The organism is Kitasatospora sp. NPDC001309 (assembly GCF_042896295.1).
In the GTDB taxonomy this organism is placed as follows: Bacteria; Actinomycetota; Actinomycetes; order Streptomycetales; family Streptomycetaceae; genus Kitasatospora.
The window spans coordinates 1-98852 of sequence record NZ_JBIAXC010000040.1 but is presented as its reverse complement, the minus strand read 5'-3'; the positions used below and the strand labels follow the sequence as shown (position 1 = coordinate 98852).

75 protein-coding genes, 5 tRNA genes and 3 pseudogenes are annotated in these 98852 nt (G+C 74.1%); 47 read left to right on the top strand and 36 right to left on the bottom strand.

The features are described from left to right. Positions 1-203 precede the first annotated feature (203 nt). From ACFY2K_RS32360 to ACFY2K_RS32345, 4 genes are all read right to left on the bottom strand, one after another. Positions 204-878: a nucleoside/nucleotide kinase family protein gene (locus ACFY2K_RS32360; protein ID WP_380594861.1), complete on the bottom strand. Its 675-nt coding sequence runs from the start codon at positions 876-878 to the stop codon at positions 204-206. 39 nt (positions 879-917) lie between these two features. Beyond that, positions 918-1904, bottom strand: a complete 987-nt coding sequence (locus tag ACFY2K_RS32355; protein ID WP_387716210.1) for an LD-carboxypeptidase — start codon at positions 1902-1904, stop codon at positions 918-920. A 144-nt stretch (positions 1905-2048) separates the two neighbouring features. Beyond that, positions 2049-3089: a tryptophan--tRNA ligase gene (gene trpS / locus ACFY2K_RS32350; RefSeq protein WP_387716217.1), complete on the bottom strand. Its 1041-nt coding sequence runs from the start codon at positions 3087-3089 to the stop codon at positions 2049-2051. Between the two features lie 325 nt (positions 3090-3414). Then, positions 3415-4878, bottom strand: a complete 1464-nt coding sequence (locus tag ACFY2K_RS32345) for an APC family permease (RefSeq protein WP_387716208.1) — start codon at positions 4876-4878, stop codon at positions 3415-3417. 433 nt (positions 4879-5311) lie between these two features. On the opposite strand from ACFY2K_RS32345, the gene ACFY2K_RS32340 reads away from it, so the two are divergent. Both ACFY2K_RS32340 and ACFY2K_RS32335 read left to right on the top strand, forming a co-directional pair. Further along, positions 5312-6361 carry an ABC transporter substrate-binding protein gene (locus tag ACFY2K_RS32340; RefSeq protein ID WP_380644054.1) on the top strand — a complete coding sequence of 350 codons (1050 nt, stop codon included), beginning with the start codon at positions 5312-5314 and terminating at the stop codon, positions 6359-6361. A 138-nt stretch (positions 6362-6499) separates the two neighbouring features. Then, complete coding sequence (locus tag ACFY2K_RS32335; protein ID WP_387716206.1) at positions 6500-7963, top strand: hypothetical protein; 1464 nt, start codon at positions 6500-6502, stop codon at positions 7961-7963. Here the strand turns inward: ACFY2K_RS32335 and ACFY2K_RS32330 are convergent. Next, positions 7945-8466 (bottom strand): NUDIX hydrolase, encoded by a 522-nt coding sequence (locus tag ACFY2K_RS32330; RefSeq protein ID WP_380644041.1) that lies wholly within the window; start codon positions 8464-8466, stop codon positions 7945-7947. The two genes, ACFY2K_RS32335 and ACFY2K_RS32330, sit on opposite strands and share 19 nt — an antisense overlap. A 135-nt stretch (positions 8467-8601) precedes the next feature. Between ACFY2K_RS32330 and ACFY2K_RS32325 the strand changes: the two genes are divergently transcribed. After that, the gene (locus ACFY2K_RS32325; RefSeq protein ID WP_387716204.1) at positions 8602-9624 is read left to right on the top strand and encodes an ATP-grasp domain-containing protein; all 1023 of its coding nucleotides are present in this window, start codon (positions 8602-8604) and stop codon (positions 9622-9624) included. A 94-nt stretch (positions 9625-9718) separates the two neighbouring features. On the opposite strand, the gene ACFY2K_RS32320 is transcribed toward ACFY2K_RS32325, so the two are convergent. Beyond that, entirely contained in the window at positions 9719-13750 is a 4032-nt protein-coding gene (locus tag ACFY2K_RS32320; RefSeq protein ID WP_387716202.1) for an ABC transporter ATP-binding protein, read from the bottom strand. Between the two features lie 330 nt (positions 13751-14080). Continuing rightward, positions 14081-14755 carry a TetR/AcrR family transcriptional regulator gene (locus ACFY2K_RS32315; protein WP_380527208.1) on the bottom strand — a complete coding sequence of 225 codons (675 nt, stop codon included), beginning with the start codon at positions 14753-14755 and terminating at the stop codon, positions 14081-14083. Positions 14756-14888: 133 nt separating this feature from the next. On the opposite strand from ACFY2K_RS32315, the gene ACFY2K_RS32310 reads away from it, so the two are divergent. The 4 genes from ACFY2K_RS32310 (at position 14889) to ACFY2K_RS32295 (ending at position 21457) form a co-directional block, all read left to right on the top strand. Then, positions 14889-16616, top strand: coding sequence for a carboxyl transferase domain-containing protein (locus ACFY2K_RS32310; RefSeq protein WP_380644044.1), 1728 nt, complete (start codon positions 14889-14891; stop codon positions 16614-16616). A gap of 198 nt (positions 16617-16814) precedes the next feature. Continuing rightward, on the top strand, positions 16815-19079 hold the full coding sequence (locus ACFY2K_RS32305; protein WP_387716199.1) for a biotin carboxylase N-terminal domain-containing protein: 2265 nt from the start codon (positions 16815-16817) through the stop codon (positions 19077-19079). A gap of 71 nt (positions 19080-19150) precedes the next feature. Further along, positions 19151-20101 (top strand): hydroxymethylglutaryl-CoA lyase, encoded by a 951-nt coding sequence (locus ACFY2K_RS32300; protein WP_387716215.1) that lies wholly within the window; start codon positions 19151-19153, stop codon positions 20099-20101. A 165-nt stretch (positions 20102-20266) separates the two neighbouring features. Beyond that, entirely contained in the window at positions 20267-21457 is a 1191-nt protein-coding gene (locus ACFY2K_RS32295; RefSeq protein WP_375883416.1) for an acyl-CoA dehydrogenase family protein, read from the top strand. Positions 21458-21615: 158 nt separating this feature from the next. On the opposite strand, the pseudogene ACFY2K_RS32290 reads toward ACFY2K_RS32295, so the two are convergent. After that, positions 21616-22077: pseudogene (locus ACFY2K_RS32290) on the bottom strand (universal stress protein); the annotation flags it as partial. Positions 22078-22344: 267 nt separating this feature from the next. Here ACFY2K_RS32290 and ACFY2K_RS32285 point away from each other — a divergent pair. Together ACFY2K_RS32285 and ACFY2K_RS32280 are read left to right on the top strand one after the other, a co-directional pair. Further along, positions 22345-22821 (top strand): hypothetical protein, encoded by a 477-nt coding sequence (locus ACFY2K_RS32285; RefSeq protein WP_387716197.1) that lies wholly within the window; start codon positions 22345-22347, stop codon positions 22819-22821. A gap of 435 nt (positions 22822-23256) precedes the next feature. Beyond that, positions 23257-24498: an HAD-IA family hydrolase gene (locus ACFY2K_RS32280; RefSeq protein WP_387716195.1), complete on the top strand. Its 1242-nt coding sequence runs from the start codon at positions 23257-23259 to the stop codon at positions 24496-24498. A gap of 14 nt (positions 24499-24512) precedes the next feature. Here ACFY2K_RS32280 and ACFY2K_RS32275 read toward each other — a convergent pair whose 3' ends face one another. Further along, a complete protein-coding gene (locus ACFY2K_RS32275) occupies positions 24513-25373 on the bottom strand; it encodes a GNAT family N-acetyltransferase (protein WP_387716194.1) in 861 nt (286 codons plus the stop codon). 1010 nt (positions 25374-26383) lie between these two features. On the opposite strand from ACFY2K_RS32275, the pseudogene ACFY2K_RS32270 reads away from it, so the two are divergent. The 5 genes and pseudogenes from ACFY2K_RS32270 to ACFY2K_RS32250 form a co-directional block, all read left to right on the top strand. Continuing rightward, positions 26384-27392: pseudogene (locus ACFY2K_RS32270) on the top strand (helix-turn-helix domain-containing protein); the annotation flags it as partial. 847 nt (positions 27393-28239) lie between these two features. Then, positions 28240-28842, top strand: a complete 603-nt coding sequence (gene orn / locus ACFY2K_RS32265) for an oligoribonuclease (protein WP_375883407.1) — start codon at positions 28240-28242, stop codon at positions 28840-28842. A 133-nt stretch (positions 28843-28975) separates the two neighbouring features. Beyond that, positions 28976-29051 (top strand) — tRNA-His (locus ACFY2K_RS32260). A 165-nt stretch (positions 29052-29216) separates the two neighbouring features. Next, positions 29217-29663: a DUF4442 domain-containing protein gene (locus ACFY2K_RS32255; protein ID WP_350504886.1), complete on the top strand. Its 447-nt coding sequence runs from the start codon at positions 29217-29219 to the stop codon at positions 29661-29663. Positions 29664-29773: 110 nt separating this feature from the next. After that, positions 29774-30718 (top strand): hypothetical protein, encoded by a 945-nt coding sequence (locus ACFY2K_RS32250; protein WP_380527195.1) that lies wholly within the window; start codon positions 29774-29776, stop codon positions 30716-30718. A 70-nt stretch (positions 30719-30788) separates the two neighbouring features. On the opposite strand, the gene ACFY2K_RS32245 is transcribed toward ACFY2K_RS32250, so the two are convergent. The 3 genes from ACFY2K_RS32245 to ACFY2K_RS32235 form a co-directional block, all read right to left on the bottom strand. Next, positions 30789-31244 (bottom strand): GNAT family N-acetyltransferase, encoded by a 456-nt coding sequence (locus tag ACFY2K_RS32245; protein WP_380594014.1) that lies wholly within the window; start codon positions 31242-31244, stop codon positions 30789-30791. A gap of 117 nt (positions 31245-31361) precedes the next feature. After that, complete coding sequence (locus ACFY2K_RS32240) at positions 31362-32267, bottom strand: spermidine synthase (RefSeq protein WP_380594012.1); 906 nt, start codon at positions 32265-32267, stop codon at positions 31362-31364. Between the two features lie 167 nt (positions 32268-32434). Beyond that, a complete protein-coding gene (locus tag ACFY2K_RS32235; protein ID WP_375883397.1) occupies positions 32435-32950 on the bottom strand; it encodes a hypothetical protein in 516 nt (171 codons plus the stop codon). A gap of 261 nt (positions 32951-33211) precedes the next feature. Between ACFY2K_RS32235 and ACFY2K_RS32230 the strand changes: the two genes are divergently transcribed. Further along, positions 33212-34855 (top strand): tetratricopeptide repeat protein, encoded by a 1644-nt coding sequence (locus ACFY2K_RS32230; protein WP_380594010.1) that lies wholly within the window; start codon positions 33212-33214, stop codon positions 34853-34855. Between the two features lie 40 nt (positions 34856-34895). Here ACFY2K_RS32230 and ACFY2K_RS32225 read toward each other — a convergent pair whose 3' ends face one another. After that, positions 34896-35552 (bottom strand): histidine phosphatase family protein, encoded by a 657-nt coding sequence (locus tag ACFY2K_RS32225; protein WP_375883391.1) that lies wholly within the window; start codon positions 35550-35552, stop codon positions 34896-34898. Positions 35553-35705: 153 nt separating this feature from the next. Here ACFY2K_RS32225 and ACFY2K_RS32220 point away from each other — a divergent pair, with 153 nt between their 5' ends. From ACFY2K_RS32220 to ACFY2K_RS32210, 3 genes are read left to right on the top strand one after another with little or no spacing between them, the layout of a single operon-like run. Then, complete coding sequence (locus ACFY2K_RS32220) at positions 35706-36968, top strand: hypothetical protein (protein ID WP_387716190.1); 1263 nt, start codon at positions 35706-35708, stop codon at positions 36966-36968. Then, a complete protein-coding gene (locus ACFY2K_RS32215; protein ID WP_380527187.1) occupies positions 36965-38587 on the top strand; it encodes a hypothetical protein in 1623 nt (540 codons plus the stop codon). Before ACFY2K_RS32220 ends, ACFY2K_RS32215 begins: the two co-directional genes overlap by 4 nt. Beyond that, positions 38587-39948: an AAA family ATPase gene (locus ACFY2K_RS32210; RefSeq protein ID WP_387716188.1), complete on the top strand. Its 1362-nt coding sequence runs from the start codon at positions 38587-38589 to the stop codon at positions 39946-39948. The genes ACFY2K_RS32215 and ACFY2K_RS32210 overlap by 1 nt, the downstream gene beginning before the upstream one ends. 24 nt (positions 39949-39972) lie before the next feature. Here ACFY2K_RS32210 and ACFY2K_RS32205 read toward each other — a convergent pair whose 3' ends face one another. Further along, the gene (locus ACFY2K_RS32205) at positions 39973-40281 is read right to left on the bottom strand and encodes a hypothetical protein (protein ID WP_375883342.1); all 309 of its coding nucleotides are present in this window, start codon (positions 40279-40281) and stop codon (positions 39973-39975) included. 284 nt (positions 40282-40565) lie between these two features. Here ACFY2K_RS32205 and ACFY2K_RS32200 point away from each other — a divergent pair, with 284 nt between their 5' ends. The 3 genes from ACFY2K_RS32200 to ACFY2K_RS32190 all read left to right on the top strand — a co-directional run bounded on the left by ACFY2K_RS32200 (position 40566) and on the right by ACFY2K_RS32190 (position 41804). Beyond that, positions 40566-40922, top strand: coding sequence for a hypothetical protein (locus ACFY2K_RS32200; RefSeq protein ID WP_375883340.1), 357 nt, complete (start codon positions 40566-40568; stop codon positions 40920-40922). A gap of 182 nt (positions 40923-41104) precedes the next feature. Continuing rightward, positions 41105-41662: a bifunctional DNA primase/polymerase gene (locus ACFY2K_RS32195; RefSeq protein ID WP_375883338.1), complete on the top strand. Its 558-nt coding sequence runs from the start codon at positions 41105-41107 to the stop codon at positions 41660-41662. A gap of 68 nt (positions 41663-41730) precedes the next feature. Further along, positions 41731-41804, top strand: a tRNA-Lys gene (locus ACFY2K_RS32190). Positions 41805-41914: 110 nt separating this feature from the next. On the opposite strand, the gene pgi is transcribed toward ACFY2K_RS32190, so the two are convergent. Together pgi and ACFY2K_RS32180 are read right to left on the bottom strand one after the other, a co-directional pair. Continuing rightward, the gene (pgi, locus tag ACFY2K_RS32185) at positions 41915-43576 is read right to left on the bottom strand and encodes a glucose-6-phosphate isomerase (protein ID WP_380529780.1); all 1662 of its coding nucleotides are present in this window, start codon (positions 43574-43576) and stop codon (positions 41915-41917) included. Between the two features lie 242 nt (positions 43577-43818). Next, on the bottom strand, positions 43819-45402 hold the full coding sequence (locus ACFY2K_RS32180) for a Na+/H+ antiporter (protein WP_375883333.1): 1584 nt from the start codon (positions 45400-45402) through the stop codon (positions 43819-43821). 192 nt (positions 45403-45594) lie between these two features. Between ACFY2K_RS32180 and ACFY2K_RS32175 the strand changes: the two genes are divergently transcribed. The 4 genes from ACFY2K_RS32175 (at position 45595) to ACFY2K_RS32160 (ending at position 48395) form a co-directional block, all read left to right on the top strand. Then, the gene (locus ACFY2K_RS32175; protein WP_387716184.1) at positions 45595-46503 is read left to right on the top strand and encodes an NADP-dependent oxidoreductase; all 909 of its coding nucleotides are present in this window, start codon (positions 45595-45597) and stop codon (positions 46501-46503) included. Positions 46504-46564: 61 nt separating this feature from the next. Next, positions 46565-46638, top strand: a tRNA-Lys gene (locus tag ACFY2K_RS32170). A gap of 129 nt (positions 46639-46767) precedes the next feature. After that, the gene (locus tag ACFY2K_RS32165; RefSeq protein ID WP_380529783.1) at positions 46768-47769 is read left to right on the top strand and encodes a GlxA family transcriptional regulator; all 1002 of its coding nucleotides are present in this window, start codon (positions 46768-46770) and stop codon (positions 47767-47769) included. Beyond that, positions 47769-48395 carry a DJ-1/PfpI family protein gene (locus ACFY2K_RS32160; protein ID WP_380529785.1) on the top strand — a complete coding sequence of 209 codons (627 nt, stop codon included), beginning with the start codon at positions 47769-47771 and terminating at the stop codon, positions 48393-48395. Before ACFY2K_RS32165 ends, ACFY2K_RS32160 begins: the two co-directional genes overlap by 1 nt. Positions 48396-48443: 48 nt before the next feature. On the opposite strand, the gene ACFY2K_RS32155 is transcribed toward ACFY2K_RS32160, so the two are convergent. Then, the gene (locus tag ACFY2K_RS32155) at positions 48444-50093 is read right to left on the bottom strand and encodes a chitinase (RefSeq protein WP_380529787.1); all 1650 of its coding nucleotides are present in this window, start codon (positions 50091-50093) and stop codon (positions 48444-48446) included. A gap of 204 nt (positions 50094-50297) precedes the next feature. Here ACFY2K_RS32155 and ACFY2K_RS32150 point away from each other — a divergent pair, with 204 nt between their 5' ends. Continuing rightward, positions 50298-53519 (top strand): S41 family peptidase, encoded by a 3222-nt coding sequence (locus tag ACFY2K_RS32150; protein ID WP_380594450.1) that lies wholly within the window; start codon positions 50298-50300, stop codon positions 53517-53519. Between the two features lie 21 nt (positions 53520-53540). On the opposite strand, the gene ACFY2K_RS32145 is transcribed toward ACFY2K_RS32150, so the two are convergent. Continuing rightward, positions 53541-53753 (bottom strand): hypothetical protein, encoded by a 213-nt coding sequence (locus tag ACFY2K_RS32145; protein WP_375883320.1) that lies wholly within the window; start codon positions 53751-53753, stop codon positions 53541-53543. A gap of 140 nt (positions 53754-53893) precedes the next feature. Between ACFY2K_RS32145 and ACFY2K_RS32140 the strand changes: the two genes are divergently transcribed. Beyond that, positions 53894-54673, top strand: coding sequence for a phosphoribosyl-dephospho-CoA transferase MdcG domain-containing protein (locus ACFY2K_RS32140; RefSeq protein ID WP_380594452.1), 780 nt, complete (start codon positions 53894-53896; stop codon positions 54671-54673). A gap of 24 nt (positions 54674-54697) precedes the next feature. Here the strand turns inward: ACFY2K_RS32140 and ACFY2K_RS32135 are convergent, their stop codons facing one another. From ACFY2K_RS32135 to snpA (ACFY2K_RS32120), 4 genes are all read right to left on the bottom strand, one after another. Then, complete coding sequence (locus tag ACFY2K_RS32135) at positions 54698-56758, bottom strand: phosphocholine-specific phospholipase C (RefSeq protein WP_380594454.1); 2061 nt, start codon at positions 56756-56758, stop codon at positions 54698-54700. A 235-nt stretch (positions 56759-56993) separates the two neighbouring features. Continuing rightward, positions 56994-57653 carry a pentapeptide repeat-containing protein gene (locus ACFY2K_RS32130; protein ID WP_375883313.1) on the bottom strand — a complete coding sequence of 220 codons (660 nt, stop codon included), beginning with the start codon at positions 57651-57653 and terminating at the stop codon, positions 56994-56996. A gap of 154 nt (positions 57654-57807) precedes the next feature. Next, complete coding sequence (gene snpA / locus ACFY2K_RS32125; protein WP_380529793.1) at positions 57808-58431, bottom strand: snapalysin; 624 nt, start codon at positions 58429-58431, stop codon at positions 57808-57810. 334 nt (positions 58432-58765) lie between these two features. Further along, positions 58766-59404, bottom strand: a complete 639-nt coding sequence (snpA, locus tag ACFY2K_RS32120; protein WP_380529794.1) for a snapalysin — start codon at positions 59402-59404, stop codon at positions 58766-58768. A gap of 275 nt (positions 59405-59679) precedes the next feature. Here snpA (ACFY2K_RS32120) and ACFY2K_RS32115 point away from each other — a divergent pair, with 275 nt between their 5' ends. Next, on the top strand, positions 59680-60684 hold the full coding sequence (locus tag ACFY2K_RS32115) for a LysR family transcriptional regulator (RefSeq protein WP_375883472.1): 1005 nt from the start codon (positions 59680-59682) through the stop codon (positions 60682-60684). On the opposite strand, the gene ACFY2K_RS32110 is transcribed toward ACFY2K_RS32115, so the two are convergent. Beyond that, positions 60681-61901 (bottom strand): low temperature requirement protein A, encoded by a 1221-nt coding sequence (locus ACFY2K_RS32110; RefSeq protein ID WP_380644536.1) that lies wholly within the window; start codon positions 61899-61901, stop codon positions 60681-60683. The genes ACFY2K_RS32115 and ACFY2K_RS32110 overlap by 4 nt on opposite strands. Positions 61902-62388: 487 nt before the next feature. Then, positions 62389-64095: an ABC transporter family substrate-binding protein gene (locus ACFY2K_RS32105; RefSeq protein WP_380529797.1), complete on the bottom strand. Its 1707-nt coding sequence runs from the start codon at positions 64093-64095 to the stop codon at positions 62389-62391. A gap of 374 nt (positions 64096-64469) precedes the next feature. On the opposite strand from ACFY2K_RS32105, the pseudogene ACFY2K_RS32100 reads away from it, so the two are divergent. The 4 genes and pseudogenes from ACFY2K_RS32100 (at position 64470) to ACFY2K_RS32085 (ending at position 68726) form a co-directional block, all read left to right on the top strand. After that, a pseudogene (locus ACFY2K_RS32100) lies at positions 64470-65449 on the top strand (ABC transporter permease). A 15-nt stretch (positions 65450-65464) separates the two neighbouring features. After that, positions 65465-66436 carry an ABC transporter permease gene (locus ACFY2K_RS32095; RefSeq protein ID WP_387716179.1) on the top strand — a complete coding sequence of 324 codons (972 nt, stop codon included), beginning with the start codon at positions 65465-65467 and terminating at the stop codon, positions 66434-66436. A 17-nt stretch (positions 66437-66453) separates the two neighbouring features. After that, positions 66454-68568, top strand: coding sequence for a dipeptide ABC transporter ATP-binding protein (locus ACFY2K_RS32090; RefSeq protein ID WP_387716177.1), 2115 nt, complete (start codon positions 66454-66456; stop codon positions 68566-68568). 84 nt (positions 68569-68652) lie between these two features. Beyond that, positions 68653-68726: transfer RNA gene (locus tag ACFY2K_RS32085), tRNA-Lys, on the top strand. A gap of 135 nt (positions 68727-68861) precedes the next feature. Here the strand turns inward: ACFY2K_RS32085 and ACFY2K_RS32080 are convergent. Further along, positions 68862-69680, bottom strand: coding sequence for an alpha/beta fold hydrolase (locus ACFY2K_RS32080; RefSeq protein ID WP_387716175.1), 819 nt, complete (start codon positions 69678-69680; stop codon positions 68862-68864). Next, entirely contained in the window at positions 69677-70459 is a 783-nt protein-coding gene (locus ACFY2K_RS32075; protein WP_380594886.1) for a DUF998 domain-containing protein, read from the bottom strand. The genes ACFY2K_RS32080 and ACFY2K_RS32075 overlap by 4 nt, the downstream gene beginning before the upstream one ends. 229 nt (positions 70460-70688) lie before the next feature. On the opposite strand from ACFY2K_RS32075, the gene ACFY2K_RS32070 reads away from it, so the two are divergent. From ACFY2K_RS32070 to ACFY2K_RS32060, 3 genes are all read left to right on the top strand, one after another. Further along, a tRNA-Lys gene (locus tag ACFY2K_RS32070) sits at positions 70689-70762 on the top strand. Between the two features lie 223 nt (positions 70763-70985). Next, the gene (locus tag ACFY2K_RS32065; protein ID WP_380525023.1) at positions 70986-73379 is read left to right on the top strand and encodes a transglycosylase domain-containing protein; all 2394 of its coding nucleotides are present in this window, start codon (positions 70986-70988) and stop codon (positions 73377-73379) included. Positions 73380-73548: 169 nt separating this feature from the next. Continuing rightward, the gene (locus tag ACFY2K_RS32060; protein WP_380594882.1) at positions 73549-74568 is read left to right on the top strand and encodes a DMT family transporter; all 1020 of its coding nucleotides are present in this window, start codon (positions 73549-73551) and stop codon (positions 74566-74568) included. On the opposite strand, the gene lepB is transcribed toward ACFY2K_RS32060, so the two are convergent. Together lepB and ACFY2K_RS32050 are read right to left on the bottom strand one after the other, a co-directional pair. After that, positions 74531-75343, bottom strand: coding sequence for a signal peptidase I (lepB, locus tag ACFY2K_RS32055; protein WP_380525021.1), 813 nt, complete (start codon positions 75341-75343; stop codon positions 74531-74533). The two genes, ACFY2K_RS32060 and lepB, sit on opposite strands and share 38 nt — an antisense overlap. Before the next feature lie 149 nt (positions 75344-75492). After that, positions 75493-75828 (bottom strand): chorismate mutase, encoded by a 336-nt coding sequence (locus tag ACFY2K_RS32050; protein ID WP_375883284.1) that lies wholly within the window; start codon positions 75826-75828, stop codon positions 75493-75495. Between the two features lie 239 nt (positions 75829-76067). On the opposite strand from ACFY2K_RS32050, the gene ACFY2K_RS32045 reads away from it, so the two are divergent. Together ACFY2K_RS32045 and ACFY2K_RS32040 are read left to right on the top strand one after the other, a co-directional pair. Further along, entirely contained in the window at positions 76068-76493 is a 426-nt protein-coding gene (locus ACFY2K_RS32045; protein ID WP_380525020.1) for an OsmC family protein, read from the top strand. Positions 76494-77047: 554 nt separating this feature from the next. Then, the gene (locus ACFY2K_RS32040) at positions 77048-79027 is read left to right on the top strand and encodes a putative bifunctional diguanylate cyclase/phosphodiesterase (RefSeq protein WP_387716212.1); all 1980 of its coding nucleotides are present in this window, start codon (positions 77048-77050) and stop codon (positions 79025-79027) included. Between the two features lie 31 nt (positions 79028-79058). Here the strand turns inward: ACFY2K_RS32040 and ACFY2K_RS32035 are convergent, their stop codons facing one another. Continuing rightward, positions 79059-80150 carry an LLM class flavin-dependent oxidoreductase gene (locus tag ACFY2K_RS32035; RefSeq protein WP_387716172.1) on the bottom strand — a complete coding sequence of 364 codons (1092 nt, stop codon included), beginning with the start codon at positions 80148-80150 and terminating at the stop codon, positions 79059-79061. A gap of 371 nt (positions 80151-80521) precedes the next feature. Here ACFY2K_RS32035 and ACFY2K_RS32030 point away from each other — a divergent pair, with 371 nt between their 5' ends. Then, on the top strand, positions 80522-81109 hold the full coding sequence (locus tag ACFY2K_RS32030) for a DedA family protein (RefSeq protein ID WP_375883467.1): 588 nt from the start codon (positions 80522-80524) through the stop codon (positions 81107-81109). Between the two features lie 420 nt (positions 81110-81529). Further along, the gene (locus ACFY2K_RS32025; protein WP_375883278.1) at positions 81530-82810 is read left to right on the top strand and encodes a hypothetical protein; all 1281 of its coding nucleotides are present in this window, start codon (positions 81530-81532) and stop codon (positions 82808-82810) included. 210 nt (positions 82811-83020) lie between these two features. Here the strand turns inward: ACFY2K_RS32025 and ACFY2K_RS32020 are convergent, their stop codons facing one another. Next, positions 83021-83926 (bottom strand): alpha/beta fold hydrolase, encoded by a 906-nt coding sequence (locus ACFY2K_RS32020; protein WP_375883276.1) that lies wholly within the window; start codon positions 83924-83926, stop codon positions 83021-83023. Between the two features lie 611 nt (positions 83927-84537). Here ACFY2K_RS32020 and ACFY2K_RS32015 point away from each other — a divergent pair. Continuing rightward, positions 84538-86769, top strand: coding sequence for a glycosyltransferase family 2 protein (locus ACFY2K_RS32015; protein ID WP_387716169.1), 2232 nt, complete (start codon positions 84538-84540; stop codon positions 86767-86769). A 46-nt stretch (positions 86770-86815) separates the two neighbouring features. Then, positions 86816-88747 (top strand): galactose oxidase-like domain-containing protein, encoded by a 1932-nt coding sequence (locus tag ACFY2K_RS32010; protein WP_375883272.1) that lies wholly within the window; start codon positions 86816-86818, stop codon positions 88745-88747. Between the two features lie 52 nt (positions 88748-88799). On the opposite strand, the gene ACFY2K_RS32005 is transcribed toward ACFY2K_RS32010, so the two are convergent. The 4 genes from ACFY2K_RS32005 to ACFY2K_RS31990 form a co-directional block, all read right to left on the bottom strand. Beyond that, the gene (locus tag ACFY2K_RS32005) at positions 88800-89759 is read right to left on the bottom strand and encodes a glycoside hydrolase family 6 protein (protein ID WP_375883269.1); all 960 of its coding nucleotides are present in this window, start codon (positions 89757-89759) and stop codon (positions 88800-88802) included. A 295-nt stretch (positions 89760-90054) separates the two neighbouring features. Next, positions 90055-90783: a uracil-DNA glycosylase gene (locus ACFY2K_RS32000; RefSeq protein ID WP_387716166.1), complete on the bottom strand. Its 729-nt coding sequence runs from the start codon at positions 90781-90783 to the stop codon at positions 90055-90057. 78 nt (positions 90784-90861) lie between these two features. After that, positions 90862-92130, bottom strand: a complete 1269-nt coding sequence (locus ACFY2K_RS31995) for a low temperature requirement protein A (protein WP_380643523.1) — start codon at positions 92128-92130, stop codon at positions 90862-90864. A gap of 82 nt (positions 92131-92212) precedes the next feature. After that, entirely contained in the window at positions 92213-92992 is a 780-nt protein-coding gene (locus ACFY2K_RS31990; protein WP_380398397.1) for an HAD-IIA family hydrolase, read from the bottom strand. A gap of 197 nt (positions 92993-93189) precedes the next feature. Between ACFY2K_RS31990 and ACFY2K_RS31985 the strand changes: the two genes are divergently transcribed. Next, positions 93190-94266 carry a Gfo/Idh/MocA family oxidoreductase gene (locus tag ACFY2K_RS31985; RefSeq protein ID WP_375883258.1) on the top strand — a complete coding sequence of 359 codons (1077 nt, stop codon included), beginning with the start codon at positions 93190-93192 and terminating at the stop codon, positions 94264-94266. Between the two features lie 84 nt (positions 94267-94350). Here the strand turns inward: ACFY2K_RS31985 and ACFY2K_RS31980 are convergent, their stop codons facing one another. Both ACFY2K_RS31980 and ACFY2K_RS31975 read right to left on the bottom strand, forming a co-directional pair. Then, positions 94351-94773 carry a type II toxin-antitoxin system VapC family toxin gene (locus tag ACFY2K_RS31980; RefSeq protein WP_375883256.1) on the bottom strand — a complete coding sequence of 141 codons (423 nt, stop codon included), beginning with the start codon at positions 94771-94773 and terminating at the stop codon, positions 94351-94353. Beyond that, positions 94766-95050, bottom strand: coding sequence for a type II toxin-antitoxin system prevent-host-death family antitoxin (locus tag ACFY2K_RS31975; RefSeq protein WP_360240707.1), 285 nt, complete (start codon positions 95048-95050; stop codon positions 94766-94768). Before ACFY2K_RS31975 ends, ACFY2K_RS31980 begins: the two co-directional genes overlap by 8 nt. A gap of 128 nt (positions 95051-95178) precedes the next feature. Between ACFY2K_RS31975 and ACFY2K_RS31970 the strand changes: the two genes are divergently transcribed. The 5 genes from ACFY2K_RS31970 (at position 95179) to ACFY2K_RS31950 (ending at position 98761) form a co-directional block, all read left to right on the top strand. Continuing rightward, a complete protein-coding gene (locus ACFY2K_RS31970) occupies positions 95179-95589 on the top strand; it encodes a WXG100 family type VII secretion target (protein ID WP_380522576.1) in 411 nt (136 codons plus the stop codon). A gap of 3 nt (positions 95590-95592) precedes the next feature. Then, entirely contained in the window at positions 95593-97032 is a 1440-nt protein-coding gene (locus ACFY2K_RS31965) for a hypothetical protein (protein ID WP_387716162.1), read from the top strand. Positions 97033-97444: 412 nt separating this feature from the next. Continuing rightward, a complete protein-coding gene (locus ACFY2K_RS31960; protein WP_380522574.1) occupies positions 97445-97573 on the top strand; it encodes a hypothetical protein in 129 nt (42 codons plus the stop codon). 90 nt (positions 97574-97663) lie between these two features. Further along, complete coding sequence (locus ACFY2K_RS31955; protein WP_380398388.1) at positions 97664-97957, top strand: DUF6412 domain-containing protein; 294 nt, start codon at positions 97664-97666, stop codon at positions 97955-97957. A 111-nt stretch (positions 97958-98068) separates the two neighbouring features. After that, positions 98069-98761, top strand: coding sequence for a YidC/Oxa1 family membrane protein insertase (locus tag ACFY2K_RS31950; RefSeq protein ID WP_380522573.1), 693 nt, complete (start codon positions 98069-98071; stop codon positions 98759-98761). The last annotated feature ends 91 nt before the right edge of the window (positions 98762-98852 follow it).

The window sequence follows — 98852 nt, the reverse complement described above, 5'->3', positions numbered from 1 at the left end:
CGTCCGACGTTTCAAACTCTAGCCGATCCCCGCTCCGAAAAGCGAATCCGGCCGCAATCCGATAAACAGCGCACGCCGAATAAGCACCGAGCCGAGACGCGTAAAAGCGAAACGACCGGCACGAACCGGAAGTGGTGATTCAAGGGATTGGCCGCTCCGGGACCGTCCGCGCCGATGCGTGTCCGGTGCTCCCTGCCGAGCGACTAGGAAACACTACCCCTCTCCGGCGTCGGGAGCAAACGGGCCCCGGGGACCGTCCGGGTGCAGAGCGCCCGGCCCTGCTTCACGTACTCGCCGTTGGGGTGGTCGTTGCCGGTGACCCAGCGCAGGGCGGTGGCCTCGTCCCGGCCACCGTCGCGGTGGCGGCGGAGCAGCCGCTCCTCGCGGACGGTGTCGTCGGTGTCGACGTACCAGAGTTCGCGCAGCAGCCGGCGGGCCTCCGGCCACGGGGCGTCCGCGGCAGCGAGGTAGTTGCCCTCGGTGATGACCAGGCGGGTGTGCGGGCGGACGACGTGGCGGGCCGCGACCGGTTCGTCCAGGGTGCGGTCGAAGTCGGGGACGTAGATGTCCTGGAACCGGTCGGCCGCGACCCTGCGCAGCAGGGCGACGTAGCCGTGGGCGTCGAAGGTGGCTGGGGCGCCCTTGCGGTGGGTCAGCCCGAGGCGGTCGAGCTGGGCCGTGGAGAGGTGGAAGCCGTCCAGCGGCAGGTACGCGGCGGTACCGGGGCCCTCGACGCGTTCGACCTCGGCGACCAGGTGCCGGGCGAGGGTGGACTTGCCGGCCGCGGGCGGGCCGACAAGTCCGAGGATCGTGCGGGCGTTGCTGCCCGGGCCGCGGAGGAGTCCGAGGGCAAGGGCGGTGAGGCGGTCCTCGTTCATGGCCGCACCCTACTCACCGGCCCGGGGCCGACGGTCGGCTCAGGCGGAGCCGGTCGCGGTGTCGGGAGCGGCGGTGGGGACGAGGGCGGGCAGCTCCAGGGTGAGCGTGCCGGCGTCCGCGTCGAGCAGGGCGGGGACGCCGAGCGGGACGGTCAGGGTGGACGGGCAGTGGCCGAAACCCAGCTCCCAGAGCACGGGCACGCCGAGGCCGCCGAGGCGGTCGGTCATCACGTCCCGGACCCGTTCGGGTCGCCCGCAGCCCTCCCAGGAGCCGAGGGCTATGCCGGCCACGCCGTCGAGGGCGCCGGAGCGCAGGAGCTGGGTCAGCAGCCGGTCGAGCTGGTACTGGTGCTCGTTGACGTCTTCGAGAAAGAGGATGCGGCCCGCGTAGGAGGGGCGGGCGGCGGGCGTGCCGCGTTCGGCGACGAGTACGTGGAGGCAGCCTCCGGCGGTGACGCCCCGGGCGCGGCCGGGGACGAGCGGGCCGGCGGTGGGCGAGGTGAGGACGGTGGTGGCGGCCGGGTCGAAGAGGGTCCGGCGCAGGTGCTCGGCGGTGGGGCCGTCCTCGACGAAGGAGGCGGCGGCGGCCATCGGCCCGTACAGGGTTGCGAGGCCGAGGCGCTGGGCGAAGGCCTCGTGCAGGGAGCTGACGTCGCTGAACCCGATGAGGGGCTTGGGGCGGGCGGAGCGCAGGGCGGTCCAGTCGAGCAGGTCGACGATGCGGTGGACGCCGTACCCGCCCCGGGCGCAGATGACGGCGTCGACGTCGGGGTCCAGCCACGCGTCCTGGAGGTCGGCGGCGCGGTCGGCGTCGGTACCGGCCAGGTAGCCGAGGGTGGGGTGGGTGTCGAGGACGTGCGGGGCGACGGTGACCCGCAGGCCCCAGGATCGGAGGATCTCGCAGCCGGCGGTGAGGCGCCCGGCGTCGATCGGGCCGCTGGGGGCGACGACGGCGATGTGGTCGCCGGGGCGCAGCTGCGGCGGGCGGGTCAGTCCCTGGCCGGGCGTGGTCGGTTGCTGGTCCATGGACCGGACCTTTCGGGGAAGGGGCGGGCTGTGGGCGGCCTCGGGGGTGTGGTCGAGGCCGCCCGGTGACGATATGCCCGCCGGTCGACCGGCCGATGTCCGCAGACGGGCCCGTCACGGGGCGCCGGTCGGCTTGAGGGCCGTTCAGATCGCGCCCATCACCTCCCGCACCTCGGCGAGAGTGGCGTCGGCGATGGCGTTGGCCCGTTCGGCACCCTCGCGCAGGACCTGCCGCAGGTGGCCGCGGTCGGCGGCGAGCTCGGCGCGACGGGCGCGCAGCGGGCGGAAGTACTCGTTGACGGACTCGATGACGGTGCGCTTGAGGGCGGCCGCGCCGCCGTCGCCGACCTCCTCGGCGATCGCCTCCGGGTCGCGGTCCTGGCAGAGCGCCGCGAGCAGGACGAGGCCGGACACCTCGGGGCGGCCGACCGGGTCGTAGCCGATGCGGCGGTCGGCGTCGGTCTTCGCGCCGCGGATGATCCGGGCGGTGGTGTCCTCGTCGGCGCCGAGGGCGACGGCGTTGCCGCGGCTCTTGCTCATCTTGCCGCCGTCGGTGCCGAGCAGCATCGGGGCGTCGGAGAGCAGCGCCCGGGGGCGGGGGAACACGGCGCTGCCGTCGGCGTGCGGGTAGCGCTCGTTGAAGCGGCGGGCGACGGTGCGGGCGACTTCGAGGTGGGGCAGCTGGTCCTGGCCGACCGGGACGAGGTCGGCCTTGCAGAACAGGATGTCCGCGGCCTGGTGGACGGGGTAGGTGAACATGAGCCCGTTCACGGCGGCCTGGCTGGAGTGGGCGATCTCGTCCTTGACGGTGGGGTTGCGGCTGAGTTCGGCGACGCTCACCAGGCTGAGGAAGGGCAGCAGCAGCTGGTTGAGGGCGGGAACGGCGCTGTGGGCGAAGATCGTGGCCCGTTCGGGGTCGAGGCCGGCGGCGAGGTAGTCGAGGACGAGGTTCTCGGTGTGTTCGGCGAGCCGGTCGGCGATGTCGCGGTCGGTGATGACCTGGTAGTCGGCGACCAGGACGAACATCTCGACGCCCTGGTCCTGCAGCCGGACCCGGTTCTGCAGGGTGCCGAAGTAGTGGCCGAGGTGGAGCGGGCCGGTGGGGCGGTCGCCGGTGAGGACCCGGTGGGAGGACGGGTCGTCGATCCGGTCCTGGGCGGTGAGGTCGGACGTGCCGGCGGTCATGGCCGTGGTGGCGACCGCACCAGCGGTGGTGGTGGCGGCGCCGGTGGTGGTGGCGGTGGTGGTCATCGGGTTTCTCCCTCGGTACGGCGGCGGTGGCGGCCGTCCGGGGCGAGGGGCCCGTCCCGTGGGGAAAACGCGACAGGGCCGTCCATCCCGGACGGCCCTGTGGTCAGGCGAGTGGGGTGGCCGTCCTAGGACGGCCACCAGCACAGGCCCACGAAGCGCTTCACGGCTCCAACGATAGCGCCGGCCCCCTGCACCGGTCACCCGGTTCAGGTCCCCTGCACCGGCCCCCTGCACCGATCCCCGACACCGTGGACCGGCGTCAGTCCTCCACGACCAGGGCCCGGGTGCCCTGCCGCAGCGTCTCGCCGCGGAAGAACTCCGGGCGGATCCGGCCGTACCAGGTCATCAGCGCGGCACCGAGCAGCAGGATGCCGACGCCGATCACGAACACCGAGCCGACGCCGAACACCGCGCCGCTGCCGTAGTCGGGGGACCAGGCGTCGGTCAGGGTCTGGAGGAGGACGGCGCTCAGCAGCAGGCCGCCGAGCAGCGGGGCGACGCCCTTGAGCAGCAGGTCGCGCGGGCTGTCACGGAGCGAGTGGCGGAAGTGCCGGACGCAGGAGAAGGCGGTCAGGGCATAGTAGAAGCAGATCATCAGACCGAGCGCCAGGATGGTGTCCTGGACGACGTTCTCGCTGATCAGGCTCATGCCGACGTAGAAGACGGCGGTGGCGAGGCCGGCCGCGACGGTGGCGTAGCCGGGCGTGCGGAAGCGCGGGTGGACGGTGCCGAAGCGCGGCGGCACGGCGCGGTAGGCGCTCATCGCGAGCAGGGTGCGGGCCACCGGGATGAAGGTGGTCTGCAGGCTCGCGGCGGCACTGGCGACGACGGCCAGGAACAGCAGGATGCTCCACGGCGAGCCGAGCACCGGGCGGGCGAGCGCGGCGAAGACGTTGTCGGCCGTGGCCGGGTTGCCGAGGCCGTCGCCGGTGCTGCCGACACCGGCGAACATCTGGGCGGCGACCGCGACCAGCAGGTACGAGCCGACCAGGGTGACCATGGAGACCATCGCGGCCCGGCCCGGGGTCTTGGTGCTGCCGAGGGTCTCCTCGTTCATGGTGAGGCAGGTGTCCCAGCCCCAGTACATGAAGATGGACAGCGACAGGCCGGCGGTGAACGCGCTGAACGAGCCGACCTGGAGCGGGTTGAGCCAGGAGAACGAGAAGCCGATCGAGTCGGGCAGGTCCCCGGCGGCGGCCTTGCCGATGGCGATGGCCGAGAAGAGCAGCAGCACGGCCAGCTGGAGGCCGACCAGGCCGTACTGGAACCACTTGGTGGCCGTCATCCCCCGGTAGCTCATCGCGGTGGCGCCGGCGATGAGCAGCACCACCGTGAGCAGATGGACGGCCTTGTTCTGGTCGAGCCCGGCGATCCAGCTGCTGCCGGTCATCTCACCGAGCATCAGGTAGAGGAACTCCGTCGCCACGCCGGCCAGGTTGGAGAGCACGATGATGGTGGCGACGGTCAGTCCCCAGCCGGCCATCCAGCCGACCCGGGGGCCGAAGGCCCTGACCGTCCAGGTGAAGGACGTACCGCAGTCCGGGAAGTCCTTGTTCAGCTCCTTGTACGCGAACGCGACGAGCAGCATCGGCAGGAAGCCGGCCAGGAACACGGCCGGCATCTGGACGCCGACCGCGGTGACCGTCGGCCCGAGCGTCGCGGTCAGGCAGTACACCGGGGCGACGGTCGAGACGCCCAGCACCACGCTGCCCAGCAGGCCCACCGAGTTGCCCCGTAGACCCTTGTCCCCCGCTCCCCCAGCCGTCCCCGGTTCGGGAACGCCACCACTGGTGCCACTGACCGGGGCACCCTGCGGAGCACCGGGCGCCGTTGCCCGGCCGCTGCTTGTGTGCTCTGAGAGCTGCTGATCAAACACCAGCGCACTCTAAGCCGCGCGAAGAAGGTTGAATAGACCAACTCTTGGTGATTTTGTGCACTGATGATGACCTTTGGCCCCTCGGTGCGCACCCCCGTGCGGAGGGTGCGTCCGGCCACGGGATAGGTTTGCCTCACCTAACCTCGACCGTCCGGTCCCGACCGTGAAGGAGCGTCGCGTGGCCCCCGACTCCGACGACCCGAACCTGGCCCCCGCCCCCGCCCTCGTCCCCGCCCTCGTCGCCCGCACCCCCAGCCGGCGCCGCTTCCTCGCCACCGGAGTGACCGGCGCCGCCGTGCTCGGCCTCGGCGGGCTCCTCGCCGCCTGCGGCAGCTCGGGGGGCTCGGGCGGCTCCGGCGGGTCCGGAGGCGGCAGCGGCGCGAAGCCGGGCAGCGGCGGCTCGCCGGACCAGAAGTCGGTGAAGCAGGGCGGCGACGACTACGCCGGTGTCATCGAGAAGATGAAGGGCTTCGGGACCGACGCCGCCCCCGGCGTCTACCCGCGCACCGTCAAGCACGCCATGGGCGAGACCGTCATCCCCGCCAGGCCCACCCGGGTCGTGGTGCTGGACACCGGCGAGCTCGACAACGTCGTCTCGCTCGGCATCCAGCCGGTCGGGGTCGTCCACACCGACGGCTCCAAGTCGCTGCCCTCCTACCTCAAGGACAAGGCGGGCAGCCCGGCCGCCGTCGGCACCATCAACAGCCTCAACCTGGAGGCGATCGCGGCGCTCAAGCCCGACCTGATCCTCGGCAGCCAGCTGCGCGCCCAGGACCAGTACGCCCAGCTGTCGAAGATCGCGCCGACCGTCTTCTCACTGCGCCCCGGCTACCCGTGGAAGCAGAACTTCCTGCTCAACGCCAGCCCCTTCGGCCTGCAGGCGGAGGCCCAGGCGCAGCTCGACGCCTACCAGGCCGCCGCCACCGCGATCGGCGCCGCCCTCGGCGGCAAGCGGCCCACCATCACGCCGCTGCGCTTCATGCCCGGCCGGACCAGGCTCTACGCCGAACTCTCGTTCATCGGCACCATCCTCACCGACGTGCCGCTGCCGCAGCCCGCGATCGAGCAGGTCAAGGAACTCGCGGTGGAGGTCAGCCCGGAGCAGATCGACAAGGCCGACGCCGACTGGATCTTCTACGGCGTGTACGGCAGCCCCAGTTCGACCAACCAGGACGCGGTGCTGGGCGGGGCGCTCTGGAAGACCCTCGGGGCGGTCAAGTCCGGTCAGGCGCGGCCGGTTTCGGACGAGACCTGGTTCCTCGGGCTCGGCGTGACGGCGGCCAACGCGGTGCTCTCCGACCTCAAGGGCTTCGTCGCGTCCGGGAGTTGAGCCGATACGCCCGGTAGGGGCCGCCGCTGATCACCCGGTGGTCACGGCGTGCTCCCGGGCGCCCGTGCGGGAATGACGCTTGGAGCTGGTGGCGCGGTGCGGGAGGATCGTCGGGACCGTCCCCCGAAGGGCCCGCCGATGACTTCGCTCCACCCCGGTTCCACCGACCCCGCCCCGCCCGGACCGTCCGGGACCGCTGCGGACGGTGCCGACTCCTCGCCCCCGACCGACGGGCCCCGCCCGCCCGGCGCGGGGGCGCCGATCTGCTCGATCGCGACGGCGGCCGACGTCGGCGCGCCCGGCGCCCCGGGCGCCCTCATCCGCCACGACTCGGTGCCGCAGCCGCGCACGCCGGAGGACGTCGAAGCGCGGCTCCGGCACGCCAAGGCGGACGGCACTGCGGCGAACGGCGCTGCGGCGAACGGCGCTGCGGCGAACGGCGCTGCGGCGAACGGCGCGACAGCGGACGGCGGCGGCGCTGCCGGCGGTTCCGCGGACAGCGGCACCGACGACTGCGGCGCTGCCGACGGCGGTACGGCGAGCGACACGACGAGCGGCGCGGCGACCACGGCACGGCTCCGGGAGGCGTTCGCCGACCGGCTGCGGGCCGCTCGCGCCGAGGGGCGCTCGCTCGCCGAGCTGGCGGCCGCGTGCCGTCGGCCGGTGGCGGAGGTACGGGCGCTGCTCGGCGAGGCCGAGGAGGCGTCCGAGGCGGACTCCGGGCCCGAGGCCGGCTCGGGCGTCGACGCCGGTGCGGATGCCGGTTCGGGTGCGGGTGCCGGTTCGGGTGCGGGCTCCGCCTCCGAGCGGACCGGGTCGGGGTTCGTCCGGTTCGAGCGGACCGCAGCGCCCGCCGAGGGCAACCGGCCCGCAGCGGTGGCGCGTTCGGGGCGCGAGGAGCTCCGGAGCCTCGGCTCGCGACGGCCGTCGCCGTCCCGCCGACTGCGTCGGATGCACCCGCCGGCCGGCCCGACCGGGCAGGAGGCGGCCGCACGGGAGACGGCCGCGACCGACCCGGCCGGCACCCGGCCGCCCGGTGCGGGGTGGACGGGTACACCGACCGGTGCAACGGGACCGGTGGCCGGTCACCCGACCACCGCGCCCCCGGAGCCCGGGACGAACGCCGCGTACCGGGCCGGCACCGGGCTCGGGGTCGGGACCGGAGCGGGCACCGGAGTGGGGGTCGAAGGCGCGACTGCTGTCAGGGCTGCCCTCGGGACCGGTACCGAGGCAGCCCGGGCCGAACCACCGCTCGGCATCCTGATCGGCGGCAGCCCGGTCCAGTCGGACGCCGTGGGTCGCCCGGAGGAGCGGACACCGGTCCGGGTGACGGCGGAGCCGATCCGGGTCGGGCGCGGGACCAGCCTGGTCGTACTGCCCTCCTGGCGTCCCGCCATCGCCGTCTCGGTGTCGACCGAGCAGCTGATCATCGAAACCGGGCTCACCGTCGAGCAACTGGCCGGCGCCCGGCTGACGGTGCGGATGAACCCGTGGGCGCTGCACGACCGGGAGCTGGACCTGCACGGCTGGGAGCCCGGCCCGGCCGGGCCGGGCGGACGGGCCGCCCGGCGCGGCGGGCGCGGTCAGGCGTTCGGGATGTAACCGAGGTCGACGGGCACCGGAGGGCGCCCGTCGACCGCCCAGCCCGCGCGGACGGGCTCCAGCAACTCCGGTAGCCGGGGCGGCCAGAGTGCGTCCGCGTTCTCGTCGGCGAGCTCGGCCGGGGTCCACCAGCGCCAGTCGAGGATCCGGTCCTGGGCGTGCACCGCACTGACATCGCCGACCGGGCCGCGGTGCGGTCCGCGGGTGAGGTAGATGTGCTCGTGCTGGCGGACCGGGGTTCCGTGCCAGGTGAAGTCGTGCTCCCAGGTGCAGAGCAGCGGGCCCGGTTCGAGATCGGTCCAGCCGGTCTCCTCCCACAGTTCGCGCCGGGCGCCGAGCAACGGGGTCTCACCCCGCTCCAGCCCGCCGCCGGGCATCGTCCAGTGGACGCCGACCTCGTCGTTGTCCGAACGGAGCAGGAACACCGAGCCGTCGCCGTCCAGCACCACCGTACGGGCGGCCCGGCGGGGAACGCGTCGGTGCGGTCGCAGCAGTCTTCGCATCGGGACACTCTGACAGCGCCCGCACCGGGCGTCGACCGGATCCGCCGTCCCGACGCCCCACGGGGGAGGAACCGGGGCGACCGACCGCCGCCGGATCGCAGCCGGGAGCGGCCCGCTGGCCTTACCCTGACCGCCATGCCCGTACCCTCGATCCTCTTCCCCGCCGATCCGCTCAACCCGCGCCGGCCCGATCCGCACTTCGCCTGGGAGGCCCGGCTGCTACGGGAGTTGGGCGGTGAGCACCATCTCGTCGACCACGACGCACTGCTCGCCGGACACCCCGAGGAGGCGGTCCGGCGGGTGCCCCGGGACTGCGGACCGCTCTGGTACCGGGGCTGGATGCTCCCCTCCGCCCGGTACGCCGGGTTCGCCGCCGCCCTCACCGCCCGCGGCGGCAACCTGCTGACCAGCGCGCCCGGCTACGCGGCGGCGCACGAACTGCCCGGCTGGTACGGGGTGTTCGAGGGCGCGACCCCGCCCAGCGTCTGGATCCCGTCCGACGGGACGGCGGCACCCACCCCGGCGGAGCTGGCGGACGCCGTGGCCCGGCTCGGCGGCACCGGGCCGGCGATCGTGAAGGACTACGTGAAGTCCCGCAAGCACGAGTGGCACGAGGCCTGCTACGTACCGGAGTTGGCGGACCTGGCGACCGTCGGACGGGTGGTCGGGCGGTTCGTCGAGCTGCAGGGCGAGTCCCTGGCGGGCGGGGTGGTGCTGCGCCGGTACGAGGAGTTCGAGCGCGCCGACGGAACGGGCCGGGCCGCTGACGGTGCTGAGGGAGACGCGAGCGGCGCGGGAGGCGCGGGAGGCGCGGGAGGCGCGGGAGGCCGTGGCGGCACGGGCGGCGTCGGCAACGCGGGCGGCCCGAACGACACGGGCGGCGACGGGCGGGCGGTGGAGGTCCGGGTGTGGTGGCTCGACGGTCGGCCGATCCTGGTCGGCCCGCACCCGGACACCCCGCACCAGCGGGTCGAGCCCGACCTCACCCACGTCCCCGCACTGGTGCGAAGACTCGGCTGCCGCTTCGTCACCACCGACCTCGCCAGCCGGGCGGACGGCTCCGGCTGGCGGGTGGTGGAGGTCGGGGACGGCCAGGTGAGCGACCTGCCGCGCGGCGTCGACGCCTCGGGCCTGCTGGCCTCGCTGATCGCCGCCTGAGCACATCGCCCAATCGCCCGATCGTCGGACCGCCGGGCCGCCGGGCTGCCGGGCTGCCGGGCCGCCGTCGGACCGCCCGACGACCCGACCGCGGTTACCCGGCGGCGACCGTCTCGGTCGGGGCCGGGTGGCCGTCCGCGATGAACGCCTGCCAGAGCCGGGCGTACGTCCCGTCCAGCGCGAGCAGTTCGGTGTGGGTGCCGTCCTCGACCACCCGGCCGTGGTCCAGCACGACCACCCGGTCCGCGCGTTCGGCGGTGGTCAGCCGGTGGGCGATGACCAGAGTGGTGCGACCGCCGCTGAGCCGGTCCGCGGCCTGGTTGACGGCGGCCTCGGTGGCCAGGTCGAGCGCCGCGGTGGCCTCGTCCAGCAGCAGGATGTCCGGGTCGACCAGTTCGGCCCGGGCCAGCGCGATCAGCTGGCGCTGACCGGCCGAGAGGTTGCGTCCGCGGCCGGCGACCTCGTGGTCGTAGCCGCCCGACAGTCCGACGATCATGTCGTGCGCGCCGACCGCCCGGGCTGCCGCCTCCACCTCGGCCGCCGAGGCGTCCGGGCGGCCGTAGGCGATCGCCTCGCGGACCGTGCCCGCGAACAGGTACGCCTCCTGCGGCACCACGCCCAGCCGGTGGCGGTACTGGGCCAGGTCGTAGCGGGTGAGGTCCACCCCGTCGACCCGGACGGTGCCCTCGGTCGCGTCGTAGAACCGCGCGACCAGCTTCACCAGCGTCGACTTGCCCGCGCCGGTCTCGCCGACCAGCGCCACCGTCTGACCGGCGGGTATGTGCAGGTCGACGGCGCTCAGCACCTCCGGTGCGCCGTCCGCCCCGCCGTTGTAGGCGAAGCCGACGCCCTCGAAACTGATCTCGCCGCGCAGCCCCTTCGACACCGGGACCGGATCGGCCGCCGCGGCCGTGGTGGTCGGGGTGCGCAGCAGCTCACGGATCCGGCCGAGGCCCACCGAGGCCTGCTGGTAGCCGTCGAACACCTGCGACAGCTGGTTGACCGGGGCGAAGAACAGGTCGATGTAGAGCAGGTACGCGACCAGCGCGCCGACCGTCAGCGTCCCCGCGTCCACCCGGGCGGCGCCCACGATCAGCACCAGCGCGGCGGCCACGCTGGAGAGGAACTGGACGAACGGGAAGTACAGCGAGATGTAGAACTGCGCCCGGACCCTGGCCTCCCGGTAGGCGATGCCGCGGGCCACGAAGCGGTCGGTGTTGGTGTCCAGACGGCGGAAGGCCTGGACGATCCGCATGCCGGCCACGTTCTCCTGGAGGTCGGCGTTGACCGTGCTGATCAGGTCCCGGGAGCGCTCGTACTGGTCCTTTGACCTCTTCCGGAACACCAGGGTGGCGATCACCAGCAGCGGCAGCACCGCGAAGACCACCAGGGCCAGACCGGCGTCGATGATCAGCAGGGCCACGAAGATCCCGGCGAAGGTCAGCAGGCTGACCACCGCGGTGACCATTCCGGTCTGCAGGAAGGACGTCAGCGAGTCCAGGTCGGTGGTCATCCGGGTCATGATCCGGCCGGTCAACTCGCGCTCGTAGTAGTCCAGGCCGAGCCGGTTGAGGTGGGCGAAGATCTTGAGCCGGAGGGTGTAGAGCACCCGCTCACCGGTCCGGCCGCTGACCCGGTTCTCGGCGCCCTGCACCAGCCAGTCCAGCAGCACCACGACGAGCGCGGTGATCGAGGCGACCGCGACACCGGCCATCAGGCCCTTGCGGACGCCCTCGTCGATCCCGTGCCGGATCAGCACCGGCAGCACCAGCCCGGCGGCCGCGTCCAGGGTGACCAGCAGGAAGGCGATGAGCAGCGGGGTGCGGAAGGGGCGCAGCAGGCGGCCGAGGCTGAAATCCGGATCCCCGGCCTCGGCCTCGGCGCGGGGGACGGCGGGGGCGTCGGCGGCCGGCGGGAGGGCGGCGACCTTGGCCAGCAGCTCGGGGTCGGCGGTGCGGGCCGCCTTGGCGAGGGCGGGGGTGGGGAGTGCGGGGGTCTGCGCGGACGGCCGGTCCTTCTCCGCGGCCGGCGCGGACTCGGACTCGGAGCCGTCGGTGGTGGCGGAGCCGGAGGCGGCGGAGTCAGCGGGGGTATCGGCGGTGCCGGTGGCGGTGGCGGGCCCGGGTTGCGGCTCCGGTGCACGGCCGGCTTCCGGGTCGGTGATCAGGGCCCGGTACTGGGGACATCGGGCTTCGAGTTCCTCGTGCGTGCCGAGGTCCAGCAGTCGGCCGTGGTCCAGGACCGCGATCCGGTCGGCGAGTTGGAGGGTCGAGCGGCGGTGGGCGATCAGCAGGGTGGTGCGGCCGGTCATCACCGAGCGCAGCGCGTCGTGGATCTCCGCCTCGACCTGCGGGTCGACCGCCGAGGTGGCGTCGTCCAGCAGCAGGATCCGGGGGTCGGTCAGGATCGCCCGGGCCAGGGCGATGCGCTGGCGCTGGCCCCCGGAGAGGGTCAGGCCCTGCTCGCCGACCTTGGTCTCGTAGCCGTCCGGCAGCGCGCGGACGAACTCGTCCGCCTGGGCGGCGCGCGCGGCGGCGACGATCTGCTCGTCGGTGGCGTCCGGGCGGCCGTAGGCGATGTTGGTGCGGACCGACTCGGAGAAGAGGAAGCTCTCCTCGGGCACGATGCCGACCGCCGCACGGACCGAGTCCAGGGTGAGGTCGCGCAGGTCGTAGCCGTAGAGGCGGACGGCGCCGCCCGCCGGGTCGTAGAAGCGGGGCACCAGCTGGGCCACCGTCGACTTGCCGGAGCCGGAGGCGCCCACCAGGGCGAGGGTCTCGCCGGGGGCCAGCGCGAGGCTGAGCCCGTGCAGCACCGGGGCGGGGTGCTCGGGGTCGTAGCGGAACTCGACCCGGTCGAACTCCAGGGCGACGTCCGGGGTGCGGGGGCCGACGGTGCCGGCCGGGGCGCCGGCCGGGCGGTCAGCCGCGGTGTCGGCGGGGGTGTCGGCGGGGGTGGTCCCGTCCCTCGTCAGGTCCAGGGTGAGCGCGTCCGGGCGCTCCTGGACGAGCGGGCGCTCGTCGATCAGCTGCAGCACCCGCTCGACGCCCGCCCGGGCCTGCTGGCCGACCGTGATGACCATGGTCAGCATCCGCACCGGGCCGGTCATCTGGGCGACGTAGGTGGAGAAGGCGACGAACGTCCCGAGCGAGACCCGACCGTCGACGGCCAGCCAGCCGCCGAAGGCCAGCACCGCGACCTGGGCCAGGGCCGGGATCGCCTGCATCGCCGGGTTGTAGCGGGCGTTCAGGCGGATCGACCGGAGCCGGGCGGCGAACAGGTTGCGGGAGACCAGCTCCAGCTTGTCCTGCTCCTGCGCCTCCTGACCGAAGCCCTTGACCACCCGGACCCCGCCGATAGCGCCGTCCACCACGCCCGCGACGGCGGCCGCCTCCTGCTGGGCGGCCCAGGTGGCCGGGAACAGGCGCTTACGGCTGCGCACGCTGACCCACCACAGCGCAGGGGCCATCACCACGGCTATCAGGGTCAGCGGCGGGGACAGCCAGACCATCACGCCCAGCGACATCACGAACATCAGCAGGTAGCCGGTCATCATCGGCAGCATCGAGAGCAGGCCGTTGATCAGCTGGAGGTCCGAGGTCGCGCGCCCCACCACCTGACCGGTGTCCAGGCGGTCTTGGCGGTGGCCGTCGAGCCGGCCGAGCGAGCGGAACAGGTCGCTGCGCATGTCGTGCTGGACGTCGAGGGCCAGCTGGCCGCCGTAGTAGCGACGGACCTGGGTGCAGCCGAAGACCACCACGGCGGCGAGCAGCAGCACCACTGCCCACGGGGTGAGCGAGCGGGTGTGGGCGACGATGACGTCATCGATGATCAGCTTGGTGACCAGCGGCACCAGCGCGGTGACAGCCATGCCGACCAGCGAGGCGCCGAAGGCGAGCAGCACGCTGCGACGGGACCGCCAGCTGTAGCCGATCAGGCGACGCAGCCAGCCGTCGGCCTGAGCGGCCGGGCTCGGAGCGGCGGCCGGGCTCGGAGTGGCGGCCGCCTCCGGTGCGGGGCCTGCTTCGGTGGCCCGCGGGCCGTCGACGGGGGCCGCCGGGTCGGGGCCGGGGGCCGGTTGGCCGCTCGGGGATTGCTCCACCATGGATCCGTGAGTCTCGGGCATATTTAGGGATGCTAACCATTTCGTCGGGTGGCCGCCACGGCATTTCCGGCCGCGCGAGGCGATCGGAACTGACTCCGGTACGGCCCGGATCGTCCGGTCCGGCGACTGGGCAACAGCTTGCGGCCTGCGGTGATTCCCGATCGAACACAGCTGCGGCCCGACGGTCCGGCCCTTGCCCCCAGGGTCGCCCGAAGACCCGGCGCGCGCCCAGCGCCCCGGGGGCGGGCAGGCGCCGTCCTTTGGACCTAGGCCCTGTCCGGTCGAGCCTTGCCCGGGACGGCACCGGGTCGGCGACGTCGGGAAAGGGCAGCGGACGGGGAGTGAACGGGCCTACGCGGACCCAACCCCCCGGTCGACGCCCGTGGCGTCGGCCGCAGCCACGGAGTCGGCGGCCGCGGCGAAGGCGCCGTGGGCGAGGGTGTGCAGCAGCGCGGCCATGCCGTCGCGCTGCAGACCGGCGCGCTCGCCCTGGGCCGGATCGGGGCCGACGCTGTGCGGGGTCGAGTTGATCAGGCCGAAGACCGCGTGCACGGCGGCCCGCGCCACGGGCTCCGCGCCGGGATCTGCGAGCGGCGGATGGGCCTGCCGGACCACGTCCACCCACAGCTCGACGTAGCCGCGCTGGAGCCGCCGGACGGTACGGCGGTCCTCCTCCTTGAGGTTCAGCAGCTCGCGGTCGTGCAGGGTGATCAGGTCGCGGTCGTTCAGGGCGAAGTCGACGTGGCCGCTGATCAGGGCGTCCAGCGTGGCGGCCGGGCCGTCGCCACCGCCCGCCCGGCGTCGCCCCTCCTCCAGCAGGCGCTCGCTGATGCCGATCAGCAGGTCGGCCAGCATCGCGTCCTTGCCGGCGAAGTGGCGGTAGAGGCCGGGGCCGCTGATGCCGACGGCCTTGCCGATCTCGTCCACACCCACGCCGAGGAAGCCCCGGGCGGCGAACAGTCGCGCGGCCTCCCGGCGGATCTGGTCGCGGCGTGGGAGCGCGGAGGCTGCGGGGACGTTCGGCATGCCGCCCATCGTAGACAGTCGGGTTATCGGCCGTTAACCTGGGCGCGTAAGTTAACGTTAATTAACGTGAGGATCAGGGGCGCACCGTACTCGGCCCGCCCGCCTGCTGCCGAGGGCAAGGGAGCTCTTGGGAATGGTCATCTCAACCACCGGTGCCTCCTCCGGCGTCCGGTTCGGCGCACCGACCGGCACCGCGCCGGCACCGGGTGCCACAGCACCGATCGCCGCAGCACCGGGAGCCGCCGCGCCGGCACCCCGGCTCGGCACCTCCGCCGACCCGGGCTCCGCGGCCTACCGGGCCAACACCGAGGCGCACCGGGCCCTGGTCGCCGAACTGCGCGCCAAGCTCGACGCCGCCGCCCTCGGCGGGGGCGCCAAGGCGCGCGCCCGGCACACCTCGCGCGGCAAGCTCCTCCCCCGCGACCGGGTGGACACCCTGCTCGACCCGGCGTCGCCCTTCCTGGAGCTGGCGCCGCTGGCCGCCGACGGGATGTACGACGGGGCGGCGCCCGCGGCCGGGGTGATCGCCGGCATCGGCCGGGTCGCCGGACGCGAGGTGGTGGTGGTCGCCAACGACGCCACCGTCAAGGGCGGCACCTACTACCCGATGACGGTGAAGAAGCACCTGCGCGCCCAGGAGGTCGCGCTGGAGAACCGCCTACCCTGCATCTACCTGGTGGACTCCGGCGGCGCCTTCCTCCCGATGCAGGACGAGGTCTTCCCGGACCGCGACCACTTCGGCCGGATCTTCTACAACCAGGCCCGGCTCTCGGCCGCGGGCATCCCGCAGATCGCCGCCGTGCTCGGCTCCTGCACGGCGGGCGGCGCGTACGTCCCGGCGATGAGCGACCAGGCGGTGATCGTCCGCAACCAGGGCACGATCTTCCTGGGCGGACCGCCACTGGTGAAGGCCGCGACCGGTGAGGTGGTCACCGCCGAGGAGCTGGGCGGCGGCGACCTGCACTCCCGCACCTCGGGCGTGACCGACCACCTGGCCGAGGACGACGCCCACGCGCTCTCCATCGTCCGCACCATCGTGTCCGAGCTCGGCCCGCGCACGCCCAGCCCGTGGCCGCTCACCGCGGCCGAGCCGCCGGCCGTCGACCCGGCCGGCCTGTACGGGGCCGTCCCGGTCGACCCGCGCACGCCCTACGACGTGCGCGAGGTGATCGCCCGGCTGGTCGACGGCAGCCGCTTCGCCGAGTTCAAGGCCGAGTACGGCGCGACCCTGGTCACCGGCTTCGCCCGGATCCACGGCCACCCGGTCGGCATCGTCGCCAACAACGGCGTGCTGTTCTCCGAGTCGGCCGTCAAGGGCGCCCACTTCATCGAACTGTGCGACCAGCGCGGCATCCCCCTCCTCTTCCTGCAGAACATCACCGGCTTCATGGTCGGTCGGCAGTACGAGGCGGGCGGCATCGCCAAGCACGGCGCCAAGATGGTCAACGCCGTGGCCTGCACCCGGGTCCCGAAGCTGACCGTGGTGATCGGCGGCTCGTACGGAGCCGGCAACTACTCGATGTGCGGCCGGGCCTACTCACCCCGCTTCCTGTGGATGTGGCCGGGCGCCAAGATCTCCGTGATGGGCGGCGAGCAGGCGGCCTCCGTACTGGCCACCGTCCGCCGTGACCAGTTGGAGTCGCGCGGCGAGGAGTGGCCGGGCGAGGCGGAGGAGGAGTTCAAGCGCCCGGTCCGCGAGCAGTACGAGCGCCAGGGCAGCGCCTACTACGCCACCGCCAGGCTCTGGGACGACGGCGTGATCGACCCGATGGACACCCGCACCGCCGTCGGTCTCGCCCTCACCGCCTGTGCCAACGCCCCGCTGGCGCCGCCCGCTCCGTTCGGTGTCTTCCGCATGTGACCGCTCCGGGGTGGCCGCCCCGACGCGACCACTCCGGTGCGGGCACTCCGACGCCACCGCTCCGGTGACCCCGCTCCGGTGACCCCGCTCTTCCGGGTGTGACTCCTGCGGCGCCGGTCCGACGACCGGGCCGGCGCCGCAACCGCCCACCGCCACCTCCTCTCTTACGGCTCCCCTCGACCCGGAGGAACGCCTCCCATGTTCGACACAGTTCTGGTCGCCAACCGCGGTGAGATCGCCCTGCGGGTGATCCGCACCCTGCGGCGGCTCGGTGTCCGCTCGGTCGCCGTGTTCAGCGACGCGGACGCCGACGCGCCGCACGTCCGCGAGGCCGACGTCGCGGTCCGGCTCGGCCCGGCCGACCGCAGCGACAGCTCGGCCGCCGAGACCTACCTGCGCACGGATCAGATCCTCGCCGCCGCCCGCCGCACCGGCGCCCAGGCCGTCCACCCCGGCTACGGCTTCCTCGCCGAGAACCCCGGCTTCGCCCGCGCCTGCGCCGACGCGGGCCTCGTCTTCATCGGACCACCTCCCGGTGCGGTCGAGCTGATGGGTGACAAGATCAACGCCAAGGAGGCCGTCCGGACCGCCGGCGTCCCCGTGGTCCCCGGCAGCCAGGCCACCGCGCCCACCGACGAGGACCTCGTCGCCGCCGCCGACGAGATCGGCTACCCCGTCCTGCTCAAGCCCTCCGCCGGTGGTGGCGGAAAGGGCATGCGCCTGGTGCGGGACCCGGCCGAGCTGCCCACCGAGATCGCCGCCGCCCGCCGCGTCGCCCGGACCGCCTTCGGCGACGACACCCTGCTGCTGGAGCGGTGGGTCGACCGACCGCGCCACATCGAGGTGCAGGTGCTCGCCGACGCCCACGGCACCACCGTCCACCTCGGCGAGCGCGAGTGCAGCCTCCAGCGCCGCCACCAGAAACTGATCGAAGAGGCTCCCTCCGTCCTGCTCAATGCCGAGACCCGCGCCGCGATGGGCGCTGCGGCCGTCCGCGCCGCCGAGTCCTGCGGCTACACCGGGGCCGGCACCGTGGAGTTCATCGTCCCCGGCATCGACCCGGACGCCCCCGCCTCCGCCGCCGAGGGGGTGCGGGACTTCTTCTTCATGGAGATGAACACCCGCCTCCAGGTCGAGCACCCCGTCACCGAACTCGCCGTCGCCGTCGGTCCGGAATCGGCCCGACTGGACCTGGTCGAGTGGCAACTGCGCGTCGCCTCGGGCGAGCCGCTCTCCTTCGGCCAGTCCGACGTCTCCTTCCTGGGCCACGCCATCGAGGCCCGCATCTGCGCCGAGGACCCGGAACGGGACTTCCTGCCCACCGGCGGTCGCATCCTCACCCTGGACGAGCCCCAGGGCGAGGGCATCCGCGTCGACTCCGGGGTCGCCCCCGGAACCGTCGTCACCAGCGCCTACGACCCCATGCTCGCCAAGGTCATCGCGTACGGGCCCGACCGCCCGACCGCGCTGCGCCGGCTCCGCGCCGCGCTGGCCGACACCCGCATCCTGGGTGTCACCACCAACACCGGCTTCCTGCGCCGACTGCTCGCCCACCCCGACGTCGTCGCCGGCCGACTGGACACCGGCCTGGTGGAACGGACGGCCCAGCAGCAGCCGGCCCTGCTCGTCGCACCGCACTCCCCGTCGAACGCGGCAGCCCCGACTGCGGCGACCCCGGACGCGGCAGCCCCGACCGCGACCGATCCCGCCGACGCCTCGGCATCCGAACCGCCGTCACCCGCCCACCTCCTCTACTACGCGGCCGCGCTGGCACGGCACCTGGACCTCACCCCGGCCGCCGACCCCGGCGGCTGGACCGACCCGTTCTCCCTCCCCTCCGGCTGGCGCCTCGGCGGCACCCCCGCCTGGACCACCCACCGACTCCGGACCCCCGGCCAGGAGCCGGTGTCGGTGCGCATCCGTTCGATCACTGCGGGCAACGTAACCGACGCCACTGACAATGCGTCCGGGGCCGCCCGCGAGGTGGAGCTCCAGCTGGACGCCGGGCCCGTCCACCGCGCCCGCGCGACCCTGGCGGCCGAGCGGCTGCACCTGACCGTCGACGGCCTGCAGACCGCCTTCACGCTGGCCACCGACGCCACCCCCGGCCTCCCGGCCGGCCCGGTGACCTGGCTCGGCGTCGAGGGCGACGCCTGGCCGATGCACGCCTACGACCCGGTCGTCGAGAGCGCCGGCGGTGCCTCGGCGCACCACGGCGCGCTGACCGCCCCGATGCCCGGCACCGTCACGGTCGTCAAGACCACGGCGGGCGAGACGGTCCGCAAGGGCCAGCCCCTGCTCGTGCTGGAGGCCATGAAGATGGAACACGTGATCGCCGCGCCGCACGACGGCGTGGTGGCCGAGCTGCGGGCCACCGCCGGCGCCACCGTCGCGATGGAGGACCTGCTGGTCGTGGTCACCCCGGCCGAGGCGGCCGCCGAGCCCGCGGAGGTGCGGTCGTGACGTCCCCGGAGAGCCCCGCCACGGAGACCCCCGCCACGGGGGCCGCCACCCGCGAGCCCGACGCGCTCGACCTGGGCCTGCCCGACCCGGTCCGCGCCCCCGGCCTGCCCGAGGAGGTCCGGATCCACGAGGTCGGGCCGCGCGACGGGCTGCAGAACGAGAGCTCCCTGGTGCCCGTCAAGGTCAAGGCCGAGTTCATCGGCCGGCTCGCCGCCGCCGGGCTGCGGACCGTCGAGGCGACCAGCTTCGTTCACCCGAAATGGGTACCCCAGCTCGCCGACGCCGAGGAGCTGGTCCCCCGGCTCGCCGGCCTGCCGGAGCGCCACCCCGGTCTGCGGCTGCCGGTGCTGGTCCCCAACGAGCGCGGCCTCGACCGCGCGCTCGCCCACCACGCCACCGACATCGCGGTGTTCGCCAGCGCCACCGAGACCTTCGCCCGGCGCAACCTCAACCGTTCCGCGGACGAGGCCATGGCGATGTTCCGCCCGGTCGTGACCCGGGCCACCGAAGCCGGGGTCACCGTCCGCGGCTATCTCTCGATGTGCTTCGGCGACCCCTGGGAGGGGCCCGTCCCGGTCGACCAGGTGGTCCGGTACGGCGTCCAGCTGCTGGAGATGGGCTGCGCCGAGCTGAGCCTCGGCGACACCATCGGCGTGGCCACCCCCGGCCAGGTCGGCGCGCTGCTGGCCGGGTTCGCGAAGGCCGGCGTGCCCGTCGGCCGGATCGCCGTGCACTTCCACGACACCTACGGCCAGGCGCTCAGCAACACCCTGGCGGCGCTGCGCGAGGGCGTCACCACGGTGGACGCCTCGGCGGGCGGACTGGGCGGCTGCCCGTACGCGAAGAGCGCCACCGGCAACCTGGCCACCGAGGACCTGGTGTGGATGCTGCACGGGCTCGGCGTCCGGACCGGCGTCGACCTGCGCGCGCTGGTCGCGACCAGCGGCTGGATGGCCGGGCAGCTCGGCCGCCCGAGCCCCTCCCGCACCGTCCAGGCGCTGCTCGGCGCCGCCCGGGGCTGACCCGCCCCGCCCGACTTCCCGGCGCCGGCCGCCCGAACGGTCCGGCCGGCGCCACCGCACCGCTTTCATCCGTCAACCACACCGTGCGACCGTCACACCGTCAGACGGACGCCGGCCGTCCCGCTCATGCCCGCGGCCACCCCGGCCGGGCACCAGGAGGATCAGATGCTCGACCACCGGCTCAGCAGCGAGTACGAGGAACTGCGGCGCACCGTCGCGGAGTTCGCCCAGGACGTGGTGGCGCCGAAGATCGGCGGGTTCTACGAGCGGGAGGAGTTCCCCTACGAGATCGTCCGCGAGATGGGGCGGATGGGCCTGTTCGGCCTGCCCTTCCCGGAGGAGTACGGCGGCATGGGCGGCGACTACTTCGCCCTCGGCCTCGTCCTGGAGGAACTCGCCCGCGTGGACTCCTCGGTGGCGATCACCCTGGAGGCCGCCGTCTCGCTCGGCGCGATGCCGATCCACCGCTTCGGCACCGAGGAGCAGAAGCGCGAGTGGCTGCCCCGGCTGACCTCCGGCGAACTCCTCGGCGCCTTCGGCCTCACCGAGCCGGAGGGCGGCTCGGACGCCGGAGCCACCCGCACCACCGCCCGCTACGACGAGGCCACCGACGAGTGGGTCATCAACGGGACCAAGTGCTTCATCACCAACTCCGGCACCGACATCACCGGACTGGTCACCGTCACCGCGCTCACCGAACCGATCGCTCGTTCGAGTGAAGAAGGCGAATTGCGCTCGCCCGTGCGGGAGATCTCGTCCATCATCGTGCCCACCGGGACCCCGGGGTTCCAGGTCTCGAAGAAGTACTCGAAGGTCGGGTGGAACGCATCCGACACCCGCGAACTGTCCTTCACCGACTGCCGCGTCCCCGCGGCCAACCTGCTGGGCGAGCGTGGCCGAGGCTACGCCCAGTTCCTGCGGATCCTCGACGAGGGCCGCATCGCGATCGCGGCCCTGGCCACCGGCCTGGCCCAGGGCTGCGTCGACGAGTCCGTCAAGTACGCCGGCACCCGCCGGGCCTTCGGCCGCCCGATCGGTGCCAACCAGGCCATCCAGTTCAAGCTGGCCGACATGGAGCTGCGCGCCCACACCTCCCGCCTGGCCTGGCGGGACGCCGCTTCCCGGCTGCTGCACGGTGAACCGTTCAAGAAGGAGGCCGCGATCGCGAAGCTGTACTCGTCCGAGGCCGCCGTCGACAACGCCCGCGAGGCGACCCAGATCCACGGCGGGTACGGCTTCATGAACGAGTTCCCGGTCGCCCGCTTCTGGCGCGACTGCAAGATTCTCGAGATCGGGGAGGGCACGTCCGAAGTCCAGCGCATGCTCATCGCCCGGCAGCTCGGCGTCACGTCGTGACGATCGGCAGCTGACCGTCGACTCCTGACGGCCGGCTTCCGGTGGTCACCCCGGGAGCCGGGCCCACCGGGCCAACCCACCGCTCCACAAGGGCTGTTGAGGAGTGACCGCGTCGGCGGGTACCGCCGCCGCGGGGACTCCGCGGCAGCGGGCAGTCCTCAAGGGATCACGATCACCGGGCGGTTGGCCCGCCGCGCCAGCCGCCCGGAGACCGAGCCGAAGATCTTGCCGAGCAGGCCGTGCGTCGTGCCGACGACGATCGCGTCGGCGGCGTACTCGCGGCCGACCTCCTCGATCTCGTGGCAGATGTCGCCGCCCCGCTCGATCAGGACCCACGGCACCCCCGCGAGGAAGTCCGCGCAGGCGAGTTCCAGGCCGAGGACCTCCGTGCGGTGGTCCGGGAGATCGACGAAGACGGGAGGCTCACAGCCCGCCCAGACCGTGGCGGGCAGGCGGTTGGCGACGTGCACGATCACCAGGCCGCACTGCGACCGGCGGGCCATGCCGACGGCGTAGGCGAGGGCGCGCTCGCTCGACAGCGAGCCGTCGAAGCCCACCACGACGCCGTGCTGGAACACCGGATCGAGGGAGCGCCCGGGCGCGTCCGCCGCCGACGGCTCGGTGTGCCCGCCGAGCGGACCGGAGGCAGTGTCCGGACGTTCGGCGCCGGGGCCGGGGCGGCCCGTCACCGGGGGCTCCGCGGGCCCGGCCGGACGCCCGTCACGGCGCTGGCGCGGCCCGGGACGGTCACGCCTGGAGAGGCCGCCGCGCCGGAGGCCGCGCAGGGCGCGCACCAGGGCGTGGGGTTCGGCCCGCCCAGGGCTCGCGGCTGCGGGCCGCGGCGTCCCGACGGCGCCTGCCCGTCCGCCGTCCGGCCCGCCGTCGGGGTGGGCCGAACCGTCGGCACGGCCGCCGACCTCGGCACCGGTGCCGGCACCGGGGTCGAGGTCGAGGTCGGCGCCAGGATCGCGGCCGGTAGCGGCACTGCCGTCCGCATGCTGTTCGGGCTGCCCGCCAGGCAGTTCGCCGCGCCGCTCGCCGCGCTGCTCGCCGATGCGTCGGTCGTCGAGCTCGGCGACACATGGCTCGACACGCTCGTCACGCGCGTCGTCGCGCTCGTTGACGCGGTCGTCGTCACGCACGCCGGCGCGGTCGTCCGGGCGCTCGTCGAGCTGCCCGCCGGACGGGTCGAGGTGGGTGCGGGCGCCGTCTCCCCGGGGCCCTGCGCCCGCACTGTGGGGCGCGTCCGGTTCGACCGGTCGGGAAGGCTCAAAACCAGCCATGGCTCACGGCTCTTCAAGGGAGAGGGGCCGACAGGAGAGGAGGACAACGCTGCCCGGGCAGCAGGCCCGCCCACGGGATGACGTCGGTCGGCGACGCGCAGCACCGTATGTGACCTGTTCCTTTCAGAGTACGACGAGCACGGGGCCCGGCCCAGCGGCGAAGCCCCGGAGCGGCGTTGTTCCCGCGAAAGGAGGATGCGCCCGCCGTGGCAGTGCGCCCTGCCCGCAGGCGATCGCGCCCCCCTCCAGAACGGAGGTTCTAAGGAGCTTGACTGAGCGGGCCCAGTGGCGCAACAGGCCCGCCGGACACCGTGACCGGACTGTCATGGATTGGCGACGATCCGTTGCGGAATGTCGCCAACCGTTACGTCCCACGGATCCCGGCCTGCTCACCGGCCCGCCCGGGCCCGCCCCGTCCATCCGGTGTCCGGGTCCTTTCAGCCACTTCGTACGGCTTCGCGACGCGGTCTGGCATTTGCCAGGTGCATGGGCCGGGCCGCTGGCACCATGCTCGGCATGCCGCTGCTCCTGTTCGACCTCGACAACACGCTGCTCCCCCGGGACGCCGCCTTCCGGGCCTGGGCGCGGGACTTCCTGTCCGAACACCACCTGCCGCCCGGGGACCTCGACTGGTTCGTCACCCTCGACGGGGGCGGCTACGTGCCGCGCAGCACCGTACTGTCCGCGGTCCGGCGCCGCTATGGCCTGGACGCCTCGCCCGAGTTCCTGCTCGCGCACTTCCGACGCGGCATCAACTCGCACATCCACTGCCCGCCCCGGACGGTGGAGGCGCTGCGGACCGCGCGGGCGGCCGGGTGGACCCTCGGCATCGTCTCCAACGGCGGCACCCGGCCGCAGTTGGAGAAGATCCGGCGGACCGGGCTGGGGCCGCTGGTCGACGGCTGGGTGATCTCGGAGGAGGCCGACTGCGTCAAACCGGACCCGCTGATCTTCGAGATAGCCGCCCGGCGGTGCGGCATCCGACCGGCCGGGGACTGGACGGCGCACACCTGGATGGTCGGGGACCACGCGCCCGCCGACATCGCCGGTGCCGAACTGGCCGGGCTGCGCAGCGTCTGGCTGCACCACGGCCGGCCGTGGGCGGAGAACGGCTACCGGCCCACGCTGAAAGCGGCCGGGATCCCGGAGGCCGTCGGCCTGGTGCTGTCCGCGCGCAACGCACCCTCCGCACGCAACGCGCCCTCCACGCGCACGGGCGCCCGGCCAGGGGTGCGCGCGGGTGGGTCCGGGCAGCAGCAGGCGGCCACCGTGCCCGCCCGTGCGACGGCGCAACTCGGCGCACGGACCGGCGCACGTGCAACGGCGACCGCCCTGGAGGGTCCGAGTGCGCCCGTTCCCGTGAGCGTCGGGACGGCCGTCGCCCCGGTTGCCGGGGCCGGGTCCGGTGTCCGAAACCGATCAGGCGGGTTTGCCGCGATCGCCGACGGCCTCCAACGCCCGGGAGCGCGCCGGGGGCCGGACGCCGGGGCGGCCGGGGACCTGCGGACGGGCGGTGGGGCGGAGCCGGGCGCGAACCGCGACCGGTCGTTCGCGCCGGGGCGGTCAACCCCCTTCCGCAGCGCGGCTGGTGGGGCGGGTGGAGCCGAAGGTGCTGGTGGAACGGGTGGTACGGGCAGTGCGGGTGGGGCAGGAGATATGGACGGGACGGGTGGGACGGGGCCTGCCCGTACGGTGTTCGCCGTGGCGCCCGCCGTCGCAGAGGTCGTCGCCGTGGTCGCCGCGGCGGTCGCCGGGTAGCGCGGGCCCGCAGGTCAGCCTCTCGGTGAGGTCCTGGTCCACCACCAGGTAGGACCCTGTCCGGTGAACCCGAGCTTGCGGTAGAGCGGTTCACCGACCGAGGTGGCGACCAGGGTGGCCGGGCGGTCCGGGTGGGCATGGGTCAGCGCGGCCTCCAGCACGGCCCGGGCCACGCCCCTTCCGCGCTGGTCGGGCAGGGTGGCCACCCAGTACACCCCGGTGGCGGTGCCGTCGTCGTAGGTGAGGCAGGCACCGGCCGGTGCTCCGTCGACGCGGCCGAGCCAGGCCCGGCAGCCGGGTTCGGCGAGCAGCCGCTCCGGGAGGGCTTCGCCGCGGGTCCAGGGCTGTCGGGCGGGCAGCGGGAAACCGTCCACGACGATGCGTTCCACCAGCGCGAGGGCGTCGCCGTCCGATGCCTCATCAACCGTCAGGAGGGCGCCGTCGTGCGCCGTCGAGACGAAGGGCAGCCCGGCGTCCGGGCCGTCGACCGCCGCGTCGTCGACCGCCGGGCCGTCGGCCACCGAGCCGGCGGCGGTCACACCGTCGACCGGTCCGGGCTCCCGGGCCATCACCGGCATGAGCGGCATCAGGACGGCTCCGAGGTGGGTCAGGTCGAGCCCGCCGTACGGGTCCTCCAGGGTGAAGCGGATGGTGCCCCACTCGGCCTGGAGCTCGGCCAACTGCCTTTCCAACACGGCTGGTTCGGCGTAGGGGCGGGTGACCACGAAGCGCTGGGAGTCGTCCGGGGTGCGGGCGCAGCGGACGGCCGTGAGGCCCGGTCTGACGCGGGAGTGCCAGCCGTGCGCACGGGCTTGGGCGAGCCAGAAGGCGGCGGCGTTGTCGTTGGCCTGTTCGAGCCGGCGGTCGGTGTTCACGGCAGGAACGTAGCCGGGCCGCGGGGGTAACGGTCCGCCCGTCCTGGCACTGGCCGGATGAAGCCTGGGAGGCGCACGGCCGGTGCCCGTGCGCCCTCCCGTGCACCGCCGATTTTCGGTCAATTTCGCGCCACGTGCTCCGCCTTGGGCAAATCCGCAGCCCAGACCCGCCGACCGGGCGCCCGGAAGCCGGACACCCCAGGAACCGTCCTGCGACAACCAGCCACCGTTGTACCGGCCCTCTTCCCAGAAGGGTCGACGGGTGCCACGCTTCGTGATCGAATGCATCACGCCAAATTGCCATGTCGACATAGCGTCGGATGGTGAACTTGTCACAACGGCAACGGTCCACCCGATAGATTTCGATCTTGGCCAGCAGTGCCGCACCACCCACACCACACCACCGAGGGGGCTTGAGCGCCTTGAGCAGGGTGAGCAGGAGCGACGCGGGTCCTGACAGCGGCCAGGCGCCGACCGGCACCGCGAGTCGGCCCGTGAGAAGCACCGGCACCTCCGCGATCGCCGCCACCACCCGCGCCTCCGGCATCCCGAGCCCCTCGGGCCACGCCTCGCACTCCCCCTATCCCGCCGTGCCGTCCGCAGCCCCCGGCCACTCCCCGGTCGAGCACGGCGGCCCCGCCCCGTACGGCGCGCAGCCGGCCCAGGGCGGACATCCGGGCGGGCACCAGAGCGGGTACCCGGGTGGCTACCCGAACCCCGCCGGACAGCCCGTCAGCCGAGGCCCCGTCAACCCGGGCCACGGCGCGGCGCACGGACCCGGCCACGGCGCGGCGCACGGCGCGGGCCAGCCCCACGGCGGCCCCGCGCAGCCCTACGGCGACTACCCGGGCTACCCCGGCCACCCGGCCTACCCCGCCACCGGCGCGGCCCCGGGGCTGAACGGTTCCGGCGCCGGCCCGCTCGGCGGCGGCGGCCTGGCCCTGGGCACCGCCCCCGGCCACGGCCCGCTGGGCCACGGCGCCCCGGGCGGCAACGGCTCCGCGGGCGCGCTGGCGACCATCGGTTCCCCGCGCAAGCTGTCCGGCCGGCGCCGCCGGGAGACCGTCGCGGTGCTGATCTTCGGCGGCGCACCGATCTTCGAGAGCTCGATCCCGCTCTCCGTCTTCGGCGTGGACCGCCAGGACGCCGGGGTGCCCCGCTACCGACTGCTGGTCTGCGCCGGGGAGGAGGGACCGCTGGCCACCACGGGCGGCCTGACCCTCTCCGCTCCGTACGGGCTGGAGGCGCTCGCCCGGGCCGGCACGATCGTCGTACCGGCCTGGCGCTCGATCTCCCAGCCGCCCCCGGTCGAGGCGATCACCGCCCTGCGCAAGGCCCACCACGAGGGCGCGCGGATCATCGGCCTCTGCACCGGTGCGTTCGTGCTCGCCGCGGCCGGCCTGCTGGACGGCCGCCCGGCGACCACCCACTGGATGTACGCGCCGACCCTGGCCAAGCGGTACCCGCGGGTGCACGTGGACCCGCGGGAGCTGTTCGTGGACGACGGCGACGTGCTGACCTCGGCCGGCACCGCCGCCGGCATCGACCTGTGCCTGCACGTGGTGCGCAGCGACCACGGCGCCGAGGCCGCCAACGCGCTGGCCCGCCGCCTGGTGGTGCCCAGTCGCCGCAGCGGCGGAGGACAGGCCCAGTACATCGATCAGTCTTTACCGGAGGAGATCGGCAACGACCCGTTGGCCGAGGTCGTCACCTGGGCGCTGGAGAACCTCAACCAGCAGTTCGACGTCGAGGTGCTGGCGGCCCGTGCCTACATGAGCCGGCGCACCTTCGACCGCCGCTTCCGCACGCTCACCGGCAGTGCGCCGCTGCAGTGGCTGATCACCCAGCGGGTACTCCAGGCGCAGCGGCTGCTGGAGACGTCGGAGCTGTCGGTGGACGACGTGGCGCGCCGGTGCGGGTTCCGGTCGCCGGTCGCGCTGCGCGGGCACTTCCGCCGTCAGCTCGGGGTCTCCCCGGCCGCGTACCGGACCAGCTACCGGGCGCGCCGCCCCGGGCAGCAGACGCCGACCCCGGCGGCCGACATCCGGCTGCCCGGCGCCCTGTCGCACGCGGCGGCCGCGGCGGGCGGCGGGCTGTTCGGCGGCGCGGGGCACGGCGGGCCGCAGGGCCACCCGTACCCGGCCGGTCCGGGCGCCCAGGGGCAGGCCGGCCAGCCGGGCCAGCACGGGCAGCCGGTCGGTCACGGACAGCAGGTGCCGCACGGACAGGCCGGTCCGTACGGTCCGGGGCAGGCCGGGACGCCGGCCGCCCAGGGCTTCCACGGCCGGGCGGGCCAGCCGTACCCGCACCAGCAGGCCGCGCAGCAGCCGCACCCCGGGCAGCAGGGTGCGGCGCGCGGTCCGGTGCGGTCGCCGCTGGTGCCGCCGCAGGCCGGTCCGGGTGCGGGGCGTCCGCCGCGCACCGCCGAGCACGCGGCGGCCGAGGACGGCCACCCCCAGCCGGGGGCGCGCGGTCAGGGCCAGGGGCACCGCAGCGCGGACGGGCGCCCCGGTGACGAGCCGGGCGCGGCCGGACGGGCGCACGGTGCCCCGGGCGGCCGGGTTCCGACGGGTGCCCCCGGTCAGCCGGCGACCGGGGCGGGTGAGCTCCGGGGCCGGCAGGCGCGGGCTCCCCAGGTCCGCGCACCGGGCGCCCGGGTGACCGCGGCGGACGGGGCACGGGCGGCGCGCGAGGCACGCCCCGGGCGGGAGGGCCACCCGGTCCGCACCGGCCGGGAGGGCGAGCGCCCGGACGGCCCCGGCACGCACGACGGGGCGGAGGAGCACCAGGCCGACGGCTGCGCTCCGGCACCCCGGTCGGCTCCTCCGGTCCCCGCGGCGCGTGATCGCGCCGTAGGGTGAGTTGCGTGAATGACCGTTTGGTATGGATCGACTGTGAAATGACCGGCCTCGACCTCGACCGGGACGCCCTGGTCGAGGTCGCGGTGCTGGTGACGGACTCCGAGCTGAACATCCTCGGCGAGGGCGTGGACGTCATCATCCGCCCCCCGGCGGAGGCCCTGGCGAACATGCCGGAGGTGGTGCGCGCGATGCACACCTCCTCCGGCCTGCTGGAGGAGCTGGAGCAGGGCGTGACCCTGGCCGAGGCCGAGGAGCGGGTCCTGGCGTACGTGCGCGAGCACGTGCCGGAGGCCGGGAAGACGCCGCTGTGCGGCAACTCGGTGGCCACCGACCGCGGCTTCCTGGCCCGGGACATGCCGGCCCTGGAGAAGCACCTGCACTACCGGATCGTGGACGTCTCCTCGATCAAGGAGCTGGCCCGCCGCTGGTACCCGAAGGCGTACTACAACAGCCCGCCGAAGGGCGGGAACCACCGGGCGCTCGCGGACATCCGGGAGAGCATCGACGAACTGCGCTACTACCGCGAGGCGGTGTTCGTGCCGCAGCCCGGCCCGGACGCCGAGACGGCGCGCGGGATCGCGGAGAAGTACCGGGCCGCGACCGACTGACCGGGTCGTCGCGGGGTCGGAGGGGGTGCCGCCGTCGGCCGGGACGGAACCCCGGCGCGAGCACCCTCTCGGATCCTGTACAGTTCTTCCTGTCGGAACGGGAACGCGGAAGCGGGAACGGACCGGACAGATGGTGGGTATAGCTCAGTTGGTAGAGCACCTGGTTGTGGTCCAGGTGGCCGCGGGTTCGAGTCCCGTTACTCACCCCAGAGCCCGAGGGGCCGATCTCTTCAAGAGATCGGCCCCTCGGGCGTTTTCGCGTTCTCGCATCGTCTCGCGTTCTCCGATCGGGCGTGGGCTCAGTTGTGCCCGGCGGTCCGGGTTTTCCGGTCCGCCCCTGCCGCAACAAGCTACCGGCTAGTAACATCGTCGCCATGACCACTCCTTCGATCGGCCAGATGCTCGACGCCACCGTGCCGATGGCGCACACCCTCAAGCTCGAGTACCTGGAGACCACCCCGGACCGCGCCGTGCTCCGGCTGCCCGACCAGCCCGCGTACCACAACCACGTCGGCGGCCCGCACGCCGGCGCGATGTTCACCCTCGCCGAGTCCGCCAGCGGCTGCATCGTGCTGGCCGCCTTCGGGGACCAGCTCTCCCGGGCCGTGCCGCTCGCCGTGAACGCCGAGATCGCCTACAAGAAGCTGGCGATGGGCGAGGTCACCGCCACCGCCGTGCTCGGCCGCCCGGCCGCCGAGGTGGTCGCCGAGCTGGACGCCGGCGGCCGCCCCGAGTTCCCGGTCACCGTCGAGATCACCCGCGCCGACGGCGCCGTCACCGGTGTGATGACGGTCACCTGGACCCTGCGTCCCAACTCCTGACCGCCGCGCGGCCGGTGGCCCCGGGGGACAGCGCCCCGGGGCCACCTGCGCGATGACTGTCCGTGACGGCGGCCGTGACCTCACCGCCCGCCCGCTCGTTCTCAACTCACGTGCGAGCCAATCACGCGACCGAGCCCCAGGAACCCGCCGCCCGCGGCGTCGCCGGAGCACGGCGAGCGGCCGCCCGGTGGTTGCCCCGCCCGCGCACCGTCGCCGCCGGCGGGGCCCTGCTCGCCCAGCTCTGGGGCGTCGGCGCCCCCGGCGCGTACGCGGCCACCGCCGGACCCCCCTCGGAGCAGCCCCGGCCGGCCGTCCGCCGGGCCGCGCACGGCGGGCCCGCGCTCGACGGGCCGTCAGCCGTCCGCCCGGTCGGGCCGGGGCAGCACGGCGGCGCGGACCCCGGCCGCTCCCCCGGTCCGGTCGGCGAACCGAGCGGCGGCGAACCGGCCGACGGTGAACGGACCGGCGGCGCCCGGACCGGCGGCGAGCCGGCGGGCAGCCCGACCGACGGGGCCGCGGGGGTGGTCGACGGTGTCCTCCAGGAGCGCATCCGGGCCGGCGGGCTGCCGCTGCCCGGCCAGGGCACTGCCGTCCCCGACGCCTTCGCCCTCGCCTCCGGTCTGCTCGGCGGTGTCCCCGCCCAGGACCGCCCCACCGGGACCCGCGCCTCCCGCGAGGGCGAACCGGCCGCACTGCCGGTCGCCCCCCGCCCCCGGTCCGGCCGCACCACCGGCGCCGACGACCCGAACGCGCCGGACCGGCCCGGAACGGCCGGGGCGGTGGGGACACCCCTCGTCCGGGAAGCCGCGGCGCACGAGGGGCCGGGCTCGACGGCACCCGCAGGAACGGCCGGTACGGCGACCCCCGCCGCGACCCCGACCGCCCCCGCGGGCACCGGGACGCCCGAGGCCCTCGCCCTCGCCGACACCGCGACCGTGACCGCCGCGGAGGACGGCACCGCCACCGCGACCGCCGTACTGGCCCCCATCGCCGCCGGACTGCTGCTCACCGGCGCGGCGATGTTCAAGCACCGCGGCCTGCCGCGCGGGCACTGAGCCGCCCCCGGCCGCGCGGGCTCAGGGTTCAGAGGTCAGGGCCCAGAGGTCAGGGGTCAAGAGTCAGGGCTCAGGGCCCCAGCTCCACCGCCAGCAGCGGGAGTTCACGCCCGGGTATCGAGCCGGACGGCGTACTGCCGATCCGGACGGCGCCCATCGCCAGGTAGAAGGGCTCGGCGTTCGGGTCGGCGTCGACGGTGAAGCGGCGCAGGCCGAGGGCCCGGGCCCGGTCGCGGACCTCCTCGAACAGGGCCCGGCCGACGCCGCGGCCGATCCGGTCCGGCTCCACGTAGAGCAGGTCCAGCTCGCCGGACGGCGGGGCGCCGTTCAACGCGGCGAACCCCAGCACCCGGCCGCCCTCCTCGGCCACCAGCGTCGACGCCCGTTCGACGGCGGCCGCGTCCAGGGTCAACTCCTCCCGGCAGGCGGCCATGAAGGCCTCGTCGTAACCCCAGTACGCCTTGGCCCGCAGGGCGATGGCGGTGAGCAGCTCCGCCTCGTCCGGGCGGGCGGATCGGATGCGCATGCGGCCCCCTCGCGTCGACAGCGGTCCGGCTGCGGCCAGTGTGCGCCGCAACCGGACCGCACACCAACGGATTTACCGCACGACGGACGGCACCGGAGGACACCGGCACCGGCACCGTCAGCGGAAGACGCCCGGCGGCGGCGCCGGGGAGGGCGCCGCGGTGGCGTCCGTGGCAGGGGTGGCGCCGGCCGTGAAGTCGGCCAGGGCGCGGCCGTGTTCGACCCGGCCGAGGGAGGCGTCGGAGGCGACCCGGCGGGTCAGGTCGGCGATCGGGAGCGGGGTGTGGGCGGCGGCCAGGATGAGGTTCCCGAAGCGCTTGCCGCGCAGCACGGCCGGGTCGGCGGTCAGGGCCAGCTCGGGGAAGACCGCGCCGAGGGTCGCGACCTGGGAGCGGGCGAAGGGCAGCGCGCCGCCGTCGGCGATGTTGGCGGCGTACCAGCCGCCGGGGGCGAGGGCACGGGCCGCGAGGGTGGTGAACTCGACGGTGGTGCAGTGGGCCGGGGTGCGGGCGCCGGAGAAGACATCGGTGATGACCAGGTCGACGCTGCCCTCGGGGGTGCGTTCCAGCACGTCGCGGGCGTCCCCGCCGCGGACCTTGATCTGCCAGCCGCGCTCCAGGGGGAGTTCGGCGCGGACGAGTTCGGTGAGCGCGGTGTCGATCTCGGCGACCTGCTGGCGTGAGCGCGGCCGGGTGGCGGCCGCGTAGCGGGCCAGGGTGAGCGCGCCGCCGCCCAGGTGCAGGACGGTCAGCGGGCGGCCGGGCGGCGCGACCAGGTCGATCAGGTGGCCGAGCCGGCGCTGGTACTCGAAGCCCAGGTGGGTGGGGTCGGCGAGGTCGACCAGGGACTGCGGGGCGCCGTCCACCAGCAGCGTCCAGGCGTGCGGGCGGTCGCGGTCGGGGCGCAGTTCGGCCAGGCCGGAGCCGACCTGGCGGGTCAGCGGCCCCTGGGCGTGGGTACGGCCGTCCGCGCCGGTGGCGAGCTCCGGTTCGGGGCTTCGCGCGGCCCTGTTGCTTCGTCCCATGGAGGCCATTATCGCCGGACGGCGACACGGGCCGGGAGTCGCCGGACGGCGACAGGGGCAGGCGTCCGGGCAGGTCACCGCCGAGCGGGCGCCCCCTGGTCCGGGGGCGTGCCACGGGGATCCGGTCGGAGGCGTACGGGCCCGGCCTGATCCGCGCGGCACGCCCGCTAGAACGGGCCGAGGCCGCCCGCGGTGAGCGTGCAGGCGGCCTCGCAGAGGGCGGAGCGGAGCACCCAGGCGTCGGTGGGGCGGGTGGCGCGGCCGGTTCCGGTGGGCGGGATCACCCAGCGCGGGTCGGTGGCGCCGGGCACCAGGGCGCCGGCCGTACAGGAGCTGCCGGGCAGGTGCCAGGTCTCCCAGGTGCCGGCCGGGACGAGGAAGGAGACGGTGCTGCCGTTGCGGCTCTGCAGGACGGCCCCGCAGGCGCGGCGCAGCCTGAGGATGTCGACGGCCTCCAGGCCGTGCCGCAGGGCGACCGTCACCGTGTCGCAGCCGGTGAGGAGGGTGTCCTCGGCCGGGACGACGGCGTCCCGGCGCAGTCCGCCGCAGGAGCCCCGGCCGCCCTCGACCGGGCCCCGGCCGGGGAACCGGTCGTCGGCGGGGTCGGGGAGCAGGGCGGGGACGGCGGCGGCGAGCACGCCCCCGGCGACGGGTCGGTGCTGCGGCAGTCCGGTGGCCATCATGGGCCCTCCTGTACCTCGTCGGTTCGGAAGCCCTGCCGCCGGGTGTGGGGCCGCGGGGCGGGGACGGGCCGGGGGGACGGCCTGGGCTTCCACGTATCAGGACAACGCCGCGGGACCGCCGGAGGCCACGGGGCGCATTACAGCAAGGCATGGCATTTCATGGCGGATATCCGACAACAATGCCCGCTTTGCACCGGATTGACCGGAGATGTCGCACCAACCGAATGTGTCCGACCGGTGACTCCGAGTACTCTCGGCGCCATGGCAGCCACCCCACCGGCCGAGCCGAACCGACCGTCCCCCAACACCGTGATGCGCGCACTGCGCGGCGACCGCTCACCGGGCGAGTTCGCCACGGCCGTCCGCCGCGCCGCCCGCGAGATCGGCGAGCACGTGTCCTGCGACGCCCGCTACGTCGGACGGGTCGAGTCCGGTGAGATCCGCTGCCCCAACTACGCCTACGAGCGGGTGTTCCGGCACATGTGGCCGGGATGCACGCTCACCGACCTCGGCTTCGCCCCCCGCACCGCCGTCCGCCGCCGCTCGGCGAACGGCGGCGGGGCGTCCGCCGGGGCGGCCGCGCTCCACCTCCCGGTCCATCCACCGTTCCCGCCCCTGCCCGCCCCGCGCTCACCACTCTCCACTCAACTCCCGTACGCTGCCTCGCCGTACGCGGATCCGACCGCTCCGGACGGGCCCCCGTGGCCGATGGCCGGCGCGGTGCCCAGGGGGCCCGATGGATCGCCCTATCTCGACGAGGAGAACGACGACGTGCGTCGCCGTACGTTCCTGGCCGGCGGCACCACCGCGCTGGCCACCGTGATCGGCATCGACCGGCCGGCCGCCGCCGGCCCGGTCGCCCCTGCCGTCACCGCCACCGGCCCCGGCTTCGGCCCGGCGCCCGGCCGATCCGCCTTCCCCGGTGCGGAGTTCACCGCGCCCGCACTGCACGGCGCCGATCCGGTGGTGTTCGGGCGCCCCGGGCCGGTGCCGCCGCTGCGCAAGGTCGGCGCCGCCGAGGTGTTCGGCGTCGAACAGGCCGTCCGGGACATCAGACTGGCCGACGACGCCCACGGCGCGGACGCCCTGTACGAACTCGCCGGACAGTCCCTGCGCACCGCCTACGTCCTGCTCAACGAGGGCGAGTACAGCGCCGAGACCGAGCGCCGGCTCCAGGCCGGGGCCGGTGAACTGGCCATCTCGGTGGGCTGGTTGGCACACGACTCGAACCGGCTGGCGGACGCCCGCTCGTTCTACGCCGAGGCGCTCGCCACCGCCCGGATGGCCGGGGACTCCGCCCTGGAGGCGCACGTCTTCTGCAACAGCGCCTTCCTCGCCCGGGACGCCGGACGCCCGCGCGAGGCGCTGCGCGCCGCACAGGCCGGGCAGTCCGCCGCCCGGGAGGTGGACTCCGCCCGGCTGCTCGCCCTGCTCGCCATGCGCGAGGCCGGCGCCTGGGCCGTGCTGCGGGACCGTTCCGCCTGCGAACGCGCGATCGGCCGGGCCTACGCGCTGTTCGACCGGGGGCCGTCGGAGACCGACCCGGAGTGGATGTCCTTCTTCGGCGAGGCGGAGATCGCCGGGCTGCAGTCGCAGTGCTGGTCCGCCCTGGAGGACTGGGACCGGGCCAGCGAGCAGGCCGCGCTGGCCATAGCGCTCCAGGAGCCGCACTTCGTCCGCAACCGGGTGCTGTACACCGCCGAACTGGCCCACGACCGGCTGGGCCGGGGGGACTTGACGGGGGCGGCGCACCACGGCTCGGCCGCCGTCGCACTGTTCGGCGAGGTCCGCTCGGCCCGGATCCGCAGCATGCTGGCGGACACCGCGGGGCGGCTGCGGCAGCACGCCTCGGTCGCCGAGGTCCGCCGCTTCCTGATCGGCTACGACCGGGCCGCGGCGGCCTGAGCGGACCGACGACCGCCGTGACGGGTCGTCACCACCGGCCTCAGTGGCCCGCGTTCAGCCCCTCCAGGTGGGACAGGTCGTTCCAGACCTCCACCGCCGGGGCGCCGTACTCCCAGGACAGCACGCACAGCGCCGCCGTACCGAGCTTGAACCGCTGGGCGAACTCGGGCGGCAGGCCCAGCCAGCGGGCGGCCAGGATGCGCAGCAGGTGGCCGTGCGCGAACAGGACGACGTCCCGGTCGGCGCAGTGCATCTCGGTGGTGTCCGACTCCGGGACGCCGTGCTCCTCGTTGAGTCCGGCCAGGAAGGCGTCCACCCGGGCGGCGACGTCGGAGAGCTTCTCGCCGCCGGGCACGCCGTCGCGCCAGATCAGCCAGCCGGGGTGGTCGGTGGCCCGGATGTCGGCGCCGGTGCGGCCCTCGTACTGCCCGTAGTCCCACTCCAGCAGTTCGGGGCGGTCGACCGCGCGGTCGCCGAAGCCGGCCAGCGCGCAGGTCTCCTTCGCGCGGCCGAGCGGGCTGGTGTAGACGAGCGCGTCCGGCAGGCCGTTCCAGGGGGCCTCGGCGAGTCGGGCGCCGAGCGCCCGGGCCATCGCCCGGCCCTCCTCGGTCAGCGGGATGTCGGTGCGGCCGGTGTGACGGCCGGTGGCCGACCACTCGGTCTCACCGTGGCGGACCAGCACGATTCGGGCGGGCATGGCAGGCTCCTCGCAACGGGGCGGTCAACGGTCGGTCTCACCCTTGAGCACCGGGCTCCATGATCCCCCACCGGCACGGCGGCCACGATCGCGGGCCCCGGCCGCCCGGTCCGCACCGCGTTGTCGGACCCGGATGCGACACTGGGCCGCACCATGAACGTCTCGACGAACGTCCCGCTCGGCGGGCCCGCTGAGCCGCTCGCCCTGCGGCTCGCCGAGCTGCGCGGACCGGCCCCGCAGCGCAGTCTGAACGCCCGCTCCCTCGCCGCCCTGGCCGCCAATCCGGGCTGCCACCGCCGCGCCGTCCTGGACGCGGCCGGAGTGGACAAGTCGGTGCTGGCCGCCCGGCTCGGCCGCCCCGCCCCCTTCGGGCAGTCCCCGTTCGCGATCGCCCGCGGCCTGGTCTTCGAGTCCCGGCTGAAGGCGGACGACCACGCCGCCCTGCTGGAGCCGCTCCGCGCCCACCTCGGCGTCCCCGCGGACGACCGCACCCCGCTGCTGGTCCCGGACCTGCTGCACCGCTCCGGCCCGGCCGTCCGCGCCGACCGGACGGCCGAGGCCCTGGCCCGGGCCGCCGCCGACCCGGACGCCTGGACGCTGCTGGACCACCCGATGCTGCGGCTCGCCGTCGCCGGCAGCACCGCCTACCTGGAACCGGACGCCCTGGTGGTGCACGGCGGGCGGTGCACGGTGGTCGAGATCAAGTCCTTCCCGGTGCTGGACGGCAGTGCGGACCCGGCCAAGGTCGGCGCCGCCGCCCGCCAGGCCGCCGTGTACGTGCTGGCGCTCCAGCACGCCGCCGCCGCGGCCGCCGGGCTGCCGCTCGCCGACGACCCGTACACCGAGCAGCGGCTGCCGGGCAGCCCCCGCACCACCGTGCTGCTGGTCTGCCCGAAGGACTTCGGCAACCGGCCGACCGCGGTCGCCGTCGACGTCCGCCGCGAGCTGGCCACCACCCGCCGCCAGTTGAGCCGGATGACGGGCATCGGCCGGCTGCTGGAGGCGCTGCCGCCCGGCACCGACTTCGACCTGGCCGCCGACCAGGACGGCGCCCCGGCCCGCAGTACCGAACAGCTGACCGCCTCGGTCGAGGCGGTGCCCGCCGCCTACAGCCCGGACTGCCTCTCCACCTGCGAACTCGGCTTCCACTGCCGCGCCCGGGCCCGCCGCGACGACCGGGTCGAGCAGCTCGGCCGGGGCGTGCGCGGCGAGCTGGGCGACCTCCGGACGGTCACCGAGGCCCTGGCCGCCGCGGCCGGCGCCGGGGGCTCGAACGGCGAGGACGGCGAGGCCAGCGAGGACAGGAACGGGGACGGGGACGGGGACGGCGAGGACGGCGACGGCGCGCACGAGGCGGCCGCACGCCTGGCCTACGCCGCCGCCCTGCGCGCGGAAGCCCTGGGCGGGACCGCATGAGCCTGCTGACCACCCTCGCCCGGCTGGAGGCCGTCCGCAGCGGGCAGGCCGAGCCGCTGGCCACCGTCCGGCACCGGCACCTGTCGGAGCGCCCGATGGTGGTCGTCCCGCTGACCGCCGCCGGTGAGGCCGGCGCGCCGCTGGCCGTCCTGCTGGGCACCGACCGGGACGCGCCCCGGCTGCACCTGGTGCCGCAGCCGCTCAACCGCACGCTCCGGTTCGACTACCTGGCCGCGCTCGCCGCCGACCTGCTGCCCTACCTGGAGTCCTTCGGCACGGACGTCGAACAGATCGAGGGCTCCGAGAAGGACCCGGAGAGCGGCGAGAAGACCCAGGTGTTCCGGGAGTTGTGCACGGACGCGCCGCAGCTGATCGTGCCCAACGGCGGGGGCGTGCACCACCTCGCCCTGATCGGCCGCTCCACCCGCTTCCGCCGCACCGCCGAGGACGCCGACCCGGGCCCCCACCCGGCACCGCTGCGGGTGCCGCTGCTCGGCCGCTGGCTGACCCACCTCACCGACCGCGCCCAGGTGCCCGGTTCCAGCCTGCTGCTGCCGATGACCGGCCTGCTCGCCCGGCACTGGGCCACCGGCCAGAGCCACCTGGAGGACCAGCACCTGGCGGCCCGGCTGGCCTGGCACGCTCCGCCGCCGGGGCTGACCGGGGCCAGGGCGGCCGAACTGGCCGAGTCCGCCCGCGACGAGCACGGCCAACTCGTGCACCCGCCGGCCGGTCCGGCCACCGACCCGGCCTTCGACGAAGGGGTGCTGGCCCCGGCGATCGCCCGCTACGACGCGGCCGTCAACGCGCTGCAGCACAGCACCGAGCAGCGCGACGAGGCCGCCGCCGAGCGCGCCCGGGCGGCCGTCCGCGCGGCGGTCGAACAGCTGGAGCGGGCGCTGTCCGCCGTCCTCCTCCCGACCTGGCGGGACGTCTGGCGGGGCCTGGACCTGCTGCGCGCCCTGCCGCCGGCCGGCCACCTGGAGGAGCGCTGGACCGGCGACCGCTGGTCCTACACCGGACACCGGGACCGCCTGGCGGCCGGCGAGCCCCCGCAGCCCCGGCAGGACGACGCCGTCACCGCGGCCCGCAAACTCGCCCAGCGCGAGCGCGAGCAGGCCCGGCTGGACGTCCAGGAGGCCCTGGACGACCCGCTGGCGATGGCCGAACACCGGCTGTCCGGCGAGGCGTTCAGCGGGGTGGTGACGGAGGTGGTGCCGGACTACGACACCACCGGCCGCTCCCCCAAGCCGCGCCCGCTGGTCACCCTGCGCACCACCGACCGCCCGCACGCCGACCTCGGCCGGGAGGCGCACCGGGTGCACGGCCCGACGGCGCAGAAGGCGCGGATCGTGGCGGTCGACCCGGCCGAGGGCACCATCACACTGCGGGTGCTGTCCGGCATGGGCCGCAAGAAGGAGCCGGAGCCGGGCAGCCTGCCCGAGCCCGGCGAACCGGTCACCTTCACCCTGTTCGAGCTGACGGTCCGCCAGTCCGCGCCGCTGCCCGAACCGGACGACACCCCGTGGACCCACGGCGGCCCGCCGGGCGCCGCCCCGGCCCCGCCGTCCACCGCACCGTCCGCCACCGCCGCTGTCGCCGTCGAGGAGTGGGAGTGATGGCCGAACCGATCGACGCGCAGTCCCCGGGGGCGGCCGCCGACGCCGCCGTGGCCCGGATCCTGGCGGCCACCGTCCACCCCGCGGTCGGCGCGCCGCGCGGCGTGGTGGTGGACTCCCCGCCCGGTGCCGGGAAGTCGACCCTGGTGGTGCGGGCGGCCCGGGAGCTGGTGGCGGCCGGCGAGCGGCTGATGGTCGTCGCCCAGACGAACGGCCAGGTGGACGACCTGGTCGGCCGACTGGCCGAGAAGGCACCGGACTTGACGATCGGCCGACTGCACGCGGCGGACTCCCGCCCCGGCCCGGAGGTGCTCCGGCACGCCAATGTCACGCCCTCCGACAAGGTCGCCGACCTGGTCGAGCACGACGTGGTGATCTCCACCGCCGCGAAGTGGCAGTGGGTGCGGGCCGAGGCGCCGTGGCGGCACGCGATCGTCGACGAGGCGTACCAGATGCGCTCGGACGCCCTGCTGGCGGTGGCCCGGCTGTTCGAGCGGGCGCTGTTCGTCGGCGACCCGGGCCAGCTGGACCCGTTCACCGTGGTCGGCACCGAGCAGTGGGCGGGCCTGTCCTACGACCCGTCCAGCAGCGCGGTGGTGACGATGCTGGCGCACAACCCGCAGATCGAGCCGCACCGGCTGCCGGTCTCCTGGCGGCTGCCGGCCAGCGCGGCGCCGCTGATCTCCCGGGCGTTCTACCCGTACACGCCGTTCCGCTCCGGCACCGGCCCGGACGACCGCGGGCTGACCCCGGCCGTCCGCCCGGACGGCTCGGCGCTGGACGCGGTGATCGACCGGGCGGCCGAGCACGGCTGGGCGCTGCTGGAGCTGCCCGCCCGGCACACCGTGCGGACCGACCCGCAGGCGGTGGCGGCCGTCGCGGCGGCCGTGCGGCGACTGCTGGAGCGTGGGCTGACCGCCCGCTCCGAGCAGGGCGAGGCGCCGCTCACCGCGGACCGGATCGCCGTCGGCACCGCGCACCGGGACCAGGCGGCGGCGGTCCGGGCGGCCCTGCTCAAGGTGGGCGTCCCGGTGGACGGCACGGTCGGGCCGGCCGTCACGGTGGACACCGCGAACCGGTTGCAGGGCCGGGAGTACGACGTCACCGTGGTGCTGCACCCGCTCTCCGGGCGCCCCGACGCGACCGCCTTCCACCTGGAGACCGGCCGGCTCTGCGTGCTCGCCTCCCGGCACCGGCACGCGTGCATCGTGGTCGCCCGGGCCGGGATCGCCGAACTGCTGGACGAGCACCCGTCGACCGAGCCGGTCCAGCTCGGGGTCCCGGTGGCCTTCCCGGACGGCTGGGAGGCCAACCACCAGGTCCTCCAGCACCTCGGCGGCCACCGGGTCCGGCTGAGGTAGCCGGTCGTGGACGGTCGTGGACGGTCAGTCCTCGGTCTCGCAGACCGCGAAGGCCACCACGGACCCGTGCGCGGCCTGGGCGCTCCAGCCGGTGGCGTCGGCGGTCGGCCCGCTGGCGCGCACCGGGCCTTCGGCATCGGGCTGGAGCCGGTAGCCGCCGCCGGTCAGGTGGGTGCCGTTCGGGCAGGTGGCCGTGGAGGTGCCGCCCGGGCTGCTGGGCGGCCCGGTGACGACCTTCGCCGTCTCCGCCGCGGCGGCCGGGGCGGCGGGGACGAGGACGGCCGGGACGAGGACGGCGGCGGCCAGCAGGAGGCCGGTGGACAGTGCGCGCATGGGGTACTCCCGGTTCGGTGGACGGTGCTGCTCGACGGACGCCGCTCGGCGGGTGCTTCCCGGCCCGCCGGGCGGCCGCCGTACCCGGTACAACCGGTTCGCATGCGACCTGGAAGCGCGGCGCCCGGGTCACCGCCCCGGCGCGCGCCCGGGAATAGCGCCTGCACGCGCACCGTTCCGCTACCGGCCGCCGCCGCGAGACAATGGACGACGGCCACGACCGGGCGGCGCGGCCCGGAGCAGCCCGCCGCCCTCCCTCACCGAGACCCCGGAGGTGTCCGTCCATGCCCGACTCCCCCGCCGAGACGCCCGAGCCCACCAGGCGCCTGCGCCCCGCGCAGCTCCTGTTCGAGCCGCAGGCTGCCGAACCGGAGCCGGAACGATTCTTCGACCTGGAGTCGATCGACGACCCCGCCGAGCTGCTGCGCCGCTCCACCGAGCTGGCCCTGGCCTTCCGGGCCGCCGCCGAGCGGGCCACCGACTTCCAGGCCGTCGCCGCCGCACAGCTGGCCGACCCGCGCCGGTTCGACGCGCTGTCGGACACCGAGGTCGCCGAGCGCGCGGACTGGACCCCGGACTACGCGGCCAAGATGATCGAGTACGGCCGAGGCCTGATCCAGCCGCGCCGCCACGAGGACTGACCCAGCCCCTCGAACCCCGCCCCTCGAACCCCGCCCCTCGCGTCCCGCCCCGGCCCCTTCCGCAGACCCTCCCCGGCCGCTGGCATATGCCAGCGGCGGAGGGTACGCGATCGCCCGTCACCCTGTCCGGCGAACGGGGCTTTCCACCACGCCGGGGGCGCGCACGGCGCAGGCTGCTGGGCGTGGACATCTGGACGCACCAGTCGGTGGAGTACGTCACCGTGGCCGGGGAGGCCTGGCTGGCCTCTGCCAGCGAGTACCCGCGCAGCATGCGCGCCTTGTGGGAGGCCCGCCCGTGGGCACCCTCCGTGCTGCCCTGCGGGCGGGCCTTCGACGTGATCAGCATGCCGTCGCTGTTCGGCCGCCGGGTGCTGGACGAGCTGTGGGCCTCCGGCCCCGGCTGCGGCCCGGTCGCGGCCTACCGCGGGCGCACCCTGCTGTTCGTCCGGCCCGGCACCGCGCCCCGGCTGCGCCGGCTGCTGGCCTGGGAGGAGTGGGCCCGGGACGTGCCGCCGCTGCTGTGCCACGGCAAGGGCGACGCGGTGACCGTCCCGCCGTTGCAGCGGATGGTGCACGGTCCGGACTCCCCCGGCCGGGGCACCGGCCGCTGGATCGTCGCCCCGGAGGAGCGGGAGCCCTGGCTGCCCGGGGCCTCGGTGGTGCTGTGGGCCTGTGTGCGGGCGGCGCGCGAGCCCGGTACCGGCGCCGTGGCCGAACCGGTCCTGGTGACCCGGGGGTGAACGGAGGGCGGCCGGTATTCGATTTTGGCTCGACCGCCGGCCGCTGCTACAGTTTTCTCTGTCAGCAGGCGCCGCTAGCTCAGTTGGTTAGAGCAGCTGACTCTTAATCAGCGGGTCCGGGGTTCGAGTCCCTGGCGGCGCACAGACAGCCGGAAGGCCCCTTGCGAGAGCAAGGGGCCTTCCGGCGTTTCCCCGTGAGCCTGGACGGGGAGAGCCGGGCCGCCCGCCGGAGCGGACGGCCCGGTCCCGGGCTCAGCGGCCGCGCAGCGCGCGGTAGCGGGCCACCAGCGCGGCGGTGGAGCTGTCCAGCTGCCCGCCGCCCTCACCGGTGAGCAGCACCGGCTCGATCCGCTTGGCGAGCACCTTGCCCAGCTCGACGCCCCACTGGTCGAAGGAGTCGATGTTCCAGATCGCGCCCTGGACGAACACCTTGTGCTCGTACAGCGCGACCAGCTGGCCGAGCACCGACGGGGTCAGCTCGGCGGCCAGGATGGTGGTGGTCGGGTGGTTGCCCTTGAAGGTCTTGTGCGGGACGAGCTCGGCCGGCACGCCCTCGGCGGCGACCTCCTCCGGGGTCTTGCCGAAGGCCAGCGCCTGGGTCTGGGCGAAGAAGTTGGCCAGCAGCAGGTCGTGCTGGGCGGCCAGGCGGTCGGGCAGGTCGGCGACGGGGCGGGCGAAGCCGATGAAGTCGGCCGGGACCACCTTGGTGCCCTGGTGCAGCAGCTGGTAGTAGGCGTGCTGGCCGTTGGTGCCGGGGGTGCCCCAGACCACCGGGCCGGTCTGCCAGCCGACCGGGGTGCCGTCGCGGGTCACCGACTTGCCGTTGGACTCCATGTCCAGCTGCTGGAGGTAGGCGGTGAACTTGGACAGGTAGTGCGAGTACGGCAGCACCGCGTGCGCCTGGGCGTCGAAGAACGCGCCGTACCAGACGCCCAGCAGGCCGAGCAGCAGCGGGACGTTCTGCTCCGGCGCGGCGGTGCGGAAGTGCTCGTCGACCAGGTGGAAGCCGTCCAGCATCTCGCGGAAGGCGTCCGGGCCGATGGCGATCATCAGCGAGAGGCCGATCGCCGAGTCGTAGGAGTAGCGGCCGCCGACCCAGTCCCAGAACTCGAACATGTTGGCCGTGTCGATGCCGAAGTCCTGCACGCCCTGGGCGTTGGTGGACAGCGCGACGAAGTGCTTGGCCACCGCCTCGGTGCCGGCGCCCAGGCCGTCGAGCAGCCAGCCGCGGGCGGAGATCGCGTTGGTGATGGTCTCGATGGTGGTGAAGGTCTTCGAGGCCACGATGAACAGCGTCTCGGCCGGGTCGAGGTCCCGGACCGCCTCGTGCAGGTCGGCGCCGTCCACGTTGGAGACGAAGCGGACCGCCAGGTCGCGCCTGCCGAAGGAGCGCAGCACCTCGTAGGCCATCGCCGGGCCGAGGTCGGAGCCGCCGATGCCGATGTTGACCACGGTGCGGATGGGCTTGCCGGTGTGGCCCTTCCACTCGCCGCTGCGGACCCGGTCGGCGAAGGCGGCCATCTTGTCCAGGACGGCGTGCACCGCGGGGACGACGTTCACGCCGTCCACCTCGACGACGGCGCCGCGCGGGGCGCGCAGCGCGGTGTGCAGGACGGCCCGCTGCTCGGTGATGTTGATCTTCTCGCCGCGGAACATGGCGTCCCGCAGCTCGGCGACGCCGGTGGCGGCGGCGAGCTCGCGCAGCAGCTCCAGCGTCTCGTCGGTGACCAGGTGCTTGGCGTAGTCCACGTGCAGGTCGCCGACCTGGAGCGTGTGGGTGCGGCCGCGCTCGGGGTCGGCGGCGAACAGCTCGCGCAGGTGGGTCTCGCCCAGCTCGGCCCGGTGCTTGGCCAGGGCGGCCCACTGCGGGGTGCGGTCGAGCGGGGTGCGGGCGTCGGCGCGGGTCTCCGACATCGGTGGGTCCTCGATTCATCTGGGTGCAGAAACCGGCAGGGCCAGGCGTGGGGCCGGTCGTCGTCGAGCGGCTTCGCGAGGTTGCGGCGGTACGGGTGGTGCGCCGACTCCGTTGACGGCCTGCCCGGGTTCAGCCTATGCAACTCCGGCGGGGGTGGTGCACATTCCGGCCGGTCGGGGGCCGTGCCGCCGGGCGGCCGGACTGCCCGTCACTTCCGTTGCGCCCGCCGCTCGCGGTGCGTTCACTTCCGCTCGGAGCGCAGGTCCAGTCCGCGCAGCACGTGGTCCACCAGCTCCGGGTCGGCGCCGAGTTCGCTGCGGGCGACCAGCATCTCGCGGCGGGAGGCGGCGATCATCTCCTGCTCGACCTCGGCGGCGGCCCGCCACTGGGCGATCCGCTGCTTCGCCTCGGCGGCCTCCTCCTCGGCGTAGTTCTCCGGGCAGAGCCGGGCCAGCCGGTCGTGCTGACGGTCCCGCAGCCGGTCGGCGACCTCGGCCGGCAGCCTGTCCTGCTCCTCCAGTTCGCCGAGCCGCTCCAGCCCGGCCTTGGCGGCGCGCCACCACAGCCGGCGCACCGCCTGTTCGTGCGCGTCCTGGTCGATGTCCAGCTGGAGCCGCTTGGCCAGCCAGGGCAGGGTCAGGCCCTGCACCAGCAGGGTGAACAGCACCACGCTGAACGCGATGAACACCAGTCGGCCGCGCTCCGGGAAGTCGGCGCCGGAGTGCAGGGTGAGCGGGATGGCCAGGGCCAGGGCGACCGTGGCCACCCCGCGCATGCCGGACCACCAGAGCACCACGCTCTCCCTCCAGCTGAACGGGGTGTCCTCCTCGTTGTTCTTGCGCAGCTTCTTCGACAGCCAGCCGGCCGGCAGCAGCCAGAGCAGCCGGACCGCCACCACGACCGCGATGACCACCGCGGCGTCGCCGAGGAAGCCGGTCCAGCCGCGGCCGGCCTCCTTGAGCACGGTGGCCAGCTCCAGGCCGATCAGGCCGAAGGCGACGCCGGTGATCAGGATCTCGACCACCTCCCAGAAGGCGTTGCCGACCAGCCGGTAGGCGACGGCGTCCGCGTCGGAGGCCCGCTCGGCGAGGTAGAGCGCGCAGATCACCACGGCGAGCACGCCGGAGCCGTGGATCTCCTCCGCGACGGTGTAGGCGGCGAAGGGCACCAGCAGGTTGAGCGCGACCTGCTGGGTCGGGTCGTCCAGGCGGTCGGCGAGCTTGGCGTTCACCCAGCCCAGCACCACGCCGACGACCACCGCGAGCACGGCGGACAGCACGAAGCGCAGCGCCGCGTGGCCGACCGAGAAGTCGCCGCTGACCACGGCCTCGATGGCGAGCGAGTAGACGACGATCGCGGTGACGTCGTTGAACAGGCCCTCGCTCTCCAGGATCGCCACCAGCCGGCGCGGCAGGCCGATGCTGCCGGCCACCGCGACGGCGGCCACCGGGTCGGGCGGGGAGACCAGCGCGCCGACCGCGATCGCGGCGGCGAGCGGCAGCGCGGGCAGCAGCCAGTGCACGGTGCCGGCCACCGCGACGGTGGTGACCACCACCAGGGCGACGGCCAGCAGCAGGATCGAGCGGGCGTTGGCCTTGAAGTAGCGGACGCTGGAGCGCCGGGCGACGGCGAAGATCAGCGGCGGCAGGACCAGCGGGAGGATCAGCTCGGGCTCGATCTTGACGTCCGGGATCTGCGGGACGATCGCCATGACGATGCCGAGCAGGGTCATCAGGACCGGTTGCGGCACGCCCGTCTTGCGGGCGAGTGGCATGGTCACCACGGAGGCGAGCAGCACCAGGAAGAACAGGGGCAGCTGGCCCACGGGGAGGTTCCTCTCGACGACGGTTCGGCGACGGTTCGGCGACGGACGGCTGAGCGCCGCCCAGGATAAATCTGACAATGCGCCCATTCGCGGGGACACGCCGGACGGACCCTTGACCTCAAGCGCACTTCACGTCCGAGGATCGGGACGTTCGAGCAGCGGATCGGCCAGTGCCGGCGAGAGGAGCACCCCATGAAGGCGGTCACCGTACCGAGGTCCGGCGGTCCCGAGGTCCTGCGGGTCACCGGGGTGGCGGACCCGGAACCCGGCCCGGGAGAGGTCCGGGTGCGGGTGTACGCCGCCGCGGTCCAGCCGGTGGACCTCGCGATCCGGGAGGGCTTCCGCCCGCCGGGGCTGGTGGCCGCGGAGCCGTTCGTCCTGGGCAACGAGTTCGCCGGGGTGGTGGACCGGCTCGGGCCGGGCGCCGGGCCGTGGCGGGTCGGCGACGAGGTGCTGGGCTTCCGGGTGCTGGGCTGCCAGGCCGAGCTGGTCACGGTGGACGCCGGCCAGCTGGTGGCCAAGCCCGCCGGGATGCCCTGGGAGCAGGCCGGCGCGCTCTCCGCCTCCGGGCAGACCGCGCACGTGGCGCTCGACCTGCTCGGGGTCGGCCCCGGGGAGACCGTGCTGGTGCACGGCGCCTCCGGCGGGGTGGGCACCGTCGCCGTCCAGCTCGCCCGCGCGCTGGGCGCCACCGTGGTCGGCACCGCGAGCGAGCGCAACCACGCCTACCTGCGCGGACTGGGCGCGATCCCGGTCGCGTACGGCGAGGGGCTGGTCGAGCGGGTCCGGGCGGTCGCACCGCAGGGGGTGGACGCGGCCTTCGACGCGGCCGGGCGGGGCGCGCTGGCCGCCTCCGTCGAGCTGGTCGCCGACCGGGCCCGGATCGGCACCGTGGTCGACTACCCGGAGGCCGAGCGGCTGGGCGTCCGGGGGCTGCGCGGGCCGCGCACCGCCGAGCGGCTGGCCGAGCTGGTCCGGCTGTGGGAGGCGGGCGGGCTGCGGCTGGAGATCGCCGAGACGCTGCCGCTGGAGAAGGCCGCCGAGGCGCACCGGCTGGTCGCCACCGGGCACGTCCGCGGCAAGGTGGTGCTGACCGCCTGAGGGCCTCCGGGCCGATTGTGTGTTTCGGCCGCTGACCAGGTAATGTTCTCCACGTCAGCAGGCGCCGCTAGCTCAGTTGGTTAGAGCAGCTGACTCTTAATCAGCGGGTCCGGGGTTCGAGTCCCTGGCGGCGCACAGACAGCCGAGAGGCCCCTTGCGAGAGCAAGGGGCCTCTCGGCGTTCCGGCGTACCCGCGCGCCCCGTGGCAGGAAAGGTGGGAAACCGGTCATTGCTGCCGTCGCGGGCCGGTGACAGGCTGGCCGCATGAGAGCGCGCAGCGTGGTCGTCGTCCTCTACGACGACGTGCAGAGCCTGGACGTGACCGGCCCCCTGGAGGTGTTCGCGGGGGCGGGCGCGGCCGCCGGGCAGCCGGGCGCCTACCGGGTGACCACCGCCTCCGCCGGCGGCCGGCCGGTGCGCAGCTCCAGCGGGCTGCGCCTGCTGCCGGACGCCGACCTCGCCGAGGTCGGGCCGGTGCACACGCTGCTGGTCCCCGGCGGGGTGGACTTCGAGCACCCGGACGGCGCGCTGGTGGCGCGGATCCGGGAGCTGGCCGACCGGGCCGAGCGGGTGGTGTCGGTGTGCACCGGGGCCTTCCTGCTCGCCGAGGCGGGACTGCTGTCCGGTCGCCGGGCGACCACCCACTGGGCGTACTGCGGGGAGCTGGCCCGCCGGTTCCCCGACGTGGCGGTCGACCCGGACCCAATCCACGTCCGGGACGGGCGCGTCGCCACCTCGGCCGGGGTCACCGCCGGGATCGACCTGGCGCTGGCCCTGGTCGAGGAGGACCACGGCCGGGACGCCGCGCTGCTGATCGCCCGTCACCTGGTGGTCTTCCTGCGCCGGCCGGGCAACCAGGCCCAGTTCAGCACCCAGCTGGCCGCCCAGGTGGCGGCCCGGCAGCCGCTGCGCGAGGTGCAGCGGTGGATCGCCGAGCACCCCGGGGCGGACCTCTCGGTGGAGGAGCTGGCCCGGCGGTCGGCGCTGTCGCCGCGGCACTTCGCCCGGGCCTTCGCCGCCGAGGTGGGGGTGACCCCGGGCCGGTACGTGGACGGGGTCCGACTGGAGGCCGCCCGGCGGCTGCTGGAGGACACCGACGACGGCGTCGAGGCGATCGCGCGCTCCTGCGGCTACGGCACCCCGGAGGCGATGCGGCGCGCCTTCGTCCGGACCGTGGCCGCCCCGCCCGCCGAGTACCGCCGCCGCTTCCGTTCCCGGCCCGACGGTCCACCGGCCGGCGGTCCACAGCCCGATGGAGGTCACTGATGCGCATCGCGTTCCTGCTCTACGACGACTTCACCGCCCTGGACGCGGTCGGCCCGTACGAGGTGCTGTCCCGGATCCCCGGGGCCGAGGTGGTGTTCACCGCCGCGAAGCCCGGCCCGGTCCGCTCCGACATGACCCTGGCGCTGACCGCGGACGCCACCCTGGACGAGGTGGACTCCGCCGACGTGCTGCTGGTCCCCGGCGGGCCCGGGACGGAGGCGCAGCTGACGGACCCGGCGGTGCTCGACTGGGTGCGCCGGGTGGACGCGACCACCACCTGGACCACCTCGGTCTGCTCCGGCTCGCTGATCCTCGCCGCCGCCGGCCTGCTGGAGGGCCGCCGGGCCACCAGCCACTGGGGCGTGCTGGACGGCCTGACCCGGTTCGGGGCGGAGCCCACCGGCACCGAGCGGATCGTGGTCGACGGCAAGTACGCGACCGCGGCCGGGGTCTCGGCCGGGATCGACCTCGCGCTGCGGCTGGCCGGCCTGATCGCCGGGGACGGGACCGCGCAGGCGATCCAGCTGCTCATCGAGTACGACCCGCAGCCGCCGTACGCCGCGGGCTCCCTCGCGAAGGCCTCCCCGGCGGTGGTGGAGGGGGCGAAGCGGCTGCTGACGGCCTGACGGCGCCGCGCGGGGTCCGCGCCCGACGGGTGCGGACCCCGCCTCCGGTCAGCGGCCGAAGTAGGCGTCGAAGTTCTTGGAGAACTCCCGGCCGCCGAACTGGTCCCAGTTGACCGACCAGGTCATCAGCCCGGCCAGCTTCGGCTGGGCACCCGAACGCGGCACGTACGTCCCGCAGTTGGCCAGCTTGGTGAGGCAGTCCAGGGCCTTGTCCACCTCGGCCGGGGCGACGTAGCCGTTGCCCGCGTTGGTGGTGGCCGGCATGCCGATGGCGACCTTCGAGGCGGGCAGCGGCGGGAACACGTTGTTGGTGTTGCCCGCCACCGGGAAGCCGCTGAGCAGCAGGTCGGTCATCGCGACGTGGAAGTCGGCGCCGCCCATCGAGTGGTACTGGTTGTCCAGGCCCATGACGGAGCCGGAGTTGTAGTCCTGGACGTGCAGCAGGGTGAGGTCGTCGCGCAGCGCGTAGATCACCGGCAGGTACGCCCCGGCGCGCGGGTCCTGACCGCCCCAGGGGCCGGATCCGTAGTACTGGTAGCCGAGTTGGACGAAGAAGGTCTCCGGCGCCATGGTCAGCACGAAGCCCGGACCGTACTTGGCCTTGAGGGTCTTGAGCGCCGAGATCAGGTTGACGACGACCGCGCTCTTCGGGTTCTTGAAATCGGTGTCGCCGGTGTCGAGGGAGAGCGAGTGGCCCTCGAAGTCGATGTCCAGTCCGTCCAGGCCCCACCTGTCGATGATGGCCGAGACCGAGCTGACGAAGGTGTCCCGGGCGGCGGTGGTGGTCAGCTGGACCTGGCCGTTCTGGCCGCCGATCGAGATCAGCACCTTCTTGCCCTGGGCGCGCTTGGCGGCGATGGCGGCCTTGAAGTCGGCGTCGGACTCGACGGTCGGGCAGTCGGTGGCCGAGCAGCGGTTGAAGCGGATGTCGCCGGAGGTCGGGGAGGTGGGCTCGCCGAAGGAGAGGTCGATGATGTCCCAGGAGTTGGGGACGTCGGCCATCCGGGTGTAGCCCGCGCCGTTGGCGAAGCTGGCGTGCAGGTAGCCGACCAGGGTGTGGTTGCCGGCGGGGGTCCCGGTCGGGGTCCCGGTGGGCGTGCCCGTCGGGGTCCCGGTCGGCGTGGACGTGGGCGTGGGCGTCGGGGTCGGAGTCGGAGTGGGTGTCGGCGTCGGCGTCGGCGTCGGGCTGGGGGCGCCCGGGCCGTCCAGCGAGACGTCGTCCGCGTAGTAGGTGCCCTGTCCGTACCAGCCGTGGGTGTACACGGTGGCGGTGGTCTGGTTGGCACCGGTGGTGAAGCCGAGGCTGAGCTTCTGGTAGCCGCCGCCGGTGCCGGGCGTCCAGGTGCTGGGGCCGCCGCCGTCGACGCCCAGGTAGACGTAGGAGCCGTTGACCCAGGCACTGAGCGTGTACGTGGTGTTCGGTGCGACGGCGACGGTCTGGGCGCACTGGGCGGTGTCGCCCGCGGTGGCCGCGGCGGCGAGCGCGTGGCTGCCGCCGTGCACCGGGCTGGTGACGACGCTGCCGGAGTTGCCGGTGCAGCTCCAGGGGCCGAGCGAGCCGGATTCGAAGCCGCCGTTGACCAGGAACTCGCCGGCCGAGGCGGCGGGTGCCAGGCCGAGGGTGACGCCGACCAGGGTGGCCGCGGCGAGGGCGGAGGCGGTGCCGGCGGCGAGGCCGTTTCTCAGGGTTCTGCGCATGCGGGTGCTCCTGCGGTGGCACGGTCGTGGGGGACGTCCGAGGGCACGCCGGAGCACGCGCCAGTGGGGGGAACGGCCCGGCCTGGCACCCAAGTTGGACTAGACCACTGAAATGGATCCGGCAGTGCGCTGTCAATGGTCCAGACCGGTGCGGGAGGGTGGTCTCCGGTTGCCGCGGGTGACACCCCGTCGAAGGATGGAGGAGTGACCCCGCCCGGCTACCTCCGCCACCCCCACCTGCACGGCGGCCTGCTCACCTTCACCGCCGAGGACGACGTCTGGATCGCCCCGCTGGAGCCCGGGGCCGCCGCCACCGGCCGGGCCTGGCGGGTCGGCTGCGACCGCACCCGGGTCAGCCACCCCCGCTTCTCCCCCGACGGCACCACCCTCGCCTGGACCAGCTGGCTCGGCCTGACCCCCGAGGTGTGGACCGCCCCGGTCGAGGGCGGCGAGACCCGCCGGCTCAGCCACTGGGGCAGCCAGGACACCCGGGTGCGCGGCTGGCTGCCGGACGGCGAGGTGCTGGCCGTCACCTCCTTCCACGAGCCCTTCGGCCACTACACCTGGGCGCACGCCCTGCCGCCCGACGGCTCCCCCGGCCGCCGGATGCCCTGGGGCCCGGTCGGCGACGCCCAGCTCAGCCGGGACCGGACCGTCCTGCTCACCGGCGCCGCCCCGCACGAGCCCGCCGCCTGGAAGCGCTACCGCGGCGGCGCGACCGGCCGGCTCTGGGTGGACGGCGAGCCGATCCTCCCCGGGCACACCGGCCACCTCGCCTCCCCCATGCCGGTCGGCGACCGGATCGCCTTCCTCTCCGACCACGAGGGCATCGGCAACCTCTACTCCTGCCGCCCCGACGGCACCGACCTGCGCCGGCACTCCGACCACGCCTCCTACTACGCCCGCGAGGCCGCCACCGACGGCACCCGGATCGTCTACCAGCACGCCGGCGACCTCTGGCTGCTGGACGGCCTGGACGCCCCCGCCCCGCACCGGCTGCGGGTGCCGCTCGGCGGCGCCCGGGCCGGCCGCCGCCCGTACCAGGTCAGTGCGGCCTCCCAGGTCAAGGACCTCGCCTGCGACCGGACCGGCCGGGCCGGGGTGATCACCGTGCGCGGCAGCCAGTACTGGCTCACCCACAAGGACGGCCCGGCCCGGGCGCTCGCCGACACCCCCGGGGTGCGCACCCGGCTGCCGGTGGTGCTCGGGCACACCGGCGAGGCGGCCTGGATCACCGACGCCGAGGGCGCCGACGCGATCGAGGTGATGCCGCTGCCGGGCCACCAGGAGACGGCGTCGCACCAGGAGACGACGGCCCACCGCCACCGGGTGCTCGCCGCCGGCCGGCTCGGCCGGGTCCTGGAGCTCACCGCCGCCCCCGACGGCTCCCGGCTCGCCGCCACCACCTCGGACGGCCGGCTGCTGCTGGTCTCCGCCGAGGACGGCGCGGTGCGCGAACTGGCCGCCTCCGAGCACGGGCCGGTCACCGGCGCCCGGTTCTCCCCCGACTCGCACTGGGTCGCCTGGTCCCAGCCGGCCGCCGGGCGCTCGCTGCGCCGGATCCGGCTCACCCGCACCGACGCCCCCGCCCCGACCACCGACGTCACCGACGGCCGGTTCGAGGACGAGCAGCCGGTGTTCACCCGGGACGGCCGCTACCTGGCCTTCCTGTCCTGGCGCGGCTTCGACCCCGTCCACGACGTGCACACCGGCGACCTCTCCTTCCCGGTCGGCTGCCGCCCGTACCTCGTCCCGCTCGCCGCCGACACCCCCTCCCCGTTCGCCGCGCCCGCCGAGGAGGCCGCCCCGCGCGGGGACGGCGACGGCACCGTCCGGGTCGACCCGGCGGGCATCGGCGAGCGGCTGCTCCAGTTCCCGGTGATCGCCTCCAAGTACTCGGCCACCGACGCGGTGCGCGGTGGCCTGGTCTGGCTGCGCTGGCCGATCTCCGGCACCCTCGGGCAGACCTTCGCCAACCCCGACGACACCTCCGGCCGCCCCTCCCTGGAGCACTTCGACCTGGCCCGGGGCACCCGCAGCACCCTGGTCGACAAGCTGGACGGCTACGCCGTCTCCGGGGACGGCGGCTCGATCGCGGTCTACTCGGCCGGGACGCTGCGGGTGATCCCGGTCGCCGCCCCCTCCGCCGGGACCGCCGTCGACCTGCGCCGGATCACCCACACCGTGCACCCGGCCGCCGAGTGGCGCCAGGCGTACCACGAGGCGGCCCGGATCGTCCGGGACCAGTTCTGGGACGAGCGGATGTCCGGCCTGGACTGGCCCGCGCTGGTCGCCCAGTACGAACCGCTGCTGGACCGCGTCTGCTCACCCGACGACTTCGCCGACCTGCTGCGCGAACTCCTCGGCGAGCTCGGCACCTCGCACGCCTACGTCACCCCCTCCCGGCGCGCCGAGGGCCCCGGCCTCGCCCAGCAGCCGCTCGGCCTGCTCGGCGCCAACGCCCACCGCGCCCCCGACGGCCGCTGGCTGGTCGACCGGGTGCTGCCCGGCGAGTCCTCCGACCCGCGTGCCCGCGCCCCGCTGGCCGCCCAGGGCGTCCGGGACGGCGACGAACTGCTGGAGGTCGGCGGCCGCCCGGTGGACCCGGTGCGCGGCCCGCTGCCGCTGCTGGCCGGCACCGGCGGCACCACCGTCGAACTCGCCCTGCGCAGCGGCCCGGACGGCCCGGTGCGGCGGATCACCGTCACCCCGCTGACCGACGAACGGGCCGTCCGCTACCAGGACTGGGTGGCCAAACGCCGTTCCCTGGTACGGGAGTTCAGCGACGGCCGGTGCGGCTACCTGCACATCCCGGACCTCGGCGGCTCCGGCTGGGCGCAGTTCAACCGGGACCTGCGGCGCGAACTGGACAAGCCCGCGCTGGTCCTCGACGTACGCGGCAACGCCGGCGGCAACGTCTCCGAACTCGTCCTGGAGAAGCTCACCCGGCACGTCCTCGCCTGGGACTTCAGCCGCGACCGCCAGCCCGTCCGCTGGCCCCGGCACGCCCTGCGCGGCCCCCTGGTGGCACTCGCGGACGAGGCCACCAGCTCGGACGGGGACGTGATCATCGCGGCGATCAAGCTGCTCGGCCTCGGCCCGGTGATCGGCAACCGGACCTGGGGCGGAGTGGTCGGGATGACCGGGCGGCACACCCTGGGCGACGGCACCCAGATCTCGGTGCCGAAGAACGCCTCCTGGTTCAGCGGCGGGCTCGGCTGGTCGGTGGAGAACCGGGGCGTCGAGCCGGACGTGCACGTGCTGCGCACCCCGCGGGACTGGGCGCGGGGGCGCCACCCGGAGCTGGTCACCGCCGTCCAACTGGCCCTGGACCTGCTGGAGGACGCCCCGGCCGCGGCGCCCCCGCCGGAGTCCACGCCCCGGCCCGACCTGCGGCGCCCGCCGCTGCCGCCGCGGGAGCGCTGACGGCGGCGGGCCCGTCCGGGCTCAGTCCCAGGGGTCGCCCTCGGCCGTCATGTTCTCGGCGGCGCGCCGGTCGGCCTCCTCCTGGGCGGCCGTCCGCTCCTGCGTCTGCCTGCTCCGTTCGACCTCGTCGCTGTACGCGTCGGCGGCCTCGTCGTGGGCGAGCGCGGCACGCTCGGCGGCCTCCGCGCCACCGGCCTCGTGGCCCCTGTGGAAGATCCTGTCGAGGATGCCCATGACTCCTCCTCCGAACGGATTACCGGGCTGTCCCCCACTCTCACACCGGGAGTCGGCGGTCGCACGTTGAGCCTTTGGTCCCGGCCCGACGCGCCCAAGGGCCGTAGCCGGGCGGCGCGGGACGGGCGGAGGGTGGCGGTGTGAGGAACTCGACCGAGGAACTGCACGACGGACCGCGCCGCCGGGTCGGCGCGCTGGCCGCGCTGGACGGACGGCTGCCCGGCCCCCACGACCTGCTGCTGATGCAGTGCCCGAGCTCGCTGCGCCCACTGGCCGGCGGCGAGCTGCCGGACTGGGCCCGGGCCGTACTGCGGGCGCACCCGTGGGTCACCGTCGGCCGGGCGCCCTCGCCGGCCGACGCCCCGGTGGACGTCCCGCGCCCGCGGCGCTGCACCCGGGGCCGGCAGGCCGCCCCCGAGCACTGGATCCCGGTCACCGTCCGCGGCCCGCGCCCCGGGCAGCGACTGGACGCCCTCGCGCCCTGGGCCGCGGTGGCCCGGACCCTGCGGCCCGAGCAGCTGGTCGGCCGGCGGGAACTGCTGGACCCCGGGCGGGTCACCGGTGTCCCGGCGCTGGCCCTGCTGCCGGAGGTCGGCCGGCTGGTCGCGGACCACCGGCTGGCCTGGGGCCCGATCGGCGCGGTCGGCTACGAGCTGGGCACCGGCGTCCCGGTGGCCGGACCGCTCAGCCCGCTGCGGCTGGTGCTGCGCACCCCGCACCCGGTCAGCCGACGGGACGCGCTGCAGCTGCGGCGGGCGCTGAGCAAGCTGCCGGTGCCGGTGCAGGCCGAGCTGGAGACCCGCTACGGCGCGGTGCACCTCGCCGAGTACGCGGCCGGGCCGCTCACCGTCACCCTGCTGACGCCGTCCGGGCCCCGGGAGGTCCACGATCCGTGGTTCCCCCGGGGCCCGTACGCGTGAACCGGGACGGTCCGACCGGGACGGTCAGCCGCTGACGCTGGGCGCGCCCGTCTCCAGGTGGCCGGTGAAGCGCTGCGACCAGCTGCTGTCGGCGTCCACCGTGACGGTGAAGTCGTACCAGCCGTTGTTGTAGGCGACCGCGTTGAAGAAGTCGCTGACGCTGCCGCCGGCCGGGACCCGGTACGTCCAGGGCCCGTCCGTGCGGTAGTTGGTGGAGGTGATGGTGAAGGTCATCGGGGCGGTGCCGGAGTTGGCCAGCTTGAAGTAGACGGCGAGCTTGCCGCTGCCCGGCTCGACCGCGTACGAGGCGGTGACGGCCGCGTTCTTGCCCGCCTTGGTGGCGTCGCCCTTGAAGCGGCGCAGGAAGCGGTTGGGGCCGACCACGGTGAGGTCGTACGGGCCGCCGCCGAAGTTGGTGCCGCAGTTGAAGAAGTCGCTGGTGCTGGCGCCCGGGGCGACGGTGTACTGCCAGGGCCCGCCGCTGCGGTAGGCGTTGGCGTAGGCCGCGAAGTGCGCGGAGTTCACGGCCGCGGTGCCCGTGTTCGCCATCGCGATCCAGACCTTCATCACCCCGCCCGAGCCGAACTCCAGGTGGTCCAGGTTGGCGTTGGGCTGGTACGGCAGGGCGCGGGCCGGGCGGGTGCCGGGCTCCTGGGCGGGCAGCGCGTTGTCGGCGGGTGAGGGGTTGGGCAGCGGGCCGCAGGTGGCCAGGCCGATGGTCTGCGAGGTGTCGGGCAGTGCGGGCAGGCCGTACACCGGGTTGGCGAAGTCGAAGACCGAGGTGAGGTCGCCGCAGACCTGGCGGCGCCAGGCGCTGATGTTGGGGCTGGTGGCGGGCGTGCCGAGGGCGGCGGTCCACACCTCCAGGAAGCGCAGCACCGAGGTGTGGTCGAAGGTCTCGGAGTTGACCCAGCCGCCGCGGGTCCACGGGGAGACGGCGATCAGCGGGACGCGGAAGCCGAGGCCGATGTTGGTGGAGTTGTAGAACTCCCCCGCGGTGCCCGCGGGCGCGGCCGGCGGCGGGACGTGGTCGAAGAAGCCGTCGTTCTCGTCGTAGTTGATCAGCAGGACGGTGGAGTTGAACACGTTGGGGTCCGCGTTCAGGGAGTCCATGACCAGGTGGACGAAGTGCGCGCCGTCCTCGGGCGTGGCGTAGGGGTGCTCGGAGGACTGCTGGTCGGCGACGATCCAGGAGACCTGCGGCAGGGTGCCGTTCAGCACGTCGGAGCGGATCGCGGCGGCGATGTCGTCCGGGGTCCGGCCGGTGACCTTGGGCACCGAGCCCATGCCCTTGACGGCCAGCGGGCTGCCGGCCGCCGCGCCGGTGAACTGGCTGAAGTAGGCGAGGGCGTTGTCGCCGAAGTTGTCGGCGGCGTTCTGGTAGACCTTCCAGCTGACGCCGGCGGCCTCCAGCGCCTCGGCGTAGGTCTGCCAGCGCAGGTTGGACTCGGAGCCGCCGTCGTAGGCGGGGCCGCCGGCGGTGCCGGCCGGGTCGATCGTCCCGCTCCAGTGGTAGGTGCGGTTGGGGCCGGTCGCGCTCAGCACCGAGCAGTGGTAGGCGTCGCAGATGGTCCAGTTGTCGGCCAGCGCGTAGTGGAACGGGATGTCGCCGCGCTGGAGGTGGCCGAGGGTGCGGACGGTGCCCTTGGCGGACACCCAGGAGTCCATCTTGCCGCCGTTCCAGGCCTTGTGCTGGTCGGACCAGGCGTGCGAGAGGTCGCCGTTGCACTGCGCCTGGGTCTCCGGGGAGCCGCTCGCGCCGGAGGGGTTGAAGGCCCACGGGTACTGGCGGGCGAACAGCCCGTTCGGCTGGTTGAAGACGCTGTAGCCGCCGGAGATCTGGATGGCGGCCCGGTCGGCGAAGCCGCGGACGCCCTTGAGGGTGCCGAAGTAGTGGTCGAAGCTGCGGTTCTCCTGCATCAGGATCACCACGTGCTGCACGTCGGTGATGGTGCCGGTGGTGCTGAGCGTGGTGCTGGAGGCGGCCGCGGCGTCCTCGGCCCCGGCGCCGGCGCCGGCCACCGCGAGGCCTGCCGCGGCGGCGCCGGACAGCGTGACGAACTTTCTACGACTCAACTCGGCCATCAGTCCGGTCCGTCCCTTCACTGGCGATGTTGTGTACACAACTCGGGGGCCATCGATCGCGGAGCAGTCTCCACCGCCACCGGAGCGGGCCACCAGATGCGCGCAGCAGGTTTGTCGGACTGTTCGCCCGTGGGTCACCGAGCGACGCCGGGCTGAACGCCAGGCTGATCGGTCGAGGAGGTTCCAGGAGTGCCGAGGAGGGCGTTCCCGGAGCGCCGGGGAGGGCGCGGGCGGCTCAGCGGTCCTTCACCTCGATCCCCAGCGCCTGGGCGAACTGCGGCGCCAGCTCCAGCAGTTGGGGCGAGCTGATGACCGCCCCACGCAGCCCCTGGTGGCCGTCCACCAGTCCGAGCCGGGCGGCCCCGCGCAGGTCCACCTTGCTCAGCACGGCCCCGCGCAGCCGCACCTCCTCCAGCGTCGAGCCGGGGAAGGACACCCCGGTCAGCTTCGCCTCGCCGAAGTCCACGTCGCGCAGCAGGCAGTCCTCGAACACCACGTCCCGCAGCACGGCCGCACGCAGGTTGACCGCCTCCAGCTTGCAGCCGCGGAACACCACCCGGCGCAGCGCCGAGCCGTACCCGGCGATCCCGGCCAGCACGCCGCCGACGAAGGAGCTGTCCTGCCACTCGGTCTCGCTCAGGTCGCAGGCCACCCAGCGGCCGGCCTGCACCCAGACCTCGTTGAACCGGGCCTGGCGCAGCTTGACCCCGCTGAGCGCGACCCCGGTGAAGGCGCACTCCAGGAAGGCCGCCCCGGCACCCGACTCGTCGGTGCGCTGACCGCCGTCGAAGTGCGCGGTGTCGTACCGCTCGTCGCTGCGCAGCGGGCCGGTGTGCGGGCGCAGCAGCTCGGCGTACGGGAGGTCGGCGAGCTGCTCGGGGACGGAACGGGGCATGGCGGGGGCGCCTCTCGGATCGCGGGCGAACGGGTCTCGCCCGCATGCTCGCACGCGGCACCGACAGTCCGGCCGCACCCGCCGCACCCGCCTGCGGCGACGCCCCGGCCCGGCCGCTGCGGACGCGGCCGGGCCGGGGCGCTCACGGGTGTTGTCAGCCGCGGGCCCAGAGCGAGTTGACCCGGCTGCGCTCGGCGCTGTTCGGGTACGGGTTGGTGCAGGAGGTGCCGGGGCCGCCGCCCGACATCAGCTCGCTGCACGGGCCGGAGTAGTGGTCCGGCAGGCCGAGCACGTGCCCGGTCTCGTGCGCCGTCACCCGGACCGAGTTGTACTGCCGGTTCTGCTGGTAGTCGAGGAAGACGTAGCCGCGCCCGTGGCCGTCGGTGCTGGCGTAGGAGCCGCGGCTGTCGTTGCCCTCGTAGTAGGCGAAGTCGGCGTTGGAGCCTGCCTGCAGCCGGACGTTGCCGACCGAGCCGTTCCAGATCTGCGCGGCGTTGGCTATCTGGTTGCGGAAGGACGGCGCGGAGCTGGCGTCGTAGGTGACCACGACGGTGGCCAGGCCCGGGCTCGCGGCCTGCTTGGCCTTGGCGGAGGCCATCACGGCCTGGAAGAACGCCTGGTTGTCGGCCGCCTCCTGGGCCGAACCGGCGTACGTCGACGCGGTGTAGCCCTGGACGGCCGGGGCGGCCGGGGCGGCGGCGGCCGCGGTGGTGGGCAGCACGGCGAGGCCCGCCGCGAGGGCGAGGCCGAGGGTCGCGGACAGCACGGATCGCTTCATGTGGGGGCTCCTGAAGGGGTCCTGGAAGTGGGGGGTTCCGGTCCCGGGTGCCGCAGCCGGGTTGGGGGCCGGCTCGGGGGGCACCTGGCGACCGGGTGTCCCCAGAGCTTCGGGCAGCCCGGCGGCCCGGCGGATGATGTCAACCACCGATAGCCCGGTCCAATACCCCCGGCCCCCGCCGGATTCGGGCCGTCTTTTCCTCGTCTTGACCTAGCCATGCCCCTGGCATTCCGTTCCGGGGGCGGCTAGGCTCCGAGGCGGGGAAGTACCCATGCGGCGGGCCGCCCGTTTCCGGCCGGGCGGGCCGCCGCACCCGATTCACCTGCCGGGAAGGTCAGTTGGCCGCCGCCACGCCGTTCGCCCAGAGCGAGTCGACCTGCGCGCTCTCGTTGGCGTCGGGGTGCGCGTTGGTGCAGGACGTACCGGGGCCGTGGCCCGACATCAGTTCGCTGCACGGACCGGAGTAGTCGTCGGGCAGGCCGAGCACGTGCCCCGTCTCGTGGGCGACGATCCGGAGCGAGTAGTACTGCTGGGCCTGCTGGTGGTCGATGAAGATGTAGCCGTGCCCGTGTCCGTCGGTGCTGGCGTACGAGCCGTTCGGGTCGTCGCCCTCGTTGTACGAGAAGTCGCCGGTGCCGCCGCTCGCCTCCTGGAGCTGGACGTTGTGCACCGAGCCGTTCCAGATCTGCGCGGCGTTGGCGATGTCGCCGGCGAAGGAGGGGGCGTTGGAGGCGTCGTAGGTGACGGTGACGGTGGTCAGGCCGGGGTCGGCGGCCCGCTTGGCCGCGACGGAGGCCATCACGGCCCGGAAGAACGCCTGGTTGTTCGCGGCCTCCTCGGCCGAACCGGCGTACCTCGACGTGGTGTGGCCGTGGACGGCCGGGGCGGCGGGCGCGGCGACGGCGGTGGCGGGCAGGACCAGGGCGCCGGCGAGGGCCAGGCCCAGGGTCGCGGACAGCACGGATCGCTTCATGTGGGGGCTCCGGATTCCGGGGCGCGCCGGCCCGCCGGGGCCGGTGGGGGTCGGCCGTACGGTGGCGGCGCGCGGTGGGGGCCGTCCCGGCCGGGGCCGGGGCGGTGCGGTGTCCCCGAGCTTCGACCCGTCCGGGCCCGTCGCGGATGATGTCAACCGGCGATAGTCCGGCCGCATACCGGTGCCGGGGGTGCCGGGATCCGCCGCGCGATCCGCTGTGCGGTCCGTCGCGCGGCCAGTCGCTGCACACTTGATTTTCTGTCATGTCCTTGGCGATGTGGCTCGGTGACGTCTATGCTCCCGTCGTGGAGCTCGACGTGAGACACCTCCGGGTGCTGTGCGCGATTGCCGACACCGGCAGCCTCCGCAAGGCCGCGCTCCAACTCGGCATGACCCAGCCCTCCCTCACCACCCAGCTGCACCGCATCGAACGGGCCATCGGCGGAACCCTGTTCACCCGCGAGCAGACCGGCAGCCGGCCCACCGCGCTCGGCCACTCGGTGCTGTCCCGGGCCCGGCCGGTGATCAGCGAGATGGCCGCCCTGGTCGCCGCCGCCCGGCAGGAGGCCCGCGACACCGCGGGGCCCGGCCGGCAGCGCCGGCTGCGGATCGGCAGCGTCGGCAGCCGGGCCGTCGCCGCCTGGCTGCGCCGGGTGCACGAGCGGCTGCCGGACACCGACACCACCATCCACGTCGACATCTCCGCCAGCGCGCTGCTGCGGATGGTCGCCTCCGACCAGCTGGACGTGGCCTTCGTGTACGAGAGCGAGGGCTTCCCGCTGCGGGTCCCGCCGGACGCCGAGCACCGGGTGCTGATGGCCCGCGAGCCGCAGTTCGTCGCGCTCGCCGCCGGGCACCCGGCCGCCGCCCGGCCGGTGGTCCACCTCGCCGACCTCGCCGAGGACACCTGGATGGTCGACCCGACCGCCGACCACGAGTACGCCGCGATGCGCCGGGTGTTCAGCGAGGCCGGGCTCAACCCCCGGGTGGTGCAGGTGCGGGACAACGCCACCGCCGCCGAGCTGGTCGCCTCCGGCGAGGCCGTCCGCCCCTGCCAGCCGACCTCGCTGCCCGGGCCCGGCACGGTGGTCCGCCCGGTGCACGGGGACCCGCTGGCCGTCCGGCTGCTGTTCACCTGGCGCCCCCGGGTGCTCAGCCAGCCCGCCCTGGACGCGCTCTACGGTGAACTGCGCGCCGCCTACCTGGACCTGGCCAAGGTCAACCCGGCCTACCTGGACTGGCTGGCCCGGCACGAGCCCTTCCTGCTGGAACGGGTCTAGACCTGCGCCCGCCGGTCCTCCCGGCCCTCCCGGCTGTGGACCAGCACCCCCACCGCGACCATCAGCGCGCACACCAGGCCCGCGGCCAGCACCCCCGGGCCGCCGAGCGCGGTGCAGGCCAGCACCAGCGCCGCCCCGAGCGGCGCGATCGACTGCGCGACCGGCCCGCGCTTGGTGTGCCGGGAGTGCAGGTACCAGACGGTCACCAGGTAGACCGCGGTCGGCACGGTGACCGTCGCGGTGGCGGCCGTCTCGGAGATCTCCGCCTTGTGCACGGCCGACTCCACCGCCACCTCCAGCCCGGTGCCGATCGCCGCCGCCGAGCCGAACACCAGGTAGTGCCCGTACCCCCAGGCGAAGGCCTGCCGGTTGGAGCGCAGGTGGTCGTGGACCGGCCGGGCGAAGTAGATCCACCAGGCCGCGAAGCAGATCAGCAGCCCGCCGACCGCCACCGGCACCAGCCGGCCCAGCCCCTCGTGCTCGTCCACCGCCGACTGCACCGCCACCGTCGCGGCGGCCACCGTCTCACCGAGCACGATCAGGGTGAACAGCCCGTACCGCTCGGCGATGTGGTGCGGGTGCCAGGAGGTCTGCGCCCGCAGCTCGGCGACCACCGGCACGGCGAGCTCGCACAGCACGCCGATCGGGATGACCACCGGCCGGGCGGCGTCCGGCAGCAGCAGCACCACCACCCAGCCGAGCTGGCACAGCGTGATCCCCGCCGCGTAGCGCAGCGCGACCCGGCGGGCCTCACCCTGTTCGCCGGACGCCGCGCGCAGCCACTGGGTGACCATCGCCAGGCGCATCACCACGTAGCCGGTGATCCCCAGTGTCAGGTCCTGGGTCTCGAACATCCTCGGCACCCCGGCGGCCAGGATCAGCACCCCGGCGATCTGCACCAGGGTGGTGACCCGGTACGGCACGTCGTCGCAGTCGTACGCGGAGGCGAACCAGGTGAAGTTCATCCAGGCCCACCAGATGGCGAAGAAGACCATCGTGTAGCCGCGCAGGCCCTCGCCGTAGTGCCCGGCGGCCAGGGAGTGGGCGAGTTCCCGACCGGCCTGGCCGACCGCGACCACGAAGCAGAGGTCGAAGAAGAGTTCCAGCGGGGTGGCGACCCGGTGCGGCTCGGCGCGGTCGCGCGGGACCATCCGGCGCACCGGGGGCGGGTCGACGTGCTGCGCTCGGGGTGCCTCGGCGGCGTGGTCACTGGCCATCGGTGCTGCTCCGGGGGTCGGGGCGGGGCGGGGGCGGCCCGGCTGGGCCCGCCGTCCCGCGCATCCTGGCAGTGGCCGGGGTCCGACGCACGCACCGGCGCGGGCGCGTGCGCCGGTGCGGCAACTCCGTTCGAACCCGGGCACGATGCCCTTGTATGCCCCTTTTCTCCTTGCCGTCAGCGAGAGTTGACGCCCCGGTGCGCGAAGTGGGTGACAGCGCGGCGGGTTTCCGGGCGCGCCCCGCGCGCTGCGCCGCGACCGGCCCGGCGGCCCCGCTAGATTCGTCCCCGGTTGGAAGCGAGCACGGGCCCCTCGCGGGGCCCCACGACACGGGCGGCCTGCGGGCAACGCGGAAGGTCAAGGCCGGTGGCAGGACAGCGGGGGCGGCGTAGCCGGCCCACCCGTGTCCGCACCACCGGCCTCGTGATCACCGCGCTGCTCGCCAGCGCCTGCCGTGCGGTCGCCGTCGCCACCGCGACGGCCCGGGTCACTTCTCCCAGCCGACCTTGGTGTAGTCCTCCTGGGCGAGGCCGAAGGCCCCGTAGTTGGCGAGCCCCTTGCGGGTCGCCACCACGGCGGGCCGCTGGTAGAGCTCGACGGTGTGGCCGAGCTCCCAGATCTTCGCGTCAGCCTGGTTGTAGAGCTTCGCGGCCTCCGCCGGGTCGACCGTCCCGGCCGCCTTCTTCAACAGGTCGTCGATCTCCTGGCTGCCCAGGCGGGACGGGTTCTGGAAGGAGTTGTCGCCCACCGGCAGGCGGAAGTTGGCCAGGCTCTTGGAGTTCGGGAAGGAGTCGGTGTTGCGCCAGCTCGCGAGGTCGAACTTGCCCGGGGTCACGTACTTGGAGAAGAAGTCGTTGGCGGCCACCTTGTCCAGGTCGACCTTGACCCCGGCCGCCTGCCACATCGCCGCCGCCGCGGTGGCGAGGTCGAGCTGCGCCTGCACGGTGCCGTCGCTGAGCACCCAGTGCAGTTCCAGCGGCTTGCCGTCCTTGGTGCGCGGCTGACCGCTGCCGGCCTCCTTCCAGCCCGCGTCGTCCAGCTCCTTCTTGGCGGCGGCCAGGTCGAACCTGGCCCATTCGCCGGAGTTGTCCTGGTACCCGACCTGGTTGGGCATGATGATGTGGTTGCCGAGCGGCTTGAACTCGACCGGCACCCCGTTGTTGGCGATCTTGATCAGCGCCGAGCGGTCGAGCGCCTTGCCGAGCGCCTGGCGGACCTTCTGGTCCGCCAGCGCGCCGTTGCCGCCGAAGGAGATGTGCACCTCGTCCCACGGGCTGGCGGCCCGGATCACGGAGTCCTTGGCGTTCTTGAGCTGTCCGTACGCGGCGGCGGTGCTGGCCGCGGCGAGGTCGATCTCGTTGTTCAGGTAGGCCTGGATGCTCGCCGACTTGTCCATCACCCGGAAGGTGATCCGGTCCAGCTTGGGCCTGGTCCCCCACCAGGCCGGGTCCGGGACGAGGGTGAGGGTCTGCGCGGTCTTGTCGGCCGTCCCGATCTTGAACGCGCCCGCGGTGATCGGGATCTTCTCCACCCAGGCCTTGTTGAAGTCGTCCGGGGTCGAGATCGCCGCCGCCGGGATGAGCGGGCGGAACAGGCCCTGCCAGTCCGCGTACGGCTGGGCGAAGGTCACCTTCACCTCGGTCGGGTCGGCGCCCTGCTCGACCGCGGAGATCAGCTCGTAGCCGGACGGGTCGGCGATGTTGTACGCCGGGTCCTTGCCGTTGCTGGTCTGCCAGTCCGCCTTGAAGTCCAGGTAGCTGAGCGGCTTGCCGTCCGACCACTTGGCCTTGGGGTTCAGCTTGTAGGTGACCACCTGCGGCGAGGTCGAGGTGACCTTGGCGTCCACCAGGTAGTTCGCGTTCGGCTGGAAGGTGCCGGAGGCGTCGGTGCTGAACAGCGTCGGCTCCACGGCACGGATCAGGCTCACCGTGTCGGTGTACGAACCGCCGTCCACCTGGAGCGGGTTCCACTGGGCGATCCACTGGTCCAGCTGGAACCGCACCTCGCCGCCGTCCTTGATCTGGTCCAGCGGCTTGGCGTTGATGTCCTGGGAGTCCTGTCTCGGCGGCGCGCTCTTCGCCACGTCCGCGCCCGAACCGCCCCCGCCCGAGGTGCACGCGGTGGCCGCCAGCACGACGGCGACGGCGAGGGCGGTCGCCCGGCCGAGGCGACGGGCGGTGCTGGAAGCGTCCATGAGGGTCCCCCTGGGATCGGTGGCAGGCGTCGGGCGGGCGTCACGGGTCGGGTTCGTCCGGTTCGTGACACGAGTTGGGGCGTACGAGGCATGACCGGGCTTGAGCGTGGGCACTCAATCCGGCACCGAGCCAGAGGAACGTAACAGCGGATCAGATCCGCCACCAGGGGGAGGAGCGGACGCCTGATCAAAAAGTCACACAGGGACATCCCGCCGCAACATCGCAGCCGCACCCCGGTGCCAGACTGCGACCTGCGCGTTCCCCAACTCCCCCACTGCCCCTGCCACCTGACGCCCTGACCGGGCTCCGACCGAAGGCCACCCCCGATGCCCACCAGACGCGTCGCCCCCGCCCCCACCCCGGGCCGCCGCTGATGCTCCGCTACCTGTCGAAACGGCTGAGCTACTACGCGGCGCTGCTGCTCGCCGCCGTGTTCCTGGCCTACGCGATATCCGCCGGCGCCCTGCAACCACGCACCTACTTCGACGCCAAGGTGCCGCGCCCGGCCGCCGAATCGGTCGAACGCCAGCTCACCGCGCTCAACCTGAACGACCACACCCCGGTCGTCGAACGCTTCGGCCACTGGGCCGGCGGCCTGCTCCACGGCGACCTCGGTCGGACCATCCACGACACCCCGGTCAACGACGACTTCGGCCGCCGGGTCTGGGTCTCGCTGCGCCTGCTGCTGATCGGCAGCCTGCTCGGCACCGTCCTCGGCGTCGCCGCCGGGGCCTGGAGCGCCGTGCGCCAGTACCGGATCTCCGACCGGGTGCTCACCGTGCTGTCCTTCGTCCTGCTCTCCACCCCGGTCTTCCTGGTCGCCCTCCTGCTCAAGAACGGCGCGATCGCCGCCAAGGACGCGGCCGGCCACGACGTCGTCCCGTTCACCGGCTACGAGACCCCCGGACTGGCCGGCGGCCTCGGCACCCACCTCGCCGACTGGGCCCTGCACCTGCTGCTGCCCACCGTCTCGCTCGCCCTCGGCGGCCTCGCCACCTACAGCCGCTACCAGCGCGGCACCATGCTCGACGTGCTCGGCTCCGACTACCTGCGCACCGCCGAGGCCAAGGGCCTCACCCGGCGCCGGGCCCTGCTCAAGCACGGACTGCGCACCGCCGTGATCCCCATGTCGACGATGTTCGCCTACAGCTTCCTGGGCATCTTCACCGGCGCGATCTTCACCGAGACCATCTTCGGCTGCACGGCATGGGCGAATGGCTGATCCAGTCGATCAACGAACAGGACGTCAACTCCGTGGTGGCGATCAACCTGTTCACCGCCGTCGTCGTGCTCGCCTCCGGCTTCCTCGCCGACACCCTGCACGCCGCCCTCGACCCGCGCGTGCGGTCCTGACCGGAGGAAGCCGAGATGACCGTCGCCGCCACCGCCGACACCCCGACCCCCGACCCCGCGCACGGGACCGCCGACGCCTCCGCCCCCGCCGGCACTCCCCGGGCCGGCGGACGGGGCCGGCTCGTCCTGGCCCGCCTGCTCGCCGCCCGCGGCGCCGTGGCCGGGGCCGTGCTGATCCTGCTGCTGTTCGTCCTCGCCTTCGGCGGGCCGTACCTGACGCCCTGGGACTACGCCGCCCCCGACTTCACCGCCCTGCACCAACCCCCCTCCGGCGCCCACTGGTTCGGCACCAACGGGGTCGGCCAGGACGTGTTCGCCCAGACCGTCCGCGGACTGCAGAAGTCACTGATCATCGGCCTGCTGGTGGCGCTCTTCTCCACCGCACTGGCCTCCCTGGTCGGCGCCTGCGCCGGCTACTTCGGCGGCTGGACCGACCGGGCGCTGATGTTCCTGGTCGACCTCATGCTGGTCTTCCCCAGCTTCCTGATCATCACCGTGGTCTCGCCCCGGCTGCGCAGCAGCGGCTGGATCGCCTTCGTGCTGCTGCTCGCCCTGTTCAACTGGATGATCACCGCCCGGGTGGTCCGCTCGATGACCGTCTCCCTGCGCGAGCGCGAATTCGTCCGCGCCGCACGGTTCATGGGCGTCCGGCCGCTGCGGATCATCACCCGGCACATCCTGCCGAACGTCGCCTCCTTCCTCATCGTCGACGCCACCATCGCGGTCGGCGGCGCGGTGATGAGCGAGACCGCCCTCTCCTACTTCGGCTTCGGCGTCCGGCCGCCGGACGTCTCGCTCGGCACCCTGCTCGCCGCCGGAACCGGCGAGGCCCCGGTGTTCCCCTGGATGTTCTACTTCGCGGCCGGACTGCTGGTGCTGTTCGTGCTCGCCGTCAACCTGGCCGGGGACGGGCTCCGCGACGCCCTCGACCCCACCGCCGGGGGCGCGCCGCGCCGTACCCGCCGCCTTCGGAGGAAGCAGAAGTGAGCACCGCGGAAGCAGAAGTGACCACCGCTGTCGAGACCCCGCTGCTCGCCGTCCGGGACCTGCGGGTGGACTTCGCCGGCCCGCACGGACCGGTGCCCGCCGTACGCGGGGTGGACCTCACCCTGCGCCGCGGCGAGACCCTCGGCATCGTCGGCGAGTCCGGCTCCGGGAAGTCCGTCACCGCGCTGTCCGTGCTCGGGCTGCTGCCGGGCACCGCCCGGATCGCGGGCTCGGTGCGGCTGGACGGCCGGGAACTGGTCGGCCTGCCCGGCAGGGAACTCGCCGCGATCCGCGGCCGCCGGGTCGCCATGGTGTTCCAGGACCCGCTGTCCGCCTTCACCCCGGTCTACCGGATCGGCGACCAGATCGCCGAGGCCGTCCGGATCCACCAGCCGGTCGACCGGGCCACCGCCCGCCGCCGGGCCACCGAACTCCTCGACCTGGTCGGCATCCCGGCACCCGACCGGGCCCTGGACAGCTTCCCCCACGAGTTCTCCGGCGGCATGCGCCAGCGCGCCATGATCGCCATGGCCATCGCCAACCAGCCCGACATCCTGCTCGCCGACGAGCCCACCACCGCGCTGGACGTCACCATCCAGGCCCAGGTGCTCGACGTGCTGCGCACCGCCCGGCAGGAGACCGGCGCGGCGCTCGTCCTGGTCAGCCACGACCTCGGGGTGATCGCCGGGGCGGCCGACCGGGTCGCCGTGATGTACGCGGGCCGGGTGGTCGAGACCGCCGGGGTGGACGAGCTGTTCGCGGCGCCGCGCCACCCGTACACCCTCGGACTGATCGGCGCGCTGCCCCGGCTGGACGGGCGCGGCGGCCCGCTGGTGCCGATCCCCGGCGCCCCGGCGCCGATGGCCGAACTGCCGCCCGGCTGCCCGTTCGCCGCGCGCTGCCCGCTCGCGGAGGAGCGCTGCTCGACGGCCGAGCCCGAGCTGGTGGGCACCGAGGCCGGACCGGCGGGCCCGGACGGCCACCTGGCCGCGTGCGTGCGGTCGGCGGAGCTGGCCGAGCGGCGGCCCGCGCCGAGCGAGGTGTACCCCGTGCCGGACCTGCCCCCGGGGCCCGCCGCCGGGGACCGCTCGGCCCGGCCGCAGGTGCTCTCGGTGAGCGGGCTGGGCAAGACCTTCCCGCTGCTCAAGGGCACGGTGTTCAAGCGGAGGGTCGGCGAGGTCTACGCGGTGGACGGCGTCGACCTGGACCTGCGCCAGGGCGAGACCCTCGGCCTGGTCGGGGAGTCCGGCTCGGGCAAGTCCACCACGCTGTTCGAGCTGCTGAGCCTGGGCGCCCCGGAGACCGGCCGGATCGAGCTGCTCGGCCACGACACCGCCCGGCTCACCCGGGCCGAGACCCAGCGGCTCCGCTCCGAACTGCAGATCGTCTTCCAGGACCCGATGGCCAGCCTCGACCCCCGGATGCCGGTCGGCGACATCGTCGCCGAGCCGCTGCGCGCCCAGCACGCCCCGCGCGAGGAGACCGCCCGCCGGGTGCCCGAGCTGCTCCGCCAGGTCGGGCTCGACCCGGACCACGCGGTCCGCTACCCGCACCAGTTCTCCGGCGGGCAGCGCCAGCGGATCTCCATCGCCCGGGCCCTCGCCGTCCGGCCCAAACTGCTGGTGCTGGACGAACCGGTCTCCGCCCTGGACGTCTCGATCCAGGCCGGGGTGCTCAACCTGCTCCAGTCGCTCAAGGCCGAACTCGGGCTGTCCTACCTGTTCGTCTCGCACGACCTCTCGGTGATCCGGCACCTCGCCGACCGGGTCAGCGTGATGTACCTCGGCCGGACGGTCGAGCAGGGCCCGGTCACCAGCGTCTTCGAACGGCCCCGCCACCCGTACACCCGGGCGCTGCTCTCCGCCGTACCGCTGCCCGACCCCGCCGCCGAACGGGCCCGCGACCGCATCCTGCTGGCCGGCGACCCGCCCTCCCCCACCGAGCGCCGCACCGGCTGCCCGTTCCGCACCCGCTGCCCGCTCTACGCCGGGCTCGCGGACGCCACGGCCCGGGCGCGCTGCGAGCAGGAGCGGCCGGGCCTCGACGGCGACCGGGCGGGGGCCGGAGCGGGAGCCGGGGCGGGAGCCGGAGCGGAGGGCGACCACCGGGCCGCCTGTCACCACCCGGGGTGACGACGGAACCCTCACCTCCGGTGACCGGCCGAATACGATTCGGCAGAACGGGTTGCCGACGTGTACTGTCTTCCACGTCAGCAAGCGCCGCTAGCTCAGTTGGTTAGAGCAGCTGACTCTTAATCAGCGGGTCCGGGGTTCGAGTCCCTGGCGGCGCACAGACAGCCGGAAGGCCCTTCGCGAGAGCGAAGGGCCTTCCGGCGTTTCCAGGCATTTCCAGGCATTTCCGCGCTTCCGGCGCCGTCAGCGGGTGTCGAGGACGGCGGAGGCCACCGCGTCCGGACGGTCGAACATCACCAGGTGCCCGGCCGGCGCCGTGGTCCGGAAGTCCGCAGCGTCGCGAGCCCCCGCTGGTCGGCCAGCCAGGACTCGGTCCGGCTGGTCCGGCAGCCGTCGTCGGCGGCCAGCACCGTGATCGGCAGGTCCTCGGGCAGCGGCCGGGCCCGGCGCAGCGCGTCCAGCTCGGCGGCCATGTCGAGGTAGCGCCCGTTCTCCCGGAGCAGCGCGCGCAGTGCCCGTCCGGTGCGGTAGCAGTGCCGGACCAGCGGCGGCGGGGCCAGGTCCTCCCGGCGGACGGTGGACAGCCGGGCGGTCACCCGGCGGGCGGTCGGGCCGAGCAGGTACGGGACCGCGAGGGCGGTCGCGGCACCCGCCACCGCCCGGGCCGCGAGGTCCCGTACGGCCGGCGCCGGGTACGGGCGGGCCGCCGCTTCGACGCTGCCGTCGACCAGGACCAGCCCGGCGGTCCGCTCGGGGTGCAGCCGGGCGAAGGCCTCCGCGTGGAAGCCCGCGAGCGAGTGGCCGACCACCGTGCAGGGCCCGCCCAGCCCGAGGCCGTCCAGCACCGCGCGGATCCGGTCGGCCTCGCCGGCCACCGTCGGGGCGGGCCGCCGCCCGGTGGCCGGTTCTGCGGCGCTGAGCCCGTAACCGGGCCGGTCGAAGCGGACCACGGTGCGGTACGGGGTGAGGAACGGGACGACGAGGTCCCAGTCGAACCAGCTGCTGCCGAGGCCGCCGGTGAGCAGGCAGAGCGGGCCGCTTCCCTCGGTACGGACGTGCAGCGGGACGCCGTCGACGCGCAGGAAGCGGGCGCGGACCGCCGGCGCGCTCACGTCCGTCTCCGGTCGGCGGCCTCCGGCGTGCCCGGCGCGTCCTGGGTGTCCTGGGCCTCCGGGGCGGGCAGCGCCTGCGGGTCGGACGAACGGGCGACGGCCACGGCCAGGACGGCCAGCCAGAGTGCGACCAGCAGCACCTGCAACCGCTGCCCGGCACCGAGCGCCCAGGTACCGCGACCGGCCTGGAAGGCGGCGATCGCGCCGAGGCTCCAGCCGGTGGCCAGCAGTTCGGCGCCGAGCAGCCAGGGCCCGAGCCGGCGCACCGCCGGCCAGCGGTGCCGGCGGCGGGCGAGGACGGTGAGCGCGACCAGTGCGGTGAGCGCGCCCAGCATGGCGAGGCTGCTGGTGACGGCGTGGGCGGTGTGGGTGGCGGGGACCAGTCCGGCGGTCTCCCGGGCCGCGCACATCTCGTCGCTGGTGGGGGCGCAGCTGAGCGGCAGCCGGGAGTCGGCGGCGGTGGCGGCGCCGAACAGGGCCAGGGCGGACCAGCCGACCAACGCCCAGCGGTCCCGGCCGGGGGCCGAACGGTCCTGGCCGGGGGCCGCGGCGCGTCGACCGGGTGGCGCGGCGTTCCGGGCCTGCCCGGTGGCGAGGGCGGTGAGGGCGGCGGCGAGCACGCTGAGCCCGGCCGCGAGGTCGGTGGCCCGGAAGAGGCCGCCGAGCGGCTGGTCCTCGGCGGCGAGTTCGCTGATGTACGCCTGCACCGGGTCGAGCCCGGTGCTGAGCACCACCTCCAGCACCCACGCGGTGTACGCCACCGCGCTGAGCAGCAGCAGGGCGGCGACCGCGGTCCGCGCGCGCCGGTCCGACGGCCGGCGGCGCCGGGAGGGCGGCCGCGGGTGGGTTCGGGGGCGGGGGTGTCCGGGCGGGGGGCTGGGCACGTTTCCACCCTAACCGGGCAAGAACTCCGCCCCAACCGGGAGGAAACGGTCATCCCGGAGCCCGGCGGAACCGCCGCGGTGCGAGGCACCCCCGGGAACCGTGTATTGTTTTCCAGGTCAGCAGGCGCCGCTAGCTCAGTTGGTTAGAGCAGCTGACTCTTAATCAGCGGGTCCGGGGTTCGAGTCCCTGGCGGCGCACAGACAGTTGGGGAGCCTCTCGCAGCAGCGAGGGGCTCCCCGATTTTTTGGCCCTCGATGTCCGTTTTATGTGTGATGTCGGTCTCGATTGCCGTTCCGGTGGAGCCATGAGGCCCGCCCGGCTCGTCCAGGGCAGTAAACCGGAATCGGGACAAAGGTCCCTAACCGCCGATGTCCCCGTCCGTGCAGGCTGGCCCGGTCCGCCCGCAGGAAAGGCCGCGCCTTGTTCCGAAACGCCCAGAGCGGCCGGCCGCCGATCGGCCTCCCGCCGGTCAAGCGACTCAAGCGCTCCACCCCCACCCCCGGCGGCAAGAAGCCGCGCCGCCCCAAGCGCACCGGCTGGCGCCGGCTGATACCCACCTGGCGGATGACGCTGCTCGGCCTCGCTTCGGCGCTGCTGCTCGGCGTCGGCCTGTTCGCCCTGGGGGTCGCGCTGGTGAAGGTGCCCGACGCGCACGCCGCGGCGACCGCGCAGAGCAACACCTGGCTCTACTCCGACGGCTCGGTGATCACCCGCACCGGCCAGACCAACCGGCAGAACGTCGGCCTGGACAAGGTCTCCCCCGCCGCCCAGCACGCGGCGCTGGCCGCCGAGGACCGCAACTTCTACAACGAGGGCGCCGTCAACGTGCAGGGCCTGGTCCGGGCCGCCCTCAACACCGCCAAGGGCGAGGGCACCCAGGGCGGCTCCACCATCACCCAGCAGTACGTGAAGAACACGTACCTGGACCAGAAGCAGTCCGTCACCCGCAAGGTGAAGGAACTCTTCATCGCCATCAAGGTGGACGCCACCGAGAGCAAGGACGACGTCCTCTCCGGCTACCTGAACACCTCGTACTACGGCCGCGGCGCCTACGGCATCCAGGCCGCCGCCCAGGCGTACTTCGGCATCGACGCCTCCGCGCTCAGCCCGGCCCAGGGCGCCTACCTGGCGACCCTGCTGAACGCCCCGAGCGCCTACGACGTGGCCACCGCGACCCCGGCGGGCAAGCAGAACGCCGTCAACCGCTGGAACTACGTCATGGACGGCATGGTCAAGGAGGGCTGGCTCGGCGCCGACGAGCGGGCCAAGGCCACCTTCCCGGACGTCAAGGACCCGCAGCCCAACCCGGGCCTGTCCGGCCAGTCCGGCTACCTGGTGAACGCGGCCACCCAGTACCTGACCTCGAACAACATCATCAGCGAGACCGAGCTGGCCAAGGGCGGCTACACGATCAAGCTGAGCATCGACCCGACCCGCCAGCAGGCCCTCCAGGACTCCGTCCAGGCGCAGCTGCACGACACCCTGAACCCGGACAAGCGGAAGAAGGACGCGGCCGCCCAGGCCGGCGCCGTCTCCGTCGACCCGAAGACCGGTGCGGTGGTCGCCCTGTACGGCGGCGTCGACTACGTGAAGCACTACGTGGACAACGCGACCCGGCGCGACTACCAGGCCGGTTCGACCTTCAAGGCGATCGCGCTGGCCGCCGCCTTCGAGAACAACGCCAAGACCCAGGACGGCCGGACCGTCACCCCGCGCACCGTCTACGACGGCACCAGCGGCCGCAAGGTCCGCGGCGGCAAGGGCACCCCGTACGCGCCGCCGAACGAGGGCGACGTCAGCTACGGCCAGATCACCCTGCAGCAGGCCATCGACAAGTCGGTGAACTCGGTGTTCGCCCAGCTCGCGCAGGACACCGGGCTGCAGAAGGTCAAGGACACCGGCATCGCGCTGGGCCTGCCCGCCGGCACCCCGGGCCTGGACCCGGTGCCCTCCATCCCGCTGGGTGCGGCCACCCCGAGCGTGCTCGACATGGCCGGCGTGTACGCCACCCTGGACAACGGCGGCAAGCAGATCACCCCGTGGCTGGTGCAGTCGGTGGACCGCGCCGGCGAGGCCGTGCAGCTGCCCGCGCACAAGACCACCCAGGCGATCAGCGCGGACACCGCCAACCAGGTCACCTCGATGCTCCAGGGCGTCGTGAGCGACCCGGGCGGCACCGGCTTCCGGGCCCAGGCGCTGGGCCGTCCGGTCGCGGGCAAGACCGGCACCACCGACGACCAGAAGTCCGTCTGGTTCGTCGGCTACACGCCCGAGCTGGTCACCTCGGTCGCGCTGTTCGGCCAGGACCCGGGCACCGGCGCCCAGGTCAGCCTGAGCGGCGTCGGCGGGATCAACGGCGCGGCGGGCGGCCAGTTCCCGGCCCAGATCTGGACCGCCTACATGAAGGCCGCGCTCAAGGGCCAGCCGGTCAGCGACTTCCCGACCCCGGCGGACGGCGGCGACTCCGGCGCCTCCGACCTGCCGACGTCCCCGAGCACGCCGAGCAGCACCCCCTCGACCGGCAGCGCCACGCCGACCACCGGCGCGGGCAGCCAGCAGGGCGACGGCTCGGGCACCGGCTCCACCGGCACCGGCTCGGGCGGCGACTCCGGTTCCGGCGGGACGGGCACCGGTCCGACCACCGCCCCCACCACCGCCCCGACCACCCAGCCCACCTCACGGCCCACCGGCCGGCCGACGACCAAGCCGACGCCGACCACCAAGCCGACCACCGACCCCACCGGTCAGCCCACCACCCAGCCCACCGGCGAGGCGGGCGGGGGCACCGGTACGGGGACGGGATCCGGGGGCTGATCGCCGCCCCGCTCCGCCCGCGCCGCGCGCGCATCTCGGCCGGACCACCGACCTCGGGTCGGTGGTCCGGCCGAGATGCGTCACCGCGCCTCTACGGACAGTTCAGACCAGGACCAAATGCCGAAATGGCGCCTTACCGCGACATCGGTATGACTGTCACAATGCGCCAGTGCACAGATCAACGGCCTCGCCCACCCTCCCTTCGGGCAGAACCCTCGGCCTCGGCCTCGCGCTGGTCTCCGCCTTCGCCTTCGGCGGCTCCGGCACCGCGGCCAAGCCACTGATCGAGGCCGGACTCTCCCCCCTGCACGTGGTGTGGCTCCGGGTCACCGGGGCGGCCGTCGCCCTCCTCCCGATCGCCTACCGGCACCGCGACGCCGTCCTGCGCCGCCCCGGCCTGCTGATCGGCTTCGGCCTGCTCGCCGTGGCCGGCGTCCAGGCCTGCTACTTCGCCGCGATCTCCCGCATCCCGGTCGGCGTCGCCCTGCTCATCGAGTACCTCGGGCCGCCGCTGCTGATCGGCTACGTCAAGTTCGTGCAGCGCAAGCCGATCAGCCGGGGCGCGGCCGTCGGCGCCGGCGTCGCGGTGGCCGGGCTGGCCTGCGTGGTGGAGGTCTGGAACGGCCTGGGCTTCGACGCGCTGGGCGTGCTGTTCGCCCTCGGCGCGGCCTGCTGCCAGGTCGGCTACTTCCTGCTCGCCGACGCCGGCCGCCGGGGCGACCGCCCGGTCGACCCGCTGGCCGTCAGCGCGTTCGGGCTGCTGGTCGGCGCCGTCCTGCTCACCGTCCTCACCCGGCCCTGGCAGGCCGACTGGGGCCTGCTGGGCGGGTCCGTGGTGATGAACGGGCACAGCCTGCCCGCCCTGATCCCCGCCGCCTGGATGGTCCTGATCGCGACCGTGCTCGCCTACCTGACCGGCGTGGTCTCCGTCGGGTACCTCTCGCCGCCGATCGCGGGGGTGGTGGCCAACCTGGAGGCGGTGGTCGCCACCGTGCTGGCCTGGGTCCTGCTCGGCGAGCACCTGGGGCTGCCGCAGGTCGCGGGCGGTCTGCTGGTCCTGGCGGGCGCCTTCGTCGCGCAGACGAGCCGACCGGCGGAGACGGAGGCGGAGGCGGAGGCGCCGGTCGAGGCGGTCGCGACGGCGGCCGGGGTCAGCGGCCGGTCCAGCCGAACCAGTCGAGGTGACTGACCGGCCACACCACGGCCGACACCGGGCCCACCACGTTGCCCACCGGCACGGCGCCGCCGCCCGGCCCCTGCCGGTGCCAGCGCGAGTCCGCCGAGTCGCTGCGGTGGTCGCCCTCGACCCAGATGTAGCCCGAGGGCACCTTCACCGGGCCGAAGTCCAGCCCCGCACAGGAGTCGTCGCCGGGGTGGAGGTACGGCTCGTCGACCTTCCTGCCGTCCACGGTCAGCGTGGTGCCCGTGCACTGCACGGTCTGGCCGCCGGTCGCGATGACCCGCTTGACCAGGTAGTTGTCGTCCTTCGGCGGCACCAGCCCGACGAAGCTCAGCACCGAGCTCACGGCGTCGGTCAACGGGTTGGTGTCGACCGGCTGCGGCGGCAGCCAGTTCCCCGGGTCCTTGAACACCACCGGCTGCCCCGGCTCCGGCGTCCAACCGGTCAGCGGCGCGAGCTTGTTCACGCCGACCCGGTCGCCGACCCGCAGGGTGTTCTCCATCGAACCGGACGGGATGGTGAAGACCTGGAACAGGCAGGTCTTGATCAGCAGGGCGACCAGCAGGCCGACCGCCGCCATCGCCGGTATCTCGACCCACCACGGCCGGGGACGGCGCCCCGCCCGGCGGGCCTTGCGGCCGCGCGACCCCCCGGCCCGGCGGCGGGCCTCGGCGCGCCCACCGGACGCGCCCGGAGCGGGCGGTCCGTCCTGGACGTCCCGGGCGGCTGGTACGGCGGATCCGCTGGGAGCTCCGCTCGGCGTTTCGGGCAGGTTCACCGCCATCGTCGCTGCTCCACCTCTCCGGCTGGGGAAACCTGCACGCTACGCCAACCGGGGAGCCGCACGAAATCCGGGACTTAGCCGCCTCCGACATCGCGGCGGCACCTCGGAACACGTCCGGAGCAGGTCTGCGGGAGGTCCGTAGCCCGGGTTCAGGCGCGGGCGATGGCCTCGTGGTGCCTGATGACCTCGGCGATGATGAAGTTCAGGAACTTCTCCGCGAAGACCGGGTCGAGCTTGGCCCCGGCGGCCAGCTCCCGCAGCCGCTTGATCTGGTCCCGCTCCCGGGCCGGGTCGGCCGGCGGCAGCTTGTGCTCGGCCTTGAGGCGGCCGACCCGCTGGGTCGCCTTGAAGCGCTCGGCCAGCATGTGGACCACCGCGGCATCGATGTTGTCGATGCTCTCGCGCAGGCTGGTCAGTTCGGCCCGCACCGCGTCGTCGATCCCCTCGGGCGCGCCGGCGGCGGGGGTCGTGGGCTGGTCCGTCATCGGGGCGGCTCCCGGTGTCTGGGGTGGTCACCCGACCGTACGGCGGCCGGGCTCGGACCCCGGCAAATCTAACAGGGCTCCCGCACCGGACCGGCACCGTCCGGGGAACCGTCCAGCATCCGGACGGCGGGAGGAGGCGCCGGCGGCCACCCGGCTCCACGGCGGGGCTTCCCCTAGTCTGGTGCGTGCATGACCGGACGTGACGACTCAGCAGTCCCTCAGCACTGGAGGAACCGATCGTGGCAACCACCCGCACCGCCCGCACGGCCTGGGAGGGCGACCTCCTGCACGGCAAGGGGCAGGTGACCTTCGCCTCCTCCGGGATCGGCGAGTACCCCGTCTCCTGGCCGGCCCGCGCCGAGGAGCCCAACGGCAAGACCAGCCCCGAGGAACTCATCGCGGCCGCCCACTCCGCCTGCTTCTCGATGGCCCTCTCCAACGGCCTCGCCAAGGCCGGCACCCCGCCCACCACGCTGGACACCCAGGCCGACGTCACCTTCCAGCCCGGCACCGGCATCACCGGGATCCACCTGACCGTCACCGGTGCGGTGCCCGGACTGGACGAGGCCGGCTTCGTGAAGGCCGCCGAGGACGCGAAGGCCAACTGCCCGGTCAGCCAGGCCCTGACCGGCACCACCATCACCCTCACCGCCAAGCTGGCCTGACCGCCGCCCCGGCCCGTCCGGGGCGCACTCCGACCCCGCACCCGGCGCGCAACCGGCGTCCGGGGGCGCGCCAGCGGCGCACGCGCTCCCGGTGCACCTCATGTGAGGTGTACCGGGGGCGTCCGAACGTTCCACCACGCATGATCACAAACGGGGCGAATCACCCTGCCGGCGGTCACGGCGCGTTGCCGTCGCGGCCTATGATCGGCCGCAGCGCCCTGTTCTCCACCCGGGTCCCCGCGCGACAGCGCCCCACGGCGGACGCCCCGCAGCGGACCGGCCCCGAGGCCCCGACAGAGTGCGGAGCCGGCCGCCGGGATCCCGACCGGCCAGGCAGACCATCGTCAAGCGTCAGCAGCGGACGGGAGCATGCCGTGCCGGGCCAGAACGAGGGGGCCGACGCACACCACCCAGGCGTGCGACACGAGGAATCGTCACACCACCGCTCGTCCCACCACCGCCTCCTCACCGCGCCGGTCCTCCAACCGGTCGGCCTCGATCAGGTGGGCCTCGAACCGGTGGGCCTCGCCGCACCGGTCGGCGCCTACCCGGAGGTGCGGCTCTGCCCCACCTGCTCGGCCCCGTTGGCCGACGGTGCGCACCCGGGCGGACCGGCCGGCACCGACCGGAGGGGCGGCGGGACCGACCGACTGCTGGCGGCCCTCCGGGCCAGCGAGTCCCGCTTCCGGGCCGCCTTCTGCGATGCCGTCATCGGCATGGCCCTGATCGACCCCGAGGACCGGATCATCGAGGTCAACCCCGCCTTCGCCGCCCTGATCGGCCGTGGCGTCGGCGAGCTGGCCCGCATCCACCTGCACGAGATCATCGACCCGGAAGGCCTGCCGCACCGGCTCTTCGACGGGCTCGTCCACGGCGAGCGGGAACGGTTCCGCGTGGAGAAGCAGCTCCGGCACCGCGAGGGCCACACGGTCTGGAGCAAGGTGACGGTCTCGCTGATCCGGGACCCCGCCGGGCAGCCGCTCTACACCCTGGCGCTGGTCGAGGACCTCACCGAGCAGCGCCGGCTCGGGGACCGCCTGGAGTACCAGGCCCTGCACGATCCACTGACCCGGCTGCCCAACCGGACCTCCTTCTTCGAGCGGCTCGACGCCGCCTGCCTGCCGGCCGCCGAGAGGTCCGGCCGAGCCGCGGAAACCGCGGTGGAAGTGCGCCGGGTGGGCGTCTGCTACCTGGACCTCGACGGCTTCGCGGCGATCAACGAGACCCTCGGCCACCACATCGGCGACCAGCTGCTGATCGCCGTCGCCGCCCGGCTCCAGCGCGGACTCACCGGCCCCACCCACGCCGCCCACGCCGCCGAGGCTGCCGACACCGCCGGGCAGGACGCCCACCTGGTGGCCCGGATGGGCGGCGACGAGTTCGCCGTCCTGGTCCCCGACAGCGACGGCAGCGAGCAGCTGACCGCCTTGGCCGGGCGGATCCTGGAGCTGCTGGAACGTCCCTTCGACGTCGCCGGGCACCGGCTGGTGATCACCGCCAGCGTCGGCGTCGTCGAACGGTCGGTGCACGAGACCACCCCGACCGACCTGGTCAAGGACGCCGACGCCACCCTCTACTGGTCCAAGGCCGACGGCCGCGCCCGCTGGACCCTCTACGACCCGGACCGCGGAGCCCACCAGCTGACCCGCCAGCTCCTCGCCACCGCGCTGCGGCCGGCCCTGGAGCGTGGCGAGTTCACCATCGAGTACCAGCCGCTGGTCGGCCTGGCCGACGGCACGGTGCGAGGCGCCGAGGCGCTCGTCCGCTGGCGCCACCCCCGCTACGGGACCCTCTCCCCCGACCGCTTCATCCCGCTCGCCGAGGAGTCCGGCGCCATCGTGCCGCTCGGCAAGTGGGTGCTGGAGGAGTCCTGCCGCCAGGCCCGGCAGTGGCTCACCGAGTTCCCGGACACCGAGACCTTCGTGAGCGTCAACCTGGCGGCCCGCCAGATCTGGGACTCCGACGTCGTCGCCGACGTCGCCCGCGCCCTCGAAAGCACCGGCCTGCCCGCCCGGCTGCTGCAACTGGAGATCACCGAGAGCGCCCTGCTCGGCCCCGGCGGCCGCCCGCTGCAGGCCCTGCAGGCGCTCGCCGACATGGGCGTGCGGATCGCGATCGACGACTTCGGCACCGGCTACTCCAACCTGGCCTACCTGTCCCGGCTGCCGGTGCACGTCCTGAAACTCGACGGAACGTTCATCGAGGGCTTCCGGGACCCGGCCCCGGCCGCGGTCCTGAGCGCAGCGGCGACGACGGCGGGCACGGCGGCGACGGCGGCCGACCGGTCGGCCGTCCCGGAGCTCCGGTCCCGGCGCAGCGACGCGGACGAGCAGATCGTCGGCGCCATGGTGCAGCTGGCCCACACCCTGGGACTGACCGTCACCGCCGAGGGCATCGAGAGCGCCGCCCAGGCCGAGCGGCTCCGGCTCACCGGCTGCGACACCGCCCAGGGCTGGTACTTCGCCCGGCCGGGCGAGGCCGAACTCGTCGCGGCGATACTCCGTGAGGGCCGCCCCGCCCCGAGCGGCCGCTAGGCCGGGGCGGGGCGGGGCCGGGGCGGCGCCGTCAGGCCGGTCCCGTCAGGCCGTAGGCCTCGGCGATCAGCCCGTAGGAGCGGAGCCGGGTCTCGTGGCCGTGGATGTGCGAGGTGACCATCAACTCGTCCACGCCGGTCCGCTTGCGCAGGGCCTCCAGGCCGTCCGCGACCTGGCCCGGGTCGCCCAGCACCACGTTGTCCAGCCAGTTGTCGACGAAGTCCGCCTCGACCGGGCTGTACGGGTACTCCTCGGCCTCCTCCGGGGTGGGGATCGGGCCGGGGTTGCCGCGCCGCAGCCGGAGCATGCCGAGCGCCGCGGAACGGGCGAGGCGGCGGGCGGCGCTCTCGTCCTCGGCGGCGACGGCGCTCACGCCGATCAGCGCGTACGGCTCGTCGAGGACGGCGGACGGGCGGAAGGACGTCCGGTACAGGTCCAGGGCCGGAACGGTGTTGGCGCTGCTGAAGTGGTGGGCGAAGGCGAAGGGGAGGCCGAGGCGGCCCGCCAGCTGGGCGCTGAAACCGGAGGAACCGAGCAGCCACACCGGCGGGCGGCCCTCGCCCTTGGGCACGGCGGTCAGCCGCTCGTAGGGGTGGCCGGAGGGGAAGTCCCCGTCGAGGAAGTGGGTCAGCTCGGAGAGCTGGAGCGGGAAGTCGTCCGCGCCCTCGGAGACGCCGCGGCGCAGCGCCCGGGCGGTGGCCTGGTCGGTGCCGGGGGCGCGGCCGAGGCCGAGGTCGATCCGGCCGGGGTGCAGGGCCTCCAGCAGGCCGAACTGTTCGGCGATGGCCAGCGGGGCGTGGTTGGGCAGCATGACACCGCCCGAACCGAGCCGCAGCGTGGTGGTGTTGGCCCCGAGGTGGGCGAGCAGGACGGCCGGGGTGGAGCTGGCCACTCCGGGCATGCCGTGGTGTTCGGCGACCCAGAAGCGGTGGTAGCCCCACTGCTCGGCGCGGCGGGCCAGTTCGGTGGTGGCGGCCAGGGCCTCGCTGGGTGTGTGACCGACGCCGACGGTGGCCAGGTCGAGGATCGAGAGCGGAGCGGGAGCCGTGCCGCGGGCGGTGCCCCGGATCGCCTCGCCGGCCGCGGGCCCGGTTCCGTGCTCGTGCTGGTCCTCGGTGGTCATGCCGTCCGCCTCCTGGCTGTCGTGGTCCGGCTCTGCTCCGAGCCGGGCGTCATCGGCGACCGCGGGTCCCGGACGGCCCGGCGGTCGCTGCCGACCGGCGTCAACCACGGCCGGGGGCTCGCTGTTCCCGTACCGACCGTCGGATGTCGGCGTGGTCCGAGGGCGGTGCAGGGACGGCCCGGATGAGATTCGAATGAGATTCGAGCACGTCGGGGACCGTTCTCCGGGACGGGATCCGCAGGCCGTGGCCGTCCACTGTGACCTCCGGCGCACCGGGGTGCTTCATGGCATGAAAAGTCGAGGCGCTAGCGTTGGCCCCAGAGCCACCTGCTCCACCAGGGCGGCGTGGAGGGAGTAGGGCCTTGAACTTCGTGGCGGCGATCGGATCCTCGTGGATCTGCGCCCTTGCGCTCTTCGCCGTACTCGGCGACGCGCTGCTCCCCTTCATCCCGAGCGGCACGCTGGTCATCCTGGCCGTGCTCAAGACGGCTCAGATCAACGGCGCCCCGGTGCTGCTCGGCCTGGGCGTGGCGGTGGCCTCCTTCCTGGGGGACGTCCTCCTGCTCCACCTGGCCCGGCGCGGGGCCCCGCTGCTGCAGCGCCGGCTCGCCCGGCGCCCGAAACTGGCGGCCAGCGTGACCAGGGTCCAGCAGTCGCTGCTCGAACGCCCGCACGCCGGGGCGGCCGCGATGGTGGTGGTCGCACGGTTCGTGCCGGCCGGGCGGACCGTCCTGGACCTGGCCATCGGCCACTCCCCCGCCCACCCGCACCGCTTCCTGCACTGGTCGGCGCTGGCGGCGCTGGTCTGGGCCGCGTACATCGTGACACTGGGCTGGCTGAACAGCCACTGGTTCAACACCGCCTGGCTGAGCCTGGCGGTCTCCTGCGCGGCGGCCACCGCCGTCAGCACCGCGATCGCGCGGGTAGTGCGCCGCCACCGGCGGCTGGCCGTGCTCTGAGCCGTCCCCGCAACGACCGGTGGCGTCCGACGACGTGCGGACGCGCCCGGGCCGGACCGGGCCGGGGCATGGCCGGGCCGGGGCATGGCCGGGCCGCGGGGGGCTGCCAGGAGCACAATTGTCCCTTACGGGCGAAGCCCCCGACGAGCGCTGACGAACTCTGACCGGTGTCGGCCGAGCGGCGGTACCGTACTCCCCTGACGGCACGCGATGCGAAGCGTCACAGGACCGCAACAGACGACGAATTCCTGCAGCCCGGCCGGGCGCCCCCGGCGTGTTCACTGTCGTCGGAGCCCGGCGACCTTGGAAGCCGCTGCGGCGACATGACATGCTAACGGCGGAATATTCATCAATTGCCCGATTTGACCGGTGCGGCCCGGACCGCCCTCACCACCGGCCGATCGGCACCCAGGGGAGACCATGACCAGCATCTCGCGCAGGACGGTGCTCAGTGCGACCGCCGCGACCGCGGCCCTCGGCGCGGTCTCGGCCTGTTCCAGCGGCGGATCCGGTTCGGGGCAGAACTCCAGCTCACCTTCCTCCGGCGGCAACGCCGACGCCGGCCAGAGCGGCACCACCGACCCGACCCAGGCGGTGGTGCCCAAGGGCGCCCCGATCGGCGACGGGTCCAACGCGGACACCGGTCCGCAGCCGAACCAGCCCAAGCCCGAGAAGCTCAAGCCGGGCGAGCGCCCGCCGCAGTTCGTGGTCTTCTCCTGGGACGGCGCGGGCGGCACCGACGACGGCCAGTTCCCCCGCTTCCTCAAGCTGGCGGAGCAGTACAAGGCCACCATGACCTTCTTCCTCTCCGGCATCTACGCCCTGCCCAAGGGCAAGTCGCAGCTGTACCACCCGCCGAAGCACGCGGTCGGCGCCTCCGACATCCCGTACCTGTCGGACGGCGCGGTCAAGAGCACCCTCAAGCTGATCAGCCAGGCCTGGCTCGCCGGGCACGAGATAGGCACCCACTTCAACGGGCACTTCTGCTCCAGCCGCCCGGACAAGAACGGGGTCAACATGTGGACCCCGGACGACTGGCAGAGCGAGATCGACCAGGCGGTCTCCTTCGTCACCCAGTGGCGGACCAACACCGGCTTCACCGACGTCGACCCGCTGCCCTTCGACTACAAGAAGGAGCTCATCGGCGGCCGCACCCCGTGCCTGGAGGGCCAGAAGGCGCTGCTGCCGACCATCGCGAAGCTGGGCTGGAAGTACGACGCGAGCTCCTCCGGCGGGCTGCAGATATGGCCGCAGAAGGTGCAGGACGGCAAGATCTGGGACTTCCCGCTCCAGTCCATACCCTTCCCCGGACACACCTTCCAGGTCCTGTCGATGGACTACAACATCCTGGCCAACCAGTCCAGCGGCAGCACCAAGGGCGACCCGTCCAAGTACAACGACTGGCGCACCCAGGCGACCAACTCCTACCTGGCCGGGTTCGACCGCGCCTACAACAGCAACCGCGCGCCGTTCTTCGTCGGCAACCACTTCGAGCAGTGGAACGGCGGCATCTACATGGACGCCGTCGAGGAGGCCCTCAAGTCGATCGCGGGCAAGCCCGACGTCCGGCTGGTCTCCTTCAAGCAGCTGGTCGAATGGCTGGAGGTGCAGGACCAGTCGACCCTGCGCAAGCTGCGCACCCTCAACGTCGGCCAGGCGCCGTCCGGCGGCTGGGAGAGCTTCCTCGGCGCGGCGGGCTGACGGGCCGGGCCGGGCCGGACCCGGGCGGCAGGACCTCCCTCCGGGCCTAGGGCCTGTCCGGCGGATCTTGGCAGATCAGCGCGCGGCGTTGGGCGCCCGGCTGGGCGTGCGCCCGAGTCGGCCTCGTACTGGACGTACTTGGGCGATTCGGGCGTGCGTCCAGGCGGGATGCCCGGCGTCGCGCGCCTGGCAAGATCCGCCGGACAGGCCCTAGCCGGCCGCGGGGACGTCCGCGAGCAGCTTGCGGGCGATGAGCCCGGCCCCGGCCCCGCCCCAGAGGATCGAGTAGTGGTTGGTGTCCGGCACGGGCGAGGCCGGCACCCGTTCCCGGTCCAGCCCGGACAGTCCGATCCGCTGCCGGTCGTAGAGGCCCTGCGGCTCGTCGAGCAGGCCGCGTTCCGCCCAGAGCAGTTCGGCCGGGCAGGGCAGCCGGTGCACGGCCCCGGCCGCCTCGCCGTCCAGCAGGACCTGGGCGCCGTCGGTCTGTACGGCCTCCAGGACGCAGGAGGAGCGCAGTTCGGGCTCGGCGCCGACCAGGTCGCGCTGGGTGTAGGCATCGACGCCGTCGGACCAGCCGCCGCCGAAGGCCGGGTGGCGCTGCCAGAACTCCCGGTAGGCGGCGCGGTCCGGGAAGGTCATCGACAGCCGGGCCAACGCGGGGCCGAGCACCCCGGCCAGGGCGTCCTCCTCGCGGACGCCCTCGGGGAGCGGGAAGCTCAGCGCACCGTCCACCAGCAGGACCCGGCGGACGAGTCCGGGGTGCCGGACGGCGGCCAGGGCGGTGACCCAGGCGCCCATCGAGTGGCCGACCACCGTGACGGGTCCGGCGCCGAGGCCGGTGATCAGCGCGGCCACGTCGTCGGCGTGCCGGGCCAGCCCGTACGGTCCGGCGACCGACCGGCTGGCGCCGCGCCCCCGCAGGTCGGGCGCGAGCAGGGTGACCCGCCCGGCGAGCCGGCGGGCGACCTCGTACCAGGCGAGGCCGTTGGCGGTGATCCCGTGCACCGCCACGACCGTCGGGGCCCCCGGCCGGTCGGCGGGCCAGCGCAGGACGGCCAGGTCCCCGCCGGGTACGGGGACGGTCGACTCCTCGGGCTGCAAGGGGAACTGGCTCACGCGGGAGTACCTCCGGTGGGGCGGGCCGGGCGCCCGCAGGGTGGATGTCGGAACCGTAGGTGTGCGGTGGGACCGGCGACATGTGGCCGGGCGACGCAGCGACGCACCCCGCTGTGGCTCCGGTCGACATACCGCGGGCCCGCCGCCGTCCCCCGGGTGGCCCGGCCCGGCCTCCGCACCCGGGCGGACCGCACCTGGGACGACAACTCCTCTCGGCGGTCCGGCCGTTCGCATACCCGCTGTGGCACCGTCCACTCACCGTCGTGCCGAATTCCCCCGCATTAGCACCATCGCGAGCCACCGTGGCCGGGAATCGTGGCATCTTGACGCCTGAGCAGCGATCGTCGTGTGGAACTGTTGCGATCGGCGTTACGCTCCAGGAGAGTTGAGCAAGCCACGGATCCCGTCACGCCCGGTGGGGAAGCTGGACGGTGCGCCGGGATCCCGCATTCGAAGCCGTCGTGCCGGCCCGCAACCGATCCGGTCGCACACACTCCACGTATCGGGTTCCCGGTACGGGATTCCCGGTATCGCGTTCTGCCCGGGCGGCTCCGGGGCGAGGCGAGCGCCGCCGAGCACAGCAAGCCGCAGAACTCCGGGGGGAGCACGTCATGACCGACCCGTCCACGCGACGGAGGGGTGCCGGAACGGCCCGCGAGGACCGATCGGGCCGAAGCCGCCGCCGGGGCGCGGGGCAGCTCGACGAGGCCGCGCTGCGCACCGAGCCGGTGCCCGAAGCCCCTTACGACTACGGCCATTTCAGCCGTCTGGCGGGCCCGGCCGTCGATCCGGACGAGGACCGGGAGCTCGGTGGCGGCGTGTACCGGCCGGAGCCGGACGGTGCGCGGGCGTCCGCAGCCGCGCAGCCGGGTACGGACGAGGGCGCGCGGCCGGATACCCCGTACCGGGTCCAGTACCGGAGCCTGCTGCGGCACGATCCGCACCGGTTACGGGCCGCCCTGCTGCTGGTGGCGGCCCCGCTGGTGGAGGTGGTCCTGCTGGTCTGGCTGCTGCTGCCGGAGCACTGGCCGGAACGCCCGGACGAGACCGATGTCCTGGTGCTGCTCGGGGACAAGGTGATGATCGGCATCATCGCGGTGGTCGAGCTGTTCCGGCTGGTCAACGTGGTGTCCAACACCCACGCCACCCTGGTGGCCCGGGACCCGATACCGGTGACGCCGGAGTCCGGCACCCGGGTCGCGTTCCTCACCACCTGCGTGCCCGGCAAGGAGCCGCCGGAGATGGTGCGGACCACGCTGGTGGCGGCGCGCGACGTCCGGCACGAAGGACCGTACGACGTCTGGCTGTTGGACGAGGGAAACGATCCTGCAATGCGCGCCCTCTGCACCGAGCTGGGCGTCCACCACTTCACCCGTTCCGGCCGGCCGCACTGGAACCGGCCGAAGGGGCGGTTCCGCGCCCGGTCGAAGCACGGCAACTACAACGCCTGGCTCCAGGCCCACGGCGACGACTACGACTTCTGGGTGTCCGTCGACACCGACCACGTGCCGCTGCCCGACTTCTGCGAGCGCATGCTCGGCTACTTCCGCGATCCGGACGTGGCATTCGTGGTCGGACCTCAGGTGTACGGGAACTACCGCAGCTCGGGTTCGGCCGTCACCAAATTCTCCGAGAGCCAGCAGTACCTCTTCCACGCACTCATCCAGCGCGCCGGAAACCGTTACGGCGCACCGATGTTCGTCGGCACCAACAACGCCGTCCGAATCCACGCGCTCCGGTCGATCGGCGGGTTGTACGACTCCGTCACGGAGGACATGGCGACCGGTCTGGAGTTCCACCGCAACCGGAACCCGGAGACCGGGGAGAACTGGAAGTCCGTGTACACCCCGGACGTCCTCGCCGTCGGCGAGGGCCCGTCCTCCTGGACCGACTTCTTCTCCCAGCAACTGCGCTGGAGCCGCGGCACCTACGAGACCCTGCTCACCCAGTACTGGCGGGTGCTCTGGCGGCTGTCGCCCGGCCGGCTGCTCAACTACACGCTGATGGTGGGCTTCTACCCGATGGCGGCGCTCACCTGGCTGCTCGGCGGGGTGTCCAGCGTGCTCTACCTGGGCTTCGGCGCCTCCGGCGTGCACGTCTCCTCGGAGCTCTGGATGATGCTCTACAGCGACGCCGCCGCGCTCCAACTCCTGCTCTACACCTGGAACCGCAAGCACAACGTGAGCCCGCACGAGCCGGCCGGATCCTCCGGGGTCGCGGGCATGGTGATGTCGGCACTCTGCGGCCCGGTGTACGCGGCCTCGCTGCTCCAGACGCTGGTGCGCCGCCGCGGCGGCTTCGTGGTGACGCCCAAGGGCCGGGAGGCCAGCGCCGACCGGCTCGGCACCTTCCGCTACCACCTGTTCTGGGCGGTGGTGTTCGGCGGCGCCGTCGCCGCGTCCTTCCACACCGGCTACGACCACGTGGCGATGCGCACCTGGGCCTGCATCGCCCTGGGGCTGACCGTACTGCCGCTGCTGATCTCGGCGGGCGACGCCGTCCGCCGGCTGCGCACCCGTCCCACCGCCACCCTGACCGTGACCGGCGACCCGACGGCGGCCCCCAAGGTCCTGCTGGAGAAGCGCCGCCCGCGCCACGCCCTCGGCCGCACCGGACCGGCGGCAGCAGCAGGGGCAGGGGCAGGGGCAGCGGCACCGGCGCCACCCCGGCCCGACGCGCTCGACAGCCCGACCCTCACCCTCCGAGCGCCCGCGCCCGACGCCCCGACGGTCACGCTCCGCCTCGTCCGGCCCGACGATCCGGCGCCCGACCGCGTCGAGAGGGCCGACCACGTCGAGAGCCCCGAGAGCGCCGAGAGCGCCGAGAGCACACCCACCCGCTGAGCCGCCCCGCCCCCGACCCGCCCGCCTCCTGAGGGGACCACCCACCGTGAAGATCCACAAGACCGGCCGCACCAAGCGCTTCGCCCTCGGCAGCACCGTCGCGCTGACCGTCGCCGGGATGAACGCCCCGGCCGTCCTCGGCTTCGCCGGCGACCAGTACCACCAGTACGTGATCAACCGCCCCGAGTACAAGGCGCAGTACGGCCACTGGCAGACCCTGTCGCTGCCCGCCGCGTTCCGGGTCAACGCCGTCCACGCCACCCTGCTGCGCACCGGCAAGGTGCTGATCGTGGCCGGTTCCGGCAACGACGAGAAGCAGTTCAACGCGGGCACCTTCAAGAGCCTGCTCTGGGATCCGGCGAAGAACAGCTACAAGCTGATACCCACCCCCGCCGACATGTTCTGCGGCGGCCACGCCTCCCTCCCGGACGGCCGGGTGCTGGTGGCCGGCGGCACCCAGCGGTACGAGAAGCTGGACGGCGCGGTGAAGAAGGCGGCAGGCGTGATGCGGGTGCGCAACGAGAGCCCGGAGCGCGACCGCACCTTCCCCAAGGGCACCGTGTTCGTCGCCCCGAACGGCCGGGAGTACGCCAGCACCGTCCAGGTGACCGTCCCCGCCGCGACCAAGACCGGCGCCGGGAAGCAGACCGTCGTCACGGCCGGCGAGCAGCACGTGTTCGTCGAGGCGGTCGGCGAGGGCCGGGACTACGTGAGCGACTCCCCCGCCCAGTACCGGATCAAGGGGCTGACCGGCGTCGACGCCCACAACCTGTACGGGCAGAGCGAGAAGCTGACCCTGGACAAGCAGGACTACCAGGGCATCCGCTCCGCCTTCGAGTTCAACCCGGACACCGAGCTCTACGAGCAGGTCACCGACATGGCGCACGCCCGCTGGTACCCGACCCTGACCGGGCTGGGCGACGGCCGGGTGGTCACCGTCTCCGGCCTGGACGACACCGGGCTGATCCTCAACGGCAACGACAACGAGGTCTACGACCCCAAGTCCAGGACCTGGGCCAAGGCCCCCGACCGCTACTTCCCGACCTACCCGTCGATCTTCCTGACCGCGAGCGGCAAGCTCTTCTACTCCGGTTCCAACGCGGGCTACGGCCCCGCCGACAAGGGCCGCGAGCCGGGCCTCTGGGACCTCTCGACCAACGGCTTCCGGCCCGTCCCCGGCCTGCGCGACCCGAACCTGACCGAGACCTCCGCCTCGGTGCTGCTGCCGCCCGCGCAGGCCCAGAAGGTCATGGTGCTGGGCGGCGGCGGGGTGGGCGAGTCCCCGCTGTCCACGGCCCGCACGGACATCGTCGACCTGTCCGCGCCCGAGCCCGCCTTCGTCCCGGGCCCGGACCTGCCGGCCGGCGGGACCCGCTACCTCAACAGCGTGGTCCTCCCGGACGACACCGTGTTCACCACCGGCGGCTCCAGCGGCTACCGCGGCCGGGGCGACAGCGACCTGCTCAAGGCCCAGGTGTACCACCCGGATTCCCGGACGTTCAGCACCGCCGCCGAGCCCACCGTCGGCCGCGACTACCACTCCGAGGCGCTGCTGCTGCCGGACGGCCGGGTCGCCGTCCTGGGCTCCAACCCGCTGTTCGCCGACAAGGCCGAGACCCAGCCCGGCGGCTTCGAGCAGCGCATCGAGATCTACACCCCGCCGTACCTGTACCACGGCGACCGCCCCGAGGTGACGGCCGCGCCCGCGGCGGCGAAGCTCGGCGGCACCGTCCGGATCGGCACCGCCCGGCCGGACGCGGTGACCACCGCCAAGCTGATCCGGCCCAGTTCGGTGACCCACGTGACCGACGTCGAGCAGCGCTCGGTCGCGCTGGACATCACCGGACGCACCGCCGACGGGCTCTCGCTCACCCTCCCGGGCAACCCGAACCTGCTGCCGCCCGGCTGGTACATGCTGTTCCTGACGGACGCGGCCGGCACCCCGTCGGTCGCCCGCTGGGTCCAGGTCGGCGGCTGAGCGGACAGCCCGCGCCGGGCGCCGCCGGACCGGGCCGGGCGCGCGGCTCCGCTCAGCGCGCCGCCTGCGCCAGCCCGAGCGCGTACGGCAGCCAGAACTCGCCCGCCCGGGGCTCGCCGCGGCCGCACTCGCCGTCCGACTCCCCCGGGTTCTTGATCCACAGGTAGGCGTCGACCCCGGGCCGCCCGGTCTCGGTGGTCGGCGCCTCGCCGAGGGCCCGGCCGGGCGGGTTGCACCAGGACTCGGCGCCCGCCGAGCCGTTGCCGCTGCGGCTGGTGTCGATGACGAAGTGCTTGCCGCCGAGGGCGGCGGAGAGCCGGTTGCCGTAGTCCGCGTTCCGGTCGGTCGGGTAGAAGTTGGCGACGTTGACGGCGAAGCCGTCCGCCGCCGCGATGCCGGACTTGCGCAGCGCCGCGGCCATCTCGTCCGGGTCCTGGGCCCAGCCCGGGTTGCCCGCGTCCAGGTAGACCCGGACGTTCGGACGCTTCTTCAACTCCTGCACGGCGAAGGCCAGCAGGCCGTACCGCTCGGCGGCCAGGTCGCCCTTGATCCCGCAGGTGTCCAGGGTGTGGGCGACGGCGTCCGGCTCCAGCACCACCCAGGCCTTGCGGTCGCCGAGGGCCCCGGCGACGCCGGTGATCCAGGAACGGTACGCGGCCGCGTCGGCGGCGCCGCCGGCCGAGTACTGGCCGCAGTCCCGGTGCGGGATGTCGTACGCGACGAAGACGGCCGTCCGGCCCGCCTCGGTGGCCCGGCGGCTCACCTGGTCGGCGATCTCCCGGGCGCTCTGTTCACCGAGCCACTGGGAGGAGGGCTGGGCGGCGATCCGCAGCAGGGTGTCGGCCTCGGCCGCACGGCCCTGGCCGCGCAGCGCCGCGACCTGCTGGGCGGCGTTGGTGCGGTCGGAGACGTAGAAGGCCTGCCCGGGAAGCTGGTTGAGGCCCGTGGCGCCGGCCGCCGGAGTCCCGGCGGAGCCTCCGGGGGCCCCGGGCGCTCCGGATGCCCCGGACACCGCGGAGGCTCCGGGTCCGTTCACCCCGCCCCCGCTACCGCACCCGGCGACCGCCAGCAGCGCCAGACCCGCCGCCAGCCCGACCCACCGCATCGTTCCTGCCCGTCCCACCCCGCGCACGTACCGCCCCTCCGAGCCGACTCCCACCCCCGTCGAACCGGTCCGGCGACCGGTCGCCACCAGCTAAGCACACCCGGCCCCGGCCGACGGCCGCCACCGGTGAACGACAAATGGCCGTGGGCGGACGGGAATCCGAACCCCGCCCGGCCACGGCCGCCTACGGCACGATCGTGCGTCAGCCCTGCTTGAGGTTCGGCACCCGCCAGTCGATCGGCTCGCCGCCGAAGCCGTCCAGCGCCGAGTCGATCTGCGAGAACGGGCGGCTGCCGAAGAACAGCTTGGCGGACAGCGGCGACGGGTGCGCGCCCTGGACCACCACGTGCTTCTCGGTGTCGATCAGCGGCAGCTTCTTCTTGGCGTAGTTGCCCCACAGCACGAAGACCACCGGCTCCTCGCGCTCGCTCACCGCCTTGATCACCGCGTCGGTGAACTTCTCCCAGCCCTTCGCCTTGTGCGAGTTGGCCTCGTGGGCGCGGACCGTGAGCACCGCGTTGAGCAGCAGCACGCCCTGCTCGGCCCAGTGCATCAGGTAGCCGTTGTCGGGGGCCGGGATGCCGAGGTCGGCGTCCAGCTCCTTGAAGATGTTGCGCAGCGAGGGCGGCGTCTTCGTCCCGGGCAGCACCGAGAAGCTCATGCCGTGGGCCTGGCCGTTGTCGTGGTACGGGTCCTGGCCGAGGACCAGCACCCGGACCTTCTCGTACGGAGTGGCCTGCAGCGCGGCGAACTCCTGGCCGCTCGGCGGGAACACCTCGTGCTCCGCGCGCTGGGCCGCCACGAAGGCCGCCAGCTCCGCGAAGTACGGCTTCTCCGTCTCGGCACCGAGCACCGCGCGCCAGGACTCGGGCAGCTCCAGCCCGCCGCCCTCGCCGGCCTCGACCACGCCCGCCTCGACCGTGTCCGTCACGACATCTACCTCCCACACCGCGGCTGCTGCGCCGCCCGCCCTCTTACACCCCGAACGCTACACAGCCCCACCGACAACTCACTCCACGGGCGCCGGGGCGGACACCGTCGCGGCGGCCGAACCCGAAGCAGTGGCCGGGTCCGAGGGGGAGGCCGGGTCCGAGGGGGAGACCGGGGCCGCAGCGCCGCCCGCGGCCGCCCGCCCCACCCGCACGTGCTCCACCCCGTTGAGCGCCACCAGCAGCACGGCCAGCACCACCAGCACCACCAGGGCCGGCAGCCGCACCATCGCGGGCAGCAGCCCCAGCACCACCACCGCCGCGACGATCCGGGTGGTCGAGACCAGCCGGAACATCATCCAGCGGGTGTACCCGAAGGTCAGCAGGTACAGCCCGCAGCCGCCGTAGAGCAGCCCCACCGGTCCGGCGCCGAGCGCCCGCCACGGGTCCGCGACCGTCTCCGCGAAGCCGACCGCGACCCCGATCACCCCGGCCGCCAGGGCCAGGTGCCCGTACTGGAAGACCCGCCGGATCACGTCCCGCCGGGAGTCGGCGACCTCCACGGCGTGCCGCATCGCGTCCGCCGCGAACACGAAGTACTGCCACCACAGCCCGGCCGAGATGGTGAACGCGGCTGCCACGGCGGCCAGTTCGGCAGCGTCCAGCCGGGCTGCGGCGGCCGAGCCGCCGATCCCGACCACCGATTCGCCGAGCGCCACCAGCAGGAACAGCGCGAACCGCTCCGGCATGTGCGACGGGTGGTAGGCCACCTTGGCGAGCCGCCGCCGGAACACCAGCGGTGCGGCCAGGTCGCAGAGCGCGGCCGCCGCCCACAGCACCAGCCGCGGCCCGTCCGGCAGCAGCCCGCCGGCCAGCAGCAGCGGTCCGCTGACCAGCACGCCCGCCCCGTACGGACCGCGCCACACCCCCGGGACGCGCACCAGCAGGAGCAGCAGCACCACCCGGGCCAGCCAGTACGCGGCGCCCAGCAGCACGCCCCGGCCGCCGTACGCGCCCGGGACGGCGAGCGCCATGAACAGGCCGGCCAGTCCGACCAGCAGGATGCCCAGGCGGTCGCGCGGGTTGTCCACGTCGCGGATGTTGGCCTGCACGGTGGTGCCGACCCAGCACCAGTACACCGGCACGAACACCACCAGGGCCCGGACCAGACCGGTCAGGTCGTGCTGGTGGTGCAGCAGTCCGGAGACCTGGGTGATCGCGAAGACGAAGACCAGGTCGAAGTACAGCTCCGCCCAGGTGACCCGCTTCTCCCGCTCCTCCCCGGCCTCGAACTCCCCGGCTGTACCCCCGGCCGTGCCCCCGGCCGTCGTTTCCCCCGCCGTGCTCATCCGCCCGGTCCTCCCCACGCGTACGGAACGAGCCCCGCCCCGGCGCGCGGCCGGGGCGGGGCTCGCGACTGCACCGCAGAGGTTAGACCAGCTCGACCAGGTCCGCGATCGACGTGACCACCCGGGTCGGCCGGTACGGGAAGCGCTCCACGTCGCCGGCGGAGGTCAGGCCGGTGAGCACCAGGATGGTCTCCATGCCGGCCTCCATGCCCGCGACGATGTCGGTGTCCATCCGGTCGCCGATCATCACGGCGGTCTCCGAGTGGGCGCCGGCGGTGTTGAGCGCCTCGCGCATCATCAGCGGGTTGGGCTTGCCGACGAAGTACGGGTCCACGCCGGTGGCCTTGGTGATCAGGGCCGCGACCGAGCCGGTGGCCGGCAGCACGCCCTCGGTGGAGGGGCCGGTCTCGTCCGGGTTGGTGCAGATGAACCGGGCGCCCGCGTTGATCAGGCGGATCGCCTTGGTCAGCGCCTCGAAGGAGTAGGTCCGGGTCTCGCCGAGCACGACGTAGTCCGGGTTGTTGTCGGTCAGCACGTACCCGGCCTGGTAGAGCGCCGTGGTGAGGCCGGCCTCACCGATCACGTACGCGGTGCCGTTCGGGCGCTGGCTCTTGAGGAACTTGGCGGTGGCCAGGGCCGAGGTCCAGATGCACTCCTCCGGCACCTCCAGGCCCATCCCGGCCAGCCGGGCGCTCAGGTCGCGCGGGGTGTAGATGGAGTTGTTGGTGAGGACGAGGAAGGGCTTGCCGGACTCCCGCAGCCGGCGGAGGAACTCCTCCGCCCCGGGGATCGGCGTGCCCTCGTGGATGAGGACACCGTCCATGTCGGTCAGCCAGGACTCGATGGGCTTGCGGTCTGCCACGTGCGTGTCTCCCGGAATGTTGCAAGTCTTGCGGTGGGGCCCTGACGCGCCACAGCCTAATCCGCACGGATGGCAGGGGACAGAACGTCCCGTCCAACGGGACGCGACGGCCGACGGACGGGCAGCGGGAGCAGCGGGGAGCAGCGGGGAACCGGGAAACCGGGAGCAAAGGGGCACCCCGTGATTGAGTGGGCCGTATGAACCCGCTGACCGCCCCCCGCCCCCTCCGCGTCGGCCTGATCGGCTACGGCCTGGCCGGCTCCGCCTTCCACGCCCCGCTCATCGCCACCACGCCCGGGCTGCGGCTGGACGCCGTGGTCACCGCCAACCCGGAGCGCCGGGAGCAGCTGCGCCGCGAGCACCCGGACGCCCGCGCCGTCGACACCCCCGAGCAGCTGCTCGCCGACCCGGACGCGCTGGACCTGGTGGTCGTCGCCTCGCCCAACCGCACCCACGCCCCGCTGGCCCGCGCCGCCCTGCGGGCCGGCCTGGCCACCGTGGTGGACAAGCCGCTGGCCGGCACCGCCGCGGAGGCGCTGGAGCTGTGCCGGCTGGCCGAGGAGCGGGGCGTCCTGCTGTCGGTGTTCCAGAACCGGCGCTGGGACGGCGACTTCCTCACCGCGAGCCGACTGGTGCGCGGCGGCGCGCTCGGCCGGGTGCACCGCTTCGAGTCCCGGTTCGAGCGGTTCCGCCCGAAGCCCAAGCCGGGCTGGCGCGAGCTCGCCGACCCGGCCGAGGTCGGCGGCACCCTGTACGACCTGGGCAGTCACCTGGTCGACCAGGCGCTCACCCTGTTCGGGCCGGTCGAGACGGTCTACGCGGAGATCGACGTGCGGCGGGACGGCGCGGTGGTGGACGACGACGCCTTCGTCGCCCTGACCCACGCCTGCGGCACCCGCTCGCACCTGTGGACCAGCGCCATCACCCCGCTGATCGGCCCCCGGCTGCGGGTGCTCGGCGACACCGCCGGGTACGTCAAGCACGGCATGGACCCGCAGGAGGCCGACCTGCGGTCGGGCCGCCGCCCGGACGGCACCCACCCGTGGGGCGCCGACCTGCCCGAGCACCACGGCACCCTGGGCAGCGACGGGTCCGAGATCTCCCTGCCCACCGACCCGGGCGACTACCCCGCCTTCTACGCCGGCATCGCCGCCGCCCTGGCCACCCCCGGCACCCCGCCCCCGGTCGACCCGCGCGACGCGGTGGCCACCCTCACCGTCCTGGAGGCCGCCCGCACCTCCGCGGCCACCGGCCGCACGATCCGGCTGGGTTGACCACCTCCCGGCGGCGGCGGGCGCGGCGGGCGCGGCGGATGCGGCGGATGCGGCAGGCCGAGGCCGTGGCGGCCTCGGCCGCCCTCACACCCCGATGACCTCCACCGCCGAGCCCAGCCCCCGGAAGTCCGCCACGTTGCGGGTGTACAGCGGCAGCCCGTGGGCGGAGGCGACGGCGGCGATCATCAGGTCGATCCGGCGCGGGCGCGGCTGCCGTCCGGCGGCGATGGTCAGGGTGACGAGGGTCCCGTAGCGGGCGGCGGCGGCCGCGTCGAAGGGCAGCGGGTCGAAGTCGGCCATCGCCGCGCCGAGCACCTCCAGCCGGGCCGCCCGGCTGATCGGGTCGCGGGCCATCGAGACGCCCTGCTGGAGTTCGGCGAAGGTGATCGCGGTCAGCTCCGGCACGGCGGGCAGGTCCCCGGGGCTGAGCAGCGCCAGGTCGATGTACACACAGGTGTCGAGCACCCCGGCGGGCCGCCGCCGGGACGCCCTCCGGCGCTCAGCCACGCCGCCGCTCGAACGGGTCGTCGCCCTCGTCCCCGACGAGCTCCTCGGGCCCGAAGTACTCCTCGGCCTCCTTGCGCATCTCCTGGTAGTCCACCCGCGGCAACTTCACGTGCCGCGCCACCAGCTCCTCCGCCGTGAGCCGCCGCCGCCCGGACACCGGCCGCAGCTCCGCGACCTCGACCCCGTTCCTGGTGATGTGGAAGGTCTCACCGGCCTCCACCGCGTCCATCACCGCGGCGGAGTTGTTCCGGAACTCCCGCTGGGTAATCGTCCTCATGTCTTCCACGGTAGCCCCGCGTAGCACCGACGGCTACACCCCGCGCGTTCACGGATTCACGCCTCGCCGCCCCGGTCGATCGGCTACGTTCGAATACCGATCGAGCACGCAGAGGGGGGCTCCCCGTCATGACCGGCACCGACGAGAAGGACCAGAACCCCTGGCTTTACGGCCAGGACGCTCCACCGGCGACCGTCCTGCCCCGCCCCACCGGTCCGTGGGCGGGCACCGTCGGCGCGGGCGCCCCCGTCCTCGTACAGCCGGGTGTGCTCCAGCAGACCGCCGGTGAAGCGCGGCGGCTACGTGGCGAGCTCAAGTCCTCCGTCACCCGCGTCGAACCGGACACGGCGGCGGCCGTCCAGGCCTTGGCCGAGGGGTGGGCCAGCGGGCCGGCCCTGTCCCAGGCGCTCACCTGGTGGAAGGCCCGCTGGACCAGCCTCGACAACCGGCTCGGCCTGACGGCCGACCGTCTGGACGCCACGGCACGCAGCTACCACGCCACCGACTCCTCCACCGCCACCGCCTTCAAGGGGCCGTGAACCATGGTGTCCTTCACCCAGCTCCGCTCGGCGTCCTTCGAGTCGCTCGACCACGCGGGCGACACCTGGACCGGCCTCTCCGGTCATCTGGAGCACCTCGCCGGCCAGGTCCGCTCGGGAGTCCTGCACCCGCTGACGGGTGGGAGCGGCGGGCCCTACGCCCAACCGTCCGACAGCCGGCCCTGGACCGGTGCGGCGGCCGACGAAGCGACCCGGGAAATCGGTTTCCTGGCCGACGAGTTGGCGGCCTTCCACTTCGAGGCCCTGGCTGTCTCCGCGGCTCTGCACCGCGCCGGCAGGAGCTTCGCCGAAGCCAGGAAGAAGCTGCTCCGCGCGATCGGCGACGCGGAGGCCCTGGGCGCGACCGTGGCCGCCGACGGCTCGGTCACGCTGCCCGCTCTCTCCCGCGAGGAGCGGAACGACCCCGAGACGGTGGCGTACCAGAAGCGGAAGTGGGACGAAGTCCAGCAGTACGTGCAGGTCATGACCGCGGCCGTGACGGCGGCCACCGAGGCAGACGGTGCCGTGGCCGCCGCCCTGCGCGCGCTCGACCCGGAGGAGGTCGACCCGGCGACGCATCCCGGCGGGCTCGGCAACGCCCGGGGGGACCTGGAGACGGCTGCGGGCATGCCGAGCAACCCCGGCGACCTGAAGGCGTGGTGGGCAGCCCTCGACCCCGCCGTACGGGCCGGGCTGCTCGCCTCCGACTCACCGAAGCTGGTCGGGGCGGGGATCCTGGGCCCGACCGACTACGAGTGGTCGAAAGCGGACGAAGGCGCCGGGCCGTGGAAGGTCCGGGAGCCGGGCCTGCACGAGCAGAACGTCCGGGCGACGGCCCTCGCCCTCGTCGCCGGCGGCTCACTCGTCGGCTACCCGGATGCCTCCGTCAACATGGCGCACTACCTGGACGGCACCGGCACGCCCCTCACCGTGGATGTCGACCGCATGCTCGGCGACGACGCCGGCTTCAAGGCGGACGCGGGCGTCCAACTGGCCGCCAACACGGCCCAGTGGCGGCAGGCCGCGTTGGACGCGTTCGAGAAGTCGGGAGGGGCTCCGGTCTCGGTCCCCGTGGAGAGCCCGGTCGCCCACCGCACGTTCGGTGACCGCAACTGGTACCTGGCGGTCGGGAGTCATCCGTACCTCACGTCCGGGGTGGTGACGGCCGTCCCGGGGCCGGACGGGAAGCCCCGGGTCTCCCTGCAGTACCAGGTCAATGTCTGGGACCGTTACAACTGGGACCCGGGCAAGAGCACGCCGATCGCCGGTACGGTCGTCACGGACGCCGACATGGCGAGCCTGCACCGGACCGGGCTGGCCAAGGAGTACGACATCGTCGGCAGGACCCGGCCGGTCACCGTCCGGCTCGACGACGGGGAGGGCGGTCCCGTGAGCGGCACCGACTTCCAGGGGGCCGGGGGGCCGCGCGGGGCGAGGCCGTGAGGCGGGGACGGTGAGGCGACGGCAAGGACGGACGCTCCTTCTGGGTGTCCTGCTCCCGTTGGTTCTGGTGGTGGGCGCGGTGGGGGGCCTGTACTGGTTGCGGGAGTGGGACCGGAATCCGGCGGCGGACGGTGGACGGCCCGGGGCGTGGATGGCGGTCACGGCGGAGCGGGTCACGGAGTTCGCACGGGTGCAGCCGCCGGCGTCGGCGGGTGAGCTGCGGTGGGCGTACCGGCAGGGGTTCCAGGACGACTCGGCGTTCCTGTCCTTCCGGCTGCCTCCGGGAGAGGAATGGGGGTTCCTGAACGGGCTGGGGATCCCGGTGAGTCCGGGCGCCGGGACAGACCTCGGGACCGGTGTGTCGGAGGGGTTCCGTCAGGCGGGGGCGCCGGACCCGAAGGCGGCGGGGGCGTTGCGCCACGGTTCCGTCGTCGCCGGGCCGCTGCCCGGTCACGGCAAGCGCCTCGCGGAGTCGGTCTGGCTGACGGTGGAGGCGGACGGCGCGACGCGGGTGTGGGTGCACGCGGTGGATGCTCCGTGAGGAATTCCCCTGTACCGCGGGGACCCGGGAGGTCGTAGGATCGTCGTGCTGAACGTCCGGAGCCGGGAAGACATCGAGAGGGGGCCCACCGTGGAGTTCGTCGCGATGGTGCTGGGCCTGCTCCGGGTGTTGACCGGGCAGTTGGTGACCGAGGGCGGCGGGCTCGCGTCCGTCGCCGCCGTGGCGGCGATGGTCCTGGTGGCCGGGGCGGTCGCGGGGGCCCTCGCCGGGGCGCGGTTGTTGGGGGCACGGGCCCCGGCCGCGGTGCGCAGCGGGGTGCTGCGACGCCGGGCGTTCCGTACGGCGTTCCTTCCGCAGCGTGATCCGGACGCCCGGGGCAGGCGACGCCCCAGGGCGCCGGGAGCGGCCCCGGCGGCCGCGTAGTCCCGCAGTTCTCCCGTACGGTGCCCGCGTTTCCGCGGCTGCCCGTACCTTCTTCGCGGCCGTCCTCCGCCGATCACTCATGTTCTGAGACCCCGGAGGGCTCGCTTCACCATGTCCGTCCTGTCTGTTCTCGACCCGGCCGTCACCGTCGCCCACGCCGCGGTCGCCACCCTCGCCCACGCCCTGCCGACGGCACTGGCGATCGTCCTGTTCGTGCTCGCCGTGCGGCTCTGCCTGCACCCGCTGGCGCGGGCGGCGGCGCGCGGGGAGAAGGCCCGCTCGAAGCTAGCGCCGAAGGTCGCCGCGCTGAACGCGAAGCACAAGAAGAACCCGGAGAAGGCGCGCGAGGCGCTCGCGGAGCTGTACCGGGAGGAGCAGGTCTCGCCGTTCGCGGGCTGCCTGCCGATGCTGGTGCAGATCCCGTTCTTCTCGGTGATGTACCGGCTCTTCACCACCCCGAACGACCTGCTGGACCACACCCTGTTCGGGGTGCCGCTGGGCCTGCACGTCGGGAACGCGCAGGGCGCCGGACAGTTCGCGGTGTTCGGCCTGCTGTACGCCGGGCTGGCGGCGGTCGGGTACGTCAACTACCGCCGGGCCCGGCGCGCGGCGGCCGCGCAGACCACCCCGCAGCCGGGGGCGGCGCTGCTGCCGTACCTGTCCTTCGCGTCGGTGGTCTTCGCGATGCTGGTGCCGGTGGCCGCCGCGCTCTACCTGCTCACCACCAGCGTGTGGTCGGCCTCCGAGCGGGCCTGGCTGTACCGCGGCACGGGGCAGGTCCCGGCGACGGCGCTCGCGGTCTAGGGTCCGTCTTCAAACTCCCGTCGTCCGCCCGGAGGGCGGGCGGGGCGGCGTTGGGGTGCGTGCATCGCAAGGCGGAGGAGGGAGCCCAATG

Excerpts from the sequence above, each read along its gene's own strand:
- ACFY2K_RS32220 (WP_387716190.1), top strand. The coding sequence starts at position 35,706 with ATGAACGTCTCGACGAACGTCCCGCTCGGCGGGCCCGCTGAGCCGCTC.
- ACFY2K_RS32035 (WP_387716172.1), bottom strand. The coding sequence starts at position 80,150 with ATGACCACCGAGGACCAGCACGAGCACGGAACCGGGCCCGCGGCCGGC.
- ACFY2K_RS32355 (WP_387716210.1), bottom strand. The coding sequence starts at position 1,904 with ATGGACCAGCAACCGACCACGCCCGGCCAGGGACTGACCCGCCCGCCG.
- lepB (WP_380525021.1), bottom strand. The coding sequence starts at position 75,343 with ATGGCGGTGAACCTGCCCGAAACGCCGAGCGGAGCTCCCAGCGGATCC.
- pgi (WP_380529780.1), bottom strand. The coding sequence starts at position 43,576 with ATGTCGGAGACCCGCGCCGACGCCCGCACCCCGCTCGACCGCACCCCG.
- ACFY2K_RS32210 (WP_387716188.1), top strand. The coding sequence starts at position 38,587 with ATGGCCGAACCGATCGACGCGCAGTCCCCGGGGGCGGCCGCCGACGCC.
- ACFY2K_RS32315 (WP_380527208.1), bottom strand. The coding sequence starts at position 14,755 with ATGCCGAACGTCCCCGCAGCCTCCGCGCTCCCACGCCGCGACCAGATC.
- snpA (WP_380529794.1), bottom strand. The coding sequence starts at position 59,404 with ATGAAGCGATCCGTGCTGTCCGCGACCCTGGGCCTGGCCCTCGCCGGC.
- ACFY2K_RS31970 (WP_380522576.1), top strand. The coding sequence starts at position 95,179 with ATGACCGGCACCGACGAGAAGGACCAGAACCCCTGGCTTTACGGCCAG.
- ACFY2K_RS32235 (WP_375883397.1), bottom strand. The coding sequence starts at position 32,950 with ATGATGGCCACCGGACTGCCGCAGCACCGACCCGTCGCCGGGGGCGTG.
- ACFY2K_RS32155 (WP_380529787.1), bottom strand. The coding sequence starts at position 50,093 with ATGCGCAGAACCCTGAGAAACGGCCTCGCCGCCGGCACCGCCTCCGCC.
- ACFY2K_RS32135 (WP_380594454.1), bottom strand. The coding sequence starts at position 56,758 with ATGGCCGAGTTGAGTCGTAGAAAGTTCGTCACGCTGTCCGGCGCCGCC.
- ACFY2K_RS32025 (WP_375883278.1), top strand. The coding sequence starts at position 81,530 with ATGACCAGCATCTCGCGCAGGACGGTGCTCAGTGCGACCGCCGCGACC.
- ACFY2K_RS32330 (WP_380644041.1), bottom strand. The coding sequence starts at position 8,466 with ATGCGAAGACTGCTGCGACCGCACCGACGCGTTCCCCGCCGGGCCGCC.
- ACFY2K_RS32200 (WP_375883340.1), top strand. The coding sequence starts at position 40,566 with ATGCCCGACTCCCCCGCCGAGACGCCCGAGCCCACCAGGCGCCTGCGC.
- ACFY2K_RS32225 (WP_375883391.1), bottom strand. The coding sequence starts at position 35,552 with ATGCCCGCCCGAATCGTGCTGGTCCGCCACGGTGAGACCGAGTGGTCG.
- ACFY2K_RS32175 (WP_387716184.1), top strand. The coding sequence starts at position 45,595 with ATGAAGGCGGTCACCGTACCGAGGTCCGGCGGTCCCGAGGTCCTGCGG.
- ACFY2K_RS32105 (WP_380529797.1), bottom strand. The coding sequence starts at position 64,095 with ATGGACGCTTCCAGCACCGCCCGTCGCCTCGGCCGGGCGACCGCCCTC.
- ACFY2K_RS32320 (WP_387716202.1), bottom strand. The coding sequence starts at position 13,750 with ATGCCCGAGACTCACGGATCCATGGTGGAGCAATCCCCGAGCGGCCAA.
- ACFY2K_RS31995 (WP_380643523.1), bottom strand. The coding sequence starts at position 92,130 with ATGAGCACGGCGGGGGAAACGACGGCCGGGGGCACGGCCGGGGGTACA.
- ACFY2K_RS32145 (WP_375883320.1), bottom strand. The coding sequence starts at position 53,753 with ATGGGCATCCTCGACAGGATCTTCCACAGGGGCCACGAGGCCGGTGGC.
- ACFY2K_RS31975 (WP_360240707.1), bottom strand. The coding sequence starts at position 95,050 with ATGAGGACGATTACCCAGCGGGAGTTCCGGAACAACTCCGCCGCGGTG.
- snpA (WP_380529793.1), bottom strand. The coding sequence starts at position 58,431 with ATGAAGCGATCCGTGCTGTCCGCGACCCTCGGCCTCGCCCTCGCGGCG.
- ACFY2K_RS32245 (WP_380594014.1), bottom strand. The coding sequence starts at position 31,244 with ATGCGCATCCGATCCGCCCGCCCGGACGAGGCGGAGCTGCTCACCGCC.
- ACFY2K_RS32230 (WP_380594010.1), top strand. The coding sequence starts at position 33,212 with ATGGCAGCCACCCCACCGGCCGAGCCGAACCGACCGTCCCCCAACACC.
- ACFY2K_RS32115 (WP_375883472.1), top strand. The coding sequence starts at position 59,680 with ATGTGGCTCGGTGACGTCTATGCTCCCGTCGTGGAGCTCGACGTGAGA.
- ACFY2K_RS32295 (WP_375883416.1), top strand. The coding sequence starts at position 20,267 with ATGCTCGACCACCGGCTCAGCAGCGAGTACGAGGAACTGCGGCGCACC.
- ACFY2K_RS31985 (WP_375883258.1), top strand. The coding sequence starts at position 93,190 with ATGAACCCGCTGACCGCCCCCCGCCCCCTCCGCGTCGGCCTGATCGGC.
- ACFY2K_RS32165 (WP_380529783.1), top strand. The coding sequence starts at position 46,768 with ATGAGAGCGCGCAGCGTGGTCGTCGTCCTCTACGACGACGTGCAGAGC.
- ACFY2K_RS32160 (WP_380529785.1), top strand. The coding sequence starts at position 47,769 with ATGCGCATCGCGTTCCTGCTCTACGACGACTTCACCGCCCTGGACGCG.
- ACFY2K_RS32255 (WP_350504886.1), top strand. The coding sequence starts at position 29,217 with ATGACCACTCCTTCGATCGGCCAGATGCTCGACGCCACCGTGCCGATG.
- ACFY2K_RS32305 (WP_387716199.1), top strand. The coding sequence starts at position 16,815 with ATGTTCGACACAGTTCTGGTCGCCAACCGCGGTGAGATCGCCCTGCGG.
- ACFY2K_RS32110 (WP_380644536.1), bottom strand. The coding sequence starts at position 61,901 with ATGGCCAGTGACCACGCCGCCGAGGCACCCCGAGCGCAGCACGTCGAC.
- ACFY2K_RS32015 (WP_387716169.1), top strand. The coding sequence starts at position 84,538 with ATGACCGACCCGTCCACGCGACGGAGGGGTGCCGGAACGGCCCGCGAG.
- ACFY2K_RS31965 (WP_387716162.1), top strand. The coding sequence starts at position 95,593 with ATGGTGTCCTTCACCCAGCTCCGCTCGGCGTCCTTCGAGTCGCTCGAC.
- ACFY2K_RS32310 (WP_380644044.1), top strand. The coding sequence starts at position 14,889 with ATGGTCATCTCAACCACCGGTGCCTCCTCCGGCGTCCGGTTCGGCGCA.
- ACFY2K_RS32325 (WP_387716204.1), top strand. The coding sequence starts at position 8,602 with ATGCCCGTACCCTCGATCCTCTTCCCCGCCGATCCGCTCAACCCGCGC.
- ACFY2K_RS32335 (WP_387716206.1), top strand. The coding sequence starts at position 6,500 with ATGACTTCGCTCCACCCCGGTTCCACCGACCCCGCCCCGCCCGGACCG.
- ACFY2K_RS32050 (WP_375883284.1), bottom strand. The coding sequence starts at position 75,828 with ATGACGGACCAGCCCACGACCCCCGCCGCCGGCGCGCCCGAGGGGATC.
- ACFY2K_RS32240 (WP_380594012.1), bottom strand. The coding sequence starts at position 32,267 with ATGGGACGAAGCAACAGGGCCGCGCGAAGCCCCGAACCGGAGCTCGCC.
- ACFY2K_RS32215 (WP_380527187.1), top strand. The coding sequence starts at position 36,965 with ATGAGCCTGCTGACCACCCTCGCCCGGCTGGAGGCCGTCCGCAGCGGG.
- ACFY2K_RS32280 (WP_387716195.1), top strand. The coding sequence starts at position 23,257 with ATGCCGCTGCTCCTGTTCGACCTCGACAACACGCTGCTCCCCCGGGAC.
- trpS (WP_387716217.1), bottom strand. The coding sequence starts at position 3,089 with ATGACCGCCGGCACGTCCGACCTCACCGCCCAGGACCGGATCGACGAC.
- ACFY2K_RS32205 (WP_375883342.1), bottom strand. The coding sequence starts at position 40,281 with ATGCGCGCACTGTCCACCGGCCTCCTGCTGGCCGCCGCCGTCCTCGTC.
- ACFY2K_RS31950 (WP_380522573.1), top strand. The coding sequence starts at position 98,069 with ATGTCCGTCCTGTCTGTTCTCGACCCGGCCGTCACCGTCGCCCACGCC.
- ACFY2K_RS32360 (WP_380594861.1), bottom strand. The coding sequence starts at position 878 with ATGAACGAGGACCGCCTCACCGCCCTTGCCCTCGGACTCCTCCGCGGC.
- ACFY2K_RS32130 (WP_375883313.1), bottom strand. The coding sequence starts at position 57,653 with ATGCCCCGTTCCGTCCCCGAGCAGCTCGCCGACCTCCCGTACGCCGAG.
- ACFY2K_RS32095 (WP_387716179.1), top strand. The coding sequence starts at position 65,465 with ATGACCGTCGCCGCCACCGCCGACACCCCGACCCCCGACCCCGCGCAC.